This is a genomic window from Enterococcus sp. E5-37, assembly GCF_035726925.1.
In the GTDB taxonomy this organism is placed as follows: Bacteria; Bacillota; Bacilli; order Lactobacillales; family Enterococcaceae; genus Enterococcus_B; species Enterococcus_B faecium.
On record NZ_JAPMLG010000004.1, the window covers coordinates 1 to 115343 of the forward strand.

A 115343-nucleotide genomic window follows, 5' to 3' on the forward strand; every position below is an offset into this window, starting at 1 on the left:
GGAACGAGAATGCACTTCAAGCTGCTAAAGACTATTTAGATTATTCTGCTTTTTCTAAAGATGGTCTTTATGACCAATTGGTATATGAAAAATATACGCCCGAGCAAGCACAATATGCTATTGATAATATTAACGCTGATTGGAACGAGAATGCACTTCAAGCTGCTAAAGACTATTTAGATTATTCTGCTTTTTCTAAAGATGGTCTTTATGACCAATTGGTATATGAAAAATATACGCCCGAGCAAGCACAATATGCTATTGATAACTTACCTAATTAATAAAAATTATCTTTAAAAGATTAATTTATTAGAATATAAAAAGATCGGCCTTCGGGCTTTTCTTTTTAAACACAAAGGAACATAAGTTCGTGTACTTCTATTGAAAATACGGATTTTACATCTATTTCCTCTCTATATGTACCAAAAGAATTTAACTATCGTACTAATGACATAGCAATATGAAAGGACTGATTTTGTGCGTGGCGGTGTGAGAAAACGTGGAAAACGTTGGTATTATTATTTTGAAGATATCAATGATGATGGCTCAAGAAAAAAAGTGGAGAAAGTTGGCGGAGACACCCGACCAGAGGCCGAAGCTGCTTTACGAAAAGTTTTATCAGATATTGACGAAACAGGACAATACTTTTTAGGTACGGATACTCGAGTAAAACAATACCTTGATTTTTGGATGGAGGAATACGTTAAACTAAATCTAAAATACAATACCTATGAAAACTACCGATTTACCATCAAAAATCATATAAACGGTTATTTAGGAAAGAAAAAACTTACGGATCTCTCCCCTGCTCTTTTACAAAATTTCATCAATGCTGAATTTAAAAAGGGTTACTCGAAGAAAACAATGACTATTACTCACTCTGTCCTTAAGAATGCGCTGAATATGGCGGTTTATCCTTGGGGGTTAATCAAGCAAAATCCTATGCTGTATGTAAAGATACCAAAATACGAAGAACGACCAACGACTAAAAAAGATCTAAAAATCATTTCTCTTGAGGACTTTGATCATATGCTAGAAATCACTCCTGAAGGCCATCCTTTCTATATTCCTTTGAATATTGGATTTTATACGGGAATGCGCGTTGGCGAAGTTTGTGGTCTGACGTGGGATAATGTCGATTTTTCAAATGGAACAATTACTGTAGAGAAACAAATGGTAAAGAATGATGGCGCATGGGTATATGGTACACCAAAGACAAGCAGTTCCAATCGAACGATTTTTATTGGACAAACCTTGCTAGCAATTCTGAAAAAACATAAGAAACAACAATTAGAAAATCGAATGAAGTATGGAAAGCTCTACATTGATTCAAATGCAGTATGTACGAAGGAATACGGTGAGCTAGTTACGCCAAGTGTAGTGAAATGGAATACTAGAAGGATATCGAATGCACTCTCCCTCTCTTTTAACTTCCATTCTCTCAGACATACTCATGCTACACTTCTTCTCGAAAATGGCGCAAAAATGAAAGAAATCTCTGAACGATTGGGCCACAGCAGAATTTCAATTACGATGGATACTTACTCGCATGTAACAGATAAGATGAGAAATGAAACGGTCGATATCATGGAAAATCTTAGAAAGAATTCTTGATTTTTGCCACCGAAAAAAACCACCGGTGGCAAACCGGTGGCAAATCCATGTAAACATGGTTTATTTTTTACACTGTTTTCAAACAAACCTTGCTACTTCTTACTTTCTTCCTCATCCATCTTCAGAACGGCCATGAAGGCTTCTTGCGGAACTTCGACTGAGCCGATTTGTTTCATCCGCTTCTTCCCTTCTTTTTGTTTCTCTAAGAGTTTACGTTTACGAGAAACATCTCCACCATAACATTTAGCCAAGACGTTTTTACGCAAGGCTTTGATGTCTGAACGGGCAACGATTTTTTGTCCAATAGCTGCTTGGATTGGCACCTCAAATTGTTGGCGTGGGATTAGTTTTTTCAGTTTTTCAACGATTGCTTTTCCACGTTCATAGGCAAAGTCTCGGTGAACGATAAAGCTTAATGCATCGACTTTTTCTCCATTCAGCAAGATATCCATCTTCACTAACTTGCTTTTTTGATAACCAGACATTTCATAATCCAATGAGGCATAGCCTTTCGTGCTTGATTTCAATTTGTCGAAAAAGTCAAAGACAATTTCAGAAAGCGGAATATTATAGACGACATTTACTCGGTAATCATCTAAATAATCCATCGTAATGAATTCTCCCCGTTTTCGTTGAGAAAGTTCCATTACTGCACCGACAAAATCATTTGGGACCATGATCTGTGCTTTGACGAATGGTTCTTCTACATCCTGGATCGTTACAGGTTCAGGAAAATCTGCCGGGTTATCTACTGTAGCAGTCGTACCATCCGTTTTATTAACATGGTAAATAACGGATGGTGCAGTCGTGATCAATTCTAGATTGAATTCCCGTTCCAAGCGTTCTTGGACGACATCCATATGAAGAAGTCCGAGGAATCCACAGCGGAACCCAAAACCTAATGCTTGAGAGGTTTCTGGTTCGAATTGTAAAGCAGCATCATTCAATTGCAGTTTTTCTAAAGCTTCCCGCAAATCGTTGTAACGAGAAGTATCAATTGGATAAAGACCACAATAAACCATCGGATTCATTTTTCGGTAACCTGGTAAAGCTTCAGCGGCAGGATTGTCTGCTAACGTTACTGTATCCCCTACTCGTGTATCTTGGACAGTTTTGATACTTGCTGTGATATAACCGACATCACCGACCATCAAAAAGTCTCTAACAACTGCTTTTGGCGAGAAGACCCCGACCTCTGTAACATCAAATGTTTTTCCATTACTCATCAGTTTGATTTTGTCTCCGGGTTTGACCATACCGTCCGTGATTCGGACATTTAGAACAACACCGCGGTAACTATCATAAATAGAGTCAAAGATCAAAGCTTTTAGCGGTGCATCTAAGTCTCCACTTGGTGCAGGAACATATTCCACGATCTGCTCGAGAATATCTTCAATCCCAATCCCTGATTTGGCACTAGCTAATACAGCTTCACTAGCATCAATTCCGATTACGTCTTCGATTTCTTGACGGACACGTTCGGGATCTGCTGCGGGTAGGTCGATTTTATTGATGACTGGCAGGATCTCCAAATCATTGTCTAAGGCTAAATAAACATTGGCCAATGTTTGGGCTTCGATTCCTTGTGCTGCATCGACCACTAAAACGGCACCCTCACAGGCAGCAAGGCTTCGAGAGACTTCATAGGTGAAGTCGACGTGCCCTGGGGTGTCAATCAAGTGAAAGATATATGTTTCTCCATTTTTCGCTGTGTAATTGAGTTCTACAGCATTTAATTTAATCGTGATTCCACGTTCACGTTCCAAATCCATCGAGTCTAACAGCTGATCTTGCATTTCGCGAGACGTCACAGTGTGCGTCATTTCTAAAATACGATCGGCCAATGTAGATTTCCCATGGTCGATATGAGCGATGATCGAAAAATTACGAATCTGCTCTTGGCGTTCTTTCATTTTCTTTATATCCATAGCGTCTCCTCTTTTCATATAATCAGCACTTTCCATTATACCAACGAAAAGCAGTAATTTAAAGAGTTTTTAATTAGTCAGCTATAGAAGTTTTTTTTGTAGAATTTTGCTATACTGTTATCAAGCTAATAAATGGAGATGAAAAAATGGATCAAAAAGATTTTAGAGAAAATCTTGAATTAAAACCGGTCACTCAAGAACATATCGATCAATTCAATGAATTGCTTTCCTATGTGTTCCAAGTGACTGAAGCAGATATCGAGGAAAGCGGGTTTGAGAATAAACGAGCTTTTATCCGTTCCAAAAGACCGATTTTGGAAGTATCGAAAGTGTTCGGATGGTTCCACGAAAATAAACTGATCTCTCAAATCGCTATCTATCCTTGTGAAGTCAATATTCACGGTGCACGTTATAAAATGGGTGGTGTGACTGGAGTTGGAACTTATCCAGAATATGCGAACCATGGATTGATGCAAGATCTAATTATCGTTGCATTGGATAATATGCGCAAGAATAAGCAATGGATCTCTTATTTGTATCCTTATAGTATCCCCTACTATCGGCGTAAAGGATGGGAAATCATGTCTGATAAACTTTCCTTTAAAATCAGAGATACACAGTTACCTAAACAAATCCCAGTAAGTGGTATGGTTGAGCGATTACCAGTTGATCATCCAGACGTATTTTCCGTTTATGACAAATTTGCCCAACAAAACCATGGTGCTTTATTCCGCAGTGATTTTCATTGGGAAGAGTATTGGCGTTTCGAAAATGAAGATGAGCGCACAGCCGCTGTCTACTACGATAGCAACCATGAACCAAGAGGTGTTCTATTCTACTGGGTAGCTGAAGAAATATTTCACGTAAAAGAAATGTTCTATCTTGATCAAGAAGCTCGAAATGGCTTATGGAACTTTATTTCCGCACATTTTTCCATGATCTACTGGGTACATGGAGATATTTATAAAAATGAGCCTTTAGCATTTTTGATTGAAGATAGTCAGATCAAAGAGCAGATCGAACCATATTTTATGGCTCGGATCGTTGATGTAAAAGAATTCCTTCAACGGTTTCCGTTTGTTGGAACAGCTGATGCTTTTCATTTCATCATTGAAGATCCTGTCGCTCCTTGGAATAATGGCGTCTTTGCTTTAACATGGGATGAACAGGGAAAAGTCCGTGTCTTGAATGAACCTATAGGAAAATCCGTTCGATTGAATATCCAAACATTGACTTGCTTGATGATGAATTATCGACGTGCTTCTTATTTGGCAAGAATCGAACGGTTAGAAACAGATGAAGAAACACTGAAGTCACTAGAGCGTATCATTCCAAACATGGAAGCTTACTTTAGCGATTATTTTTGATAAAAAGGATGATGTTTAGATGAAAATTTATTTTGCCGCACCAATGTTTGCTAAAAGTGATTTGTTATATAACCAACAGTTAGTTAAAGAAATCAGAGAGCTCTCTTCTGAGCTTTCGATCTATCTTCCTCAAGAAAATGAAGCAATCAATGACAAAACTGCTTATGCAGACAGTCGAATGATTGCTCTTGCTGATACAGAAAAAGTGTTGGCTAGTGATTTAATGATTGCTTTACTAGATGGGCTGACGATCGATGCCGGGGTAGCATCGGAAATCGGTGTGGCTTATGCGAAAGGCATCCCAGTGATCGGCTTATATACTGATACTCGACAGCAAGGCGGAACCCACCCGAAAAAAATCGCTGCACTACAAGAAACAGCTGAAAATCAATTTCACTACCTGAACTTATATACAATAGGTCTGATCAAATTGAACGGAAAAGTGGTTTCTTCAGAAACTGAGTTGCTTTCAGAAGTAAAAAGATTTTTAGATGGAGGGACTTTCAGTGATTAAAGAAATCAAAAAGGTGCAAATAGCTTTACTTGCTTTTGGCATATTCGTTGTCTGCTATAATTTTTATGAATTTATCACACAAAAATATTCGACTTCTCAAGGAATCACATTTATCGTGGAATCTTTATTAGGGATTGCATTGATTTTCATGCCACAAGTCATTTTGAAAGTTTTCAAACTTAAAATACCAGCAGCAATCGTTTTGTTTTACTGGTTTTTCTTGTTCATCTCTGTCTTTTTAGGCACAGGGATGCATTTGATCAGTATCATCTCTTTTTGGGACAAAATTTTACACGCTGTGAGTCCAATGGTCCTGACAGCTCTTGGCTATGGATTGATTGGTTACTTGATGAAAGATGCTGAGATATCAAAAACCAGTCCTTGGTTGTTCCTCTTATTCGGCTTTGCGTTTGCTGGACTTTGCGGCGTGTTTTGGGAGTTCTGGGAATTCTTATGTGACCAATTCTTAGGCATGAATCTTCAACGCTTTGCTGCTTCTGACGGCACACTGTTTGTCGGACGAGCAGCATTGATGGATACGATGGGCGACTTGCTGACAAATACGATAGGTGCTGCCTTGATGGGATTGTTTGCTTGGTCTCAAAGTAAAAAAGATGAGCGTTATTTTGAAAGTTATAAATTAGAAAAAGTAAAAAATATTTAATAAAAGAGATTGTGGCAGAAGCGGGCAGCTTCAAGGAATTTCGACTTATTTTTCGAAGAAGCTACTTCTGGAATTTATTCGGAAAAAGGGGGTGTGACACTAGTTGTGTCACACCCCCTTTTTCTTTCATAGTCTCAATTTGAAGATTAGACGATTTCTTCTAGTTCTTCTGTTTTGAAATGAAGTTGTCCATCAAGTAAAGTAATCGTTACTTTTGATTTAGGCATAACATGCCCTGCAACGATTTCTTTAGCTAGTGGTGTTTCTACTTCCTTAGTGATAAATCGTTTCAGTGGTCTTGCACCATATGCTGGTTCATAAGCATTTTCAGCAATCCACGTTTTGGCTTCATCACTGATTGTCAACAGGATTTCTTGATGTTCCAGACGTTGTGCCAATTGCGCCACCATTTTGTCAACGATTCCTTTCACGTTGTCTAGGCTCAATGGTGTAAATAAAATTGTGTCGTCGATTCGGTTCAAGAATTCTGGTTTGAAGTTTCCACGTAATAGCGTGTTGACTTGTTCAGCCACTGCTTCTGGAATCGTTCCATCAGCAGTCACGCCTTCCAGCAGTAACTGTGAACCGATATTGCTGGTCATGATCAGAACCGTATTTTTAAAATCTACTACTCGCCCTTTTGAATCAGTCAAGCGTCCGTCATCTAGGACTTGTAACAAGATATTGAAGACATCGGGATGCGCTTTTTCGATTTCATCCAACAAGACGATTGTATAAGGATTTCGTCTGACAGCTTCCGTTAATTGACCACCTTCTTCGTAACCTACATAGCCTGGAGGAGCTCCGACTAGACGAGACACAGCATGTTTTTCCATATATTCACTCATATCGATCCGTACCATATGATCTTCTGAGTCAAACAAGTTCTCAGCTAACGCTTTCGCTAATTCGGTTTTTCCGACACCAGTTGGTCCTAGGAAAAGGAAAGAACCTAGAGGACGATTTGGGTCTTGCAATCCAGCCCGTGAACGAATTACCGCGTCACTGACCGCATCAACTGCTTCATCTTGACCAATCACTCGTTTATGAAGTGTTTCATTCAATTTAATTAGTTTTTCTCGTTCACCTTCTACAAGTTTCGTTACGGGGATACCCGTTAATCTGCCAACGACTTGAGCAATCTCATTTTCGGTAACGGACTCTTGAACCATCTTAATCTCGCTGTCTTTTGCTTTAGCTTCTAATTCCTTCAATTCTTTTTCTAATTGAGGTATCGTACCATGACGCAATACAGCAGCGCGTTCTAAATCATAGTTATTTTCTGCATCTTCTAATTCGTGTTTTGCTTTATCGATTTCAGCACGTTTTGCTGAAACAGAATTGACTTCTTCTTTTTCTGTTTCCCACTGCATCTTCATCGCATTTGCTTCTTCACGAAGTTCAGCTAATTCTTCTTGCAAATTTTTCAAGCGTTTTTTACTTGCATCATCTGATTCTTTTTTCAGTGCAGCTTCTTCGATTTCCAACTGCATCAAACGTCTAGTAACTTGATCTAATTCCGTTGGCATAGAGTTCATTTCTACCCGAATCGTTGCACTGGCTTCATCGATCAAATCGATTGCTTTGTCCGGTAAGAACCGATCAGTAATATAACGGTCAGATAAAGTAGCTGCTGCTACTAATGCGTTGTCATGGATGTTAACACCATGGTGGATCTCAAAACGTTCTTTTAATCCACGCAGAATACTGATCGTATCTTCCACTGTTGGTTCTTTGACTAATACCTTTTGAAAGCGACGTTCCAACGCTTTGTCTTTTTCCATATATTGACGGTACTCATCTAAAGTTGTGGCACCGATCAAATGTAATTCACCGCGAGCAAGCATTGGTTTCAACAGATTTCCGGCATCCATACTTCCTTCTGTTTTTCCTGCCCCTACGATATTGTGGATTTCATCGATGAACAAGAGGATACGTCCATCACTTTTTTTGACTTCTTTCAAGACTGCTTTTAGTCTTTCTTCAAATTCACCGCGGAATTTTGCTCCAGCGATCAATGCACCCATATCTAATGAAAAAATCGTTTTATCTTTTAAATTTTCAGGCACATCTTTGCGTACGATACGTTGAGCAAGCCCTTCAACGATTGCCGTTTTCCCTACACCGGGTTCTCCTATCAGAACAGGATTATTTTTTGTTTTTCGTGAAAGAATACGGATGACATCACGGATTTCTTCATCACGACCGATGATTGGATCCATTTTTCCGCTTTTGACTTGCTGTACTAAATCAACGCCGTATTTTTCTAATGCTTTGTATTGTTCTTCTTGGTTTTGTGAGGTCACTCTTTCTCCTCCTCTCATCTCTTCGATGTTTTTACGCAATTCTTTTTCAGATAATCCGTTTTTATTCAAATAAACAGTTAACGGATAATTTTTTAATTTCATCAACGCTAAAATAACGACTTCCGTTGAAAGAAACTCGTCGCCGAAGCTTTCACGTATTTGGTCTGCTTCATTCAATAATCGAAAGAAATTCTGGCTGAGGTTTTGTCCATATTGGACGTTTCCACCAGAAACAACTGGATACTCATCCAGTAGACGATCAATTTCATGTTCAAAAGATTCGACATCCAATCCGGCATCCGTATAGAAATTTCGACCAAAATGATTAGGTTGTAAAAAGATTTTCCATACATGGGCAATGTCGATATCTTGGTGTTTTCGAGTGACCGCAATCTGTTGAGCTTCAGCAATCGCTTCTTGAAGCGTCGTAGTCATTTTCTCAATATTCATACAGGTATACCCTCCTAATTAAAGGTAAGATCACTTATTTCTTTGATCTTTACAAAAACTATTATATCGCTTTGGTCAATTTTGGTCAAAATATACACATAGTTTTTTGACTTTTTTTCTCGACTTATATAAATCTTAAAAAACAAAATTGATTGTATGTATATAAAAAAAGAGCCAAACAAACGTAAAATTATCTTATCCATAACGTTTTTCTTTGATTTGATAAAAAGGGTAGATCTTATAAAAGACCTACCCTCAGACTGTAGACAAACTCCTAAATTTGGAGTGTTGTTTGCAGTTTTTTTGTTTTATACTCATTGTATAAACTATTCTGGGAGTGATTCTAACGATGAGAAAACAATCGATTGAAGGTAGAAATCAATTTGCTATGTTAACAATTGATGATCTTGTACCTAAAGATCACTTAGTTCGAAAGATTGATGCTGCGATTCAGTTTGATTTCATTTATCCCATTGTAGAATCTACGTATTCGACCCATGGTCGTCCCAGTATTGATCCAGTGGTCTTAATTAAATTAGTATTTATCCAATATTTATTTGGTATCCGTTCGATGAGACAGACTATTAAAGACGTTGAAACAAATGTTGCTTATCGTTGGTTTTTAGGTTATTCATTCGAGGATCCTATCCCGCATTTCTCTACTTTTGGTAAAAACTATGTTCGAAGATTTAGAGAAACAACTTTATTTGAAGACATTTTCTCTCATATTCTAGAACAAGCTGTAAAAGCTGGCTTCGTTACGGAAGACAACCTTTATATTGATTCTACTCATATTAAGGCAAATGCCAATAAACATAAGTTCACAAAAGAAATGACCTACGGTCAAGCTAAAGCTTATCAAGATGAATTAGAAGATGAAATAAATAAAGAACGTATTGCTGTAGGAAAACGTCCTTTTACATGGGACATAGAAAGTGAGTTGAGTCTTCAAAAAATAAGTCATTCAGATCCAGAAAGTGGTTACTATGTTAAAGGTGAACGAGAAAAACAATTTGCTTATTCCGCGCATACTTCCTGTGAAGATAATGGTTTTATCTTATCTACATTAATCACACCAGGAAATGTACATGACAGCCAAGTCGCAATCGATCTGGTCAAACAGTCGAAAAGAGCTTTTCCAAATATAAAGCGTGTTGTCGCTGATGCAGGATATAAGACGCCTAAATTTGTTCATTTTCTGTCACACTTGAAACTCTACCCGATTCTTCCATATACTGTACCTCATGGAGTAAAAGGAATGTTTCGTAAAAAAGACTTTGTTTATGATGCCTATTTTGACTGCTATTTATGTCCCAATAATCAACCGTTGTTATTTTCAACTATCACTCGTGATGGTTATCGAACCTATAAATCAAATCCAAAATTCTGTAGGAGTTGTCCATTACTTAAAAACTGTACTTTGAGTACAAAACATCAAAAAATAGTAACTCGACATGTTTGGGCGGATCTTATGGATGAACTTGAACACCAACGCCATACGGCGTTGAATAGAGAAATTTATAAAAAGAGAAAACAAACCATTGAACGAATATTTGCAGATGCAAAAGAAAAGCATGGTATGCGTTGGACGAAATATCGAGGTCTCGAAAAAGTCGCCACGCACACGATGCTTACGTTTGCTGCCATGAATTTAAAAAAACTAGCCACATGGCTATGGAAAGCAAAAAAGCCTATGGCTTTTTATTTCAAATTTCTACAAAGACTAACAAAAAGGAGTTGGCAATTAAGCCACTCCTTTTTGTCTACAGTCTGAGATCTTATAAAAGACCTACCCTTGATTTTCTTTATTCTCTTTTTTTACTTCTATTATTTCTTCTTTGATCACTCTTCGCCGTTCAGCAATCACATACACAAATCCATAGAGAAATGGCAAGATAAAGGAACTGAAACGATACAGTAAAAGCGAAGAAACTGCGTCAACTGTTCCAACAACTGGTCTGAATAATAACAAATAGACAAATTCAAAGGAACCAATACCAGCAGGCGTAGGAATAACCCCTGAAAGCACTACTGCAAAGCTGATAAACGAAATGGTCAGTAGAAAATCTATTTTAGGATGGTTTTCAATCAGAATCAAATAGGGAAGTACATACCAAAATACAAGTTTTAACATATTCCATAGATAAATCCGCAATAGCGCAGTCCTGTCTTGGATAATGGTTTGGACCGTTTCCCTTAAAGAGTAGATCTGCTGATTGCATGTATCCACCCATTTTCGCAAACGCTCACTCTTAAATAACTTATTCGATAAGCTGACAAAAAATATTTGGACATTCAAGCTGACGGACATCGCCAATAAAAAGGCAACAATCACGATCGTCAAAAGGATACCAGCGATGATAAACCAGATCATTGACGGACCATTAGAATAAAAAAGAGAGAATTGGATGACCAAGCCAGCTAATGCATAAGTGATCACTGCCAGTTTGTACATAATCATATGGAGTGCTGTCACCCCTGCTCCCTGGGATAGCTTCATTCCTTTTTTGTTATAAAAATAAATCTCCGAGATCAGCGTTCCTGTACCAAATGAAACGATTCGGTAAAACGCAATATAGCTAGAGGTCAAGAACCCATCTTTCGTTGTAAAATTCGGCGCGAAAGGTTCAGCAATTTCTTTGATTGAGCGCCCTTCAGCGATTTGGTAAACTGTCCCTAATATAACAGCTGCTACCAAAACAACAATACTGGTAGACAGCAATTCGGCAAAGATATCTGCAAATGATTGATTGATTAAATAATAAATAATGGCAAAAATCACAACCAGCAAAAGCAGATTTAGAATGATTTTAGTTTTCGTTCCTTTAGACGACATCTCCTGCTCCTTAATGGAAAAAATAAATGAGAATCAAATCAACAAGTACACCTGCAGCGAATCCTATAGTAAACTTCTTTTTCCGCGTTTTATGATGGAAAACTTTTCGAGAGATCAATCCTCCCAAACCACCGCCTAACAGGCTGACAAATACCAAATTATTCTCAGGAACACGCCAGTCGCTAGTTCTAGCCTGATGTTTATCATACCCCATCAGACAAAATAAGTAAAAATTCACAATGAAAAGGTAAAACCACAAAGGATTGTGTAACAATACATCCATTACTCTTCTTCCAACTTTCTGTTAACTACTATTTCTAAGCTTTTTCTTCTTTCTTTGGTGAATAAACTGTTAATCCTTTTGATACAACAGATAATTCAACTGGAAGATCATCTGTCGTGTCTCCATCCGTTCGAGTGCCCACAGATTTTTCCTGCGCTTGGATTTTCATGCGTTTGGCTGTGAAATAAGTAATGCCGGGGATCGTATAGAATTTGCCTCTCATGATTCTAGGCAAATAAAAAATAAATCGGAAAATATCTAAGGAAGGTACGATCGTTACATGGAATTTTCCATCATCTGGGGTCGCTGAGTCGTCAAAATTTGTAAAACCGCCCACGGAGTTAGACATCGTGACTGTCAACAGTTGGGATTTTCCTTTCCAATGCTCCTCGTCTGTTTCTAAATCCAAATGATATTTTTTCTTCTTCAGCAATAACTTAAAAAACTTCTTGATAAAGATCCACGAGCCGTAACGCTGTTTTTCTTCTTGACTGATCCAAACTGCTGTATCTGCTAAGATTCCGATTGTCAGTGTAGAGATAATGACTTCATCATTGACTTGACCATAGTCTATTTTCCGTACATTACCTTCCAGGATCACGTCAGCAGCTTCTTCTTTTTTGAGGGGAATCTCAAGAAAACGTGCAAGGTTGTTGACAGTTCCACCTGGAAGTAATCCGACATGGTATTGAGATAATGTTTTTTGGAACGCTTGGACGATATGATGAATCGTGCCGTCTCCACCTATAATTACTAAAGTATCAGCTTCTATAGCTTCTGCTTTCTTGACTAATTCCGCATCATCAATCGATGGGCCAGTTTCAGCTAGTTCTACATATAATTCTGGCTGCTTTTCTTTTACATAATCTTGAAACCAGCGTGCTAATTTCTCACCCTCATCTTTCCCTGAACTTTTGTTATAAAAAACTAGCAGCTTTTCCATTCTTTACCTCCTATTTACTCTTCAAAAAAGAGGGCGGGACAACCAATTCCATTGTCCTGCCCTTTAGCCTTAGACAGATGACATTCCATCATTGGGACGAACGCCTTGTCATAAGCTGTTCTTTTTCGATTTTAACTCTTTGTGTTCAATTCTGCAATTTTTACAATCACGTCTGTTGCTTTTTCCATTACTTGTAAAGAAACAAATTCGAATCGTCCGTGCATATTTTCTCCTCCGGCAAATAGATTTGGCGTCGGAATACCCATGTAAGAGATTTTTGAACCATCTGTTCCTCCACGAACTGGTTCGATCACTGGAGAGATACCAAGCTCGATCATTGCTTGTTTCGCTAATTCCACGATGCTCATATCTTTTTCAATGATTTCTTTCATGTTGTAATATTGATCATACATATCTACTTTGATTCGTTCTTGATCAAATCGCTGATTCAACTCTTCTTGGATATGGGTGATTTGTGCTTTGCGTGCTTCGAATTTTTCACGATCATGATCGCGAATGATATAACTCATAGAAGCTTCTTCAGGATTCCCATCCAATGCCATCAAATGGAAGAAACCTTCGTATCCTTCCGTTTTTTCTGGAACTTCATCGGCTGGAAGCTGATTATGAAAATCGATTGCTAACTGTAGAGCATTGATCATTGTATCTTTTGCCGTCCCTGGATGTACATTTTTCCCTTGGATCGTGATATTTGCTTGAGCAGCACTAAACGTTTCATACTGCAACTCACCTAAAGGACCACCATCGACTGTATAAGCAAAATCTACATCGAATTGCTCAACATCGAATTTATCCGCTCCGACACCGATTTCTTCATCAGGACCAAAAGCCACTTTGATGGTACCGTGAGGGATAGAAGGATTATTGATCAAGATCTCCATTGCAGTCATGATTTCCGCAATCCCTGATTTGTCATCTGCTCCCAGTAATGTACTGCCATCTGTTGTGATCAATGTGTGGCCTTCATAATTTTTCAAATTTGGAAAATCTTTTGTATTCAATGTATAGCGTTCTTCCGCATCTAGTACGATCGTCGACTCACCATCATAGTTTTCAATGATTTGTGGATTGACTCCTACTGCATTAAAATCTGCTGTATCCATGTGAGAAATAAATCCAATGGAACGCACTTCATGATCAACATTGCTTGGTAATGTTCCCATAACGAATCCGTTATCTTCATTATAGAAAACATCAGCTAAGCCTAACTCTTCCAATTCTTTTTTCAATTCTTGCGCAAAAGCAACTTGTGTCTGAGTCGATGGAGTCGTTTTGCTTGTTGCATCGGAGCGTGTTTCTGTTTTGACATATCGTAAAAAACGTGGCAAAAGATTTTCGTACATAGTATTCTCTCCTTTTAATTAAATTGAAATGGGTTTGTATTTGTTTCAGAAACGAAAAAGTTAATATCCCAATTTTCTTCTTGTTTCCAAGATTCAAATTTCTCGATAAATCGTTGCTTGCATAACGATTCAATATAATGACCGGGATCAATTGCGATCAACCCAGCGCTTTGCATATCATGAGCCGTATGATAATAGATATCTCCCGTGATATAGACATCTGCTCTTTGGGCGATTGCTTGCGGATAAAATTTTTCACCGCTTCCACCGCAAATCGCAATGCGCTTCACAGAGGATTTTGCATTTTTTGGCTGGACTATTCTCAGTCCATCTAGTTGGAACGCTTCTTTTACTTGTTCTACAAATGCCTCTATAGAAATTTCTTGCGGCAATTCACCTACTCGTCCTAACCCAAACATTTCGACTGGTTCATCTATAGCGAAAAGATCATAAGCAGGTTCCTCATAAGGATGAGCTGACCGCATGGCTTGAATCACTTGTTTTTCGATAGTTTCCGGCAAAATAACCTCAACTTTTGCCTCTTGAACTTGTTCTGTCTTCCCTACTTTCCCAATCGCTGGTTGTGCACCAGCTTCCGGAGTAAATCGACCGTGTCCAATCGAGGTAAAACTTGTACCGGTATAATCACCTTGTGTACCAGCACCAGCTGCAGCTAATACTTCACGCATTTTCTGTGCATGATCCACAGGTACATAAACGGCCAGTTTTTTATAATGAATCTCATGAGTCTTTACTAAATAACTCTCCACTTCAATACCGAGAAGTTCACAAAACCAGTCATTCAGTCCATCCCAAATAATATCCATGTTCGTGTGTGCTGCATAGACGGCAATATCATGTTTCAACAAATCTGCATACATTTTTTCTTGTGGCTGATCAGTAACCAGCCGTTTTACAGGACGAAAGATTGGAGGATGTTTAGCAATCAGCAAATCGATTTTTTTCTTGATTGCTTCTTCGACCACTTCTGGACGAACGTCTAATGTCATCATTACTCGTTGGATTGGCTTATCCAATGTTCCGATATGCAGTCCGACTGGGTCTCCTTCTTCAGCTAGCCACTGAGGACAATAGCTTTCAAACTTTTGGATGAAGGTGCGTCCGCTGATTGTCATGTCTTTAAAACCTCCTCAATCATTTGGATTTCCTGCTCGATTTGTTTTTGACGTGTCTCTTGATTAGCTGCTTGTTTGAGCTGTTCACGGATAGCTTTTCTTTGTTGAAGCTCTCTTGTCCATTTTGATTTGAAGATCTCACTTTTCTCTTCAAGCAGAAATGGCCCGAACATCAGCTCCATTTCATTGTAAGTAACTGGTTTTTGTTCTTTTTCGGCTACAATGATTTCATATATTTTTTTATTTTCTTCAAGTATTTTTTCTGATTGGATTTTATACTGATTTTCTTGCAGCCAAGATCGTAATGTACGCTCTCCGATGTTTGGCTGAAGGATCAAACGTTCTTGTCCGCTTAAGCGTTGATTCAACTTGCCAGCTTCTAGGATATCTCGGATCAGTGAACCTCCCATACCCGCAATCGTGACAGCTGTAATACCATCTTGTGGCTGGATAGCATCTAGACCATTTGCAAGGCGTACGGTGATACGGTCTTCTAATCCATCTTTTTTGACTTGCTTACGTGCTGATTCATAAGGACCTTGAACGACTTCACCAGCAACTGCATATTCGATTTTTCCTCTTAATATCAATGCAACGGGTAAGTAAGCGTGATCTGATCCAATGTCTGCTAAACGAGCGGATTCAGGAACAAAGTCACCCACTGCCGCTAAGCGCTGAGATAAATCTAAATGGTTCATAGCTTCACTCCTTCTAGATAATTATAGCATTTTCCAAATAAAATAAGGAGACTAGGAATAAAAAAATTCCCATATCTCCTTAAAAAATATACCTTTTCGTTCTATAAAACAACATTTTCTTATTTTTGAAAAAATGTTGTTGGTTATTTGTTCAATGAAACATCAATAATCGAATCTCCAGGAACTTGCGGTGGGATAGACATCGTCATGATCGGCATCTCAACTAATGTAAATTGGACTTTGTCACCGATTTTCAATTCATTTATGTCCACGCTTATTTTTTCAGCAGTAGCATTTAAGATCACTCCGTCATTGCTGAATGACGTTCCCATATTCGCTGGATCTTCTTTGGCCATGACATCGACGAGTTTCAACTGAAGCGTTTCTTCTTCTGCTTCTACTTGAGTGATACTTTCAATCGTTCCAACAAATATGCTTTGTCCCTCCGTTTTCGTACTGCTTGTTTTTACTGTTTGACCCGCATCAATCGAATCAACAGAACCTGTGTTGCTATCTGCGCTACCGCAGCCTGCTAAAAGAAAAAATAGACCAACTACAGATATACTAGAAAAAATAGCCCTCATAAAAAATCCTCCGTTTAAGTTTCTGCATTACTTGTTGCGGTGATTGTCTCCGGTCATTTCTGTCCATATAATGATTCGCTGACCTGCTTTTACTACTAGGTCAAATGTCAGTTGGACTTGTCAACTGTTCAACCATTGCGTCGGTTGCGACCAGTCATTTCGATTTCTTTTGTCAAATAACGTATGCGTTCCATTATCCGTTTCGCTTTTAGCGGCTCTTCATCTCCACGTTGAGTGACGGACAAATGCTGTTCCAATTCATCCATTGTAAAATTCGATGAGAAGAAGGTTGGTAACTGTTCCTGCATCCGATATTGAAGGATAACACCGAATACTTCGTCTCGTATCCAACTACTCATCGCATCTGCACCAATATCATCGATCATCAAAATAGGTGAACGTTTCACTGCATCTAACTTTTCTGCCACTTGATCTTTTCCGATTGCCTGTTTCATCTCAACGGCAAATGTCGGAAAATGGACTAGCGTCGTGGTGAATCCAGCAATCGCTAATTCTCTCGCTGTTGCTCCTAATAAATATGTTTTTCCAATACCAAAACTTCCTACTAGATACAGTCCTTTATGATACCCTTTTGGATCAGCAGTATATTTCTCTACAAAATCTAGGGCTTCTAAGCTCGCATATCCTCGTCCATCTGTACGTTCAAAGTTTTCAAAAGAAGCCGATTGAATATCTTTTGGCATATCCATTGCTTTTACTCGGCTTCTGATTTCTTCTTGTCTTTGCCGTGCTAACAATGCTTCCGTTGGTACATAAGTGACATCCACATAATGAAAATTCAATGTCAGCTTCGGCTCATAGCCGGGAGCGATCATCGTTGGATCGTTTTTTTGATATTTACGCTTTTCTTGCACGAATTCATACAATTTGGCGTAACTTTTTTCAATATCCGCTTGTGTCAATTCTTCTTGGTGTGCGCTTAGAAAAGCTTGAACATCCGCATCATTTAAGACTTCAGCGATCATTTCAGCATACTTTTCTTGATAATTGCGTTTGCTGATGATCCTCTTCAATTCTTTGCCTACGTCTTCCACTAGATGTCACCCTCCTTTTTTGCCAGGTATTCTTTAAAACGGCGGTCAATCTCTGCTTTTTTCTCGCTGCTGATCTGTTTTTCATCTTTTGGCTGATTGACCCAATCAGGAAGCTTTTCCCGCCGAACATTTCGCTTGCCATTTGGATAATTTGTTTGCTTCTTTTGTTTTGATTGTTTTGCTTGATTGCTTATTTGCCGAATATGCTGAATTGCTTCTTCTGCTGTGGCGATTTTCTTTTGTGCCCATTCATTTGCCACTGTATTCACATAACTAGCATTTAAGCTAGCATTATTTTTGATCACCAATACATAATTCAACAAAACATTGATCACGCTACTGGAAAGACCTGATTGAGAAACAAGATCTTGCAGTAACCAGTTTTCTTGTTTAGAAACATATCCGCCTTTTTCTGACTTGATTGCTTCCAGATATTTCATCGGTGGAATGCTCTGTGCTTCTTTTATCAGCTGAAGCGCTGCGTTTGTCAAATGTTCGTTTGACGAGGGTTCATTACTGTTTTCAGAAACCGCAACTGTTTCTTTTGTTTGCTTCACCGGACGTCTCTGCATTGCCAAAATGGCTTTTTGCAGTTCTTTTTCAGATACTTTTTGTTCACTAAAGTCATAAGATTGACTGATCAGTTCGCCAAGTGTCAATTCATCGAAACCGTAAAGCTGATGATACATGTCGACTTGTTTGATGATTGGATCATCAAGACTTGCAATATGTTTTTTTGCCAGCCAATCATTCAAAAACTGCCAATCGAATGTCGAATCTGCTTCAAGTAATGCTACTGATTCAGATTCTTCAAAAGATTTATTCAGCGATTCGATGTTTTCTTGATTAGCAGCGTACACTGCTTCATTGAAGCGATAAACATCTAAAAATTTTTTTGTGATTTTTTGATATCCCTCTGCTGTATGCCTTTTAGGTTCAAACAATTGGGTAAGCTTCTGGAATCGTCGTTCACCAACTTTTTCCAGAAGAAGAAAAGCCAGAACAGAGTCTTTGAAAAATGCTTTAGGAATGAGTGGTTCTAACAGCTCATAAATAAAACGAGGTCCCAGATCACTATCTTCTTTAAAATAAACATCCAGTAAGCCGATTCCTTCTAGCTTTTTTCTTGCATCATAAAATTGCGGGATACCGCAGCCTAGACTACTAAGCAGATCTGCATGCATCCCTTCAGGACCTTTGCCAGATTCTTGAGAGATTTCTGATAACAGGGTGAAATAGATACTCAAGGCTTCTCCGCCGATTAGTGGCTGATAAAGATACAGCAAGGCGTTCTTGCTGTCTTCTCTCAGCGGAGCCGCTTTTCTTCCTTGGTAAATATTTTTTGGTTGAAGCTCTTTCCAAGCATTTTCCAAGGAAATGCCTCCTTTTTGTTTCTTAATTGTTTTCTTTATTATTCTCTTTATTATTTTCTTTTGCTTTATCCACGATATCTTGCAACTCTTTTAAGAAAACAGACATATCTTTGAACTGGCGATAAACACTTGCAAAACGAATATAAGCGATTTCGTCTAAATCAACTAAATCTTCCATCACATATTCACCAATTAGATTCGTCGATACTTCGTTTTCTCCGAGACTGCGTACGCGGTTTTCGACATGGTTGACGATTTGTTCCATTTGTTCCATAGCTACAGGTCTTTTTTCTGCTGAACGGATGAGTCCTCTTAAAATTTTATCGCGATTGAACTCTTCGCGTTCCCCGTTTTTCTTGATTACTAATAACGGAGCAGCTTCAATTCGTTCAAATGTAGTGAATCGGAACGAACAATTCTCACATTCGCGACGGCGACGGATCGCACGTCCATCATCTGCTTGACGGCTGTCGATTACTCGTGAATTATTATGTTGACATCTGGGACATCTCATTTTGTCTCACCTCTTGCATCGCATTTTATATAAAGGATGTGTCTTTCTTTACAACTAGTTGTATTATAACACGAAACAAATCACAAACGCGACTGTCCTACCCAAAAAACACGGATATAAGAACAATTTTTTCTACTTTCATGCGTAATTGTGTCCCCTGTCCTTACTAAATTTCAATTTTCCAATACTGATCACCTTGATTACTGAGAAATAACTTACACAAAAGCTGATTTAGTCATCTAGCACAAAAAACTTGAAGCAGATGAACACCTTCTCATCTGCTTCAAGTCACATCTCGATTTTTTACTATTTTATAACTTCTCTTCGATTCCTGTATAGTGTTTCATTCGCTGTTCCTCGATTTTTTGCTCATCGGGAATGTGGTCACTTTCTGGGAGCGGTGTTTTACTACGATCAGGTGTCGGATTTTTTCGTTCTTGAGTCAAATCTTGCCGCTTCGCTTCTTCTTCTGCCTGCTGGTCTTCTATTTCATCGATTCTTGCTTGGTACTGCTTTTCTTTTTCTTCTGCTGTTTCTGATTGCGTACGACCTTCATCGATTAGATTTTCTTTATTGAGCATCTCGCCGATTTTTTCTTTTGCGTTACCTACGACTTTATCCTTTTGATTTTTTAATGATCCCATCGCTATCCCTCACTTTCTATATACTCAGGATAGCAAAATTGACACAGATACTCAAAGAAAGCGATTAGCAAAAAGCCAATTTTCGATTTGTCCCACAAGTTTTTCTTTTGTTCCATTGTTGTCGAACAAAATATCCGCACGCTGCTTTTTTTCTTCGATTGGAAGTTGACTACTAATTCTCTGCTGCGCTTGTTCTAGCGTCAGTTGATTACGTTTCATCAAACGCTGAAGCTGAGTTTCTGGCGTAGTATAAACGACAGCTACTGCATCCATATAGTGGTCATAATGACCTTCGTAGAGCAATGGGATATCTACAATTACTAAAGGATGATTGGAACTTAGAGAGGCGATTTGATCTTTTATCGCTTTTCGGATAAACGGATCTAATAGCTGATCAAGTTTTTGCCGTTTTTCCTTTGATGGAAAAACAATCATCCCAAGTTTCCCTCGATCTAGTTGCCCATCAGGCTGCAATACCTCTTGGCCAAACACTGATACAATTTTCCTCAGAGCAAGCGTTCCAGGCTCAACAGTTTCTCTGGCAATCACATCGCCATCGATCAAAGGAAATCCATGAGACTGAAAGACTTTGGCTGCCGTACTTTTACCGGTAGCTATTCCACCCGTCAAACCTAAAACAAATCCTACTTTGCGATTTTTAGCCTTTGACAATTCGGACAATAGTGCGTCCCCCTTTGTGCCACTTTTGTTTTCACGATCGGCGTTCCACAACGTATACATGGTTTGCCAGTTTGCTGATAGACATGCAGTGCTACTTGAAATCCGCCTGATTCTCCTAATGCATTCAAATAACTGCGAATCGTGGTACCTCCGGCTTCTATTGCACGATCCAAAACATCAATGATCGATAGACGTAATTGTTCTACCTCTTTGGGGCGCAGTGTGTTCGCCGGTTGTTCTGGATGGATCTTCGCTTCCCATAATGCTTCATCTACATAAATATTACCTAGACCAGTCACTAGACGTTGGTCTAGCAGCAATGGCTTGATTGCTTTGTGGGACTTTTTCAGTCCATTTGCGAAATCTGCTAATAAGAAGCTATCTGGCAAAGGCTCAGGTCCCAATTTCATGATTCCTCGGTAAGTTGCACTTGCTCCTTTTTCGACGATTGTCATACGACCAAATTTTCGTACATCGTTGTAGCGAAGTTGGCTTCCATCCTCAAAAAAGAAAAGTACATGCGTATGTTTATCGATTGGTGTATTTTCTTTCGTAAATTGATATTTTCCTTCCATTCGCAAGTGTGAGATCAGTTCATAATGATCGAGATGAAAAATTAAAAACTTCCCTCTACGTCCAATGGATTGGATGGTTTCGCCAACAAGAGAAGCCTCAAAGATGGGTGTCTCTGGTTGCTCGATGATCTTGGGCCACAAGACCTGAACTTTTTGAATCGTTTTTCCTACTACTAACCGTTCCAATCCTTTACGAACGGTTTCTACTTCTGGTAATTCTGGCATTTTTTCTTTTCACCTTCATTATATTGCTCTGTCTTAAACAATGTTTATTTTGCTTCGTACCACGTTTTTCCCCAACTGCTGTCAGTGATCAGTGGTACATGAAGAGAAACAGCTTGTTCCATAACTTCCTTCACCAATTTATCTAATGATTCAAGTTCTTTTTCCGGTACCTCGAAGACAAGTTCATCATGAACTTGTAACAGCATCGTAGCTTGAAGACCTGTTTCTTTTAATCGTTTATCCAATTCGATCATCGCGATTTTCAAAATATCAGCAGCACTTCCTTGGATTGGTGTATTGATAGCTGTTCGTTCCGCAAAAGAACGGATATTGTAATTTCTTGAATTGATGTCTGGCAGATATCGACGGCGGTGATACAGCGTTTCGACGTAGCCTTGGTCTTTTGCTTCGCGTACGATTCTTTCCATATATTCTTTGACACCTGGGTATTTTTCAAAGTACGTATCGATGTATTGCTGTGCTGCTTTTCGGCTGATTCCTAGATTTTGTGAAAGTCCGTAATCAGAGATGCCATACACGATACCAAAATTCACTGCTTTTGCCTGCCTACGCATATTTGGTGTGACATCCTCTGCCTTTTCGATTCCAAATACACGCATCGCTGTGCTGGCATGGATATCTTGACCTTCTAGGAAGGCAGCTTTCAAATGTTCATCATTTGAGATATGCGCAAGTACGCGTAACTCGATTTGTGAATAGTCAGAAGAATAAATCAGCCAGTCTTTTTCTCTAGGAACAAATGCCTGACGTATCTTTCTCCCTTCATCTAATCGAATCGGGATGTTCTGCAAATTAGGATCAACAGAGCTTAATCGTCCTGTTTGGGTCAATGTCTGGACATAACGGGTATGCACTTTTCCATCTGATTGGATCACTTTCAGCAGTCCCTCGACATAGGTAGATTGAATTTTTGCAATTTGACGATAGGTGAGGATATCCTCTACGATTGGTGCTTGTTCACGAAGCTGTTCCAGTACATCTACGGCTGTGGAATATCCAGTTTTTGTTTTTTTGATAACGGGTAATCCCATTTTTTCAAATAAGATCACTCCTAATTGCTTTGGTGAATTCAAATTGAATTCTTCGCCGGCTTCTTCGTAGATTTTTTGTTCGATCTCTCTTAAGCGAGCAGAGAACTCGCCCTTCATTTCTTGTAAGCGAGTCGCATCTACTTTGATCCCGCTTATTTCCATCTCTGCCAAAATGATAGACAATGGCAGTTCCATTTTCCGGAAAAGATCTTCTTGGTTTTTATCTGCCAGTTCTTGGCTCAATTTTGGTGTCAACGCATTGATTGCAGCTACTTTTCGCGCTAAATGAGCAAAAAAGAGTTCCTCTTCTTCTGGTAAACCTTTTTTCGCCCCTTTGCCGTATACAGCTTCATCTGATTGGATATCGTTGTATCCGTAATGAGCAGCTATTCCTTCGATATCTGTGCTTTTTTCATTCGTATCGAGAAGGTATGCACCTAGCAAGACATCAAAATCGATTCCTTTCGTTTTTCCAGTATAGCGGTTTAAAGCAACATAAGTTCGTTTCGCATCATATACTTTTTTCAGCCGAGTCGGATCAGTGATCCAAGAATGGAACGCTCGGTTTTCGAATACAGATAGATCGTTCGTGACATAAATTTTCTTTTCTGTCCCCCACGCTACTCCGACGATTTCCTCTGTATGATAATTGTCGCCCATCATTTCCACGTACAACGCCATATCCGTAGTAAACATTTCCTCTTTGAATTCATGAACGACTTCAAACAAAATATCATCCATTTTTACTTCTTCTTCTACGATATTCAATTTAGAAAGGAACTGATTGAAATCCATTTCTTTATAAAATGGAACGAGTTTATCGAGATTTTTCCCTTCATACTTCAATGAGTCGATAGAGACATCCACAGGCGCTGAAGTATTGATGGTCGCCAATTTTTTCGATAAGAAAGCCTGCTCTTTGTCATTTATCAGATTTTCTTTCATTTTGCTTTGCTTCATTTCATCGATATGTTCATAAATTCCTTCGACTGAGCCATATTGTTTCAATAGCTTGATAGCTGTTTTTTCACCGATTTTAGTCACACCGGGGATATTGTCAGAGGCATCTCCGGCTAGTCCCTTCATGTCAATAATCTGTTTTGGCGTCAACCCATCATATTTTTCCGCTACATGTTCTGGTGTATAGCTTTCGATATCGCTGACACCTTTTACAGTGATATCCACTTTTACTTCTTTACTAGCTAATTGAGTCAAATCCCGATCACCTGAAAGCACGACGACATCAAATTGATCTTTGTCTACTTTTTCTGCCAAAGTACCGATAATATCATCTGCTTCATAATTGGGCAATTCGTAATACTGTACCCCTAGTCCTGTCAACAAATCACGTATATATGGCATTTGTTCTTTGAATTCGCCAGGTGTTTTGGATCTTCCACCTTTGTACTCCGCATACATTTCTGTCCGAAAAGTCGTTTTTCCTGCATCGAACGCAACCAGAACATGAGTCGGTTGCTCTTTTTGCATAACATTTTCAAACATCGTATTGAATGCATAGATTGCATTTGTATGAAGACCGTTTCTATTTTTGAAACGTTCAAGAGAATTGTGAAGCGCAAAGAATGCGCGAAAAGCCACACTGTTCCCATCAACGAGTAATAATTTATTTTTTGTCATCTTCTTAACTCCTTACTGTAAAGTTCTTATTCATTCTAACAAAGAATCCTGCGGAATGCGAAAAGAAAAAGCGGGACCATACCAAATAATTCGGTATAGCCCCAACTGATGAATTTTTTTCTTTTTTAGTTGTTCCGTCCAAAGATTCTCAGAAACGCCAAGAACAAGTTGATAAAGTCCAAATACAGCTTCAATGCCATGAATACAGCAATTCCACTATGTGCTGTTCCGTTTGTCTGGACATAGATATTACGGATGCTTTGGTTATCATAAGCTGTAATCCCTGCAAAGATGACGACTAACAGTAGGGAGATGAACAGCTCAACTACGCTACTTCTCAAAATGAAGATGTTCAAGACTAGTGCAATGATCACTCCGATTAAAGCTGCCTGTCCTGCTCTTCCAACCCCGCTAAGATCTCTTTTTGTTGTTACTCCGACAACAGACATCCCCATGAACATCAAAGTAGCTGTCAAGAAAGCTTGCGTTACTGTTCCAATATCGTAGTATGCAAGAGTAACCGCTAATGTTATGCCATTCAAAAGAGAGTAGGCAATAAATCCACCGATTGCTAAGCTCGGATTCTTTTGTGCTTTTACGCCTAGAACCATTACTAAAATCAGTTCAACGATCCACAGACCCACAAAGCCTAGTGGAAAATTATTGATAAAAGTTGCTAATTGCAAAGGAAATACCCAAAGAGCCAAGTAAGAAGTGACTGCACTAAGGGCAAGTCCCATACCTAAAAATCCATAAACTTTTGCATAAAAACGATTGATACCTGACATTGATGTACTTGGATTATTCATTCAATTCACCTTCACTTTCGATTGCTATTTCCAATTCAGGAACTTGTGGCGGTTGGACCATAACGACAGCATCCAACACACGATCTTCGTTCGTATTCTCCGCTTCTACAGAAATCGTCACCACATCCTTCATCTTATCTACTTTTATGACCTCAAACTGAAAAGTCAGTGTTTCATAATGGAAAACCGGTTCAATAAAATTGACAGAAAAATTGACAACATGTGATCCTGGTCCAGGAAGATGCTTTGAAATTGCACTTGTGATGATCCCCATCAGCATCACTGATGGAACGATTGGCTGTTGATATTCTGTTTTTTGTGCAAAGTCATGTTGGATATACAAAGGATTTGCATCATTCGTCAATCCCAAATACAGCAAAAGCTGGTTATCTTCAATAGATTCTGTTAAGGATAACGAGTCGCCTTCCTCGATTTCATTTATTGTTTTTCCTAGTTTTCTCGGCTTACCTATGTTCAAGATAGAAACCCTCCAGTTTATTTTTAATCATACATTATTGTACCAAAAGTAGCGTAAAAGGCAAGTTCTGCTCCCTTGATTTAACAGATTCCTATAGTTTACAGAGGTCGTGAAAAAGCTGTCCTGCATCAAATAATAAGAACAGCCAAGAAAAAACAGCTTCTCATATTTTTCATTTGGCTGGACTTATTACCGCAGATGCAAGCTTTTGAACACCGTTTATCTGAGGTCGTGAAAAAGCTGCCCTGCATCAAGTAATAAGAACAGCCAAGAAAAACAGCTTCTCATGTTTTTGATTTGATTGGGCTTATTACCGCAGATGCAAGCTTTTGAACATCGTTTATCTGAGGTCGTGAAAAAGCTGTCCTGCATCAAGTAATAAGAATGGTCAAATAAAAATAGCTCCTCATATTTTTCATTTGATTGGGCTTATTACCGCAGATGCAAGCTTTTGAACACCGTTTATCTGAGGTCGTGAAAAAGCTGCCCTGCATCAAGTAATAAGAACAGCCAAGAAAAACAGCTTCTCATGTTTTTGATTTGGTTGGGCTTATTACCGCAGATGCAAGCTTTTGAACACCGTTTATCATAAGTTGCAAAAAAGGGGGATTGGCAAGATTTTTGCCACTCCCCCTCTTTCTATTTTTATAAGGACACTGCAGTAATTGTATTACAGTACATTTTTCGTCGTGCTGCTTAAAAGTTTTTCATACGCTTGTTCAAATTTTTGAACATCTCCAGCACCCATGAAGATTACTACTGCATCATGATAATCTAACAATGGAGATACATTATTTTCTTTGATGACTTCTCCACCTTTTTTGATTTTCGCTCCAAGGTCTTCAATCTTAACGTTTCCTTGTTCTTCCCGAGCCGAACCAAAAATATCGCATAAGTAAACTTTATCAGCTAAATCAAGTGCTTCTGCAAATTCATCCATCAATGCAATCGTACGCGTAAACGTATGGGGTTGGAAAACTGCAATTATTTCTTTATCTGGATATTTTTGGCGTGCGCCATCAATCGTTGCTTTGATCTCTGCAGGGTGATGCGCATAATCATCGACTACGGTCATGTCTGCTACGATCTTTTCACTGAATCGACGTTTTACTCCTGGGAAAGTCAGCATTTCTTCTGCAACTTCTTTCAGATCCAGTTTTTCGAAATAAGCTACTGCAATAACACCTAAAGCATTTAAGATATTGTGTTTACCGAATGCTGGTACAGTGAAGTGCCCAACAAATTCATCCCCATGATAGACATCAAAAGCAGAACCAGAAGTTGTGCGTTCGATGTTTCGTGCTTGGATATCATCGTTTTCTGTGACACCATAATAATAAATCGGCACATTTGCTTTTAATTTGCGTAAATAAGCATCGTCACCATACGCAAAAATAGCTTTTTTCACTTGTCCAGCCATTGTTTGGAAAGCTGTAAATACATCGTCGATACTTGTATAATAATCCGGATGATCAAAATCGATATTGGTCATGATTGCATAGTCTGGTGAATAGGCAAGGAAATGACGGCGATATTCACAGGCCTCAAATGAAAAGAATTCCGCTTGCGGATCACCATGTCCTGTTCCATCTCCAATTAGATAACTTGTTGGACGGACACCACTCAATACATGAGAGAGCAGTCCAGTCGTACTTGTTTTTCCGTGAGAGCCTGTTACAGCGATACTCGTATAATTTTGGATAAAATGACCAATAAAGTCGTGATAGCGAATCACTTCCAAACCTAATTCTTTTGCTCGCTGGATTTCTTCATGTGAATCAGGAAATGCATTTCCTGCAATGATCGTCATCCCTGGTTTTACATTATCTGCGTTAAATGGCAGAATCGTGATATTTGCTTTTTCTAAATCTCTTTGTGTAAAGAAATATTTTTCAATGTCTGATCCTTGGACATTTAGACCTTGTTCATGTAAAACAAGAGCCAAGGAGCTCATTCCTGAACCTTTGATACCAACAAAATGATACAATTTATTTTGATTTTCCATTTGAATCCTCTTCTCTTATCTAGCGTCCATTCTTTTAGCTATTACATTCAACACGCTCCTCATTATCTTATAAACGATTGAAAATTTCAACCAAATTTATTTGGAAAGGAGGATTCGCTTGCTAAAATGGTCAAGTACGGGAAAAATCCGTTTTTATTGACTCTTTAATTCTGGTGTAAGAAGACCAAACTTCCTCTGATATATCAATGTGAGGAATAAAATCTTTTCCTTTCGGACCATAGCCGTTCTCATCGTCATGGAGACGTTCCATTTCTCCTAATACTAGCGCATGGAAATATTCCTTAGGCCATTGATGATTCAGTTCTTTTGCTGTAAAGATGATCTCTTCAGAAAAGTGAAGGATTTCCGGCACAAATGGCACAGCATTCGCGAAAATAGTTTGTTCATTTTGCCATACTTTCTCAAAAGTTGCTCGAGTCCTGCGTTGCAGTGTCGGATCATTCATCAATAAGATTTTTTCTGGTACAGCTCCTAAGGAATGAAGAATCTCCAGTGAAAAAGTGGCGTTCTCTCCAGAATTTGTAGACTTCGATTCTATCAGAAAAGCCTTATCGGGCAAATCATAGACTTCTTTTAGATACTGACGACAGATTTCACTTTCACTCATGCCATCTTCAAAATGAAATCCTTGCTTTTCAAAATTCTCATAAAGGATTCTAGTCGCATGCCCCACCCCTCCGACCAAAAACAATTGATCTACTTGGCCATTTAAATACATTTGTGCTGCTTTATCAGCTAAGATAGGAAGACAGTTTCCAGCTAAAATAAGTGTAGGTGCCGTCAGTTCCTCAAAATTTCCCTCTTCAGGTGCGGCTAAAAAATTTAATAGCTGATTCCAGTCTTTTAGATTCCTCTGCTCACTTTTTTCCAAAGGCCTTCTATCCTTTCATCTGATTTTTTGTGCTTCATTAAAGTCTTCTCTTTTTGTCTCAATCCATTTGATTTCTCCATGACATCTTCCACAACGATATTTGCGTACATCGATTCTTCTCTTGCGGCAGATCGTGGCAGAACAATCTTGGCATCGATAATACTCCATCTTTATCTGTTTCTTCGTCAAGGCTGGTGCATAGCGCAACCCTCCTGTTTTTTTCAAAAGATACTTGAAATCCATATCTTTATGCTGATACCCTCTTCCAGCTAGATGAAGATGATAATGGCAAAGTTCATGTTTGATGATTCCTGCAATCGTCTCTTCGTCTGACTCTTCAAATAGCTTCGCATTAAAATCTAAATGATGATCGTTTAAATGATAGCGCCCGCCAGTTGTACGTAAGCGTGGATTGAACATTGCTTGGTGCTTGAAAGGAAGCTGGAAGCTTTTTAATGATATCTCTTCTACTAACTGCTGCAGTTCTTCTTGTGTCAATTTTTGTTACTCCTCATTGTTACTCTTCATAAGGGGAAAGCATCGTCAAACTGATTCTGCCTTTTTTCGTATCGACTTGTTCTATCCAAACTGTTACGATATCTCCTACTGACACGACATCTGTAGGATGCTTGACGAATTTTTTGCTGAGTTTCGATATATGGACAAGTCCGTCTTGCTTCACACCGATATCAACAAATGCGCCGAAGTCAATGACATTACGGACCGTTCCAGTCAATTCCATCCCTGGTTTCAAGTCTTCCATACTCAATACATCTGTACGTAATAAGGGCGCTGGCATCTCATCACGCATATCTCGTCCAGGTTGTGTCAGCCCAGCTAAAATATCGGCTAACGTTTCTTCTCCGACTGATAGGCTTTCAGCCAGTTTCTCTACGGATAATCGTGTCAATTTTTCTACTGCTTCTTCTGTACCAAGCTCTTTTTCTGAAAGTTGGACTGAAGTTAATATTTCTTTTGCAATAGAATAACTTTCGGGATGGATACCTGTGTTGTCCAAAATGTTTTTCCCACCAGGGACTCGCAAGAATCCGATTGCTTGTTCATATGCTTTTGGTCCTAAGCGTGGCACTTTTTTCAATTGAGTTCGTGCGGTGAATTCTCCGTTTTCTTCACGATAAATGACAATGTTTTGGGCAGTTGTTTTATTCAATCCTGATATATGCTGCAAGAGCTGCGGGCTTGCTGTATTCACATCCACACCTACTTGGTTAACCGCTGTTTCCACAACAAAATCCAATTGTTCAGCCAAACGTTTTTGAGAAACGTCATGTTGGTACTGGCCTACTCCGACAGCTTTAGGATCGATTTTGACTAATTCAGCTAAAGGATCTTGCAGGCGACGGGCAATAGAAACAGCACTTCTTTCTTCAACTTGTAGATGCGGAAATTCTTTTCGTGCAATTTCGCTAGCGGAGTAAACAGAAGCGCCTGCTTCGTTGACGATAGCGTAATAGGTTTTATGGTCGGCGGATTTCAACTGCTCAGCCACAAAAAGTTCAGATTCCCGACTGGCTGTACCATTTCCGATAGCTACCATATCTACTTGATATTTATTAATTAATTGGATAAAAGCTGGTCCAGCAGCTTCTCTTTTTGCTTGCGCTGCAGGTTTATGAGGATAAATAACTTCGATTGCTAAAACTTTCCCTGTCGCATCTACGACTGCTAGTTTACATCCAGTACGATAAGCCGGATCAAATCCCAGGACAACTTTACCTTTTAGTGGCGGTTGCAACAAAAGATTACGGAGGTTTTCGCCGAAAATAGCGATTGCTTGCTCATCTGCCTTTTCAGTCAATTCATTGCGCAGTTCTCGCTCGATTGCTGGCTGAATAAAGCGTTTATAACTATCCTGATAGGCTTCTCTGACGAATGAAGAAGAAGGAGAGGCAGGATTTTTGACTATTTGGCGATCCAAGTAAGCTAAAATTGCTGCTTCATCTACTTGAAAGAATACTTTCAGAATATCTTCTTTTTCTCCACGATTAGTAGCTAATATTCGATGAGAAACCATTTTATGGACGGGTTCTGCAAAGTCATAATACATTTCATATACGCCTTTTTCATCTGCTTGCTCATCCTTGACATTGCTGACATACATACCTTTGTTATACGTATAAGACCGAATCCAAGTCCGAAATTTTGCATTATCGCTGACTTGTTCAGCAATAATCTCATGAGCACCGTGCAACGCTTCTTCGGCAGAAGAGACTTCTTTTTCTTTGTCAATATATTTTTCTGCTTCAGATTGCACCTCTCCATCTGTAAGCTGCATCAGCCACTTCGCGAGTGGTTCAAGTCCTTTTTCTTTAGCAATCGTTGCTTTTGTCCGTCGTTTTTGTTTGTATGGACGATACAAATCTTCCACTTGTTGCATTTTCACGGCTTGGGTGATTTCTGCTTCTAACTCGGGAGTCAGTTTCCCTTGTTCATCGATTAGCCGAATCACTTCAGTTTTACGTTTTTCTAAGTTTTCAAGATAGGCATACCGCTCTTCGATTTCACGAATCTGGACTTCATCAAGACTTCCAGTCATTTCTTTTCGGTAACGCGCGATAAAAGGAACAGTGTTTCCTTCATTTAACAAATTAAGTACAGTAGTCAACTGCTTAGGACGATAGTCTGAAAGTTCTTTTTGTACAAGCTGAATGATCGTCTGGTTCAAATTTTCCGTCATTAAAATGCCTCTTTTCTGCTAAAAATTGCTTCTTTATTCTATCATACTTTTTATCCTGGGTTAAACTACTGAAAGAAACAATATTCTCTATAAAAATAAAAAGAGCCGCAACAAAGTCACAGCTCCTTCATTCTTTCCATTAGTCAGATTCCATGCCAAGGTCCTTCGTTGTTCTGATATTCAATATCTTGAAGAATACCTTCCTTGTCAAAAACAACCCCATGCAATGACCCTCCGAATACAGCCCCACCGTCCATTCCGATTTTATGATCCTGAATCCAGAGGTCTGTTGTCTGCATATCTCCATGGAGCATTGGTGTAATCGTATGTCCAAATACAATTGTCTTACCTGTATTGTTTTTCCCTTCATGAAATGGTTCCCTTATCCAAATAAAGTCTCTTAGACTTGTCTTACGCCAGTCTTTCTTTGTCAAATCCACACCGGCATGGACAAAAAGATAATTTTCCCATTCATAATACAAGGGGCGCTGGACTAAAAATTTAATCAGTTCTGAATATCTCGATTGGATCATCATCGAGATTTCAGTTGGGGAGTATTCCTCCGATGCCCCTGGGTGAATCAGGCTTTCAAACGTTTCTTTTCCACCATTTCTCATATAAGGCGCATACCAGTCCTCCGGTGATTGCAGAAATTGCAAAAAATATTCTTCATGGTTTCCCCGGAGGTAAATGGCTCCTGTTTCTTCGACTAATTGCTTTCCTAATAAAAAACATTCTTTTGTACGAGGACCTCGATCATTGAGATCCCCTAATAAAACAAGCTGATGGATCTTTGGATCATAATAGTGAATAAGTTTTTCAAAAAGCTCATGTTTGCCATGGACATCCCCAATAGCATAAATCAATGATTTCATGTGGATCACCATCCTCAACGCTAGTATAGCGCATATTGGAAATGGTCGACAATCAAAACTATTGTTTTCTATTTAATTAAAGCTGTAAACCGCAGTTCTGCTTCTTCTGGAGAGATTCCATGGTCTTGAACATAGCGATTGCGCGGATGTTTCGCACACTCTATGCTACATGCTCCTAAATGTTTTTCTTCATTTTCAATGGAAGCAAGAATCTGACGATTGCACTCAGGATTGCTACAATTGATATATCGTTCACATGGTGTTCCGTCAAACCAGTCGCGACCGACGATTTGTTTATCTACTTGGTTGATATCGACAGCGATCCGTTCATCAAACACATACATCTTGCCGTCCCATAATTCTCCTTGGACTTCAGGATCCTTACCATAAGTAGCAATACCGCCATGCAGCTGTCCGACATCTTTGAATCCTTCACGGACAAGCCAACCAGAAAACTTCTCGCAACGAATGCCACCAGTACAGTAGGTCACTACCCGTTTTTCCATAAATTCTTCTTTGTGCTCGCGGATCCAGTCTGGAAGCTCTCGAAAACTGCGTATATCTGGGCGTACAGCCCCTCGAAAATGTCCCAAGTCATATTCATAATCATTCCGTGCATCAATCACCACTGTCTGTTCATCTAAAATAGCTTCTTTAAATTCTTGCGGTGAAAGATAGGCACCTGTCACTTGGTTTGGATCAATGTCCTCTTCTAGCTTTAAACTTACAAGCTCTGGACGGTATCTTACAAACATCTTCTTAAAGGCATGTCCTTCGCTTGGATCGATCTTGAACATCGTATCAGCAAATCGAGGATCAGCTTTCATTGCTTTCATATAGGCAGTCGTGTTTTCAACGGTTCCAGACACAGTACCATTTATTCCTTCTTCAGCTACTAGAATACGACCTTTAAGATCCAAAGATTTGCAAAAGGCTAAATGATTTTTGGCAAATTCCTCTGGTTCTTCGATTTTTGTATAATTGTAATAAAGCAGTACTTGATAATCCATGTATTTCTTCCTTCCTTCTTTTCGTTCCTAAACAGTATAAAGAAGGCGTTCGCATTTGACGATTTATTTGCTTGTGTATAATTACGCATGGAAAGTTTTTTGTTTACATAATATTATTATTTGAATTAAAAAGACTTCGCTTTCCTGTTTCGCACAGAAAAACAAAGTCTTTATTTCTATTATTTACCTGTAACCGCAAAGTAGTTGCCATCGGGATCAGCAAAGTTAAAGACATATTCTTCTCCAAGCTGTACCATATCACCTAATGTGACTGATTGCGTCTGCATTTTTTTATATAGTCCAAAGATATCTTTACTGTAAAACATCAAAGATGGGGCACTAGTAGCTGTGCCAGGTGAATGGGACTCAACAAATGCTCGATCATATAACAGAAATGAGGTTTGACTGTCCTCAACTCCTACTTCAATTATAAGCGTCCCATCCATTTCTTGACGATCTTTTTCCGCAAAGCCAACTGCTCTCCAAAACGTTGCATTTTTTTCTACATCGTCCACATAAAGCATGATTTTTATTTCATTCGTAAACATCTGTTTCCTCCTAAACGATCTGTTCTAACATTCTCAACTTTGTCAGTTTACCATAGGAAAATGGGAAAATCTACGAAAGCTCTCAACAGAATCGTCCTACTTAAATACGCTTTTCTTTAATAATAAATAAGTTGGTTGTTTTTGTTATTTACGCTTTCACTTTTCGGAATAAATAATGTGTATTTATATGGAATAAATAAAAAAAGAGGTCGTGACTAAAAACAAGTCACAACCTCTGGTAAACGGTGTTCTCCTGACAACTCCTCGGTCACAAGACACAATATTCAACAAACATGAGAAGCTATTTTTTGAAATTGCTCTTTGTGACTCAGAGTGAAACGGCAGGCTCACGACCTCTTTCTTAAACGGTGTTCAAAAGCTTGCATCTGCGGTAATAAGCTCAACCAAACGTAAAATATGAGGAACTATTTTTGTTTGGCTGTTCTTATTACTTGATGCAGGGCAGCTTTTTCACAACCTCTTATTCACGGTGTTTCAGAAGTAGCTTCTCGGAAATAAGCCGAAATTTCACAAAAATTTGAGAAACTATTTTTAGGAAACTTCTTCTTATTTCTTAAAGCTGACCACTTCTATCACAACCTCTTTTTGACTATGCATTCACATCGATCACTTTAGAATCATCATTGATGACATCGCGATCTAAATCTTTGATGCGTGCACTTGTCACGATACCAGCTACCATGCTACCGCTGACGTTTACTGCTGTACGTGCCATATCGATTAATGGTTCAACAGAGATAACTAACCCAACGATTGCTACTGGCAAGTTCATTGCCCCTAAAACGATCAGTGAAGCAAATGTTGCGCCCCCACCGACTCCAGCTACACCAAAAGAACTGATTGTTACAATTGCCACAAGCATCAAAATAAATTCCAAACTAAAGACATTCACTCCAGCTGCTGGTGCGACGATCGTTGCCAACATAGCTGGATAAACGCCAGCACAGCCGTTTTGTCCAATAGACAAACCAAAACTTGCTGAGAAATTAGCTGTTGCATCATCTACTCCTAAAGCTTTTGTCTGAGTCTCGATATTCAATGGCAAAGCTCCAGCACTTGAACGTGAAGTAAACGCAAAGCTCAATACCGGAAAGGCTTTTTTGAAATAGTTGATTGGATTGACTTTTGCACCAATCAAAATCAGTGAGTGGACAATCAAAACAGCAAGCAATGCTACGTAAGAAGCAACGACAAATTTACCTAAATTGACGATAGCTGCAAAATCACTTGTTGCCAAAACGTTTGTCATCAAAGCAAATACTCCATAAGGTGTCAAACGCAAAACAAGCGTCACGATCCGCATAATGATTTTATACAGACTGTCGACTAAATCTGAAAAGAATGCTGCTTCTTTTGGCGCTTTTCTTTTCACGCCTAGATAAGCGATTCCGACAAATGCCGCGAAAATAACGACTCCAATCGTACTTGTTGCACGACTACCTGCTAAATCAGCAAAAACGTTTTTAGGGATAAAGGATAAAATCTGCTGTGGAATCGATAAGTTTTCAACTGTTTCCTGACGTGTTGCCAGTTCAGAGATTCGTGCTGTTTCTGCAGCTCCTTGTGTGAATTTAGCTCCTTGGAGTCCGAACAGCATTGTTGAACCAATTCCGATCAATGCTGCAATAGCTGTTGTTCCAAGTAAAGAAGTCAATACAGTCGCACTAATTTTCCCTAGCTTTTCAGAAACTTTCATTTTTGTGAATGCACCAATGATCGAAATAAACACTAAAGGCATAACTAGCATTTGCAAGAATGATACATATCCTTGACCTACAATCCCGATCCATTCCATTGATTGAGTAACGACTTTGTCGTCTACACCAAAGATCAATTGAAGCAGACCGCCAAAGACGATACCAACTCCTAATGCTGTAAAGACGCGTGTTGAAAATTTTGTATGGCGCTTTTGCATACGATAGAACACATATAATAATGCCGCAAAAACTAGAACCACTAAAACTGTGATGAGTGTTGTCATTTTTCTCCTCCTCATATTATTAATGACAAGTCCATCGAAGGAAGTAAAGGTTCCCGAGAATGATTCTTCAACCATCCTCCTGAAAAAATTTTTTTCAGTGACTTTTATATTTTAGACGATTTTTATCGAAATGACATTCTTTTTGCTTACAATTAGTAATAAAAAAACATACCTGTGATAGCTTTAATCTATCGCAGGTATGTTTTTACTGTCTATTCTTGTTTTTCTGATTGAAAATTCAATTTTACCCCAGGCTGATCTAAGGCGATCTCTGTCACCTCATAAGACATTCGGCGTACGATATCGAATAACGGTGCTACTAGCTCGTCCACTTCTTCTTGTGTGACATCATTTTGACCTTCAATTTTCCGATTGAGGATATGATTGATCTGACTCACACTTCCAGATAAAACATATGTATCAAACACTAAACGGAACTCTAAGCGTGCTCCTACGATGCTATGTTCTTTCGGATAGTTTTCGATCGTTTCTTTTAAAGGCGAGAAGCCTACTTTCAAATCTGTTTCTACTTCTTGGTTCGGCAATCTCATATCATAATGAAATGCTTCTACAACTTCTTTTTGTCTTCTGATTTCCATATAATTTTATCACTCCTTTATGAAAATTATAACATATCTCCTTTGAAAGGGGATACTACTTTTTAATGATGCTCTGCAAGGTAAGGATTTCATTCAGATTTCCTACCACATAATCTGCCGGGATCTCACCCAGAAAATGATCGATGTCGTAAAGACAAGTAGCGACTCCTGCATTTTTCCCTGCTTCGATATCTAAACGACGATCGCCGATCATCATCGTGTCTGTTCTTTCTAAATGAAAAGTATCGATCAAATAATTTAAAGATGCTGGATCAGGTTTACGAGGAAAGTCCTGATCGATCCCTACTACTTCCTCAATCAGATGTGCCAATCGATGTTCTTTTAACAGGCCCCATGTTGATTCTGTCAAACGGTGGGTCAGGATGAAATGACGACCGCCGTTGTCTTTTAGCATTTCCAGTACTTGTTTCGTTTCTGGAAATGGACGGGAAACTTCCGTACTTTCTTTTTCATATCGGTGAAATAATTCATTAAACTCTCTGGCATTCAAGTTTGATTCATTGATCAAATAACTAGTAGAATACTTTTTCATTTTGAAGTAGATTTCTTTTTTGTCCATACTGATACCAAAATCTTTTAGTGCTTGCCATGCACCATCTACCATTGCGGGATACGTATCAAACAATGTACCATCAAAGTCCCATATATAATTTTTCATGTTCCTTTTGTTCCATTCCTTTGCTTCTTTTTTCTATCTCTCACTTTTAGATAAAGGTGTTCTTTAAAGTATTTTTTTGTCCAGAATTGTCAAATCATCTGCTAATGTATACTGGATTGGTTGTGCATTTGGGATATCGATCGTATCCATTTGATCTTCAGGAACATCTTCTAAATATTTTGTCAGTGCTCGGATGCTATTACCATGACCCACAACTAGTAAATCTTGCCGATCTTTTAGTTTTGGTGCTAGATGATCTTGCCATAAGGGAATGATCCGATTCACTGTCATTTCCAGACTTTCTCCGTATGGGATCAAATGCGGATCCAAGTGATCATATCTGCGGTCAAATCTATTTTCTGCGGTTAACGGCGGAACTTCCGTATATCCTCTGCGCCATGTTTTTACTTGATCTTTTCCGTATATTTCTTTCATCTTATCTTTGTTTTTACCCACAAGATCCCCATAATGCCGTTCATTTAGACGCCATGTTTTTATTATAGGAAGCCATAACTGACCCATTTCTTCTAGTGCGACTTGTCCGGTAAGAATCGCACGTTTCAAAACAGAGGTATAAACGGCATCGAATTGAAGTCCGGCTTCAAGCATTTTTTGACCGGCAACTGCTGCTTGTTCTTTTCCTTTTTCTGTTAAGGCGACATCTAGCCATCCTGTCCAGTAATTTTCAAAATTTGCTTCGCTTTCGCCATGACGTAATAATACTAATTTCATTCTTTTCTCCCTTAAACATTCGTTTCGAATTTTATACCACATGTTTTGCATGTCACACGTATTCGTCCTTTTCCTTTAGGTGCACGCTGCTTTTGATGACAATTCGGGCACTCAAAAAAAGTATAACTTTTTCGATCCATTTTGACTTGCTTTTTGTTTTTTATCTGATGATATTTTTCTTTGACTCTATCAAGATATTTCAAATAACGTTGATTCTCATTTAGTCTGGGGTAGATTTTTTTTGATAGGAAACGAAATATCATCCATCCGAAAAAGACGATGAACAACAATTGTCCGATTCTATAGGGCAACCAACGACTTAGCAAACTAAAGACAAGCGCAGCGATCAATAGACCGCGATTCAACTGATCAAATTTCGCATATCTTCCCTGCATAAGTTTGTGATAGTTCTGCTGAAATCGTATTAGCCTTTCTAACCATGTTTGCATCATATTATCTCCTCCATCATCTAATATTTATTATGACAAAAAAATCCAAAAAGAAAAAGCCTTAATTGGCCTTTTCCATTGCAACTTGGTGAAGGACATTCCGATTTCTGGTAAAGTCAATCACAATCACTTTCTTTTTATCTTCTCTGTTGACTACTCGAAATGTGTCCGTCAATGGAAGAAACAGCTTCTTAGATGGTAGCTGTTGCATACGTATAAAACGATGGATCATCGTAATCAATTGAGGAAATTGAATAGACGTGTGAAGCAGACCTGGATATTTTTTCAACAGCTGTGTCGTTTTGATCAGATTCCGTTTTTTACTGATCACTTTTAAAAAGCTTTTTAGAATCTTTTGCTGACGTCTAAAAATAGAAAAAGAATTTTCGTCATCTATTTGATAACGCATTTGTTTTTGCAGTTCTGCTGCAGTCAGATGGATCTTCCCATCGTTTGTATCGATCATTAAACCTTCTGGAAACAGTTCAACCACTGCTCGATCCCAAGATTCAAGAGAAAGCTCGATATAATCTTTTACTGGTAATTCCAATTCTACCTTAAAAAAGTGCAAAACAGCCGACAGCCCTTCTGCTTGATAGATTTCTCCTAATGTTAGCCCCTCTAGATGGAACTCTGGTGAAAAATGCAGCAATGTTTTATTTTCCTGCAATTGAACATATAGAAATGTAGATCGCTCAATCAGAGTATCTTTTAAAACAACTAAAAAATTCATTTTTCTCCCCCTTTTTTCATCATTTTTAAAATAGCATATTTTGAAAAGAAAGTCTGATGCTTAGAGTAGAATTTCATAAAAATTTACTATTTCATAAGTATTCACGAGAAAAATACAAACAAAAAAGCGGAAATAACGCTCATCCGCCTTCTTGTTTGTGTTTATTTCCTCTTCAAACGCTTGTCTATGATTCAGACTTTTCTCTATCGTTATTTTCATCTAAAAGTTCTTGCATTCCGATAATTTCTCGATATTGATGAATCTTAGTGATACCAATGACTTTGTCTACATCAATACTAAAACAAATACCATTACCTGGAATATCGATGTTGATGCCTTGACCAATCGCATCCATTACTTTATTCGTCAAACTATCGGGTACTAATGTCAACACAATATCTTTTTCTGGCGAAATGTCCAAACCTAAAAATTTCCCTGAATCATGTACACCAGAACCTCTTCCATGTAAGATCGTTCCGCCTGCTGCACCTGCTTCTTTTGAAAAGTCGATAACATCTTCGCCCATTCCTCCGTCAACGATCGTCACAATCATGTGAAGATTCAATGCTACAAGATCTTTCATTTGCTTTCCCCCAATTTTTGCAATCTTTCTTTTTCGATTCTGTCTTTTTCATCTTTTCGTTTATAAATATATCCTAGTACTAAAGTGGATAATATTGGTGTCAATGCAATCATTGCAACCACACCAAACCCGTCAATGATCGGATCTCTTCCTTCAATTTGTGCAGCGATTGCCACGCTCATTGATAAAATAAATGTCGAACACATCGGGCCCGTTGCTACTCCACCGTTATCAAAAGCCATTGCTAAAAAGATCTTGTCCACTTTTCGTCCTAAAATAAATGCTAGCCCGTATCCTGGGATCAAGAAATAATAAAGAGAGAATCCGACGAGCAAACGCCACATAGACAATCCTACTGCTGCGCCGATCCCAATTGAAATTACCATCAGCATGATTTTCGATCGGATTCTCCCCTCGCTCAATTCTTCAACCTGTTTGACCATTACATGAATCGCCGGCTCAGCAAACCCTACTAAGAACCCCATTAAAAAGCCAAGGGGAACCAGTATATAATTGTAAGGCAATCCCGCAATAGCACTGCCTAAATGCTGTCCTACCGGTACATAAGCCATATTGACTCCGTGCAGGAAAAGGATCAACCCAATAGTCGTTATCAAGAAACCTTTCATAATGTCAAAGAAACGCTTTTTGCGCATACGAAAACTAATGATATTCATTAAAACAAATAGGATTACGATAGGTGCCACTGCCAAAATGACTTCCATGGTAACGATTTCGATTCCATCTATCACTTGCTGCCAGAAACTCATTGGAAGATCACCCCCAAAATCATCACGGCAAGAATCGGCCCTAACGAAGCAATACCGACCATTCCAAAACTGTCATTTTCATTTTTCTTTTGTTTGATCATACTAGTCATCCCTCCGGCAAGGGCCAAGATAAATGGAACAGTTACTGGACCAGTAGTCACTCCCCCCGAATCAAAAGCAATCGGCATAAATTCGGAACTGGTGAAAAATGAGGCGATCAAAACGCCTATGTAGCCTATAGCCATCAATTGATAATAGGATAGCTTGAATACGACCCGAAGCAGCGCAAAGGCTAGAAATACTCCAGTGCCGACGCTGACGATCCCAATCAGCAACACTCTGCCAATCTCTCCGTCAGATATATCATATACTTGTTGTCCCAAAACTTGCACGGAAGGTTCAGCAATCGTGATCACGATCCCGATAGCAAATCCCAAACTGACCAAAACAGTCAAACTTTTCTTTTTGATCATATATTTCCCTACTAGATCTCCGACTTCCATCATAGAATAATCTGCTCCAAACAAAAAGAGCGTCATTCCGATCATCATGATTGCCGCACCAACCAGAAATGAAGCGAGGTCTTCTCCTTCTAACGGTGCAAAAACAAACGTTAAAATGACAATCAGGACAGTCATCGGCAATATAGCAGCAATCACTTCTTTAAAATTTTTTAGCATGTATCCTCCTCCTTTACTCTTTAAGTTTACCTTAAAATGAAAGAGTTTTCGAGCACAAACTTAAAACGTTATCATTTAATTTTTCTCAACATAAAATAACACACGTCCCAAAAGTATCTTTTTACTTGGAAAAATGACTTTGAAGGAACGCGCTTATTGTGTTTTTTTATTTTACAGAGCCGATCATTCCTTGAACGAATTGCTTTTGCAAAACAAAAAATACGATGGCAGTTGGTAAAGTAGCGATGACTAATCCAGCCATGATCATTCCATAGTCTGGTGTATAGGAAGCACCCATAGCAGATAAAACAAGCGGAACCGTCCGTTTATCAGGAGATTGCAAAGCTACTAAGGGCCATAAATAATTGTTCCAGCTACTCATGAATGTGATGATTGCAGCCGCGGCATAGGTATTTTTAGCCGTCGGCATATACACTCTAAAAAAAATACTTAGTTCTTTTAGACCGTCTAATCGAGCGGCTTCTACTAGATCTTTTGGAAAAGATTTAACATTTTGTCGAAAGAAGAAGATCAAAAAAGCAGTGCTAACAGATGGCAGGATGACAACCAAGAAACTGTTGATTCCCAAAACCGTTCCGTTCAATTGTGAAAACATTCGATATAAAGGGATCATCAATGCCGCAAAAGGAACCATCATCGATAGCAGTAGAATATTGAAAATTAGGTCTTTTCGTTTACTTTGATAAATCTCAAATCCATATCCTGCCATTGACGAAATCAGCAATGCAAACACAGTGGTCACCAAAGCGATCATCGCTGAATTCCAAAGGGAACGAGTAAAATTCAGCTCATTGGAAAACAAATTTTGAAAATTGATGATCAAGTTACTGCCAATCTTTATTTTTCCCGATGTGATATCCACGGGTGTATTCGTCATTCCCAAAACCATCCAGACAAAAGGGAAAATGGAAATAAATGATAGGATGCTTAATGCTGTATACTTTAATACTGACCCAATTGTCGAACGAAGTTCTAATGCTTGTTTTTTGACGTTGGGGCGTTCGATTGTTTCTTTTTCTACCATATTTTTCATCGACTTTCTCCTCCTACTTTCGTTTGGATTATCGACAATATCACAATAAAGGAAACAATAACAAAGGAAACTGCTGCCGCATATCCAAAATTAGGCGTGAATTTATAACTCAAATTATAGATGTATTGAGATAGGGTGGTCGTTGCATTTGCTGGTCCCCCGCCAGTAATATTTTGTACTTCATCAAAAAGCTGCAATGTCCCGATCGTCGAAGTAATGGAAGTAAACAAAATGATTGGTTTTAAATTTGGGATCGTCACTTTGATAAACTGCTGCCATTTAGAAGCACCGTCAATAGATGCTGCTTCATAAATCTCCGAATCAATATTTTGCATGCCTGAAAGGAAAAAAATCATATTGTATCCAGTCCAACGCCAAGTGATCGAAAGAATGATCAGAACTCTCGCCCAAATTGGATGAGTCAACCAGCCAATCGGTGTGTCAATCATACCAATGCCCAACAACAAGTTGTTTACAAGGCCAGATTGAGAAAATAGACTTTTCATGATCAGAGAATAACTGACCATCGAAGTGATACATGGAAGAAAGATAGCGGTTCGAAACAACCCTTTATATTTCAACTTTTTATCATTTAAAAGGTTGGAAATAAAAAGTGCTAGAAACAACATGATCGGTACTTGTACAAGTAAATACAGGAATGTATTAAAAAAAGCTTTTTTAAAAGTTGCATCTGTCAACATCCGCTGATAATTACCTAACCCGTTAAATGTCATATTGACAGGGGGACCACTTTGAAAAGACGTGATCAAAGCCAAAACCATCGGAATAAAAACCATGATTGATATCAAAATGACTGGCAAGATTAAAAAAGCATGCCCGTTTTTGAATAAATCTTTCTGCTTCATTCTTTTCCCTCCAATTCTATCATTGATTATCTACATGAAAAGACAAGAAAGACAATATCTGTAAGGCAGACGTGATCTTTTTTGTCTTTTCGTTTGTCTGATGAAAAAGCGAAGAAATTCACTTTTTTACCACCGATCAATTAGCCAATTGTGCTTCTACTTGTTTTTGTGTATCTGCTAGTACCTTGTCTGTCTCTTCTCCATTGATGATTCGATGAAGAGCTTCAGCTACGACTGCTTCAATTGCATAGGTCTCATGTCCGTAATTCACTTCTGGTATTTCAGATGTCCATGTTGAAAAATCGTCAAAGATCTTTTGACCACTGTAAAATTCAGAAGCTTCTTGATAAGCTTCTTGTTCATTCGCGCTAAGCATCGTAGATACTAGTCCGATTTCTTTCGCAAGAGTGCCCATCAGTTCTTCATTCGAAGCAAACGTTGCTTCTAGGAAATCTTTCGCTGAATCTTCTCCAGCTACTCCTTTGATCACATACCAGCCAGCGCCGCCAAGGTTAGAAGCTTGCGCTTTTTGCAGATTTTCTGGAAGTGCAGGTATTGGTGCAATCTTCCATTTTCCAGATTGGTTTTCTGCTCCTTGGATCGTTGAAGAATACCAAGCGCCAGTTGGGCTAGAAGCTACTGCTCCTGATTGTATCGCAGTTACTCCAGCATTCCAGTCAGAGGTTTGTTCGACTAGATCTTCTTTCAAAAGAGTGGCAAACAATTCAAGACCATACTTTAAAGATGCATTGTCTTGGATCGTGACTGTCTCCCCATCTTCAGATGTATACCATTCTCCTGCCTGTTGCATAATCATCCTTACTCGACCAAGGTCAGAAGGATTGACTTCAGCGATTTTCTTTCCCGTCTTTTCTTTGACATCTCGCGCTACTTGAATATACTCGTCCCACTTCAGATTCTCCATATCCTCTTCTGTATAACCTGCTTCTGCCATCAGATCCGTACGATAGAAGTTTGCTGTTACGCCCGAATCGAAAGGAACACCGTATATTTTATCTCCTACTTTGTTTACCGCAAATTTATACGGTGCAAAATGATCTTCCTTTACAATAGCAGACAAATTAGCGAATGCATCTGGATAAGAAGTCAAATAGCCTTGTATCCTATAATCTTCAATCAAGACGATATTGGGCAATCCTTCTGTATTCCCGCTCGCTAAAGCGGTGTTCAGTTTCTGAACGATATCATCCTGAGACATCGTAACAACTTCTATCTCTGTTTCTTCGTTCTCATAAACTTTTTTTGCTTCATTCACTGCTTTGATATTGAATGTCTCATCCCACGCCCAGACAGTGACTTTTTCTTCTTTGTCTGCTGTACTACTAGCACTTCCGCATCCTGTTAAGAAACCTGATGCTGCCGCTAAACAAACGACTCCAGCAATTAACTTTCTGATGTTCATTTTTATCCGCTCCTTTTCCATCCATTAGTTGTTTACGTTTGCTACATTCATCATACCAAAATTTGAAAACGGTTTCTTTATTATTCAGATACTTCAAAAATTTCTCCTAAAATAATAAAAAAATACAAATCAACTATGACAAAAGGAATAATCTTAGCATCTAGACCAAAGATCGAAATGGTGAGGTTTCTTTAAAATAAAAATATCCTTGCATTTTCTCCTAGAAATAAGTATTTTTAAATTACAAGACTATTCTTAAGGCGGGTAAAAAAATGCCAATACGCGTAATTCTTATCGATGATGAACAGACGATTTTAGATGGAATGAAACAGTTGATCAATTGGTCTGAGCACGGGTTTCAATTAATAGGGACTTTTTCCAGTCCGTTGAAAGCGCTTGATTTTTCTTTGGTACATGCAATCGATATCGTGGTCACAGATGTAATGATGCCTGAATTAAATGGAATCGAATTATCGCGGCTATTAAAACAGCAACAACCTGAAACACAGATCCTTATCCTCTCTAGCTATGATGAATTTGATATGGTTAAAGATTCTTTTAAAGAAGGCGTCGCTGATTATCTTTTAAAGCCTCGATTGAGTCCTGATTTTTTTCTAAATTCCTTAACTGCCGTTTCACAAAAAATAAAAAAAAAGCCCAACAAAAGCCCAATCACCAATCGTTATGAGCAGATCTGCGAGAATCTTTCACAGCAGATTGCTGGACAAACTCGTCCATTGCTTGACCCTCTTCTTTTTGAACACACCTTGTTTTTTCTGTTATATACCGAAAAACGGCCATTCAGTTCAAAACAAGGCTCTAAACAAAAACAGTCGATCACCCATTCATTGATGGATAGCGACGATTCGTTTACTATTTATCCTGTTTCTACCTTTTCGGAAGAATCCGGCTATGTAATCAATACTGATTCCAAAGATACACTTAGGAAGTTTGTTCAAAAGTTTCGTCAAGAAGTTTTTCCAGGTGATTTTTTTGTTGTTTCTGATTCTTTTGCAATCCAAGATATCAATGAAATATTCCAAGAGATCAGAAATTGCACCAAAGGACAACGTTTCTATCATAAGGGAAAGAACCTTGCTTATCAGCATGAACTTCTTCCGTTATTAACCAACCACGAGCAGCAAGCAAGTAGTTATTTAACAAAAATCGTTCATAAAGACTACGCTTTAGCTGTCAAAGAACTTGAGAATTTCTTCACGACGATATTGGAACAGCCTATTGATCCAGCTTATTTGAAACATGAGGCAATCAATCGTTTCTATGCATTACTCAACGCTTTGGCTGACGAGCATGTTGGGAATGAAGAACTTTCTTTGCTCAAGATCGCCCTTCCTTCTTTATTAGCCGATGCTGAGTATTTCGAAGATTTTTCTATTCTTGTCAAAGAAACACTTGAGAAACTCACCCACTTTTCTGCAAATGCAAAAAAAGACAATTTCGATATCTTGACTTTGATCTACGAGTTCGTCCAGGAAAATTATGAGAAAGAAATCAATTTACAACTTTTATCCGAAAAATATCATTTTTCATATAGCTATCTCTCAGCCATCTTTACTGAAAAATTTGGTATCAACTTTTCAAAATATCTAAAAAAAGTCCGTATCAGTAAAGCCAAGCTCTTTTTGACGGAAACACGGCTTACTTTGACGGAAATCTGTGAGAAAGTCGGCTATACCGAACTGGGTTATTTCTCCAGAGTTTTTAAAGAAGAGACAGGAATGACACCTTCTCAATACCGTAAAGGAACTTTTGTAAAATGAGAAAAAAAATCAAAGAGCATGAACTCTTTGCCAAACTTCTGTTCATTTTGTTCATCGGTCTTTTTCTGCAAGCCATCGTCATTTCTTTGTTTATTTATCATCGATCAAGGGATGCCTATATCCAGCTGTTCAATCAATCGAATGATGTGGTACTAAAAAAGATTCAATCTGAATTTGAAAGTTTGAATGATACAATCGAGAATACATTAGCCGCTTTTGATTCTAATCCAGCTGTCAAAAGCTATTTTTCCAATGATCCAGCCCAACATATGGAACAGCTTCAGCAACTAAGAACAATCCAAAAAATGAATGACTCTCTTTCAAAAATCCATCCAATGATCGATTACGATGTATTGATCTTTGGAGAAAATGGAAGAACTTTTGTCGGAAACGACATGTTCACTGCCGTATCTGCCGATTCTTTTTTTCAATCTGCGATTGCTCAGAGAGTGAATGAACGTGCTGCTGATACACAAATGCTTTTTGCACACCACGGATTGACTTTTCGCGATAAGAAAGCACCCAGCGTCTTCTTTGTCAAAAAACTGAAAAATACATTGAATCACGTTTACGGATATGCTGTTTTATCGATCTCATCCAAGCAACTAGCGAATCTTTTTCAATCTGTAGTAAATCCTGAGATATCGAAGATCTCCTTCATGAACGAAGAACAGACGATCATCGCATCAAATGAAGAAAATACAATTGGGAGCCGATCAATGATTTTCAAAAAACTAACAGTAGGTGAAACAACGATTTCAAATGGACAGCAGTTGACCCGTCTTCCTCTGTACCGCCAGGATTGTACATTACTCAGTCAAGTCGATCTTCATTCTTTATCTAACCAAATGGGCGTGATTTTTCCGATTATTTTGTATAATATCGTGACACTTGCTTTTGCTGGCTCATTGGTATTTATGTATTTGGATCGACACACAAAATCGATCTACCGCTTGATTGATTCGCTAAAACGGCTAGAGGAAGATGGCTTAAAAGCTACTGTTCCTGTACAAGGAAGCCATGAAGTCCAATTGCTAGGGAATACGATCAATCAATTGCTAAGTAATGCTCAGCATCATTATGAACAGACGATCCAAGACGAAAAGAAGAAACGTTCGCTTGAAATCCAAACTATGCAAGCACAGATACAGCCCCATTTTATTTATAATACGCTGACTAGCTTGAAATTTTTGATTTGGCAGAAAAAAACAGATGAAGCAGTTCAAGGAATCGACAGTTTCATTACTTTACTAAGAAGTACGATTGGGAAAAAAGAAGAAGTGATTCCAGTCAAGGAAGAAATCAAAAGCGTACAAAGTTACATCGATCTTTTGAGTATGCGATATGGCGAAAGAATCTCGGCTAAAATAATGATTCCTGATGAACTGCAGTCATTATCTATGCCGAATATGATCCTTCAACCAATTATCGAAAACGCCTATCTTCATGCTTTTCACAATAAAACGCAAGGATTCATCACGGTGTACGGCAAAACAAAAAATCAGCTTCTTTTATTCGAAGTGATTGATAACGGCGATGGCTTCGATACTGAAAATACCAAACAAAAAAATGATCATTTTTCAGGAATCGGCATCAGCCATGTAGATGAGCGGATACGCCTAATGTATGGCGATGCATATGGCTTAACGATCCAATCAGTGATTGGGACAGGAACGACTGTAACGATTTGTCTACCGCTTCTTCCTAAAAATCAATCAGAATATCAAAAATAAAGAATAGCCAAGCACTGATTTTTTTATTTTAAGTTAAATAAATCAATCAGTATTCTTGACTTTCATCTACGCGTCTCTTCTACTGTCAGCACTGGATAACAGCCCAATATTTGACTTTCTCCTCCGAGCATCTTGATTTCTTGGAGCGCATTCTCTACTAATGTCATTGGGCGGTCCAACAACAAATCGATCACGAAAAAATATTCTCCCAAACTGGTTTTCAATGGTCGGGATTCAATCTTACTTAAGTTGATCTCCCGCCATCCGAAAGCTGCCAGCATTTTATGAAGCATCCCTGGCCGATTAGCAGGTAGTGTCAAGATGACACTCATTTTTACTGGAGCTGGCTGCTGGCTGGTCATCTTTCGATCACCTATGATCCAAAAACGTGTCTGATTCAACTCATTATCTTGGATATTCTCAGCTAAGATCTCCAATCCAACATGCTGTGCTGTTTCTAATGAAGCAATCGCTGCTGCGTCTTCTTTCGGATGTTCTGCTACATACATTGCTGCAGCAGTTGTTGATTCTGTTGCTACTAAAGGAACATTAGGATAATGCGTTTCTAAAAACTGTTGTGATTGTGCTAGTGCTTGTGGATGTGAAAGGATTTTTGTAATCTTTGTTGCTGGATTGCCTAAAAGCTGCTGCTTGATAGGAAGAACGATTTCACTTTTAACTTCGACTTCTGGATGTTTGGAAAGAAGATCGATTGTGTGATGAACAGATCCTTCCAATGAATTCTCTACAGGAACGACAGCCAGATCGACTTGTTTGCGAAACAAAGCGCGCAAACAAGCAGGGATGGAAGCATACGCAGTCAATTGTTCTGTAGGAAATAGCTGACAAGCCGCCTGATAAGTGAATGAACTTTCTGGCCCTAGATAGCTGACGTTCATATGCTTTTGATCCTTTCTATAATGGTATCGATGATCTTTTCTGGTGTTTGATTGGTCGTGTTGATTCGATGTGTCGCACTTTCTTCATACCAAGAAAGTCGTTGTGCCAATAATGCTTTTATTTCTTCTCTTGTTTTTCCAAGAGCTAAAGGTCGAATAGACGTTTCATCTTGTTGGATACGATCAACTAGACAGTCCGCTTCTGCCTCTAAGTAAAGAACAATCGGCTGTGTTTTTAAAAAACGCCGATTTTCTGCACTTTGGACAATCCCTCCACCAGTCGCGATAATTTTATCTTCATTTGACAGCTTTCTTAAAATATCTGACTCCACTTTTCGAAAGCTTTTTTCACCGTAATAGTGAAAATATTCGGCAATCGACAATTGGATATGTTCCTCAATCTTTGTATCTAAATCTACATACTCTTTTTGTAAACGTTGAGCTAACCCTTTACCGATTGTTGTTTTTCCAGCGCCCATGAAACCAATCAGCAAAATGCTAGCCATGAGCTTCTCCTCCTGACACAAGTTCTGCTAAATCGTCAAAAAATGCCGGATAAGAGATTGAAACAGCTTCAGCTCCTTCTAGTTCGCAAGGTCCATCAGCTATCAAAGCAGCTACTTGCAGCATCATACCGATTCGATGATCGCCTCTGCTGGACACTTTTGCGCCATGCAGAGGTGTCGGCCCATGGATGATCAGACCGTCTGCTGTCGCTTTTATCTTTGCTCCCATTTTCTGTAATTCTTCTGCCACCGCATCAATTCTGTTGGTTTCTTTTACTTTTAATTCTTCTGCGTCTTTGATGATCGTGATTCCTTCTGCTTGAGTAGCCACTAAAGCTAGAATGGGCAATTCATCAATCAGACGTGGAATGATTTCTCCACCAATCGTTGCTTTCTTCAAATGACTCGTCTTGACACTTAAATCAGCCGATTGGTTCTGTTCATTGTGATTCGTCTGGGTAATCGCTGCGCCCATCTCCTCCAGCACATCTAAGATACCGGTTCTTGTTGGATTGACCCCGACATTTTTTAATAACAGTTGGCTTTCCGGAACAAGAAGCCCTGCTGCTAGAAAGAAAGCAGCCGATGAAATATCGCCTGGAACAGTTATCTGTTGACCAGTTAATTTTTGTGGTCCTGTTACCGTGATTGTTTTACCTTCTACTGAGATCCTTCCGCCAAATTGACGAATCATTTCTTCCGTATGGTTACGGGAACGTTCTTTTTCAACGATTACGGATGTGCCTTCTGCTTGTAATGCCGCAAACAGCAAAGCAGATTTGACTTGCGCACTGGCTACAGGCATATTGTATCGGATAGGTGATAAAGAGTTGGTTCCTGTCACAGTGATTGGTAGATACTGCTCATTCTCTTTTCCTTGCAAGTCAGCGCCCATCTCGCGTAAAGGTTCCATCACTCGCCCCATTGGACGTTTAGACAACGAAGCATCCCCGAACAGAGTAGTCATAAAAGGCTGTCCAGCCAAAATACCCATCAATAAACGTATGGTCGTACCGGAGTTTCCCATGTCGATTGATTCGGTTGGTTGGACAAATGAGTGGCTACCGCGACCATGAATCTTGATCATCTCTTCCTCTTCTTCGATTTCAACGCCTAATTGCTGGAAGGCATGTAAAGTACTCAGACAATCTTCTGCGCGCAAAAAATTTTGTATAGTCGTCGTTCCTTCCGCAATTGCCCCAAACATGATGCTGCGATGAGAAATTGATTTGTCTGCTGGTATCCTAACAGTTCCTCTTAATCCATGTATTTGTTGTAATAATTGCATTTATCCAGCCTCCTATTTGATCCAGCAATGATAACTGGTATTAGACATAATGATTCTTTTTGCTTGTAACAAATCCTGTTGGTTTTTAAAACTGATTTGCAGTATTCCTAAAATATCTTCCCTGGTCTCTTGGATCTTCAAATTAATCAAAGAAACTCCCGCTTTTCCGATCAGTCCAGTTACTTCTGCAATAACGCCAGGTTCATCTGGCACATCGATAAATAAATCAAAGAAGGCAGGAATCGCGCCTTGCTTATGGATAGGCAACTGGTCTCGACTTTCTTTTGCCCGATTGAAAAAAGAAAAGATTTCCGATTGGTTCTCAGTCATGATCCATTCTGCTATTTGTGCCATTTCTTGCTGCCAATCCGCCAATCGTTCCAATAATATCTGCTTATTGCTCAACAAAATATCTGTCCACATAACAGGATCCGAGGAAGCGATCCTAGTGATATCTCGAAAGCCTCCTGCTGCCAGTTGTTTGGCTCGCGGATACTCTTGATTGAATTGTTCTGCCTGATTGACTAAGCCAGCTGCCAGAATATGTGGAAAATGACTTAGCATTCCTGTTATACGGTCATGTTCTCTTGCTGTAAGAGTTACGTATTTTGCTTTGGTTCCGCAAAATAGTTCTTGCAGTTTTTCAACATCTTTTTTCGTCTTTTCCAAAGGTGTAAAGATGTAATAGGCATTTTCAAATAGTTTAGCATCTGCTGCCTGTATACCTGATTTATGAGAGCCAGCCATTGGATGTCCACCGACAAACCGAAGATTTTTCTGCTCAGCGGATGTCACGACTTGCTGCTTCGTACTGCTGACATCCGTAATGATGACGTGATCAGACAAGTTGATTCTTTCAAGGACAGCAAGATAAGCTAAGGTTGTACGGACGGGAACGGCTAATAAGATAACGTCTGCTTGTTCTGCACCTGTTTCAAAATCATTTGCAACGTAATCAACGATCTGCTGTTCTATTGCTTGCTCACGGGTTTTTGACTGACTATCCCAACCAACTACTATCAGTTCTGGATTGGTCTGACGAATACAAAGTGCCATAGAAGCACCAATCAGTCCAAGCCCCACGATAAAAACATGTTGTGCCATCTTATTTGCCCCCTTTTTAATAATGTTTCAAGTAGTCACGGTACTCCTTCACTGCAACTTTCAACTCAACAAGCGAATCACTTGGGAATTTTGACAATAGCTCTGTCGCTACCACAGTGGCTACAACATTTTCCGCAACGACGCTAGCTGCAGGAACTGCTGTACTATCCGAACGTTCTACACTTGCTTTGTAAGGTTCTTTTGTATCGATATCAACACTTTGAAGTGGCTTGTACAATGTAGGGATGGGTTTCATGACCCCGCGAATGACAAGTGGTTCGCCATTGGTCATTCCGCCTTCGAAGCCGCCTAGATTATTGGTACGTCGGAAATAGCCTCTTTCTTCTTCCCATAGGATCTCATCCATCACTTCTGAGCCTGGTAATGAACCAGAAGTGAATCCGACCCCAAATTCTACGCCTTTAAAAGCATTGATACTAACCACAGCTTGTGCGATTTTGGCATCTAGCTTCGTGTCCCATTGTACGTAGCTTCCTAATCCAGCTGGAACACCTCCAACGAGCACTTCTACAATTCCTCCGATCGTATCTCCATTTTTCTTTGTCTGATCGATCAAATCTTTTATTCTTTGCTCAACTGCTGGATCAACAACTCGTACTTCTGACGCTTCAGAAATTTCTTTGATTTCTTGAATCGAGATATTTCCAGGTATTTCTGCTTGGATTCCACCAAGACAAATCACGTGTCCTGCTACGATGATGTCAAGTTCTTCCAGAATTTTCTTGGCAATTGCGCCGATTGCTACACGCATGGTCGTCTCTCTTGCAGAGGACCGTTCAAGCACATTCCGAAGATCTCGATGATGGTATTTCATACCGCCTACCAAATCCGCGTGTCCTGGACGCGGACGTGCAACTCGCCGCAGTGATTGGTCTTTTTCAGGCACTTCTGCTACAGACATGACAGTTGTCCAATTTTTCCAATCTTTATTTTCTACCACTAAAGTGACAGGTGAACCAATTGTTTTGCCGTGACGGATGCCAGACGTGATCCGAACACGATCTTTTTCGATCTTCATCCTTCCTCCTCTGCCGTAACCAGCTTGTCTGCGAGCGAGTTCGTGATTGATTTCTTCTTCTGACAGAGGTAATCCTGCTGGTAGTCCTTCAATAATCGCTGTTAATTCTGGTCCATGGGATTCTCCCGCAGTCATATAACGCATCTTACAGTCCTCCTAAGTAATCTTTGAATGTCTCTGTGGGAACAGGAACGATTTTTGCTTGCCCAATCTTTTCTAGCAAGATGATATTCAATTGGCTTCCTCTTGCTTTCTTATCATGGGTTATCGCGTGGAATAATTCATCTGGATGACTTAGATCATACGTAATCGGCAGATGGAATTTTTGAAGTATCCTTTCTAAAGCAGCTGTCGATCCAGTTGGAGACAAGCCGATTTTTTCTGCATGAGAAGTGATGGCTACCATTCCAATAGCTACTCCTTCTCCATGACTGACTACCCCATATCCTGCTGTATTTTCAATTGCATGGCCAATTGTATGACCAAAATTTAAAATAAGTCGATTTCCTTGGTCAAAGACATCTTCTTCCACTACTTTTCGTTTGATTTCCAACGTAGCAGTAATGATTGGAACAGCATGTTCCAGAAGATTTTTTTCGTCTTTCAGCTCGTTCAGCTGTTTCCAAAGCGTTGCATCTGCTATAGCTGCTGATTTGATGATTTCAGCGATTCCTTCTCGTAAACGACGTACCGGCAAAGTTTTTAGAACCTCAGGATCAATCAATACACCAGCTGGCTGGCTAAATGTTCCGACAAGGTTTTTCGCTTTGTTTGTATTGACTGCTGTCTTCCCGCCAATACTAGAATCTACTTGTGCAAGTAGCGTAGTCGGAATTTGAACGAAATGGATCCCACGCATGAACGTCGAGGCCACGAATGCGGCTAGATCACCCACCATTCCTCCACCAAGTGCAAGTATCCCATCGCTGCGGGTAAAATCATTATCTGCTAAAAAATCGTATAACTCAGCTGCTTGTTCTAAAGATTTACTGGTCTCACCCGCCGGTACGATTGAAAGGACTGGTTCAAAATTAGCTTGTCTCAATTGGAACATGATTTTTTCTGCATATAGTGGAGCAACGTTTGTATCAGTGATCACAGCTACTTTTTGAGGTCTCCAAATCGTTTGAAGCCATGATCCAGCCTGTTCTAGTGCGCCTTTTTCAATATGAATATCGTATTTTTGGTTATCAACATGTACAGTAAGCATTCATTTCACTTCTTTCTTTTAAAAAGCTGGAATTAATCGAGTGTCTGAATCTTTTCCATTGCTTCTTTCATGATCGCAACTTCTTTCATCATGCGTGAGTAAGTCTTTTCATTCAACGATTGGGGACCGTCTGACCAAGCATTTGCAGGATCAGGATGGATCTCTACGATCATGCCATCTGCTCCGCTTGCCACACCCGCACGAGCCATTGGTGGTACAAGTTCCCAAATTCCTGTACCATGACTTGGATCAACAATCACAGGGAAATGAGTTAATTTTTTCATCAATGGGACAGCACTTAAATCAAACGTATTACGTGTCGCTGTTTCGTAAGTCCGAATCCCACGTTCGATAAAAATGACAGGAGATTTGTCTTCGACTGCAATGTATTCTGCAGCATTAAGCCATTCATTGATCGTACCGGAAATTCCACGTTTCAATCCAACAGGTTTACCTGTTTTACCGACAGCAGATAGCAGTTTAAAATTTTGCATATTACGTGCGCCAATCTGTAGGATATCGCTGTACTCAGCCACCATGTCGATATGCCCTTCATCCATCACTTCAGTAATCACTTTCATTCCAAATTCATCAGCCGCTTGACGGATGTATTTCAATCCTTCTTCTTCTAAACCTTGGAAAGCATACGGAGAAGTACGTGGTTTGAAGGCACCACCTCGCAGAATTTTTGCGCCCCCGGCTTTGGCCATTCGCGCACATTCTCTGATTTGGTCTAATCCTTCGATAGAACAAGGACCAGCCATCGTCACGAAACTGCCGTCACCAATTTTTACTCCGTCTACATCCACGACTGTATTGCCAGGATGGAATTCTCGAGAAGTCAATTTGTATGTGTTTAAAATACGCACAGCATTTTCTACTCCTTCATAGCGTGTAAATGCTCCTTCTTGTAAACTTCGCGTATCACCTTTTAGTCCAATCACTACTCGTTCTGTTCCTTGATCGATTGAGACTTTGAATCCTTCTTTTTCGATATGATCGACGACTTTTTTTATTTGTTCTTCCGTTGCTTCTTTTTTCATAATTACTATCATTGTTTTTCCCGCTTTCTTTTGTTTACTTATCTATCTTGGCTGATTTTCTCTACTTTTTCAAGGTGGTTTTACATTAATTCCTACTAAATGACCGTGTCCTGTTGTTCTCATTTTCGCTCCTTCTTTCCTACTTATGACCCAGATAATCAACAAAAAAAGATGTCCCTGTAGGAAATTGCCTCTACAGTGAACATCTTCAACGAGCCTTAAAAAGCGCTGCAAAAATATAAAATAGCCACTATAGATGAATTTCTCTACGTGGCTGTAAGTCGTGTTTAAAAATCTTTAGCCATCATAGATACAAACCTGGTTTGTTTGTACCCACGAAGTCATGAATACAAACCTATCTAAAATAGCTAAAGTAATACGTATTCAGTTTTGTAAGTTTTCTAGATTTCATAAAAAATCGCTCCAAACTGATGTAAGAATTGTACCTAGTATAGACATAAAAAAATCGACTGTCAATCATTTTTATGAAACTTTTTTAATTTTCTGATAATTAACTTTGTTTTTCAGAAAAATAACAATTGGTTTTATTGAAGAAAATAGTCATGAACAAAAGTATCTGAGAACTTTTTTACTCTCTTGTTCATGACATATAGAATAAAGCAGCTTTGTCTTGTAAACTCCGTTTTTCAAATAATAATCTAAAGATTGCTACTGAATAATAAAGCCGATTTCATGGTCCTCTTCGCTGCTGATTCGGTAAGGTGACTCAACATCCGCTCCCCAGCTATTGATACCCCCGACTCCTCTTACTTTTGCAAAAATCGTAAGAACCGTTCGTCTTTCTGGCGGTAGTTCTTCTATATGTGTTGCCTGTTCCAGTTCTTCTGCTTTGAATGGTAAAGCGGAAAAAGCAAATGGCGTATCCTGCTGTTCAAATCGCAACGAAAAATCTTCTTGATCTTTATCCGTATTATCCAACGTTTGATTTCTTGTTAGTTCTACCCATTTCGTTTCCATATGCATGCCGCATTCTTGGGGAACAAGGTATGGGGAAACGGGGAGTCCTGCCACTTTATAAATACCTTCGACACCACCAGCCATCCGATCCGGATATGTTTCCCCTGATAGGCCTTCATACTCAAAAAATTTTGCTTTCGTTGGCATAATGAACCTTAAACCCAATGCGGGTAATTCCGGTAATCCTTTTTGTCCATAATAATGCATATTGACAAGCATTTTACCCTCTCCAGCGATTTGGTAGGAAATTGTCACTTGGGTTTTTGGTACTGTGTTGATTTCCAGTGTAAAAATAATTTCAACCGTTTCAGCGTATTCATTACTTGAATATTGATTATTTACTGGAGCAATCGGCAAATCGATCTTTTTATTGTCCACCAGTACTTCTATTTCTTTGACTTTTGGATACAATCCGGCTCCTAACCACATACCGGATTTAAATCCAAATCCGCTACCTCTGTCATTATCGGTCGTTGCTCGCCAAAAAACTGGAAGTGTTTCCCGGTATAGCCATTCTTTTCCGTTTTTATTGAGCGATTCCAGTCCGCCTCTTGTATAAGAAAAAATATAATGCGTATTCCCCGATTTGACACCTAATGTACAGTCGCCGAAGACGATTGCAACTTTTTCCGTATCCATATGACTTTTATTTACTGTATTTTTCATAATAATATCTTACCTCCTGCATGGCGGGTTTTTCTTGTCCATCTGCAAAAACGATCCCATTCCCTGAGAATTCATAGTCACCTGGTTTATCGTCAAAGTCACCGCCATAGCGCATCACTTCTCTGCCTGTGATTGGATCAGTCACTTGGATTGCCTGATCTTTAAAATCCCATATATAGCCTCCTTGGTACATTTCATAACGATCAAGCAACGTCATGTAAGAATCCATTCCACCTAACGAATTCCCCATGTCATGCATATACTCGCATAGGATGAACGGTTTTTCCGCTTTATTTTCAAGGTAGTCAATGATCTCTTCTGGTGGCGCATACATGCAGCTTTTTACATCTGAAATCGAATCTTCGAATGCTGGATTTGGAAAATTCCCTTCATAATGGACAAGTCGATCGGGGTCTACTTTTTTGAAGTAATCGTTCATTTGTCGAATGTTTTCTTCCGCATAGGATTCATTTCCAAGAGACCAAAAAAGAATACTTGGATGGTTTTTTAATGTTTCGAAATTCGTTTTTGCTCGATCAAGAACAGCCGCCTGCCACTGAGGTACTGCACCTGGTACGTTGTAAGAAGGCTCAAATGCGCCCATTTTTTGCCATGAGCCATGGGATTCGAGGTTCGTTTCCGCCATCACATGGATTCCTGCTTGGTCGCATAAATAATACCAAGTGATCTGGTTGGGGTAATGAGATGTCCGTACGCCGTTGATCTTTGCATTTTTTATGATAGCCAAATCTTTTTCCATATCTTCTATAGTGATGGCGCGTCCTTTTTTCGGATGCCACTCATGTCGATTTACCCCGTTGATAATCATCCGTTTTCCATTGAAGTATATGATTTTATCTTTGATTTCGATTTTACGAAAACCGAAGGAATAGTCAATATATTCTGTTACTCTTTTTTCTTCGTCTATCGTCTCCAATTCAAGCTTATATAAATTGGGCTGAAAATGCCCCCACAGTGCCACATTTTCAAATCCATCGATGCGAATCGTCATTTGCTCTTTTAACGGATATTGCTGTTGATAGATTTCCTTCCCATCAGGATCTAGTATCGCTACATTCAGCTGACTGTTTTTGGCTACTTGCTCAAAAGACAAATCTACTTCAAGTTTGCCATTTTGACATTTGTCATCTAAGCGAGGTTTGATCCAAAGATCTTCTAAATGGTTTTGTCCTCGAGCAACTAAGAAGACATCTCTGAAGATCCCAAAAAATCGGAAAAAGTCCTGATCTTCCAAGAATGCAGCTGTACTTCTTTTGTAAACCTCCACAGCTAGAATATTTTCTTCTTCCAAATAAGGTGTTAAATCAAATTCAGACGGAGTGAACGAATCTTCGGCATACCCGATAAAATGACCATTCAACCAAATAAACATTGCTTGTTCTACACCAGCAAAATGAATCGAGATTTGTTTTCCCTTTAGACCTTCTTCTAATCGAAAAGTCGTCAAATACGAACCAACCGGATTGTCTTTAGCAGCTGAAAAGATCCCTTCCGCCTCTTTCTCAGGGCTTGTCGTGAAAGGGGGACGGCGAAATACATGTCCCTCCCACGGATACATCGTATTGATGTAATGGATCTTGTCATAATTTGCTAATTCAATATGACTAGGAACAGTGATTTCATCAAAAGAACAGGCATCAAAATCTTTTTTATAAAATGTTTTTGGACGTACCGAAGGATTTGGCGAATAACAAAAACGCCATGTTCCATTTAAAGACTGTTTAAGGGAGGATGTGGTTTCTACTTCTTCCCTTGTTGCATAGCAAACATGATCGCTATGTGCATTTGATTGGTTCACTCTAAAAACTTGTGGATCATCTAACCATTTTATATTTGCTTTCATACTTTTTTCCTTCTCTCTCATAACTTTTTGAAATGAAGCAGTTCTGTTTGGAAATCACCTTGAAAATCGGGGAAGTAAAGTCCAACTGTCATCAATTCGGCCCCCGAAAATATCCGCTTCGAGGTCTGTTCCTGATAAAGTGCCTCATCATCTAACCCCATCAGATATACTTCATGGAACGCTGGTTGAGCTGAAGCTAGTATCCTCCCTAAAAACACAATAGCTTCATCTTGTTTAGGAGACACAAACATCCATGCGGCAATATTTTCTTCAAAAGGACTCGCCAAACGATAATAATGGCCATACTGGATCACCGGACGAATCGTTTGATAGGATATAATTTGGTCTTTGACTTGCTTTTTTTCTTCAGGAGACAACTTTGTCAAATCCAGTTCATAACCAAAAACAGCGCTCATAGCTGTTTCTCCTCTTGTTTTCAACGAAGTAGATCTGTCGGTCTGATGATTTGGCACAGCTGATACATGAGCTGTGATGGACGAAATCGGATAAGCAAGACTTGTTCCATATTGGATTTTCATACGCTCCACTGCATCCGTGTTATCACTTGTCCATGACTGCGGCATATAATAAATAAACCCGGCATCAAACCGTCCACCTCCACCAGAACAGCCTTCCCATAAGATTTCCGGATAATCAGTTGTCAAATGTTCAAGTAGTTCATAAAGCCCGAGCATATAACGATGCGCTACTTCTCCTTGTCTCTGTGGGTCAAGGGTAATCGAATAGACATCTGAAAGCGAACGGTTCATATCCCATTTGATGTAGTCAAGAGGAATCGTATCTAAAATCTTTCTCATTTGTTTCTCAATCGTCTGCCGAACATCTAACCTTGTAAAATCCAGTACATGTTGTGATCTGGAAGCAGAAGGCATTCTACCTGGCTCCTGCATAAGAAAATCAGAATGTGTTCGATACAGTTCAGAATCAACCGAGATCATTTCAGGTTCAAACCATAAACCAAATTTCACCCCTTTGCTATGAGCATAATCTGCTATTTCACGTAATCCATTTGTCAACTTGCCTTCATACTCGAACCAGTCTCCTAATGAAGAATTGTCCGCATCTCTTTTTCCAAACCAGCCATCATCTAATACGAACATTTCGATGCCTAGCTCCTTTGCTTCATCAATGATCGCCTTGATTTTTTCACTATTGAAGTCAAAGTAAGTGTCTTCCCAGTTATTGACCAGAATCGGCCGTTCAGCAAATTGATGACGACCTCTTGCGATTCTTTCACGTAGCAACTCATGGTGGATCTGACTCATTTTGTTCAATCCCTGACTTGAGTAAGAAAGGATCATTTCAGGTGTTTGAAAAGACTGGCCTGCATTCAATTCCCACGAAAAACGATGGCTGTTGATCTCACCGACGACTCTCAATTGATTGATTTGATCTTTTTCAAGTTCGAAAGAATGGTTGCCGGAATAAACAAATTGAAGTCCGATCGCTTCTCCAGTATTTTCTGTCGTATGATGATGAACTAAAGCAATAAAGTTATTCATATGGTGACTGCTCGTTCCTCGACGGCTTTCAAATACTTTTGTTCCAGATAAAACAGATTGCCGTGAAATCTGTCTTTCATTGACATGTGCTCCTGGCAAAGCAATGACTTCATCAAATCGCCTAGTATGGGCAAAGTCTAGCTGGAAACTAGCTGCTTTTTCTAGTTTGATTGTTTCTCCGGTTTCATTTCTTATCTTTACAGATCGTGTGATCACTGCTCTATCAGTAAATATGGTATAGAACAAATCGAAATAAATCGCTGTTTCTCTATCCTTAAGTGAAATCATCAACGTTTGTGCCTCTGACTTGTCCATCACATAAGTTTGAGGCAAGCCTTCGATCTATGGCTTCCCATCTGTAATATAATGGCTGTCATATCTCAGATCCAGTAAGTCTGACCCATTCTTGCGCTGAATGATCGATGCGGGCGTTCGAAAGTCCATGCTGCCATGAGAAGAGTATTCTTGCGGTAGTGTATCTTTCGACAGAGACCGGTCAGGATTTAAGGGAACATTTCCTGAAAATCCACGATCTCTTCGGGGATAATTTTTATTGTCTTTGTACTGCTTGACTGGTTTGCCAAAATAAATATGCGCCAATACATTGCTTTCTTCTATCTTTATCAGATAAGAAAGAAATGTATTTCGTAAATGGAAGACTCGGCTATTTTCATCAAATAAGATGAAATTTTTATCTGTTTTTCTATGCGTAATATCCATCATTTCACTCCCATCAAAACGGAAACCGTTTACTTTTTTTATAATTCCTGTATACTGTTTACTAAACAATTTTGTCAATAGAAATTTTTTATTTTTTTGAGGAGTGTGTAAAAATGGTTGGAATTAGAGATGTCGCACGAAAGGCAAATGTCTCTCCTGCTACAGTTTCCCGCGTGTTGAATAACGATCAGACGATCCATGTGGCTCAGGCTACTCGGCAACGGATAGTAGAGGCAGCTGCTGCGTTGGATTATGACATCAGTACTCGTAAATATATCAAAAAGAGAATGCCTTCGATTGGTGTGATCTCTACGATCGGCAAAGCGAGCGAAGAACAGGATGTCTATTACAAACATTTGCGAGTAGGGATGGAAGAAGAAGCTCGACGTCTGCATTTAGGGATGAATCGAATCTATAATCTATCTGATAATCCTAAACAATGGGAAGATCTAGATCAGTTAGGTGCGGTGATCGTTGTTGGGACTGTTACGAAAGAATCGATTACCGCTTTGTTAAAACAAAACATGCAAATAGTCGTCGTGGATAACCCTGACATCCAGCAAGAGGTCGATATGGTGTATGCAGATCTTGAACGGATGACTAAAACCGTACTGGAATTGTTCTTAGAAAATGGTCATAAAAGAATAGCCTATATCGGGGGATATAAAGTCGATATGGATGAATTCGGTGGGAAGCAGATTTCTATAAACGAAAAGAGGATGCGTGCCTATCAGCATTTTATGATCGATCATCACTTAGAAAAATATATGTCTTATCGTCTAGGTGGCTGGACAGAAAAACAAGGTGAGGTACTTGCGACTGATCTATTAGAAAATGAATCCCCTCTTCCTACTGCCATTCTTGTAGGGAGCGATCCACTGGCAATCGGTGTCTATCGGGCATTGAAGCAAAAAAACATCCAAATTGGAGAAGAGATTGTTGTAGCAAGCTTCGATAATATCGAGACAATTGCAAACCTCTCCCCTAGCTTGACCAGTGTTCAAATCAATGCAAAATCAATTGGGCAAGCAGCTGTTCGAATGGCGTTGGAGCGAATTGACGGTATACGTGATGAACCGATCATTTTGACTTATCCTGCGCGATTGATTGTTCGGGATAGTTTTATCCCAAGAACAAAAAGATATTGAAAAAGAGGTTGTGAAAAAGCCGCTTAGTTTCTTCATACTCAAAACTAAACGGCAGGATCACAGCCTCTTACTTATACTTATTCACAAAATCCAATGTCTGCTGGTAACAATTTTGCGATTCTTTTAACGTGTAATCAAATTGATATTCATGAGTAATCTCTTTTTTTGTATCTGTATAAAACAAGGATTGCACGGGTACTTTTAATTCTGTCAATCGGTTTTCTAATGCTTGACCTTGTTCTTGGAATGAGTAAGCATTTCCGTCAGTTATATACGTTGGCGGAAATTCCTTAGAAACATGGTCAGCCACACTGGCTTCTTTCAATTGCTCACTCGTTTTCCAATCTTTTGTTCCAATCAACGACCACGCAACGGTTTTGACGAAAAACTTCATAAATCGATCATCCGAATGCTGCTGTGCTGTTAGCTTCAAATCAACAGGTCCGCAATAAGAAATGGTTCCTTTCAGACTATCTTTTGGAAGTAGCTGTTTGATTTTCATTTGTTTAGCATACGCGTCATTCGTTTGTATAGCTGCATATTGCAATGCGATTTGTGAACCTGCACTATCTCCACCAAAAAATAGTTGTTCCATGTCTAGCAATTTGTCGTCTTTTTCTTCAGCTAATAAATCTTTGATCAGTTCATTCACTTGAAGAACTTGATTAGGGTATTCTGAATCAGGCGCTAATTCATAATTCATCGCAACTACTGCGATGTTGGCGTCTGAAACTAATTTTGTCGCAAATTCTTTGACACCCGATTTATCTCCGCCGACGAATCCTCCACCATGTACCCAAAATAGAACAGGAACAGGCCCCTTGCTGTTTTTTGGATAGTAGATGTCATAGGTATTCTCTTTATACTTGGACTCATACGTCAAATCTGTTTTTTTCGCCACGTTTTTTTCTGCTTGATCGAACGTTTTTTTATCAGTGATTTGAACAGTATTTGAAAACATATGGTTGATCAAGAATGCTCCAGGTCTGGGGGAAAGCTGGAAGGCAAGAAAGATTGCAAACGTGATCCCAAGAATGATTCCGAAGAACCATCCGATAAATTTAAGAATTTTCTTTTTCATAAGGCTCCCTCAGTAGTTAGTATTAAGCATTCTGATTATACCATAGTGTTATTTCCTATCAAGCTCTCCTAGATGATTTAATGATTTTCCCCAAACTTCTTCTGCAATGCTTTTGACAAAAGAAATTTTTTCCATTGTTCTTCAAACAAAACATTTTCTTCTTCTGTTGAAGCAAATCCACATTGAGGACTTAAGCACAAACGATCCAAAGGCAGATATCGTGTCGCTTCGTAGATCCGGTCAATCACTTGCTGGTGCTCTTCCAGTTCGCCATTTTTCATTGCAGTCAAAATCTAAGACAACTAATTTATCTTCAGAGACTTTCTCTAAATGAACAAAACTCCCAGCACGTTCACTATCGTATTCTAAATAATAGGCACGGACATTTTCTTGAGTAAAATAATGGGTCTGCTACGTCGTCATCCCCCCTGATGCCGCCCAAATCGAATAATAATTTCCGCGTCAAACATGTATATTTAGTGTTGAATCATTTGAGAATATGAAAATAAAAATCTTTTTGATCAATCAGTTAATCAAATTGAAATAACGAAAAATCTGGGACAGAATGACGTTCATTCTGACCCAGATTTGATTTTGCACAACTCATCAGTCCTTATTGGCAAATCGCCAAAATAATGTAGACTAACTAAAAAGACTAAGAAACAATAACAAAAGTTAACGCTTCTTAGTCTTTCTTTAGCACGTCTATTTATTAAAGATTTTAGGGCCTTTTCTCATGTTTTTACGATCATTCTTAGGTGTTTCCATTTGTTTGGATCGGCCTCCACCTTGTTTCTTTTTGATCAATTCTTTCATTTTTTCTTTTTGGTCCATTTTTATTCTCCTTTAACGAATGAAGCGACTAATTCGATATGATGGGTTTGCGGGAAAAGATCTACAGGCTGAACTTTCTTCACAACATAACCTGCTTCTGCCAATAACTTAGCATCTCTTGCAAAAGTTGCTGGATTACAAGAGATATAGACGATTCGTTCTGGTGACATTTCGATTGCTGATTCAATAAAATGATGATCTAATCCTTTACGTGGAGGGTCTACTACGATCACAGATGGTTTGACCCCTTTTTCTTGCCATTTTTTCATGACTTTTTCTGCTTTTCCGACTTCATAATGAACATTTTCGATTTTATTATTTAAGGAATTGAACTGTGCATCTTCAATTGCTTCTGGAATAACTTCCATCCCATATACCTTATCTACTCTGTCAGCTAGAGACAATCCGATTGTACCTATTCCTGAATAAGCATCGATCACAATGTCTTTTTTATCCAACTCGGCAAATTCGATGGCTGTTTGGTACAAATACTCTGCTTGTTGAGTATTTACTTGATAAAATGACTTCGCTGAGATTCGATAGGTTTTTCCTAATAGCTGATCTTCGATATAGTCTCTGCCGTATAAAACTTTTTCTTTGTCTCCTAAAATCACATTTGTTTTTTCTTCATTGATATTTTGGATGACCGAAACCACTTCTGGCAATTCTTCATGAATGGCTTCAGCAATTTCCTTGGATTTAAAGAATTTTTCTTTACGAGTAACTAAAACGACCATCATTTCATGGGAATAATGACCACGACGGATAATGATGTGACGAAGCTGTCCTTCATTTTTTTCTTCATTATATCCTCGTACTTGGAACCGTTGCAAGATATCTCTGACTACTTTGATTGCTTGATCGATGACAGGATCTTGGATATAAAAATCTTCGATAGGGACTAGATCATGGCTATTCTTTTTGTAAAAACCGGTGGCTAACTGTCCATCGATACGGCGAACAGGGATCTGTGCTTTATTACGGTAGCCAAATGGTTCTGCCATTCCGACCGTTGGAAGTACAGGAACTTCTGGCATCTTAGCAATCTTTGCCATTACATGCTCTACTTGTTTTTGTTTGAAGACAAGCTGTTGTTCATACTTCAAATGGGCTAAAGGTGCGATACCTGTGCGAAGTAATGCATTGTTTTCTACAGGCTGACGATCAGGTGATTGTGTAATAAATGTTTCGACTTTTCCATATCCAAACTTATTGCCTGCTTTCACTACTAGTATTTCTACTTCTTCTCCAGGGAGTGCATTTTCGATAAATAATGGATAACCATCGATTTTTGCTACCCCCATTCCTTCATAACTCAAGTCGACGATTTCGACTGTATATCGTTCGTTTTTCTTTACTATTTGCTGTTCTGTCATATTTTGCTCCTTTAAGCCTATTTTTCAATCCTACTGAACTCTACTATAAATCAGCTAATTACACAACTAAAACCGGCACTGACCTTACTACGTTCAGCACCGGCTTTTGATTAATTCTTTTGATTAGGTGTTTCGTCTGCTATTTTTCCGTCACCGTCGATATCTTCATCCGTTAAACGTTCGACTTCTTTTACGAATTCTTTGCTGACAACCTCTAATTCTTCTTCATCTGTGCCTGTGATTGCTTCATCAGGAATCTGATCGGTATTGGCAAAGAACTCAATATGCTGATGAAGATTTTGGAAATGCATCGGTGCTTCCCCACCATATTCACCATCTAAGTTGATCATTACTGGTCGATTGATATCATCTTCTGTTTCGACGAACAAACTGCTTGTTTTGGTATAGATTACTCTTGGATCATCGACATGACGACCGCCATTTAGCATGAGTGCCGCAATATGCAAGATCTCAAAGATATTTGCTGTCTTCACAATGATTAAAGAAAACTTCCCATCATCCAATTTGGCATCTGGCGCGATCTGTTCGAATCCTCCAACAGAGTTCGTCAGCCCTAGGAAAAACATCGAAGCATTTCCGATATATTCCCCTTCATCATACTTCAAGCGCATTTTGATGGGCTTTACTCGAGGGAGCATCTCTGCTCCTTTTGCAAGATAAGCAAGATAACCAAAAATACTCTTTAGTTCTGATGGAACTTCATAAGTCAATTCTGTCAAATAGCCACCGGCAGCGATATTGATGAAGTAACTGTTATCAGAAAGGCCGATGTCCATTTTTACGGTTTGATGCTTTTTGATCACTTCTGCTGCTGCTTTAATATTATCTCTAGGAATTTTTAATGCTCGAGCATAGTCGTTCGTTGTACCAGCTGGGATGATGGCCATTTTAGGACGGTGTTCAAGCGGAGCGATTCCATTAACCACTTCGTTGATTGTGCCATCGCCACCAGCTGCCACTACTAGATCAAAACCTAGTTCTGCGACTCTACGTGCTTCATTCTTGGCTGAATCAGGTTCTGGTGTAGTTGCATAGGCGCTGGCTTCAAATCCTGCTTCTTCTAATGCCTGTAGGATATCCGCCAAATTTTTTTTCAATAATTCTTTTCCCGAGGTGGGGTTATAAATTACGCGTGCTTTTTTCATTTTCAGCCTCTATCGTTTCGCTAATTCATCTTTAAGTAGCTTATTCACGACACCAGGATTTGCTTGTCCTTTAGTTGCTTTCATGATTTGACCGACTAGGAAGCCAACCGCACGATCTTTTCCATTTTTGAAATCATCGACAGATTGTTGGTTGTTATCCAAAATTTCATTAATGATTGGCAGTAGTTTGTTCGGATCAGATAATTGCACCCAACCATTTTTTTCAACTACTTCTTGGGCTTCTCCGCCATTTGTGATCAATTCACGGAAGACTTTTTTGGCGATTTTTGAGCTGATCGTTCCATCGGCGATCAAACGAATCATTCCTGCTAAGTTCTCAGGTGTCAATTTTGTCTCAGCTAATTCCAGTTTCTCACTGTTCAAGTAAGCAGAAACTTCACCCATCAACCAGTTAGATGCTTGCTTGGCATCTGCACCATTTTCCAAAACAGCTTCAAAGAAATCAGACATTTCTTTTGTAAGTGTCAATACCATTGCGTCATACTCTGGAAGACCAAACTCACGGATATAGCGTTCGCGACGAGAAGCTGGCATCTCAGGCAAACTAGCTTTTACTTTTTGAATCCATTCGTCATCGATCACGAATTTCGGGATATCAGGCTCTGGGAAGTAACGATAATCACTAGACCCTTCTTTGACACGCATCAAAACTGTTTTATTCGTTGTTTCGTCAAAACGGCGTGTTTCTTGTTGGATTTCTCCTCCTGAAAGAAGAACTTTTGCTTGACGTTTTTCTTCAAAAGCTAAACCTTTTTTCACGAAAGATAAAGAGTTCAAGTTTTTCAATTCTGCTTTCGTACCGAACTCTTCTTGTCCATAAGGGCGAAGAGAAATATTGGCATCACAGCGCATAGAGCCTTCTTCCATTTTCACATCGCTGACTTCTGTAAATTGGATAATTGATCGCAATGCTTCTAGATAAGCGTATGCTTCTTCTGGTGAACGCATATCAGCTTCAGAAACGATTTCGATCAAAGGCGTGCCTTGTCGGTTCAAATCAACGTAAGAATAACCGCCAATACCATGCATGTTTTTTCCAGCATCTTCTTCTAAATGGACACGTTCGATCCGGATTTTTTTCTTTTTACCTTCTACTTCGATTTCGATCCATCCGTCATGACCGATTGGTTGATCAAATTGGGAAATTTGATATGCTTTTGGATTATCTGGGTAAAAGTAATTTTTCCGGTCAAAATGAGTATCTTTAGAGATTTCACAGTTTAATGCCAAAGCTGCTTTCATCCCGAATTCCAGCGCAGCTTTATTCATTACTGGCAGCACGCCTGGATAACCCCAGTCGATCACGTTTGTATTGCTGTTTGGTTCTGCACCAAAATGAGCTGGCGCTGGAGAGAAAATTTTTGAGTTGGTTTTTAACTCGACGTGGACTTCTAGTCCAATGACTGTTTCAAAATTCATTCGTCTTTCCCTCCTAAAATAGCTGGTTGTTGTGTGTGGAATTCTGTTGCTTGTTCAAACGCATATGCCGCTTGATACATCGTTTTTTCATCAAAATAATTACCGATGATCTGCAATCCAACTGGTAATCCTTCTGACAATCCTGCCGGTACAGACATACCTGGAAGTCCAGCCAAGTTGACAGGGATCGTTAAGATGTCACTCATGTACATTGTGATTGGATCGTTAATGTTTTCACCGATTCCGAATGCCACTGTTGGTGAAGATGGCCCGATAATCAAGTCATAATCTGCAAAGACTTTTTCAAAATCTCGTTTGATCAATGTACGGACTTGTCCTGCTTTTTTGAAGTAAGCGTCATAATAACCCGCACTTAAGGAGAATGTACCTAACATGATACGGCGTTTTACTTCTTCACCGAATCCTTCTGAACGTGAGTTGACATATACATCATCTAATGATTTCACATTTTCAGAGCGATAACCGTAGCGGATACCATCGAATCGTTGCAAGTTGGAACTTGCTTCTGATGAGGCAATGATATAATAAACAGCCACACCGTATTTTGAATGAGGCAAGCTGACTTCTTCCACAACAGCACCTAATGAACGGAATGTTTCTGCTGCTTTCAATACAGCTTCTTTTACGCCAGGGGCTACACCTTCGCCTAAGTATTCTTTAGGTAAAGCAATCTTCATTCCTTTGATGTCGCCTGTCAGTCCCTCTGCAAAATTAGGAACTGAAACGCCTGAAGAAGTACCGTCTTTTTCGTCATAACCGCTGATAGCTGTCAATGCTAATGCATTATCTTTCACCGTACGGGTCATTGGTCCAATTTGGTCAAGAGATGAAGCAAAGGCAATCAAACCAAAACGTGAGACACGGCCATAAGTAGGTTTCATCCCTACGATGCCGTTAAAAGCTGCTGGTTGGCGGATACTTCCCCCAGTATCACTACCTAAAGAAACTGGAATTTGTCCAGCTGCAACTGCTGCTGCAGAACCACCAGAAGAGCCACCAGGTACTTTTGTTGGGTCCCAAGCATTTTTTGTTTTCTTGAAATAAGAAGTTTCTGTACTTCCACCCATAGCAAATTCATCCATGTTTAGCTTACCAACAGGGATCATATCTGCTTGATAGATTTTATCCATGACCGTTGCATCATAAATTGGTTCAAAATTGTAAAGGATCTTAGATGCAGCGGTTGTCAAGATATCTTTTGTTACGATATTATCCTTGATACCAATTGGAATACCAGCAAGGACGTTGCTTTCATCAATCCCTTTTTCATCTAAAGCTTTTGCCTGTTCCAATGCTTTTTCTTCGTTCAATGTAATGAATGCTTCGACCTCAGGCTCTGTTTCTTTGATTCGTTCAAATGTTGCTTTTGTCAAATCTTGTACAGTGATTTCTTTCGATACAAGCATATGATGCAGTTCTTCTAGAGAACGATTGTGTAATTCTGTCATTATGCGCCAGCCTCCCCATTATCGATGATTGCGGGTACTTTAATAAAGCCGTCTTCTGTTTCCGGCACATTTTTCAATAATTCATCGCGGTTCCATCCAGCTTGCGCCCGATCTTGTCGCATCACGTTTACTGTTTCAACCACATTCGACGTAAATGGAACACCTTCTGTATCTACTTCTTCCAGCATTTCAACCATATCGATGATTTTACCTAATTGGTCGGTAAAACTTGCAAGTTCTTCATCTGCGAACGCAAGTTTTGCTAATTTGGCAACGTGTTTCACTTGTTCTTCACTAATCGCCATACTACCCCTTCTTTCTAAACGAGTTAAAAACTTTGCTCTCTATTTTAACACAAGAGTGCCGTGTCTGAAATTGTTTATTGAAATTTGTCTGAAAAAACTCATTTTTCATTCTTCTACTGAGCGACTTTTAGCCAATGCATCTGCCATTTGATCTTCTGTCCAAACTTCGATTCCTAATTCTTGTGCTTTGGTCAGCTTGCTGCCAGCATCTTCTCCTGCTACCACGATATCCGTTTTTTTCGATACGCTACCAGTCACTTTCCCGCCAAGATTTTCGATCGTCTCTTTTGCTTCTTCACGAGTAAATCGTGTTAGTTTACCAGTAAGGACTACTGTTTTTTCTTTAAAAGGAGACTCGACTTCTTGCAATTGGGCATTTCGAAGCCCTTTGTATTCGAAATTGACGCCTGCTTGTTTTAATTCATTCATCAATTCATGGACTTCTTCGTTACTGAAATAAGTGACTACACTGTCGGCAATGATATCACCGATCGTATCAAGCGCAATAATCGACTCATAGTCACTTTTACTCAATGTTTCTAGATCACCGAAATGTTCTGCTAAAATTTTTGCTGCTTTCGCTCCGACATGTCGGATTCCTAACCCGAAAATCAACCGCTCGACCGAATTATCTTTGCTGTTGTCGATTGCTGTCAAAATATTATTTGCTGATTTTTCTTTTATTTTGTCCAACGTCAATAACTCTTCTTCTGTCAATTTGTAAAGATCAGCAACATCTGCTACTAGTTTTTTATCATACATCTGTTCTAGTACGCGCGGCCCCAACCCATCGATATTCATCGCATTTCTTGAAACAAAGTGGTTCAAACCTTCTTTCATTTGAGCAGGGCATTTAGGATTGATGCACCGTAAGGCTACTTCTTCATCCAAATGGACAAGTTCACTTCCACAAACTGGACAATGTGTAGGCAATTGGTATTCTTCGCTGTCTTTAGGTCGTTTATCTAACACGACTTGCGAAACTTCTGGGATGATGTCTCCCGCTTTATAAATCAGAACTGTATCTTTCAAGCGGATATCCTTCAACTTAATATAATCACCGTTATGCAGGCTGGCACGGCTTACTGTCGTTCCTGCTACTCGGACTGGTGTCATGATAGCTGTTGGCGTTACTACCCCTGTTCGACCGACTGTCCATTCGATGTTTTCGATTAGCGTTTCAACTTCTTCTGGCGGAAACTTGTAAGCTGCTGCCCATCTCGGTGCTTTGACAGTAAAACCAAGTTGATCTTGTAGCGAGAATTCATTCACTTTGATGACGATTCCATCGATTTCATAGGGCAAATCCACACGTTTGTCATGATATTCTTCAATGTATGACCACACTTCATCAATCGAATGACATAGACGTTTTTCCCGATTCGTGTGGAATCCAATTTTTTCTAGCTCTTCTAGCGCATCATACTGGGTTTTTGCTTGCATAGGACCGAAATCAGCTACTGTGTATAAAAAAGTGTCCAGATTTCTTTTCGCTGTGATTTTAGAATCTAACTGACGCAAAGAACCAGCTGCGGCGTTCCGAGGATTCGCAAAGATATCTTTTCCCTCTGCTTCTCTGTCTTGGTTCAATTGGACAAATGACCGTTTTGGCATGAAACATTCGCCTCTTACTTCGATGTTCATTGGTTCTTTTAATTTGATTGGGACCGACCGGACAGTTTTTAAGTTTTCAGTGATGTTTTCTCCTACAGTTCCATCCCCGCGAGTCGCACCTCTCACGAAATTTCCATCTTCATAACGCAAAGAAACGGAAAGTCCATCTATTTTTAGTTCACAGCAATAGTCAACTACACGTCCCACTGCTTTTTGTACACGTTGATCAAAAGCTATCAGCTCTTCTTTGCTGAAAACGTCGTTCAAACTGTAAAGCGGAATATCATGAGTGACTTTTTCAAAACCTTCTAATACTTTTCCGCCTACTCGTTGAGTGGGAGAATCAGACGTGATCAAATCAGGATATTGTTCCTCGATTGCTACTAATTCTGCGTATTCTTTATCATAAACATAGTCTTCCACTGTTGGTTTATCTTCTACGTAGTATTCGCGAGACCATTGGTTCAGTCTTGTACGAAGTTCTTCTGCTCGTTTAGCAGCTTCGTCAATCGTCATTTCATGTTCCATCATTTACCCTCCACTACTAAGCTTTTTCAATTGGCGCAAAGGCAGCCAAAAGACGTTTTACTCCTTGACTTGGGAAAGCCACATCTAGTTCTAGATCCTTCGACGTCCCGCTTACTCGGACGACTGTTCCTAGACCCCATTTTTTGTGTTTGACTTTATCTCCAGGTTTCCAGTTGTTATTTTCCCCTCCAGTAGCACTTTTAGAGGGAACAACCGCTGTCTCTGGCTGTTTATAGCTATATGCTGTTTTTTTAGCGAATACAGGTGTTTTTTTAGGCGTAGGACGCATGCCTTCGATTTCCAGTAACTCCTGATCGATTTCTTCTACAAAACGAGAAGGTCGGTTATATTGCGTCCGCCCATATAATGTTCTGGAGAAAGCATTTGTTAAATACAACGCTTCTTCTGCTCGCGTGATCCCCACATATGCGAGACGGCGTTCTTCTTCCAGTTCGCTTTCTTCCATCAATGCTCGAGATAAAGGAAAAACCCCCTCTTCTAGACCAATCAGGAATACAACTGGGAATTCTAATCCTTTGGCTGCATGCAAAGTCATCAATGTCACTTGGGAAGCATCTTCTTCTAAATTATCAATGTCGGAAACAAGTGCCAGATCATTCAAGAAGACCGTTAGTTTTTCTTCTGGTGCATCAGCGTCTTCTTCATTTTGCTGTTCGAATTGCTTGTCGAATTCTTGTGTGACCGTTAAAAATTCCTCCAAGTTTTCGATGCGTGCTTGTGCTTCTAATGTATTTTGGATTTTTAAGTCTTCTAGATATCCGCTACGATCCAAAACCTCTTTCGTCAATTCTGTCACTGTCAAGTATTGGATCATCTGAGTGACTTCTTGGATCATCTCTCCAAATGCACCTAATTGCTGTCCTGCTTTTCCACCGATATTTGCCAGATCCACATTTTGCGCTGCTTCAAGCAGTGGCCATTCATGAAGAGAAGCAAAACTGCGTAGTTTTTCGATAGATCCTGGTCCGATGCCTCGTTTGGGCGAATTAACGATACGCTCAAAACTGATTGAATCTTGAGGATTTGCCAGCACATTCAAATACGCTAAAATATCTTTGATTTCTTTACGATCGTAGAACTTGTGCCCTCCAACCATTTTATAAGGAATATTTGCTTTCAACAGAGTTTCTTCCATTACACGAGATTGTGCGTTCGTCCGGTACAAGATGGCAAAGTCGCCGTAATTCCGATGATTGCTTCGAATCTCTTCTTGCATCCGGTCTACGATAAAACGGGTTTCGTCTCGTTCATTATCTGCACGGTAGTAAGTGATCTTGTTTCCTTCTTTGTTTTCTGTCCACAAGTTTTTTGGTTTTCGATTGCTATTGTTTTCAATGACTTGGTTTGCTGCGCTAAGGATGTTTTTAGTGGAGCGATAGTTTTGTTCTAGCAAAATTACTGCAGCATCTGGATAATCTTTTTCAAAATCCAAGATGTTCTGCATATCTGCACCGCGCCAGCCGTAAATACTTTGATCTGCATCTCCCACGACGCACAGGTTCCTAAATCTACCTGCCAATAAATTGACTAGCGTATACTGTGCGTGATTTGTATCTTGGTACTCATCTACATGAATATAATGGAATTTGTTTTGATAATATGTGAGTGAATCAGGATGTTCTTCAAATAACCGAATCGTATTCATGATCAGGTCGTCAAAGTCCATACATTGATTATATTGAAGCTCTTTTTGGTAAGCAGCATAACATTTTGCCGCAATCTCTTCGTAATAACTGCCTTGCATTTTTGCAAAATCCTGAGGGGTCTGCAGGCTGTTTTTTGCTTGAGAGATTGTTCCTAATATACTTCGAGGATCATATTTTTTCGGATCAATGTTCAGTTCTTTTAGTATCCGTTTCATCAAGGTCAGCTGTTCAGAAGAATCGATGATTGTAAAGTTCCGGTTATACCCGATAAAATCAACATCTCTTCTTAAAATACGCACACACATCGAGTGAAAAGTCGATACCCAGACATCTTCGCCTCCAGATGCGAGAATCGCATTGACACGTTCTTTCATTTCTTTTGCAGCCTTATTGGTAAAAGTAATCGCTAGGATGTTCCAAGGATTGACTTCTTTTTCCTCAATCAAATAGGCAATGCGGTGTGTCAGCACTCTCGTCTTTCCACTTCCTGCACCTGCCATTAGCAGTAATGGTCCGTCAGTGTGAAGAACAGCTTCTTTCTGACGGGGGTTCATCCCGTTTAATAATTCAGCTTTGGATGACATTAACAACATCCTTTCTTTTATCAATCTTGTTAATTATAGCATTTTCTTGGCTTTCATTAAACTAGCTAGTTCAAAATCATTTGTTTCTTTTTATGGATTTTTCCTTGTCAATTCGTTGATTTCGCGCTAAATTAAAAGAAAGCGAGGCGTTTGAATGGAAAAAAAAGGAAAAATCAAGAAATTAGATAAGACTCAGATATATTTTATTCTAAAAGGAATATTTGTTGGACTGCTGACAGGAATCGTCGTTAGCCTGTTTCGATTATCTATCGAAAAGCTAAGCGATTTAGTTCGAAGTATCTATGAAATGAGTCGGGAACAGCCGATTTACTTAATTGGCGTAGCTATTTGCTGCATCCTTGCAGCATTTTTCGTGGGTTATCTGGTCAAAAATGAACCGGATATCAAGGGAAGCGGGATTCCACAAGTAGAGGGACAGCTTCGCGGGGAATTATCAATGAACTGGTTCTCTGTTTTATGGAAAAAGTTCATTGGCGGTGTACTTTCAGTTGGTGCGGGCCTTTTTCTAGGTAGAGAAGGACCTTCTATACAGCTTGGCGCATCCATTGGACAAGGAGCTGGACAATTGTTTCGGAGTCCATCTTCAGAAGAAAAGATTTTAATTTCTAGCGGTGCAAGTAGCGGACTTGCAGCAGCATTCAATGCTCCTATCGCAGGATTACTCTTTGTTTTAGAAGAAATCCATCACTCCTTTTCTCCACTTGTTTGGCTGACATCATTTGCTTCAGCAATCACTGCTAACTTCGTCTCTCTTTACTTTTTCGGCTTGAGACCTGTTTTATATCTAGGTGATCTTCCTTCTTTGCCGTTGAAATATTATGGTTCTTTAGTGGGATTAGGAGTACTTCTAGGCGTCTTAGGTTTTATTTATCAGAAGGTCTTGCTGGCTTTGCCAAAATTTTACAACCGATTGCCTTTACCAGCTTATTTTCACGGGTTCGTTCCTTTCTTGCTGATTTTGCCAATTGGTTATTTATGGCCTAATACTCTAGGCGGAGGCAATCAAATTGTTTTAGCTTTTGGACATGCTTCCTTGCCAATCATTATGATTATCGGTTTGTTTGTTCTTCGATTCGTTTTTTCCATGATTTCTTACGGTGGTGGTCTTCCAGGGGGGATTTTCCTTCCGATATTGACATTGGGGGCTTTAATCGGTAGCTTTTATGGAAACATTATGGTTGATTTCGGGATGGATCCAATCTACATCAAGGATTTTGTCGTTATTGCCATGGCTGGTTATTTCACAGCGATTGGAAAAGCACCGCTGACAGCAATTATTTTAGTGACAGAAATGGTTGGCTCTCTTAATCATCTGATGCCTTTAGGATTGGCTGCTCTTGTTGCTTATATCGTCAATGACCTTCTCGGCGGGAATCCAATTTACGAATCATTATTGGAACGTCTACTTGGAAATACTCAGACCGCCTCACTAAAAGGTGCAAGGACAACTTTTGATTTTCCAGTAACGGCAGAGAGTTCTTTAGACGGATTAATGGTACGAGACTTCAATTGGCCTAAAAATATGCTGCTAATCTCTATACGCAGAGGAAATCAGGAAATCTTGACTCACGGTGATACGATCATGAATGTAGGAGATATTTTGGTTATCTTGACTGATGAAGCAAACTTGCCAAGAATCAAGCAGGAAATCGAGGCTAAATCTTCTATCACAAATTTGAAGCAATCATTTTAACGAACATGGAAAAACTATTTTACAACAACTATTCATCTACACTACTTGATTCTATAAAAAAAGAAGAGGCTGGGGTTTCCCAGTCTCTTCTTTTTTATTTCTATGCTTCTGCTGCTGCAGGAGCTTTTCTCAATAAACCATAAATCACACCAGATACGACTGCTCCGATAGCAATAAACACCAAATACATGACCGGGTGACTCAGTAAGAATACAACGAAAATCCCGCCGTGAGGAGCCAGTAATTTGATCCCGAAAGCTCCGACTAATCCGCCAGTTAAAGCAGAACCAATAATAAAACTTGGAATGGCACGAATCGGGTCAGCTGCTGCAAATGGAATCGATCCTTCCGTGACAAACGATAGTCCCATCACGATGTTCGTCAAACCAGCATCTTGATCTGTTTTGCTGAATTTATTCTTAAACAAACGTGTAGCAACGAAAATTGCCAATGGAGGTACCATTCCTCCAGCCATAACAGAAGCCATCACGACACTTCCGCCAGTTGCAACAGTCGTAGCTAAAGTTGCTGTACCAAACACATAAGCAGCTTTGTTGATTGGACCGCCTAAATCTGCCGCCATCATTCCAGCTAATAATGCACCAAGTAAAGCAGCATTCGAACCACTCATACTTGTCAAGAAACCGTTCAATGCATCATTGATTGCTTTCATAGGGACATTGACCAGCAACATCAAGAAACCAGTAATCAGTAAGCCAAACACTGGATAAAAGAGGATCGTTTTAATTCCATCCAATGATTTTGGTAAGTTCTTGAATAATTTACGTAAAAATACGATGACATAACCAGCTAAGAATCCACCAATCAGTGCACCTAAGAATCCTGCACCGCCTGTATTAGCTAATGCACCAGCAGCAAATCCAACGATCAAACCAGGGCGGTCACCGATACTTGAAGCAATAAATCCTGCTAATACCGGCAGCATGAAACCAAATGCAGCTTGTCCGATTTGGTTGAACCAGCTAGCAGCTTGATTGTAATTCCCTAGATTTGATAATTGATCATGTGGCACGCCAATAAATTGGTCGATCATGAAAGAAAGCGCAATAGCGATTCCTCCACCAATAACGAAAGGTAACATGTGTGATACGCCGTTCATCAAATCTTTGTAAATTCTTTGTCCGATAGTACCATCCGCATTTCCTTCTTCTGAACTGCTTTCTTTTCCATCACCATGGAATACTGGTGCAGTACCACTAAGGGCTAGATTGATCAGCTCTTCTGGTTTACGGATACCATCACTGACAGGACGATTGATCAGTTCTTTTCCGTCAAAGCGATTCATCTCTACTTTTTTGTCTGCTGCAACGATTACACCTTCTGCACGGGCGATGTCTTCAGCAGTCAATCGGTTTTTGATTCCTTCTGAACCGTTCGTTTCGACTTTGATCTCCACACCCATTTCTTTCGCTTTTTTCTTCAGAGCATCTTCTGCCATGTAAGTGTGAGCGATCCCTGTTGGACAAGCTGTAACGGCAACAATGAATTTTCTTTCTGGATGAGCAGAAGCTTCTGCAGCTTGTGTTTCTTGTTCTGCTTTTTCTTCTGCTTCTTTTTGCTCTTCAGCTGTTTGGAACAAGTCTTGGACTTCTTCTGGTGTATTTGCTTCTTTTAATTTTCCTACGAAATCTGCATCAATCAGCAATCGAGATAGTGCTGCTAATGCTTGCAAATGTGTGTCGTTTGCGCCTTCTGGAGCTGCGATCATGAAAAACAGATAAGTTGGCTGTCCGTCTAAGGCTTCATAATCTACTCCTTTTTGGCTTTTTGCGAATAAAACTGTTGCTTCTTTAACTGCACTGTTTTTCGCGTGAGGCATGGCGATTCCATCACCAAGACCTGTAGAAGTTTGTGCTTCGCGGGCTAGAATTCCTTCTTTATATGTTTCGATATCGGAAATCCGGCCGGCATCAAACATTTTTTGGACCATTTCATCGATTGCGCCTTTTTTATCAGTCGCTTGCAAATCCATGATCATCGCTTCTTTGACCATTAAATCCTTGATATTCATGATTATCCTCCTTGAAACTAATCAATTTTTGTGATTTCAACTTCTGGCAGCAACTCATCAATCAATTCGCGAGCTGCCAAGTCATCAGAAAAAGCTGTTGCGCTTCCGCAAGCAACTCCCCATTTAAAGGCTTCGATTGGATCTTTCGTACGGCTGTAAGCCCCAATAAAGCCGGCAATCATTGAATCCCCTGCACCTACTGAATTTTTCAATGGGCGAACTAATACATTCGTTTTATAAGTTCCTTGTTCCGTGAAGAGCAAAGCACCGTCTCCAGCCATTGAGATCAGCACATTCTGTGCCCCTTCAGCTAGCAATTTTTTACCATACGGAATGATTTCTTCTACAGATTGGAAGGTTGTATTGTAAAGCTCAGCTAATTCGTGATTGTTTGGTTTGATCAACAATGGTTTCTTAACAAGTGCATTTTTTAGGTCATCACCTGTTGTATCAATCACGAAATCTGCACCTTTTTCTCGAATGATATCAATCAGTTCTTGATAAAATCCTTTTCGCAGGCTAGCCGGCGCGCTTCCTGACAATACGACGATATCTCCTTGTCCTACTGTTCCTAATGCTTGCTTCAACTCATCGATTTCTTCATCTGAAATAGATGGGCCCAAACCGTTAATTTCAGTTTCAGTATCTGATTTTAGTTTGATATTGATTCTTGTATCTTCTTTTACGGTTGTGAACAAAGACTGGATTTGTTCTTTTTCAAGCCACTTCGAAATAAATTCGCCAGTGAACCCTCCTAAAAACCCTAGTGCTGTAGATTGAGAATCGATCCGTTTCAAAATACGGGAAACATTGATCCCTTTTCCTCCAGGTAACTTGAAGTCTTCCTTCATTCGGTTCAAATCGCCTAGTTTTAACCCATCTACGCGTACGATATAATCAATTGATGGATTAAGTGTTACTGTGTAAATCATTGTATTGCCTCCTTAATTGTTGTCTTTTCACGGAATTCATTAACGAATTCTAATGGACAACGCTCGGTTATGATCGTGGCTGCTTCCAAAGGTGCAACAGAGGTGAAGGACAACTGGTTGAATTTGGTATGATCAATCAATACAAATGTCTCTTCGGAATTTTTCATGGCTAAACGTTTAACAGCTGCCTCTTCTGGATCCGGAGTCGTGAATCCTTGTTCAAGATGGGCACCGTTCATTCCCATAAATGCTTTATTAAAATGAAAATTTTTTAGTTGTTCTATCGCATTAGATCCTAAAACAGCATTAGTTGCCAGCTTGATCGTTCCACCTAAAATAATGGTAGCAAGCTCCAAATCAACTAAATTTGCCGCATGTTGAACGGAATTTGTCACTACTGTGATCTGTTTTCCTTGCAGAAAAGGAATCATTTCTAACGTAGTAGAGCCAGCGTCTAAATAAATGACATCTTCGTCATTAATGGTTTCAGCTGCCGATTTGGCGATTTGCTGTTTTTCGTGAACGTTTTTGAGTGATTTTTCACTCATATTCTGCTCAAAATTCAATAATTGCTCTTTCTTAGCTCCGCCATGAACTCTTTCTAGAAACCCACTATTCTCCAGCTCTTGTAAATCACGTCTTATCGTTGATTCAGAAGCATTCAAAAGGTTTACAAGATCTTGTGATTTCACGATTTTCTGCTGTTCAAGCAAGTCTAGGATTTTTTGTCTGCGTTCCTCTGTAAGCATTTTCACGATCACCTCAATACAAATAATAGCATATTTTTTTTCTACTCGCAATATAAATCAGTCAAAAACGTTCATAAAAATTATAAATCAGTCAAAAAAATAAAAAACCAGTCAAAAAGACTGGTTTTTTATTTTTTTGTCTATCATCAAGCCGTTTTATCGTTTTTTATTTTCGCTTCTTGTTTTTTTCATATAAACAGAAGCAGGTTTTCTTTCCTTATGAAGAAGATAATAATAAAGTCCCATCCCGCCAAACATGACCAAAAAACCGATGACTGATCGAATAGGAAAATTAGGAACAAAAAAGAGACAGACGGATAATAATGATGCCGGAACCATTATTCGATAATAGAGTTGTTTATCCATTTTCTTCACCTCATATTTTTTGTAAAGTAATCAATTGTTCTAATTCTCGGTAATCTAAAAATTGCACACGCAGATGCTGCTCACCTTTCTTGACATCGAATTGGATACTTCGCCGCTTTTTCTTTATTCGTTTGAAGGTAACATCAGAGAGTCTATGTTTGATTTCCTTTAACGGTAATTCTGACAGGGATTCTGAAGGAACATAGATTCTTAAGGATAAAAGATACTCTTGATATTTTTCATCTGTTACCTCTACTTCTAGATATTCCCTAATATAATAACAATAAGCTTCGATTCCATTATCCAAAGCAACAGTCGGATCGATAACTTTATAGCACATCATGCGCGAGCGATTCTCGTCAACCCAAGGAAAATACGCCTGAGCATTTAGTGTTCCGCGAACACGCCTTTCTTTATAATCTCCTTGTTGAATATCATAACTTTTTGTTACAAAAAATGAAGCATTCTTTTTAGGAACAGGTTGCATTTGTGCATTCTGATACTGGACAGATTGGATCGTATGGTCAGTGTAAATGTATTCAACGAATGGCGGTTTCAATAAACCGACACCATTGTCCCAAGCAAGATGATCAAACCCAAGCTGGTCCCTAAAATAGGATTGAAACATTTGATTGTTTGGCTTTTGCCAGTTAAAGGGGTCTCGATAAAGCTGGATACATATGACTTCGTTTTCTAATCCCTTCACTTTTTCTACTTGTTGGATGTCGAGAAAAATCGGTTTAGGGATGATTTGATGATAATAGCGACTATAATACATTTCCCAACACGAAGTGAAACATAAACCTTGGTAAAAAAGATCGTATCCTGGAAATTGGTTGCAATCGACTACTACTTCCCCGTTTTGTTGTTTCATTTTAGGTAAATGTTCGATTTCATCCTTTTTCTCAAACAATAGCCGTTGAGAGATCTGTTTTGTATTGTGATAGATAAACTCGCTATAAGCTCGCATATAGGCGAACACCCCATGAGCAATCATTTTTTTCTGAATGAAGTCTCGAATCAAAAATTGCTTTTCTTTGAAAACAGAGATAGACAATACATTTTTTATCAATAATTGATTATCTTCCAAGCGAAAACTACATTCGTTCTCGTCATTTCCTACAACTAACCAACTTTCGTCTCTTACCGATGCTAGCATTATTTTTTCTTGAAGCTTTCGAAGATCATACGGATCCGCTTGTTGTGTGAAAGAGCGGATAAATGTTGGCTGGATCAACAGACGTGTCAAAATAGCCCAATCGCTTATTTCCTGTTTTTTTTCTTCTTCATTTAAGTCTGTGAGCTGGATAGTCATCAATAATTTATCTTCGCCAATCATTTCCTCACCTCTTTCAAATCTTTTTATAATTTAATTATAACCAATGATAAAGAAAAACTAAAACTTTATGTCTTAGAAACCAATTTGGACGATTACATGATAGACTAAGTAAAAAGAAACAAAGAGGTGTTTACAATGGGGTTGAAATTTGAACGTACAGATAATTTAGATAAACTTTTCGAATCATTTGCTGTCGATCCGGAAAAAACAGTTGCACCAAAAGAAGAGATCGATCGATTTCTAAAACCACAGCCACAAAATGAAAAGAAAAAAGACAAGAAACAAAAGTAAGTTAAGCTCAAAAAAAGACTTACCAGCCAAACTTTTATGAAAGAGTTTGACTGGTAAGTCTTTTTTATTCTTTTTATGATTCAATTGCTTGTTCGATTGCTGCCCACGCTTCTTCTTTTCCCTGTTTTGTAACGGAAGAAAAGAGAATAAACGTGTCATTGCGATCAAAATCCAACGCTTTTTTGATTTCGCTCTCATGCTTGTTCCATTTACCACGAGGGATCTTATCTGCCTTAGTGGCAACAACAATTACAGGGATATCATAATACTTCAAAAATTGATACATCTGGATATCTTCTTGAGAAGGCTTATGACGCAAATCTACTAAAGAAACGACCGCACGTAGCTGGTCTCTAGTCGTTAAATATGTCTCGATCATCTTTCCCCATTTTGCTCGCTCAGTTTTGGATACTTTTGCATACCCATATCCCGGAACATCGACAAAATGTAATGCGTTCTCGATCAAATAAAAATTCAATGTCTGGGTCTTTCCTGGCTTACCGGAAGTACGGGCTAAATTCTTTCGATCAATCAATGTGTTGATAAAAGAAGATTTCCCTACATTTGATCGTCCTGCCAGAGCTATTTCTGGCAATTGTGTATCTGGATATTGTTTTGGTGCCACTGCACTTATGATAATTTCAGCTTGATGGACTTTCATGGTCTCTCTCCTTAACAAGGTGATGAATAAAGCAAGCGGCTGTCGCAAAAGCCAAAATGACTTTTACGGCAGCCTCTTTTCATCAACCCGCTTTTTTCTCTGAATCTTTATAGATTACTGTTGGCTCACCAGACAATTCAGCTGCTTCTTTTGTGATAATCACTTTTTCGATGTTTTCATTTGAAGGGATATCAAACATCACATCCATCATGATTTCTTCAATGATGGAACGAAGTCCTCGAGCACCGGTATTGCGTTCGATTGCTTTTTTCGCAATGGCTCTCAACGCTTCAGGTTCAAATTCAAGTTCGGTATTATCTAGAGAAAGAAGTTTTTGATATTGTTTGACTAGCGCATTTTTCGGCTCAGTCAAGATCCGTACCAGATCATCTGTTGTCAATTTCTCTAAAGCTGCCATAACAGGTAATCGTCCGATAAACTCAGGGATCAATCCGAATTTTAGTAAATCTTCAGGAATGATATGCTGCATGACACTTTCGTCTTCAGAAAGTTTTTGGTTTTGTGTACCAAATCCAATCGTCTTTTCGCCCATACGATTCTTCACAATCGTTTCGATGCCATCAAATGCACCACCTACGATGAACAATATGTTCGTCGTATCAATCTGAATAAATTCTTGATGTGGATGTTTACGTCCTCCCTGAGGTGGCACGCTTGCAACAGTTCCTTCTAGAATTTTCAGCAAGGCTTGTTGGACACCTTCGCCGGAAACGTCACGAGTAATAGATACATTTTCGCTTTTACGCGCAATTTTATCGATCTCATCAATATAGATGATCCCTTTTTCTGCACGTTCCACATTGTAATCAGCAGATTGAAGCAATTTAAGCAAAATGTTTTCTACATCTTCCCCCACATAACCAGCTTCTGTCAAACTTGTCGCATCTGCGATTGCAAAAGGTACATTCAATGTTTTTGCTAATGTTTGTGCTAAAAATGTTTTACCAGACCCTGTAGGTCCGATCAAGCAGATATTGCTTTTTTGCAGTTCAACATCATCTGTGTTTTCTTGTGCTTGCTGATTGACACGTTTATAGTGATTGTATACGGCAACAGCTAACGAGCGTTTTGCGCGATCTTGTCCAATCACGTAGTTATTCAATACTTCAAGAATTTCTAGTGGTTTAGGGACTTCAGTGAATTCGCGTACAGCTTCTTCATAAAATTCTTCATCAATGATTTCTTTACATAGGTCGATACATTCATTACAGATGTAGACCCCTGGACCAGCTACGATCTTTTTCACTTCTTCTTGGGTTTTCCCGCAAAAAGAACAGCGTACGGTCTCATTGCTACTTGGATTGTCATACATGGTCTTCACCCCTTAACTTGCAAAAAGTATGCAAGAAACTATCAAAGACTTTACAGTCTTTTACTATCATAACATAGTTTAGTAAAAAGAAAAAGTGTTTAACAAAGGATCAACTGACCTATACCTTTGCATTTTTTACTCTTAACAAAAAATAAGGAACTGTGACAAAATCGTGTCACAGTCCCTTATTTCGAATAAACAATTTTCTAGAAGTAGCTTCTTCAGAAATGATTTATTACTTGATTTCTATTCTTTCGCTTCTGTCGCTGTACCTGTGATCAATTCGATTGCTTTTTTCATTGTCACATCATGTTCCAGCATATCTTCTGTCAACACGCGTTTGATTTGTTCGATTGGCATGTTGTATGTTTCTGATAATTCTTGGATTTCTGCATTGATTTCTTCTTCTGTTGCTTGAAGATTTTCAGCAGCTGCAATTGCTTCGATCACAAGATTTGTTCTTGTGCGCATTTCTGCTTCACCTTCGAATTGTTTATGCAAGTCTTCTTCTGTAGAACCAGTTAATTGATAGTACATTTCAGGAGAGATACCTTGACGTTGCATGTTGTTCAAGAATTCGTCCATTGAACGATGTACTTCATCATGAACCATCACGTGTGGCAATTCAACGATTTCTGCGTTTTCAACAGCCATACGGATCGCTGCTTCATCTTTTGCATCGTCCGCTGCTTTTTCTTTTGTTTCTACTAATTCTTTGCGATATTTTTCTTTCAATTCGTCTAATGTTGATACTTCGTCATCAACATCTTTTGCGAATTCGTCATCTAATTCAGGCACTTCTTTTGCTTTTACTTCATGGATTGTCACTTTGAAGACTGCTTCTTTTCCAGCAAGATCTTCTGCTTGATAATCTTCTGGGAAAGTTACATTTACATCTAGACTTTCACCTGATTTATGACCAACTAATTGATCTTCAAAACCTGGAATGAATGAGCCTGAACCTAATTCAAGTGAGTAATTTTCGCCTTTTCCGCCATCAAACGCTTCGCCATCTACAAAGCCTTCGAAGTCGATTACTACTGTATCGCCATTTTCAGCTGCAGCATCTTCTTTGATAACTAATTCAGCTTGTGCTTCTTGTTCACGTTTGATACGTGCATCCACGTCTGCATCTGTTACTTCACGGTCTTGTTTTTCAACAACTAGATCTTTATATTGTCCTAATTTTACTTCTGGTTTCACTGTTACTTCAGCAGTGATTACCCAGTCTTGACCTTTTTCCATGCTTTCAACATCGATTTTTGGTTGAGAAACAGGATCGATGCCAGCTTCTTTGACAGCAGCTTCATAAGCTTCTGGTAATACAGCATTCAATGCATCTTCATATAAAGCTTCTTCACCGTACATACGGTTGAATACTTGACGAGAAACTTTCCCTTTACGGAATCCAGGTACGTTCAAGCTTTTTTTCACTTTATTAAACGCAGTTGTTAATCCTTTTTGGATTTCGTCTTGCGCAATCGTAAATTTTAAAACACCATCATTCGTGCCTTTTTTTTCAAATGTTGCAGTCATTTAATTCCCTCCGAGTTTAGAAATTCATTTTATACATCAAAAACGTTTCATGCATACCTTTAAATAGTACACTAACCCTTTCAAATTGTAAACATATTGAATGGATAGAATCCTTGTTTTTCATAACATTTTTATCTTTTTCACTGATAAAATCTAATGGAAGAAGATCATTTGCTGCAAAATTTTTTCTCTTTTTTTTAAAAAATCTTGTTTTTCATCTTCTGTACCTTCATACATCGTTTTTCCTGTACACGCCTCTACAGTCAGTTGAAACCAGCGCTTCGGGTCTTCGATATATGTATCATAGACAGGATAAACAATTGCAGATTGCAACGTGAATTCTTCTTTTAACACGGAACTAAGCAGCGCATCTTCATTCCCGTAACGATCTGAAAATACACATAATTGCTGGTAACTTGCCTGCTGCTGCGGCTTTGGCAGATCTTTTGGTATGACTTTGACTAACTTTTCTTCAATCGTCAAATAGAAAACAGGATGGCATTCGTTCAATTGCCTAAGTGTCTCCAGTAATTTTGCCCTTGCTAAAATATGGACCTCTGGCGATACAATAAGTTTACTCGCTGTTTGGATAAACTCATGATAAGGAAGCTGTTCGATCTCATCAATAGACGCAAGCTGACGTGCAGGTTCCAACGAAGGAAGTTCCTCCGATTTATTGTGGAGTGCCTTGATCTTCTGCCTCTCCATTTGTCCGGATAATTCTTCTGCAAATTGGATTTTTTCAATGACCCGCTGCTCGAAAGCTTCATAAAAATCTGTACTTGCTATCAATTTTCTAGCATATAAAAAATCTTGTGTACTGATTAACAAGTCAAAATAAAATTCAGCAAACTCCTCATTTTGAAGATACTGTTTTTCATGCAAGAGTGCTTGCTTCAATGCTTCTTTTTTCTCGTCCAACTCGTAAAGACAAAAAACAAGCAGGCTATTAGCCTCAAAGCTTTCTTTCAACTCGTAAGCTCGTTGAAATAATTCTTTTGCCTGCTGATATTGCTGGTTTGCTAGTGCTTGTTGTGCTACTCGCATTAAATTCTCATATTTTTCTGGAAAATCAATCGGCTTCACGCAGTGTCCTCCTCTTGCTCATGTTCAGCTCATGTTCAATAGTAGCAAAACAAAAAAAGCATGACAATTAAAAATAACTGAAGCACCCTCTAAAAGCTAGATTTTAGATCTGACTTTTAGAAGGTGCTTTCAACTGTTACTGCTTTTTATTGCTCATCAGCTGTTGACTTCCTGGTTGAATGCTTTGATCAGATTGATCGTAACAACACTTGTATTAGTGAAAAAATCGCCCAGATGTTGCTTTTTCTGATTAAAGATTGCTGGAAGATACCCTAACATCAGCAAAGGAAATTTTAGAATGAACCGGCAAGCACCTTCTCTAACTAAAACGGTTGACCAGCTAAGTTCTTCTTCATCAAAGCTGATGACTCGAATACCAAAGATCATTTTCCCAATCGTTTGGCCATGATTGAATTTCGTCAATAAAATAAAATACGCTAGATAAATAAGTAAAGCTGTGAATCCGTAGAGACTCAGATAAGAATCTGAAAAATTAAGCCAACCTAGATTTTTGGCAATACCAAGTGTTAAACGCGTAATAGCTCCGATACACAAAAGATCGACCAAGAAAGCAAACATTCGGATAAAAAAACCTGCATAGAAATACTTAGGAAAATCATTTGCTTTCGGCGGTTCATTTCTTGTGTCCGTATACTTTTTCCATTTACGTTGTTTCTTTTTGATTTCTTCGGGCGTCAAAGGCTCTCTTTCAAAAGAGCTCAGTACCTTTTGGGAAAAGTTGGAGTCAGGTCCTACAGCAGGCTGCTGTTGCTTATCTTTTTCTTGTTCCTTATTTTCATTTGAAAGCTCTGACATGCTTACTCACCTCCGTAATAATACATTGCTTTTGGTGATTCCGCTGTCCCTAGATTCTCAAGAACGGATAAGATCTGACTAGTCTCAGAAGGCTTCAATCCCTGGAATTCTGCTAGTTTACTTCCTAACCATGTACTAGCAAACCCAGATGGCGCGGAAGAATATTCTACTAGTTCCGCATCTTCAAGCTGTTGTTCCTTTCGCATAGCTTTTAAAGCATCTTCAGGAAATCCCAATTCATCGACTAAACCTACTTCTTTTGCTTGGACACCATCATAAATCCTTCCATCAGCAATTTTTTTGACTTCTTCTTCAGATTTATTCCGTCCCTCGCTGACGATTGCTACAAAACGACTATATGCGCTGTCGATATATGCTTGAAGCACCGTTTCTTCTTCTTTTGTCTCTGGTCGCGTTCCTGAACCCATATCTTTCAATGCTCCGCTTTTAACTGTTGTATCTTCCACACCCAGTTTTTCTAGAAGTCCTGAATAATTCAATCCTGACATGATCACACCAATTGAGCCGGTCACTGTTTCTTCTGTTGCAAAGATTTTATCTGCTTGAGCAGAAATATAGTAGCCACCGCTAGCTGCCATGTTTTTCATGCTGACATACATTGGGATATCATGTTCTTTACGAATCGTATCCAATTTCTTAGCGATTTCCGCACTTTCGTAGACACCGCCACCAGGAGAATTTACTTCTAAAAAGATACCTTTGACTGTTGGATCTTCTTCAATCGCCTTCAGTTGTTCCATAAAATTTTTATGATTGTAACCTTCAGAAGCAAATAAACCTGAAGACCCTCCCGCAGCAATCGTTCCATCTACTGATAATTTTACGATTTTTTGCGTACTGTCTCCCTCTTCCAACACATTTGGAGCTAGTTCTTCATCCCCATATAACCAACTGTTCAATCCCTCAATTTGATCGTTTTCCTGAGGCTTAGTCAAACTAGCTGAAACTAACGAAACCACAAATAATCCTGCAGCAATCAGAACTGCTGCCCAACGTCTTTTATTCATTCTTTCTCCTTTCTAATACAAGTTTTTTATGACGATCACAGTTTCTGACTGCTCAGAAGTGTCGAACCGCTCTGCTTTTTCTTCCCGCGCATACCCGGAAAACGACTCTTTTGTCAATTCATCTTCTACCGTAAACTCACGAGCTTGAGCAACTTCCAAGGCATCAGGTGCGATTTCTTGGATGCTATCCCAGCCAGTATCTAAAAATATTTTCGTATCATCTGATACACCAGCTGATGCTTCGAATTTGGACAATTGTTTTTTTAACATTCCCAGTGTCATGATCTCAATTTTTGAATCCATTTTTACTCCTCCTCTATCCGATTACTTTCTATTGTACCGAACTCCTGAAAAAGATGATAGATAAAAACCCATTATTTTTTGACATAAAAAGAGCATTTGACAAAGCATTTGATATATACCAATTTATTTTTTATTCTTTTTTTGTTGACAAGAACATTCGCAAAAGGTTATGATTTTAAATGTTTCCAGATAAAAAACAAAAAGGAGGATAGTTATACCTTTTAGGATAGCGCCAGGTCTGTGTAAACAGATGACGAGGAGAGGGTTTATCGAAAGATTCGGCGGATGGCCCTAGGGACTGCACTCTACAGAAAATCCACAAAAAGTATCTGCAAAGATAAAACAAAAGGATTTTCCTGCAGCTGGAAGCATTCATACGAATTCATTATAGAAAGTAGGATGTTTTTTATGTGCGGAATTGTTGGAATGATTGGTTTAAAAAATGTAACACCAGGATTGATTGACGGTCTAGAAAAATTAGAATACCGTGGTTATGATTCAGCTGGTATCTTTGTCTCAGATGGCACAACTGATTATCTGGTCAAAGCACAAGGCAGAATTCAAAATTTGAAAAACAAAATAAATATTGATACTACAGGAAATATAGGTATTGGTCATACACGTTGGGCAACTCACGGGCAACCTTCTGAAGAAAACGCCCATCCACATACTTCCCAAAGTGGACGCTTCGTGCTCGTTCACAACGGCGTAATCGAAAACTTTGAAGAACTTAAAATTGCTTATTTAGCAAATGACCACTTTATTGGTGAGACCGATACTGAGATTATCGCTCATCTAATTGAAACTTTCGCGAAGGATACTACAACGCAAGAGGCGTTTTTGAAAGCTTTGCGGGTCATCAAAGGTTCTTACGCTTTCGCTTTGATTGATCGGACAGCACCTGATGTTATTTACGTCGCTAAAAATAAAAGTCCACTATTAATCGGACTCGGCGATGGATTCAATGTGATTGCCAGCGATGCAATGGCTATGCTTGCTCATACGAAGGAATTCGTTGAGATTGAAGATAAAGAGATGGTTACTGTCACATCAGAAAAAGTTATTATTCAAAATTTTGCAGGTGACATCGTAGAACGTTCTTCATTCGAAGCACAAGTAGATGCTTCAGATATCGAGAAAGGTACCTATCCTTTTTATATGCTGAAAGAAATCGACGAACAGCCTATTATCATGCGTCGTATCGCTCAAAAATACGTAACAGAAGACAATCGTGTCTCTCTTGATCAAAAGCTGGTCGATACATTGTCTGATAGCGATCGAATCTATATCGTTGCTTGCGGAACTAGTTACCATGCGGGGTTAGCAGGTAAACAGACTTTGGAAAAATTGACACAGATCCCTGTTGAGGTTCATTTAGCCAGTGAATTTGGCTATAACACACCTCTTCTTTCAAAAAAACCATTCTTTATTTTCTTGAGTCAAAGTGGCGAAACAGCAGATAGCCGCCAAGTTCTGGTAAAAATCAACCGTCTCGGCTACCCTTCACTTACGATTACAAATGTTGCTGGTTCTACTCTTTCGCGGGAAGCATCCTTTACACTGCTATTGCATGCTGGACCCGAAATCGCAGTAGCATCAACGAAAGCTTATACTGCACAAATAGCTGTACTAACTTTATTAGCCAAAGCTATCGGTGATAAAAAAGAATTTGAAACTTCTCTTGTATTCGATATCACTCATGAATTGAGTTTAGTTGCTAATGCGATGGAATCGGTCATTGCCCAAAAAGATTATTTAGAAGAGTTGGCAGAAGTATATCTCAGCGATACAAGAAATGCCTTTTACATTGGACGTGGCGCTGACTACAACGTTTCTCTTGAAGCTGCTTTGAAATTGAAAGAAATCAGTTATATCCAGGCAGAAGGTTTTGCCGCTGGCGAATTGAAACATGGAACGATTGCTTTGATCGAAGAAGGAACACCAGTGATCGGAATCATCAGTGAAGAAGTGACTGGTGCGCATACTCGAGGAAACCTGAAAGAAGTCGAAAGCCGTGGCGCTAAAACATTAGTTATTGTCTCAGAGGGATTAGAAAAGGAAAGTGACCAGCTGGTGCTACCAACTGTCCACCCTTATCTAACTACTCTAACGACAGTCGTACCGACTCAATTACTTGCATATTACGCAACGCTATTACGGGGATTCGACGTTGACAAACCACGTAATTTAGCGAAATCAGTGACAGTAGAATAATAAAAGAACAAGGACCAGTGTCAGACATCTGACACTGGTCCTTGTTCTTTTATTTTTTATGAAAATATCTCTTAATCCAGTCCAATTTCTTCTTTGACTACTGCTGCGATTTTATCGACATAGTAATTGACTTTCTCATCAGTAGGCGCTTCTGCCATCACTCGAAGTAATGGTTCTGTACCGGAAGGACGAACTAGGATTCTTCCTTCTGATCCCATTTCAGCTTCTGCCTCTTCAATCACTTTTTTGATTGCCGGAACATCCATCGCACCGTTTTTATCACTTACGCGGATATTCACTAATTTTTGCGGATAGATTGTTACCTCTGCTGCAAGCTCTGATAATTTCTTACCTGTCTGTTTCATGATATTCAGTAACTGAATTCCTGAAAGCATCCCATCTCCAGTTGTGTTAAAATCTAAGAAAATCATGTGCCCAGACTGCTCGCCGCCAAAGTTATAATCGTTTTTGCGCATTTCTTCTACAACGTAACGATCACCAACTTGTGTAACGACATCTTTCAAACCGATTCCTTCCACCGCTTTGTGGAATCCTAAGTTACTCATGACAGTCGTAACGATCGTATCTTTTTTCAACCGATTTTTTTCTGCCAAATATTTAGCACAGATAAACATAATTTTATCACCGTCGACGATGTTTCCAAGTTCATCCACCGCAATAATACGATCGCCATCGCCATCGAAAGCTAGTCCAGCATCTGCTCCTTTTTCAACGACCATCTCAGCTAAACGTTCTGGATGGGTAGAGCCTACGCCGTCATTGATATTTAACCCGTCTGGATTTGTGCCCATTGTATAAAAATCTGTTTCAAGATCGGCAAACAAACGATTAACACTTGTTGAAGTTGCTCCGTTTGCTGCATCGACACAAATGGTCAAACCGGAAAGGTCACCGTTGATCGTTTGTACAAGGAATTGAGAATATTTCAATAAGCCTTCTGGAAATTCTTCTACAGTTCCCAATCCTTCAGCTGATGGACGAGGCAATTCATCCACTTCAGCATCTAATAATGCTTCAATTTCTAGCTCTTGGTCATCTACTAATTTAAAACCATCTGCACCGAAAAATTTGATTCCATTATCTTGTGCTGGATTATGAGAAGCAGAAATCATGACCCCTGCGCTTGCTTTTTGCAAACGTGTCAGATAAGCAACACCTGGTGTAGAGATCACACCTAGCTGGAACACTTCGATACCCACCGATAAAAGTCCTGAAATCAGCGCTTCTTCTAACATTTGACCTGAGATTCTTGTATCCCGCCCTACTAACACGCGTGGGCGTTTTCCTTCTTCTTCATGCTGGCTTAGGACATAACCTCCGCACCGTCCCAGCTTAAATGCAAGTTCTGGCGTAAGTTCCTTGTTGGCTTCACCGCGTACGCCGTCTGTTCCAAAATATTTACCCATAGTTGTAAAATTACTCCTTTAACTTAATTTTCTGAGGAATTTGTTCTGCTCATTTGCGTTGATTCGCTTGTTTCTGATGTTTCTTCTGTACTTGTGGTCGAGCTGCTTGTCCCAGATTCCGAACTGGAAGAAATGGTTGTTGTCGATGGTTCCGTTCCTGAATCAGCAGATGAAATACTTCTACTCGTACTTGTATTTTCTTGTGTCCGACTGCTCGTCGAAGCAGAGCTACTGCTTGACGTTTGCAACACGGGTGTAATCTCCACACTAACTGATTCGGGCTTGATACTTAACCCCTCTTCTACTGGTATTTCAATTTTACGAGTTGTTCGATGATTGATACCTGAGACATTGATCGGTACAGCAATACTGTCACCGATCGATGCAAGCAAATCGCTAGAGCCGCTTACTTCTGCTTCCAGTTTTGAAAAACTGAAATCATAGCTTTCTACCCCGGCAGCTGGTGTTCCTTGCTGTATCCCATAAAGTCGTACCGACTTGCTTGGCTTGATTGAATCAGCTTTCACTGTTACTTGCACTGGATCAGAGACGATACTTAATACTTCCCCTGCTGCATTCAGCGCCTGTATTGGGACCTCACTATTAATCCCATCATCTGTGACCATCGAAGCGTCCACATCAGCTACTACTCGTTTGATTTCTGCCAATGTTTTGTCACCTGTAGTGATAGAGACTTTTTTAGGACTAACGGAAGTATCATCAAGTTCATATCCAGATGGTGTGAACGTTGAAGGAATCAACGTTTCCACATCGAAATCTTTTATTACCTTTTTCTCAACCGTTACTGTAATAGTCGATGGTTCGATCTTTGCTGTGACAGCACTGCTCAAATTTTGAATTTTTAGCGGAACTTCATGTGTTCCTTCGCCCAGCTTAGTGATATCTGCTGTGACGCGGAACATACGTGTATCTTCGTTTGCCTCTGCATTCAACTGAACTCGGTTTGCACTGGAAAGTTTGACAGTCACTGCATTTTCATATCCATGGATATAGTAGCGCTTTGAATCATAAGAAATCTTGATCGGCACCCCAGTAACTGTTTGATTATACGCTTCATTTCCAGAAAGCGTATTTGGAACGGACTGGCCATTTGCATTGAAGTACAGCGCAATACTGAACAGCAATGCAATAAAACTGTAAAGAATGCTTGTCCGTTTCTCTTTTGAGATCATTTGCGATCCCCTCCCTTAGTCATACCGTCTAGGAAAGATTGAATCACGTTTTTCTTGTTTTTTGTTTTCTCTTCAGCAATTAGTTCTCTACGCAAGATTGCCAAATATTCTTGCTGGGATAAGCCAGCCATCAGTTCATTATCTAACGTGATGCTGACGTCCCCGGTTTCTTCAGAGACAACGATGGTAATCGCGTCGCTGACTTCGCTTATACCGACAGCTGCCCGGTGTCGAGTCCCGAATTCTTTAGGGATCAACATACTTTCTGATAGAGGAAGATAGGCGCTTGCTACTGCGATCTTTCCTTCTTTTACAATAACTGCACCGTCATGCAGCGGTGTATTAGGAATAAAGATATTGATCAGCAGCTCCCCAGTGATATCTGCATCTAAAGCAATCCCTGTCTCAATATACTCATCTAATCCAGTATGACGTTCGATAGTGATCAACGCACCGATTTTTCGCTTGGACATATATTGGATGGCTTTGTCAAAAGACAAGATCATCTTCTCATCTTCCTGCTGTTCGCTTTTTGATTGTTTGAAAAGCGAACTGCGTCCAAGATGTTCCAGTCCTCTCCGGATTTCCGGCTGAAAAATCACGATAGCAGCTATCACCCCGTACGTAATGACTTGGTTCATCAGCCAAGACAAGGTGTGCAGACCAATGATTTCCGCTACGATTCGGATAACAATAAAAATAGCTACACCTTTCAGAAGCTGAATCGCTTTTGTGCCTCGCAACAGTTGGATCAGTTTGTATACAAGATACCAGACAACCAGAATATCAAGTATGTTCACCAAAAAATTCAGAGAGAACAAGTCACCGGAAAACATTTGCTGCCAATAGTCCAAATTAAAAAGTTCCCCGATTTGAAATGACATAAAAAGCCTCTCTTCTCTTTTGAGATTTCCTCTCTAGTATATCATATGTTTTAATTTTAGAGGCTGATCTGCTCGTATTTTTCTTGAGAAAAACGCATAATTTTCAAGAAAATTGCAAGTATGCGTTTTATTTTTCTCTGCAATAAATATTTTTAAACTTCAGAGAATTATTCATTATATTTTTTCTGTTATTTTTCCTTTTTTTCTTTTGTAGCTTGTTCCATTTTTTTACGTCGTTCTGCTCTGGCAGCTCTTCTAGCAGCTCTTCTTTCTTCTGCTTCAAGGTCCGTCGTTTTTTCTTTTCTAGTCTTAACGGGTACATCGATAGATTCCTCTGGTTCAAGTCGTTTCTTGATTTTTTCTAATTCTCCCGTCAGTGCAGCATAGTTGTAAAAACGTGTTTTAGCGTCGTGGACAGTCTTTTCAAATAAAGCTTTTGCAAGATTTGGATTTGCGTTCTCTAGCGAGGAAAAACGAACTTGTTTCCTCATGAAATTAGGCATAGTAGAAAAATCAGGTTTTTTGTAGTCCAAAGTCATTGGGTTCTTGTTTTTTTCGACCATTGCAGGGTTATATCGATATAATGACCAATAGCCAGAAGAAACAGCTTCTTTTGCTTCTTTAAGCGATTCTTTCATTCCACCAAGCAAACCATGTGTGATACAAGGCGTATAGGCAATGATTAGAGAAGGTCCAGGATACTTTTCTGCTTCTTCAAATGCCTTGATCGTTTGCATTTGATTGGCACCTGAAGCAATTTGCGCCACATAAACATTTCCATATGTCATCGCCATCATTCCTAGATCTTTCTTTGAAGCATACTTTCCACTAGCCGAAAATTTAGCGATTGCCGAAGCTGGTGTTGCTTTTGAGGTTTGACCGCCAGTATTGGAATAGACTTCGTTATCCAAAACAAGGATATTCACGTCTGCTCCGCTGGCAAGTACATGATCGATCCCGCCAAAACCAATGTCGTAAGCCCATCCGTCTCCACCAATCATCCATTGGCTGTTTTTTACGAATAGATCCTTTCTCTTGTATATATCCTCCAGTTCAGGGACAATTGATCGTTCGCTTTCGATCGCAGCTTGCAGTTTTGCTGCTCTTTGCTGCGTTCCTTCACTCTCAAACATGTGTACCAACCAGTCTTCCATCAATTCTCGTAGTTCTTCTGATACTTTTGGCAATACTTCTTTGATTGAACTTGCCAAAGCCTCGCGACGAGTCTGTGCCGCTAGAAGCATACCATAACCAAATTCAGCATTATCTTCCAATAAAGAATTTGACCATGCAGGCCCTTGACCACATTCATTGGTCGTATAAGGAGAAGCAGGAGAAGCACCGCCCCAAATAGAAGAACAGCCTGTCGCATTCGCGATCATCATTCGATCACCGAACATTTGTGTCAATAATTTTACATAAGGTGTTTCGCCACAGCCTGAGCAAGCGCCCGAGAATTCAAGAAGCGGTTGATTGAATTGTGTAGACAAGACAGTATTCTTTCCTTTGACTGGATTTGCTTTTTGTCTTAATGTCATTGCAAAAGCCCAATTCACAGCTTGTTCTTTCTGTTCTTCATAAGGCTTCATCACTAAAGCTTTTTCTTTTGCGGGACAAGCCTCTACACACAGACCACAACCTGTACAGTCTTCCACTGAAACTTGGATACGGTATTTTACGCCGTCTGCGCCTCGCATTTCTCTCACGATAAATCCTTCTGGCGCTTCTTCCATTTCCTCTTCATCTGCTAAAAATGGACGGATGGCAGCATGAGGACAAACAAAGGCACATTCATTACACATCGTACAGCGATCACTAATCCACTGAGGTACTTCTAAAGCGACGCCCCGCTTTTCCATAGAAGCCGTTCCTAAAGGCATTTCGCCAGTTGTCATTCCATTTGCTACAAGTGTACCAACAGAGAGTTGATTTCCTTCCTGTGCATTCACTGGTTCAAGTATTTCTTGTACATAACCAGTGTTCCTTTTATTGATTTTTTCAGGCATCTCCAACGTTCTCCAATGGTCTGGGATCGCGACTTGATGAAGCAGTTCGGTCGTCCGATCGATTGCTTGTATGTTTTTTTCTACGATAGCCATTGATTTATGTCCATAGCTTTTCAGGGCTTCTTCTTTTAGCAGCGGAATCACCTCATCAAAAGGAATGATGTCAGCTAATTTAAAAAATGCCGTTTCCATTGCGGTATTGATCCGGCGTCCCAAACCGACTTCTTGGGCCAATCTCATGGCATTGATCGTATAGAATCTAATGTTATTTTCAGCCAAGTAACGTTTTAATTTTAAGGGCAGATGCGTTTCTAATTGTTCGTCGCTCCAAAGAGTATTCAATAAAAAAATGCCACCTGGCTTCAATCCTTTGACCAAGTCATAGCTATGCAGGTAAGCTGGTGTGTGACAGGCAACAAGGTCCGCATGCTCGACAAGATACGCAGAACGTATCGGCGTATCTCCAAAACGAAGATGAGAGACAGTTAGACCGCCAGATTTTTTCGAATCATAATAAAAATAGCCTTGCGCATATTTATCGGTGTGATCTCCAATAATCTTGATAGCTGATTTATTTGCTCCGACTGTTCCGTCAGATCCAAACCCCCAAAACTTGGCCTGGAATGTTTGCGGTTCTGTCAAATCCAGACTTTCCTTTGGTTCCAAAGATTGATAAGTCACATCATCAACGATCCCTATGGTGAAACGTTTTTTGCGTATGCTTGGGTCTTTTTGCAATTCATCAAAAACTGCTGAGATTTGGTCGGGAGTCACATCTTTAGACCCCAATCCGTAGCGACCACCAATAACAGCCGGGCGAAGTTCAGAATCATATAATGCACTTTGAACGTCTAATAAGAGAGGTTCTCCACCTGCCCCTGGTTCTTTACTTCGATCAAGAACAGCAATTGTTTTTACTGTATGAGGCAACTTTTGCACGAATGTTTCCACTGGAAAAGGACGATAAAGATGGATATTCAAAAAACCTGTTTTCCGTCCGTTTGCATTCAAGTAATCAATCGTTTGTTCAATCGTCTGTGCAACTGATCCCATAGAAACAATGACTTCTTCCGCATCGTCTGCTCCGTAATAAGTCACCAAGTCATAAGAAGTTCCTCGTAATCGGTTGATCTCTTTCATATATTTTTGAACGATTTCAGGTAATTTATCATAATAGGGGTTGATCGTTTCCCGTTGTTGAAAATGGATGTCTGGATTCTGGTTCGTACCACTAACAGTCGGATGATTGGGATTCATCCCTCGTTTACGAAATGAAGCTAATTTCTCCTGATTGATCAGAGGAGCTAATTCTTCATATTCCAAAACTTCGATTTTTTGAATCTCGTGACTCGTACGGAATCCATCAAAGAAATTCAAAAAAGGTACTTCTCCTTCAATAGAAGCAAGATGGGCAACAGGTGCTAAATCCATCACTTCTTGTACACTGCTTTCAGCTAACATAGCAAATCCTGTTTGTCTTGCAGCCATCACGTCTCCGTGATCTCCGAAAATATTCAAAGCATTTGTCGTCACTGCCCGACTAGCAACGTGGAAAACACTTGGCAGTAGTTCCCCAGCAATCTTGTACATATTCGGTATCATCAAAAGCAGCCCTTGAGAAGCGGTATATGTAGTTGTCAGTGCACCAGTTTTCAATGATCCATGGACCACACCAGCTGCTCCTGCTTCGGATTGCATTTCTACTACTTTTACTGGTTGACCGAATACATTTTCTTTTCCTGCTGCTGACCATTGATCTACTAATTCGGCCATGGTCGAACTGGGTGTTATTGGATATATTGCAGCAATCTCGGTAAATGCATAAGAAATATATGCGGCTGCCGTATTGCCATCCATTGTTTTCATTTTTCGCATGATTCATCATCCTTGTTCATATTCTCTCTTATTATCTGTTCCATTATAACGTAAAACATTCCATTTTTTTCTTTTATTTATAAAAATATTTTACATATATCTATTTGAATTGGTCATCTAATTTTTAGACAAACAGTCTAAATCGTTGCCTTTTTTTGTCAGACATGTATAAACTATAAGCGAAAGAGGTGTTTTAACATGGATATATCAGTGATTGATGCAACGAAAACAAATACACAAAAAGGAATCCTTTATGGTTCATCGAATGCTCCTAAAAAAATGGTCGAATTCATCAACTTAGCTTGTCCGTATTGCCGACAATGGTTTGAAGAATCTTATGAGCTATTAGAAGAAGCAGTCCAAAGCGGGCAATTGCAGCGAGTGATCAAATTGTTCGATAAAGAAAAAGAAAGCTTGCTGCGAGGGAACGTGATGCACCGGTATCTCACAATCAGCGATGGTCAAAAAGCGATCAAAGAGATCAAACAAATATTCGATACTCAAGACGAGTGGAAACATCTTTCTCTCCAAGAAGTAGCGGATTTTGCAGTAGATAAACTAAAGCTGACAGAACTAAAAGACGAACAGCTGAGCCAAGCTGTCATCAACGAAGCTGAGCAAGCACATATTCGATTTGTTCCAACTGTCATCTTGGGTAAAGAAATCTTTGATGAATCTATTTCAATAAAGGAATTAAAAGAATTGATCCAAACAAAATAAAAAAATAAGGAGCGTGGGACAAAAGTAAAGAACACTTTTGTCTCACGCTCTAAACACGTATAAACGGCGGAAGCAGAAGCAACTCCTTCTTATTTCTTGGAGTTAAACGCTTCTGTCCCAACCTCCTTATTCCGAATAAATGGTGTCCAAAAGCTTGCATCTGCCAGATTATCTCATTTCTTATGACAAGCTGAGCAAATTATCTCCACCAAATAATTTATTCATATTTTTGACTTGCGCATACTAACTAATTCTTAAATTTTCATACAAAATTTCTCAATTCCCCTTAACGAGTAATATTTATGTACGGTGATTCTCACTAGTATCCCAATCACTTTTTAAGTTATCCCGATTTCAATTCTACTTCAAAAATAGTTGCTTTTATGTATGCTGTTAGTTGATTAGATGGTCGTTTGTTGAGCTAGGTCGTTTATTTTAAACAAGTTATTTCTTTAGCTTATACCTATCTCGTCTACCAAATGCAAGATGGCAAACACAAATGCATACGCATCTATATTTGCCACTTTGATTCGTATAAAGCTAACAACTCTTAACTCCTCTCATCTAATAGTTGCTCTCTTTTTTATTCAGATTCATTTTTGCTGATCACATCCTAGTATTTCAATGGTTTTGAACACTAAACCAAATTGTTCCATTACAACATTCACTGGCTGATGAAATGGATTAGCAGATTTCGATTATTCAAAACGATTTTCTATTGGTGGATCGTGTTCCCAACTAACAAGACGGATTCCAAACCTATCGTACAGATCTTCTAAACCACTTATAAATTTTGCACCTATTTCAGGTGTTTTATTGCGTGGATATTCTATTGTTACGCCATTAAATGGATACCAATTAGGATTAGGCTCTCTTTCTTTCTGTACATCTCCCATAAAATAGTTAGCACTTTCTGGGACATAAGATATTCTTCGACCATCCTCTAATTCATCTAATAAGATATTTCGTGATCGTCTATCACTTGCTAAATGTAGACGCCACGTGCGATACCATGCCATGCTGCCTGCATCTGCAGAAAATCCATCAAATAATGCAACAATTGTATCTTCTATCACAATCCTTTCCCCATCTACTTCATATTCTAATCTAAAATCAAACTCCCCTCGGGTAATTTCTGGCCTTGGTGGCTTAGGACCCAATATTATTCTACTTAAAACCGCATTCGTTCCCAGATGAAACACAGCTATAACAACAATAATGATTAATATTTTGTTTCTATTTGATAAATTTCTCATTATTCGCAAATCACCTCTACATTCTCACATACTAGTTCGTAATACTCCTTTAATATCAAAATATCTACTGATCGTAATAATATTCGCTATGAATTCCTACTACTCGTATAAGAAAGGCCAAATCATCAGCTTTTACTTGCTGATGATTTGGCTTGTTTCTATTTATCGTAATTGTTTTCTAATCACCAAAATTGTTAACAATCGGTTCAGATATTTCCCAATTCACTAGCCTTATATTATATTGATTTAACAATTCTTCTTCATTTATTGTATTTTGATCAAGCGGACCAAATTGTTCTAATAATTCTTTGTCATGTAAAATATCCCTTCTAATAATGCCTCTTTCCCTTTCAATGAAAGAAGCACTAGGAAAAGTATGATTATAACCATTCAACCTATCTCCCATGTAATAATTAGCAGGTCCTGGAAAATAAAATATTTGCTTATTATCACTAACTTCTAACAGCAACACTAAATCTTCTCCGCTGGCTAAACGACTTGTCCATCTACGATATCTCCCTATGCCTTCGTTCATTCCAAATCCATCAAATTCAACTATTAACGTGTCTTCTATCACATGTAATTCTTCATTCAATTCATACTCAAGTCTAAAAGGAAATTCTCCATATGTAATCTCTGGCAATGGTGGTGCTGGAGTTCTCCAAATAAATACAATAACTGTGAATAGAAAAAATCCAACGATCGATATAAATGTTATGAGACCTGCTCGAAGTAAAACCCGATATAATAAAAATGCTGTATTTCGCTTTGCTATATCTAGAAAAATAAAAAGTACTGCAATCATAATGATAGTAAAAGTTGTAAAAAAACGCATTTTTGCCCTCCCTTTATAAACATCGATTCTCAAATTCTAAACCAAATCTTGGTAGTTCAAGTTCAGGTATAACGTATTCCAACCATACATCTCAATTACTATTTATGAACTTATGATTATCACTGAATAAATCACTCCATCCCCTTGTTAAAACTTCTACATTAATTACACCTGGTTGTTTTCGACTAGCTAATCCAATGAACTTATCAACCATCCTTATCCACCAACCACGAGAATCTTGACCAGAAGTAAGAAGAGCAGTTCTCAAGGATGATCGAGCAGTTCCTTCCAGTTTTTTAATTAATCAGGCCAGTTATAGATAAATACTTGATCTTATCTATATCAGGACTTCTATATTAAGCAAAAATTTATGTACAAAACTAAAATCTTCATTCAGTTGTCTCCCCGCTTTTTATACGATTGTATTAAAAACAATAGAAGCCTTTCCAAATTATGTTACTCCAGTAAAGATGGAATTATAGTTTGACGGAAGAAAAGCAAGTATAACTTTTAAAAAAAACTGATACATTCGCATCTCCTGCTTCATGTATCAGTTTTTTCTTTGGATTAAACTGCTTCTTCACGCAGTTTTTCCGCAAATTCATTTATTTTGCGAATTCGGTGATTAATTCCCGATTTTGATATCGCACCTGAGGGAATCATTTCCCCTAATTCTTTCAAGCTGACCTCTGGATGTTGAAGCCGAAGTTCTGCGATTTCCTGAAGTTTTTCAGGAAGGGCATGTAGACCGACCTTTGCTTCGATCAATTCGATGTTTTCGATTTGTTTAGAAGCCGCATCAATCGTCTTGTTCAGATTTGCTGTCTCACAATTGACTAGACGATTGACCGAATTTCTCATATCCCGTACGATTCGAACATCTTCAAATCGGAGCATTGAGTTGGTTGCACCAATCAATGTTAAGAAATCAGCAATTTTTTCTGCTCCTTTTAAATAAGAAATATAGCCATTGCGCCGTTCAAGCGTTCGAGCATGTAGACCGTAATAATTTAACATATCGCAAATGTCTTGGTTATGCTGTTCATAAATAGAAAATATTTCCAAATGATAACGGCTCGTTTCCGGATTATTGACTGAACCTGAGGCCATAAAAGCACCACGTAAGTAAGAACGCATTTTTTGCGAATTTCCCATAATCTCGTCCGAAACGTGTCCATTGAACATCATACCATCCATGATATCAAGATCCATCAACACATCTTTTGTGCCTTGCTTCAACCGGACGATATAGACATTGTTCTTTTTTAATTTCATTTTTTTACGAACGAGTAGCTCACTTCGTACCTGATAATGATCTTTCAAAAGAGAATAGATACGTCTGGCAATTGCAGCATTTTCTGTTTGGACGTTCAAAATAAACTGCTGGTTCACAATACCTAAAGAGCCGTTCATTCGCAGCAAAGCAGCTAATTCCGCTTTCGCATGTTCTCGATGAACTTCCAAACCAGTTAGTTCTTTCTTCACATCTGCAGCAAATGACATCCTATTCTCCTCCTTTCTCCAACAATAAATTGCTTAATATTTTGAACCGAAAACTAAACGGAACAATTCTTCTACTACTTTGTCTCCATCGTGGAAGACACCCCCATCTTTCAATTCCAAAAAGTCGGTGGAAATCACTCGACATCCTTCATTTCTCAATCCGTTGAAGTCGTGTGCGACTTGTACTAGATACTCATCATAGATCTCTGGGTCCATATAATCTTCAGGCACTTTTTCCGTATTGACCAATACTGTATCGATAAAAGGCTGATTCAAATGCTTGTGTAAAACACGTATATGATCGGCATCTGTGAAATGTTCCGTTTCCCCTTTTTGGGTCATGATATTACAGATATAGACGGTTTCAGCAGTTGTCTTGAGCATTGCTTCGCCGATTTCTGGTATCACTAAATTTGGAAGGATACTGGTGAATAAACTTCCGGGTCCCAAAACGACCATGTCGGCGTCCATAATTGCTGAAACGACTTTTCGAGCCGCTTTGGCTTCACTTTTATCATTTGTGTTGCAGACATACACACGGTCAATGGTTTTACGGTCGATCGCGATTTTAGATTCTCCTACTGCAGTCGTTCCGTCTTTAAAGACAGCATGCAAGGTCAAAGGAGTTTCTGAAGAAGGATAAACATGTCCATCTACATGCATCATTTTTGCTAATAATTGAATCGCCTCATAAGTGCTTCCCCGCATCTCGGAAACTGCGGCAATGATCAGATTACCGATCGTATGATTGGCTAAAAACTGATCTTCCTTTTTGAAACGGTATTGGAAAATATCTTCATAGAATTGTGGCATATCCGATAACGCCACTAAGACATTTCTCAAGTCACCAGGAGGAGCCATAGCGATCGATTCTCTGATTGCACCGCTGCTTCCCCCATCATCTGCAACAGTCACTACTGCTGTGATATCTGCTCCTTGATTTCGCAAACTTTTCAGGATAACTGGCAGACCAGTGCCACCGCCGACCACTACGATCTTTGGTTTTCTTATCCGGTAGGTTTTCATTTTCACGACCGGTTCACCGTCTCTTTCCTTTTATCCTTGTCCCGATGTGTCACATTGACTTTATAGTTTTTCCCTAAAGCATTTGCCAAACGTTCAGTCAATGCCACAGAACGGTGTTGACCGCCTGTACAGCCGATTGCAACTGTCAAGCTGCTTTTTCCTTCTTTAATGTATCCAGGCAATACAGTTTCCAGAAGATCCAAAAATTTATGGTAGAATGATTGCGTTTCATCAAAGGACATCACATAATCATAGACTGGCTGATCTTTTCCGGTCAATGGTCTTAGTTCCGGGATATAATGAGGGTTGGGCAAAAAACGCACATCCATCACAATATCCGAATCGATCGGCAACCCGTATTTAAAACCAAATGATACAAATTCGATCCGAAATCCTTGGTCTCCCTTTGATTTGAATGACTCATTGATTTTTTCACGTAATTGTCGTGGTGTCAATGTCGTCGTATCAATGATCACGGAAGCTTGGGCTTTCAAGTCGTCTAGTATCGCCCGTTCTTTACGTATCCCTTCAGTGATCAAACCGTCCATCGCCATTGGATGTGCTCGTCTTGTTTCTTTGTAGCGAGCCACTAGTTCTTCGTCTGAAGCATCTAAAAATAAGATAGAAGTGTCGATGAAGTTCGTATTTTCGATTTCGATCAGCATGTTTTGGATTTCTTCAAAGAAGGAACGAGAACGTAAATCCACTCCTAAAGCCATTTTTGTGACTTTGCCTGATTCTTTGATTAATTCCCAGAATTTTGGAATCAATCGAGGCGGCATATTATCGATACAAAAATAGCCCATATCTTCAAAACTTTGGATAGCTACTGTTTTCCCTGCACCGCTCATACCTGTTATGATGACTAATTGCAAATTATCTGTCATAATTACGAACTCCTCTCACATTGTGCATAGTAAAATTATATCATTCCGGGCGTATCATTACCAGTTTTCTTTTTCTTTTACAAAAAGATTTGGACCAAATATCTTTTAGGATATTTGCCCCAAATCCAATTTTTTTACTTTTCCGATGCTGTATCCAATGCCTTGCTTCTTTCAGCTAGCGCTCGTTCAATCGTCCGATCTGCTAAAATAGATTGGGCATCGATCACTGGATAATGGTTATCTTCAGCAAATTCATGCATCAATGACAATTCTGTGCAACCTAAGATGACTTTTTCACAGTTTAGGCGCTCTACCGCTTCTTCTAAGATTTCGTAATATAGCTCTTGATTCAAATAATCCGATTCCTTGATCTCATGATAGATCAGATAATTGATTTTTTCTTGAAGAACAGTATCAGGAATCACTGTTTCGAATCCAAGATTTTTGACTTCGCGTTCATAGATTCCAGCTTTCATACTTCCTTCTGTTCCTAGAATCGCTACTCTCCCTGTCGTATGCTGACGGACAAGTTCATTTGCTGCTTCTCTTGGCATATGAAGGATAGGAATATCCGTTGCCGCTTGTAATTCTTCAAAAAAGTAGTGTGCGGTGTTACAAGTCAACACAATGAAGTTCGGCTGCAATAAATTTTGTTTCTCAATATCATCCAGCAGAAACGGCATTGGATTTTCTTCTGATCGATCTAAAATATAAGCTGTACGATCAGGAACTGTTGCATGATTGAATAAGACATAATTCAAATATTCTTGATCTTTTGTAGCTTTCGTTCGGTGGTTGATCAAGCGAACAAAACTTTCTGTCGCCATCGTGCCCATTCCGCCTAAAATACTGAAAAAATTCTCCATGAACTAGCCTTCTTTCACATGAAAATACTTTTTGAATCTTGGAATATAGTTATGGAACATATATTTCATCAACAACCAGCGCTTGATTGACCGGTCTTTTTCATAAAACACAGTAGTACCGTAACGATTTTCTTTGATCATTTGCTCAGCTAGTTTTTTGTCTTCATTTTCCCGAGCATATTCTAAAAAGATTTTTTTGGGCACACCCATCCATAATCTTGCTTTATCTGATTGATTCGTTCCATAGGTCGTTTCAACAAAGGGTTTGTTAAACACTCGATCTTCTGTGACGAAACGAGCCAGATTCAAGCCGTTCAATGTCACAAAGAAACTGCTACGACCTTGTCTCAAATTGATTTCAAATAATTTATATTCTCCATCTCTAGGATCATACTTCATATCGAAATTGGCAAAGCCTGTATATTCGATTTTTTCCAAAAATGCCTTAATGGTTTGATAGATTTTTTCGTTATAATCTGGCATGATCACAACGTAATTACCAATCGATGCTGGTGTAGGATCTTCTAACAGTGGATGACCAAGACACATCATCCGAACTTGATGATCTTCATCTACATACGCATTTAGCACACGCATATTACTATCATCACCCGGGATAAAATCTTGTACAATCATTTCACTTTTATAACCGGCTTCGTATATCCGGCCTAAAATTAAATCGAACTCTTCTCTAGTCTCTAAAATAAAAGCTTTTTTTCTTCCTTCAAATTGGACAGAAAGATACTCCACACTGTTTGCAGGTTTCAAAGCAACTGGGAATTCAAAAGGCAATTCCTGTTCCAAATGTCCATTTACTAACATTTCTTCTCTGACGATCAATGTTTTAGGATACGGAAGATCATATTCTTCACAAACTTCATAAAAGCTTACTTTATTGATCAGTCTTTCAAATAAAGAATAATCAATATATGGACAGATAAAATATTCTGACAGCTCTTGTTTATGTTGGGAGATCAATTCTGCATATCCATCACCACAAGCAATCAAAAGATATTTTTTACTCTTATCAGAATATCTTTCTTTTGCCAAACGAAGCATCGTCTCGATAAATACAGGGTCTTTATCAAATCCTGGAATAACTTCTACATTGACAATTTTACTGTAGCGGGTAGGGGCTAACTGATCCGAAGCATATGCTTGGCAGATTTTGCCGTATGCTTCATTAAAAGAACGTGCCATACCATAAACGTTCATGTCGCTTCCTAATAATATAGGGATAAATTCTTCATTTTCAATACTGTTCATCATTATCTCTCACTTACTCATAATCTCTTGTTTTTCTTTTCCAACTACACAAGGAATATCATACCATAAAGAAAAAAGCAATCAAAGGAAACTCCTCCGATTGCTCAATTCTTTTTTGAACGGATTGAACTTATAGGAAGTTTTTATCTATACCAATCAGTGTAGAAAGAACTACCATGTAATGATTCTAGAACACTGATATTAATAAAACAAGCAAAAATTCATTTTTTTATGTTTTTTTAACTATCTCAGCTATCTATCCTCTTTATACCATTATTTTTTTCAAATAGTGACCTGTATAACTTTCTTTTACGTTAATGATTTCTTCTGGTGTTCCAGTCGCAAGGATCGTTCCTCCACCTTCTCCACCTTCTGGTCCTAAATCAATGATATAATCTGCTGTTTTGATTACATCTAGATTGTGTTCAATCACTAAAACTGTGTTACCAGCATCTACTAATCTTTGTAATACATGCAACAAGCGGGCGATGTCATCGCTATGAAGTCCTGTCGTTGGTTCATCTAGTATATAGAAATTCTTTCCATTAGAGATTTTGTGCAATTCACTGGCAAGTTTCATCCGTTGTGCCTCACCACCGGACAATGTCGTTGCTGGTTGCCCCATCGTCACATAACCTAAGCCAACATCAACAATCGTTTGCAGTTTGCGATGAATCTTTGGAATGTGCTTGAAGAATTCTACAGCATCTTCTACTGTCATTTCCAAAATATCAGCAATGCTTTTTCTTTTGTAATGCACTTCTAATGTTTCAGAGTTATATCGTTTGCCATGACATACTTCACAAGGAACATAGACATCAGGCAAAAAGTGCATTTCGATCTTAATAATTCCATCCCCGCGACAAGCTTCACAACGACCGCCTTTTACGTTGAAACTAAAACGCCCTTTCTTATAACCCCGCATTTTTGCCTCGTTCGTTTGAGCAAATAACCCACGGATATCATCAAATACACTTGTATAAGTCGCTGGATTACTTCTCGGCGTCCGGCCGATTGGGCTTTGATCAATATCGATGACCTTTTCGATACTTTCGTAGCCGGAAATTGTCTTGAATTTACCTGGCTTAGCAGAATTCTTATTTAATTTTTGCGCTAACGATTTCTTTAAGATACTATTGACCAATGTACTCTTTCCAGAACCAGACACACCTGTGACTGCTACAAATTCTCCTAATGGAAATTCAACACTAATATTTTTCAGATTGTTTTCTGAAGCACCAGTGATCTTGATTGCTTTCCCATTACCTTTACGGCGTTCTTTTGGTACAGGTATTGATTTTTTCCCTGAAAGATATTTCCCTGTCAAAGAATTTTCATCATTAGCTACTTCTTCAGGAGTGCCTGCAGCCACGATTTGTCCGCCTTGTTCTCCGGCCCCAGGTCCGACGTCAATCAGATAATCTGCTGCCCACATCGTATCTTCATCATGTTCGACTACAACGAGGGTGTTGCCAAGATCACGCATTTTCTTTAATGAGCCAATTAGTCGATCGTTGTCGCGTTGATGCAATCCGATCGATGGTTCATCTAAAATATACAAAACTCCAGAAAGATTCGATCCAATTTGCGTAGCCAATCTGATTCGCTGCGCTTCTCCCCCAGATAATGTTCCGGAAGCGCGACTCAAAGTTAGATAGTCTAGCCCCACATTTTCCAAGAATGAAAGTCTGTCATTTACTTCTTTTAAAATCGGTTTGGCAATTACTTTCTCTTGTTCAGATAACGTTAAGTTTGAGAAGAAATCTACTGCTTTTTGAATAGACAACTCATTTGTTTGCCCGATATTCGTTCCATTGATTTGAACAGATAGAGCTTGGGGATTCAATCGATAACCTTTACATGTCTGACAAGTTAATTCTGTCATATAAAGACGCATTTGCTCACGCGTGAAATCACTGTTCGTATCATGATAACGACGCTCGATATTCTTCAATACCCCTTCGAAAGTCGTTTCTACATCGCGAACGCCACCAAAATCATTTTCATAATGGAAATGGAAAAGATCATCTGTCCCATTCAAGATGATCTCCTGATGCTCTTCCGGTAATTCTTCGAATGGTGTATCTAAATCGATACCGAAACTTTCACAAGCCTGCGCTAACATTTGAGGATAATACTGAGAGCTGATTGGATTCCATGGAACGATAGCACCTTGACTAAGTGTCTTCGTTCTATCTGGAATCACTAAATCTTGATCGACTTCTAATTTGACACCTAAACCATCACAGTCTGGACAAGCTCCAAAAGGCGCATTGAATGAGAACAGTCTTGGTTCTAGTTCGCCAACAGTAAATCCGCAATAAGGACAGGCATAGTGTTCGCTAAACAACATTTCTTCTTCACCGATCACGTCAACCAGAGCATAGCCGTCTGCCAATCGCAGGGCCGCCTCTAAAGAATCAAATAGACGAGAACGAATCCCTTCTTTCACAATGATCCGGTCGATGACGATCGCGATATCATGTTTTTTGTTTTTCTCCAGCTCAGGCACTTCACTTAAATCATAGATCTCACCATCGACTCGAACGCGGACGTATCCCTCTTTTTGGATTCGTTCGAATATTTTTTTATGTTGTCCTTTTTTCTTTACCACGATCGGTGCCAACACTTGGATCTTTGTGCGCTCAGGCAAAGCCATTACTTGATCTGCCATTTGATCTACTGATTGACTGGTAATCTCGATATGATCGTTGGGACAAATCGGATGTCCTACACGTGCAAACAACAAGCGTAAATAGTCATTGATTTCCGTCACAGTACCTACTGTCGACCGAGGATTTTTACTTGTTGTTTTCTGATCAATAGAAATCGCCGGACTCAATCCGTCGATGCTATCTACGTCCGGCTTATCCATTTGTCCTAAAAACTGACGAGCATAAGCAGAAAGGCTCTCTACGTATCTCCGCTGCCCTTCAGCGTACAGCGTATCAAATGCTAGGGAACTTTTTCCAGAACCGGACAAACCTGTAACGACCACGAATTTATCTCGTGGAATCGTTACATCTATATTTTTCAAGTTATGGGCACGTGCACCGTGAATCGTAATTTTATCGTTAGCCATGTTGTCCTCCTACTTTGAAGCTTTTAATTCTAAAATCATATCTCGCACATTAGCGGCTGTTTCAAAATCCAATGCTTTCGCCGCATCTTTCATTTCTTTTTCTAATTTCATCAATAACGTATCTTTTTCTTCTTTCGTCATTTCTTCATACGAGACTTGTACCGCTTCTTTTGTATCATCTTCCGATTCTTTCGTAATAGAAATCAAATCTCGGATTTCTTTAATGATCGTTTTTGGAACGATCCCATGTTCTTCATTGTACTTCTGCTGAATCGTACGGCGTCTTGATGTTTCATCCATCGCTAGACGCATAGAATCTGTTACTTTGTCTGCGTACATGATTACTTTACCTTCTTCATTCCGAGCAGCTCGTCCAATCGTTTGGACTAAGGAACGTTCACTACGTAAAAAGCCTTCTTTATCCGCATCCAAGATAGCAACAAGGGAAACTTCAGGTACGTCTAATCCTTCACGAAGCAAATTGATTCCAACTAACACATCAAATTCACCTAATCGAAGATCTCGAATGATTTCTGTTCGTTCCAGCGTTTTGATATCACTATGCAAATATTTGACTTTGATCCCTAATTCTTTGAAATAATCTGTGAGGTCTTCTGCCATTTTTTTCGTCAATGTCGTTACAAACACCCGCTGGTCTTTTTCGACTCGTTCATTTATTTCGCCTACTAGATCATCGATTTGTCCCATGATTGGACGAACTTCGATCACTGGGTCAAGCAGCCCTGTCGGACGGATGATTTGTTGGATAACGGTATCTGTTTGTTCATGTTCATATGGTCCTGGCGTCGCAGAGACATAAATGATCTGATTGACATGTTTTTCAAACTCTTCTAACCGAAGTGGCCGATTGTCTAAAGCAGATGGCAAACGGAAACCGTAATCTACTAGCATCTGTTTTCTCGCTCGGTCACCATTATACATTCCTCTGATTTGAGGCATGGTTACGTGCGATTCGTCCGCCACGATCAAAAAATCTTCAGGAAAGAAATCCAATAGCGTATAAGGCGGTTCACCTTCTTTACGTCCGTCCATATGCCGAGAATAATTTTCAATTCCCGACGTGTAGCCCATTTCTAACATCATTTCAATATCGTAATTGGTTCGCTGTTCTAAACGTTGAGCTTCCAGAAGTTTGTTTTCATTTCGCAAGACAGTTAAACGCTGTTCTAATTCCGCTTTGATATTCGCTACGGCATGCTCCATATGTTCATCATTCGTCACAAAGTGAGTCGCCGGGAAGATTGCCACGTGTTCCGTTTCTCCTAAAACTTCACCTGTCAGTGCATTGACTTCTCGGATACGTTCGACCTCATCTCCAAAAAACTCCACACGTAAGGCACGTTCATCTCTTGAAGCCGGAAAAATCTCCACGACATCACCGCGCACTCGAAAACGACCGCGCTGAAAATCTATATCATTTCTTTCGAATTGGATACTGACTAAGTCACGAATCAACTGATTGCGATCTAGTTCTGCTCCCTGTCGAATCGAAACTACTTGTTTTTGGTACTCAAAAGGCGAACCTAATCCAAAAATACATGAAACGGATGCAATGACGATCACATCATTTCTTTCTAATAATGAACTAGTAGCCGAATGTCGTAATTTGTCGATCTCATCATTTACACTTGAATCTTTTTCGATATACGTATCGCTTGAAGGCACATAAGCTTCAGGCTGATAATAATCATAATAAGAAACAAAATATTCAACAGCATTGTTAGGGAAAAATTCCTTGAATTCCCCGTACAGCTGACCAGCCAATGTTTTATTATGAGCAATAATCAGTGTTGGTTTATTCACTTTCTCAATAAGATTGGAAATCGTATATGTTTTCCCTGTTCCAGTCGCACCTAATAAGATTTGTGCTTTTTTCCCGCCGACTACGCCATCCACTAATTGGTTAATCGCTTCAGGCTGATCACCAGCCGGTTGGTATTTCGAGACAAGCTCAAAGTGTCGGGAGGTATCTCTCTCAATCATTCTTCGTCCTCCTTTTCATTCATTCCTTTTCATTTTACGACCAATAAAAAGAAAAGGAAAGCAAAGGCATTCCTTACTAAAAAATTATACCACACCGAACATACTTTCGCCACTTTTTTATCTTATTATACATGTTACGTTTTATAACATAAAATGTTAGAAACTCGCATTTTTTTCATTTTTTCGAGCTTACAGTCTTGTCTGATTCAGCACTTTTCGCCTATAATAATAAAATATTGGAAATTTAGGAGGTTGATTATGAAAAGAAAGCATTTATTTCACTCATTTGTTTTCTTAATGACAGGACTTGTGACACTTGCGTTTGGTCATGTTGCACAAGCTGACAACACTACAACGGCAGAGTCAAGCACAAGCGAGACAATGCAAAAAATAGAGCCCAAAAAAGACGTATACGTAATTGCCAGTGACTCTGCTTTTGCTCCATTTGAATTTCAAAACGCAAAGGGCGAGTACGAAGGCATCGATGTAAAATTGATGGAAAACATCGCCAAACTGCAAGGATTTAACATCCGAATGGACTACCGTGGTTTCTCTGCTGCTTTGCAAGCTTTGGAATCAGGACAAGCAGACGGAATGATTGCCGGAATGACTGTAACAGATGAACGAAAGAAAAGCTATGATTTTTCTGATTCTTACTTTGATAGCGGGATCCAATTAGCTGTCAAAAAAGGAGATACTTCGATCAAGTCTTATGAAGATTTGAAAGGAAAAACAGTCGGAGCAAAAGTTGGTACCGAAAGTGCTGAATTTTTAAGCGACCATGAATCTGAATATGGCTATTCTATCAAATATTTTGATGCTGCTGATCAATTGTACGACGGGTTAAAAGTTGGCGCAATCGATGCAATGATGGATGATTATCCGGTAATCGGTTATGCGATCAAACAAGGACAAGAATTGGAAACACCGATCGAAAAAGAATCTGGCGGAAAATATGCATTTGCCGTTAAAAAAGGACAAAATCCTGAGCTTCTTAATATGTTCAATGAAGGATTGAAAGAATTAAAAAGAACAGGCGAATACGATAAGATTATCAAAGAATATGTAGCGGATGGTTCAGAAACTTCTAGTGAGTCTTCCACTGCTGATGAATCAACATTTCTTGGACTTATCCAAAACAACTATCAAGCATTGTTGAAAGGACTTTGGAGAACAATTCTCCTAACTTTGATCTCCTTTGCTTTGGCTATAGTAATCGGTGTGATTTTTGGATTATTCAGTGTAGCACCAATACGCGCTCTTCGCACAATTGCTAGTATTTATGTCGATATCATCCGAGGAATTCCAATGATGGTTCTTGCGTTCTTTATTTTCTTTGGGTTGCCTGGTATCGTTGGATTTACGATTCCTGACTTCCTTGCTGGTGTTATCACCTTGACTCTTAACGCAAGTGCTTATATCGCAGAGATTGTTCGAGGCGGGATCAACGCCGTTCCTGTCGGACAAATGGAAGCTTCCAGAAGTTTAGGTCTTTCTTATAATCGGACAATGCAAAAAATCATTTTGCCACAAGCAATACGCATCATGATCCCATCATTCGTCAATCAGTTCGTTATCTCATTAAAAGACACAACGATCATTTCCGCAATCGGTGTAGTCGAATTGCTGCAAACTGGTAAGATCATTGTTGCACGTACAACACAAAGTACGTATGTTTACTTGATCATTGCGATCATGTACTTGATTTTGATCACAGCATTGACAAAATTAGCAAAAGTTTTAGAAAAGAAGGTGAAGTAAGATGGCAGAAAAAATCTTAGTTGAGCATTTAGTCAAAAAATACGGCGATAACACAGTATTAAACGACATCAATGTATCCATCAACGAAGGAGATGTCGTCTGTATCATTGGCCCTTCAGGTTCAGGAAAAAGTACATTTTTGCGTTGCTTGAATCGTTTAGAAGAACCTTCTGACGGTGAAATTATTATTGACGGCGCCCACTTGATGGATAAAAGCACAGATATCAACTTGGTGAGACAACATATCGGAATGGTATTCCAGCACTTTAACCTATTCCCTCATCTTTCTATTTTGGAAAACATCATTTTAGCACCGATGGACCTGAAGAAAGAATCTAGAGAAGAAGCAGAGAAAAAAGCAATCAAATTACTGCAGACAGTTGGTCTAGAAGATAAAAAAGATATGTATCCTGAAATGCTTTCTGGTGGACAAAAACAGCGTGTGGCTATTGCTCGTGCTCTAGCGATGAACCCTGACATCATGCTTTTTGATGAGCCTACATCTGCACTCGACCCCGAAATGGTCGGTGATGTCTTGAACGTCATGAAAAAGTTAGCAGAACAAGGTATGACGATGGTTATCGTTACGCACGAAATGGGCTTCGCTAAAGAAGTGGCCAATCGTGTCATGTTCATTGACGACGGAAACTTTTTAGAAGACGGAACGCCTCAACAAATCTTTGAAAATCCGCAAAATGAACGGACAAAAGATTTCTTGAATAAAGTATTGAATATTTAATAAAAACCAAAAATGCCCGGTTGCTTCATGACGACCGGGCATTTTTAGTTTCTTGTTTTTTCACTTAACTGTACCAGCCGCATCGCTTGTTCTCCTGCACAAACAAGCAATCGCTCTACCTGTTCCATCGCATAAGAAAGTACCATCGGTTCATTGACGATATCAAGTACATAGTCGATACCACCTTCAGAAACTATGATGATTATCTTATTCTAAAGCTGGCTTTTTTGTTGGTACAAACATGACAACTACAAAAAAAACCAGGCGAACGTATGATTGTTCGTCTGGTTTTTAATTATTAATGACTTAGCGTTTTTACTAGAAATAGAAAATTTGGGCAAGTCTACTTTATATTTTTACTAGAAAAACTACTTCCGCTTTTTCCCGCCAAAAGCATCTTTAAACTTATCGAAGAAACCGTCTTCTTGCTGTTCTTCAACTTTGATGCCGCCAGCTTCAGCGAATGCACGTAATGCTTCTCTTTGTTGTTCATTTAGATTTTTCGGTGTGATCAGTTTTACTTTGACATGTTGGTCGCCTGTTGCACCACCACGTAACTTCGGAGCGCCTTTTCCACGTAAACGGAAGTTCGTACCTGTCTGTGTTCCAGCAGGGATCTTCAATTTCACATCTCCATGGACAGTTGGTACTTGGACTTCATCCCCCAAAGCTGCTTGTACAAAACTTAAAGGCAATTCATAGTAAATTTCAGAACCTTCACGATCAAAGATATCACTTTCTTCTACACGAAAGACCACATACAAATCACCAAATGGTCCGCCGTTTTCTCCAGCTTCTCCTTGACCAGCTAAACGCATTTGTTGTCCTTCTTCTACACCAGCTGGTACATTCACTTTAACTGAATGTGCTTTCTTCTCATGCCCTGAGCCATGACAGGTTGGACAAGGTTCTTTGATTTCTTTCCCTGTGCCATGACAAACATCACAAGTTTGACGGCTCATCACTCGTCCAAGTGGCGTTTGGCGTTCTACATTGATCGTACCTGCACCATGACATTTATGACAAGTAGTTGGTTGTGTGCCTGGTTTTGCACCGTTTCCACCACAAGTATGACAGATTTCTTCCCGATTATACTTGATTTCTTTTTCTACACCAAAAATCGCTTCTTCAAAAGACAAGTCGACCGTATATTGCAAATCAGCACCTTGACGAGGCGCATTTGGATCGACTGACCGACCGCCTCCTCCAAAGAAAGAGTCGAAGATATCTTCAAAACCACCGAAGCCGCCACCAGAGAAGCCGCCGAATCCACCAAATCCGCCACCAGCTCCACCAGCACCGTAATTTGGATCTGTGCCTGCATGCCCGTATTGGTCGTATGCAGCGCGTTTTTGCGGGTCACTTAAAATCTCATATGCTTCTGATACTTCTTTGAATTTTTCTTCCGCATCAGGTTCTTTATTGATGTCAGGATGGTATTTTTTCGAAAGCTTACGATAAGCTTTCTTTATTTCATCTTCTGATGCTCCTTTTGAGAGCCCTAAGACTTCATAATAATCACGTTTTGTTGCCATAGGCTTTCCTCCTATTGGTTCTCATCATTTTCACGTCGCTTGTTATCATATCATATTTTGTTTGAAACAAAAACCGATACTTCAAACTATTTTTCAAAAGAAAAAGCCAAAGTAGCAACTTTGGCCTTCTCTCGAAATTCAGTGAACTGATTATTTATCGTCGCCATCGACTTCTTCAAAATC

General features: G+C 39.2%; 98 protein-coding genes and 2 pseudogenes (1 of these 100 running past the window's edge). 16 read left to right on the forward strand and 84 right to left on the reverse strand.

Features of this window, described 5'->3' with window-relative positions:
- Together OS138_RS04115 and OS138_RS04120 are read left to right on the forward strand one after the other, a co-directional pair.
- A partial coding sequence (locus tag OS138_RS04115; RefSeq protein WP_231414544.1) for an Ltp family lipoprotein occupies positions 1–281 on the forward strand: 281 nt, incomplete at its 5' end.
- Positions 282–477: 196 nt separating this feature from the next.
- The gene (locus OS138_RS04120) at positions 478–1614 is read left to right on the forward strand and encodes a site-specific integrase (protein WP_010829618.1); all 1137 of its coding nucleotides are present in this window, start codon (positions 478–480) and stop codon (positions 1612–1614) included.
- A gap of 92 nt (positions 1615–1706) precedes the next feature.
- Here OS138_RS04120 and lepA read toward each other — a convergent pair whose 3' ends face one another.
- Entirely contained in the window at positions 1707–3542 is a 1836-nt protein-coding gene (lepA, locus tag OS138_RS04125) for a translation elongation factor 4 (RefSeq protein ID WP_002301558.1), read from the reverse strand.
- 146 nt (positions 3543–3688) lie between these two features.
- Between lepA and OS138_RS04130 the strand changes: the two genes are divergently transcribed.
- The 3 genes from OS138_RS04130 to OS138_RS04140 are packed head-to-tail and all read left to right on the forward strand — an operon-like array spanning position 3689 to position 6087.
- Entirely contained in the window at positions 3689–4909 is a 1221-nt protein-coding gene (locus OS138_RS04130; protein ID WP_002301557.1) for a GNAT family N-acetyltransferase, read from the forward strand.
- A 19-nt stretch (positions 4910–4928) separates the two neighbouring features.
- On the forward strand, positions 4929–5423 hold the full coding sequence (locus tag OS138_RS04135; protein WP_002301556.1) for a nucleoside 2-deoxyribosyltransferase: 495 nt from the start codon (positions 4929–4931) through the stop codon (positions 5421–5423).
- Positions 5401–6087: a hypothetical protein gene (locus tag OS138_RS04140; RefSeq protein ID WP_002323661.1), complete on the forward strand. Its 687-nt coding sequence runs from the start codon at positions 5401–5403 to the stop codon at positions 6085–6087. The genes OS138_RS04135 and OS138_RS04140 overlap by 23 nt, the downstream gene beginning before the upstream one ends.
- A gap of 146 nt (positions 6088–6233) precedes the next feature.
- Here OS138_RS04140 and clpB read toward each other — a convergent pair whose 3' ends face one another.
- A complete protein-coding gene (gene clpB, locus OS138_RS04145) occupies positions 6234–8843 on the reverse strand; it encodes an ATP-dependent chaperone ClpB (protein WP_002301554.1) in 2610 nt (869 codons plus the stop codon).
- Between the two features lie 349 nt (positions 8844–9192).
- Here clpB and OS138_RS04150 point away from each other — a divergent pair, with 349 nt between their 5' ends.
- Entirely contained in the window at positions 9193–10617 is a 1425-nt protein-coding gene (locus OS138_RS04150) for an IS1182 family transposase (protein WP_002322596.1), read from the forward strand.
- 15 nt (positions 10618–10632) lie between these two features.
- Here the strand turns inward: OS138_RS04150 and OS138_RS04155 are convergent, their stop codons facing one another.
- The 35 genes from OS138_RS04155 to OS138_RS04325 all read right to left on the reverse strand — a co-directional run bounded on the left by OS138_RS04155 (position 10633) and on the right by OS138_RS04325 (position 44329).
- Positions 10633–11679, reverse strand: a complete 1047-nt coding sequence (locus OS138_RS04155; RefSeq protein ID WP_002300648.1) for a lysylphosphatidylglycerol synthase transmembrane domain-containing protein — start codon at positions 11677–11679, stop codon at positions 10633–10635.
- Between the two features lie 10 nt (positions 11680–11689).
- Positions 11690–11962 carry a DUF1294 domain-containing protein gene (locus OS138_RS04160; protein WP_002330119.1) on the reverse strand — a complete coding sequence of 91 codons (273 nt, stop codon included), beginning with the start codon at positions 11960–11962 and terminating at the stop codon, positions 11690–11692.
- A 34-nt stretch (positions 11963–11996) separates the two neighbouring features.
- Positions 11997–12905 (reverse strand): diacylglycerol/lipid kinase family protein, encoded by a 909-nt coding sequence (locus OS138_RS04165; RefSeq protein ID WP_002300651.1) that lies wholly within the window; start codon positions 12903–12905, stop codon positions 11997–11999.
- A gap of 131 nt (positions 12906–13036) precedes the next feature.
- Positions 13037–14269, reverse strand: a complete 1233-nt coding sequence (gene pepT, locus OS138_RS04170; protein WP_002288340.1) for a peptidase T — start codon at positions 14267–14269, stop codon at positions 13037–13039.
- 14 nt (positions 14270–14283) lie between these two features.
- Positions 14284–15405 carry a Nif3-like dinuclear metal center hexameric protein gene (locus tag OS138_RS04175; RefSeq protein WP_002288338.1) on the reverse strand — a complete coding sequence of 374 codons (1122 nt, stop codon included), beginning with the start codon at positions 15403–15405 and terminating at the stop codon, positions 14284–14286.
- Positions 15402–16103: a tRNA (adenine(22)-N(1))-methyltransferase gene (locus OS138_RS04180; RefSeq protein WP_002300656.1), complete on the reverse strand. Its 702-nt coding sequence runs from the start codon at positions 16101–16103 to the stop codon at positions 15402–15404. Before OS138_RS04180 ends, OS138_RS04175 begins: the two co-directional genes overlap by 4 nt.
- Before the next feature lie 143 nt (positions 16104–16246).
- Complete coding sequence (locus tag OS138_RS04185; protein WP_002323022.1) at positions 16247–16687, reverse strand: hypothetical protein; 441 nt, start codon at positions 16685–16687, stop codon at positions 16247–16249.
- Between the two features lie 128 nt (positions 16688–16815).
- Complete coding sequence (gene dnaI, locus OS138_RS04190) at positions 16816–17742, reverse strand: primosomal protein DnaI (RefSeq protein ID WP_002288331.1); 927 nt, start codon at positions 17740–17742, stop codon at positions 16816–16818.
- A complete protein-coding gene (locus OS138_RS04195) occupies positions 17742–19115 on the reverse strand; it encodes a replication initiation and membrane attachment family protein (protein WP_002300664.1) in 1374 nt (457 codons plus the stop codon). Before OS138_RS04195 ends, dnaI begins: the two co-directional genes overlap by 1 nt.
- A 22-nt stretch (positions 19116–19137) precedes the next feature.
- Positions 19138–19629: a transcriptional regulator NrdR gene (gene nrdR / locus OS138_RS04200; RefSeq protein ID WP_002288327.1), complete on the reverse strand. Its 492-nt coding sequence runs from the start codon at positions 19627–19629 to the stop codon at positions 19138–19140.
- 311 nt (positions 19630–19940) lie between these two features.
- Positions 19941–20273 (reverse strand): hypothetical protein, encoded by a 333-nt coding sequence (locus tag OS138_RS04205; protein ID WP_002288325.1) that lies wholly within the window; start codon positions 20271–20273, stop codon positions 19941–19943.
- A 51-nt stretch (positions 20274–20324) separates the two neighbouring features.
- Positions 20325–20954, reverse strand: coding sequence for a dephospho-CoA kinase (coaE, locus tag OS138_RS04210; protein ID WP_002288324.1), 630 nt, complete (start codon positions 20952–20954; stop codon positions 20325–20327).
- Complete coding sequence (gene mutM / locus OS138_RS04215; RefSeq protein ID WP_002300666.1) at positions 20918–21754, reverse strand: DNA-formamidopyrimidine glycosylase; 837 nt, start codon at positions 21752–21754, stop codon at positions 20918–20920. The genes coaE and mutM overlap by 37 nt, the downstream gene beginning before the upstream one ends.
- 44 nt (positions 21755–21798) lie before the next feature.
- The gene (gene polA / locus OS138_RS04220) at positions 21799–24444 is read right to left on the reverse strand and encodes a DNA polymerase I (protein WP_002303538.1); all 2646 of its coding nucleotides are present in this window, start codon (positions 24442–24444) and stop codon (positions 21799–21801) included.
- A 125-nt stretch (positions 24445–24569) separates the two neighbouring features.
- Positions 24570–25253 (reverse strand): Bax inhibitor-1/YccA family protein, encoded by a 684-nt coding sequence (locus OS138_RS04225; protein ID WP_002296397.1) that lies wholly within the window; start codon positions 25251–25253, stop codon positions 24570–24572.
- Entirely contained in the window at positions 25246–25731 is a 486-nt protein-coding gene (locus OS138_RS04230; RefSeq protein ID WP_002296398.1) for a MaoC/PaaZ C-terminal domain-containing protein, read from the reverse strand. The genes OS138_RS04225 and OS138_RS04230 overlap by 8 nt, the downstream gene beginning before the upstream one ends.
- A 670-nt stretch (positions 25732–26401) precedes the next feature.
- Positions 26402–27736 (reverse strand): UDP-N-acetylmuramate--L-alanine ligase, encoded by a 1335-nt coding sequence (gene murC, locus OS138_RS04235; protein ID WP_002296400.1) that lies wholly within the window; start codon positions 27734–27736, stop codon positions 26402–26404.
- Between the two features lie 130 nt (positions 27737–27866).
- The gene (locus tag OS138_RS04240; RefSeq protein WP_002296401.1) at positions 27867–28628 is read right to left on the reverse strand and encodes a YdcF family protein; all 762 of its coding nucleotides are present in this window, start codon (positions 28626–28628) and stop codon (positions 27867–27869) included.
- 15 nt (positions 28629–28643) lie between these two features.
- Positions 28644–29126 carry a SprT family protein gene (locus OS138_RS04245; protein ID WP_002296402.1) on the reverse strand — a complete coding sequence of 161 codons (483 nt, stop codon included), beginning with the start codon at positions 29124–29126 and terminating at the stop codon, positions 28644–28646.
- A gap of 19 nt (positions 29127–29145) precedes the next feature.
- Positions 29146–31326 (reverse strand): Tex family protein, encoded by a 2181-nt coding sequence (locus tag OS138_RS04250; RefSeq protein WP_002296403.1) that lies wholly within the window; start codon positions 31324–31326, stop codon positions 29146–29148.
- 143 nt (positions 31327–31469) lie between these two features.
- Positions 31470–32201 (reverse strand): metallophosphoesterase, encoded by a 732-nt coding sequence (locus OS138_RS04255; protein ID WP_002296404.1) that lies wholly within the window; start codon positions 32199–32201, stop codon positions 31470–31472.
- Between the two features lie 68 nt (positions 32202–32269).
- Positions 32270–33211: an oxygen-dependent tRNA uridine(34) hydroxylase TrhO gene (gene trhO, locus OS138_RS04260; RefSeq protein WP_002296405.1), complete on the reverse strand. Its 942-nt coding sequence runs from the start codon at positions 33209–33211 to the stop codon at positions 32270–32272.
- 179 nt (positions 33212–33390) lie between these two features.
- Entirely contained in the window at positions 33391–33759 is a 369-nt protein-coding gene (locus tag OS138_RS04265) for a lactoylglutathione lyase (protein ID WP_002296407.1), read from the reverse strand.
- Between the two features lie 610 nt (positions 33760–34369).
- Positions 34370–35761 carry an L-cystine transporter gene (locus OS138_RS04270; protein WP_002295194.1) on the reverse strand — a complete coding sequence of 464 codons (1392 nt, stop codon included), beginning with the start codon at positions 35759–35761 and terminating at the stop codon, positions 34370–34372.
- A gap of 212 nt (positions 35762–35973) precedes the next feature.
- Positions 35974–36360 carry a DUF1149 family protein gene (locus OS138_RS04275; RefSeq protein WP_002291995.1) on the reverse strand — a complete coding sequence of 129 codons (387 nt, stop codon included), beginning with the start codon at positions 36358–36360 and terminating at the stop codon, positions 35974–35976.
- 55 nt (positions 36361–36415) lie between these two features.
- Positions 36416–37039, reverse strand: coding sequence for an HAD-IA family hydrolase (locus OS138_RS04280; protein ID WP_002295196.1), 624 nt, complete (start codon positions 37037–37039; stop codon positions 36416–36418).
- A gap of 63 nt (positions 37040–37102) precedes the next feature.
- Positions 37103–37771: a 2,3-bisphosphoglycerate-dependent phosphoglycerate mutase gene (locus OS138_RS04285; RefSeq protein WP_002295197.1), complete on the reverse strand. Its 669-nt coding sequence runs from the start codon at positions 37769–37771 to the stop codon at positions 37103–37105.
- An 11-nt stretch (positions 37772–37782) separates the two neighbouring features.
- On the reverse strand, positions 37783–38223 hold the full coding sequence (locus OS138_RS04290; RefSeq protein WP_002322028.1) for a hypothetical protein: 441 nt from the start codon (positions 38221–38223) through the stop codon (positions 37783–37785).
- Between the two features lie 58 nt (positions 38224–38281).
- Positions 38282–38953 (reverse strand): transcriptional regulator, encoded by a 672-nt coding sequence (locus OS138_RS04295; RefSeq protein ID WP_002295199.1) that lies wholly within the window; start codon positions 38951–38953, stop codon positions 38282–38284.
- A 184-nt stretch (positions 38954–39137) separates the two neighbouring features.
- Positions 39138–39536 carry a P-II family nitrogen regulator gene (locus OS138_RS04300; protein WP_002295200.1) on the reverse strand — a complete coding sequence of 133 codons (399 nt, stop codon included), beginning with the start codon at positions 39534–39536 and terminating at the stop codon, positions 39138–39140.
- On the reverse strand, positions 39533–40306 hold the full coding sequence (locus OS138_RS04305; protein WP_002295202.1) for a DUF1538 domain-containing protein: 774 nt from the start codon (positions 40304–40306) through the stop codon (positions 39533–39535). The genes OS138_RS04300 and OS138_RS04305 overlap by 4 nt, the downstream gene beginning before the upstream one ends.
- Positions 40303–40986, reverse strand: coding sequence for a DUF1538 domain-containing protein (locus OS138_RS04310; protein ID WP_002296409.1), 684 nt, complete (start codon positions 40984–40986; stop codon positions 40303–40305). Before OS138_RS04310 ends, OS138_RS04305 begins: the two co-directional genes overlap by 4 nt.
- Positions 40987–41152: 166 nt before the next feature.
- A complete protein-coding gene (locus OS138_RS04315; protein WP_002289130.1) occupies positions 41153–42040 on the reverse strand; it encodes a carbohydrate ABC transporter permease in 888 nt (295 codons plus the stop codon).
- Positions 42037–42906, reverse strand: a complete 870-nt coding sequence (locus OS138_RS04320; protein WP_002289132.1) for a carbohydrate ABC transporter permease — start codon at positions 42904–42906, stop codon at positions 42037–42039. The genes OS138_RS04315 and OS138_RS04320 overlap by 4 nt, the downstream gene beginning before the upstream one ends.
- Positions 42907–43042: 136 nt before the next feature.
- A complete protein-coding gene (locus OS138_RS04325) occupies positions 43043–44329 on the reverse strand; it encodes an ABC transporter substrate-binding protein (RefSeq protein WP_002289133.1) in 1287 nt (428 codons plus the stop codon).
- 323 nt (positions 44330–44652) lie between these two features.
- Here OS138_RS04325 and OS138_RS12740 point away from each other — a divergent pair.
- The 3 genes and pseudogenes from OS138_RS12740 to OS138_RS04335 form a co-directional block, all read left to right on the forward strand.
- Positions 44653–44862, forward strand: a pseudogene (locus tag OS138_RS12740) (response regulator); the annotation flags it as partial.
- Between the two features lie 318 nt (positions 44863–45180).
- On the forward strand, positions 45181–46110 hold the full coding sequence (locus tag OS138_RS12745; RefSeq protein WP_002289135.1) for a helix-turn-helix domain-containing protein: 930 nt from the start codon (positions 45181–45183) through the stop codon (positions 46108–46110).
- On the forward strand, positions 46107–47843 hold the full coding sequence (locus tag OS138_RS04335; RefSeq protein WP_325069755.1) for a cache domain-containing sensor histidine kinase: 1737 nt from the start codon (positions 46107–46109) through the stop codon (positions 47841–47843). The genes OS138_RS12745 and OS138_RS04335 overlap by 4 nt, the downstream gene beginning before the upstream one ends.
- Before the next feature lie 62 nt (positions 47844–47905).
- Here the strand turns inward: OS138_RS04335 and pheA are convergent, their stop codons facing one another.
- From pheA to OS138_RS04385, 10 genes and pseudogenes are all read right to left on the reverse strand, one after another.
- Complete coding sequence (gene pheA, locus OS138_RS04340) at positions 47906–48742, reverse strand: prephenate dehydratase (protein WP_002295212.1); 837 nt, start codon at positions 48740–48742, stop codon at positions 47906–47908.
- Complete coding sequence (locus OS138_RS04345; RefSeq protein ID WP_002295213.1) at positions 48739–49248, reverse strand: shikimate kinase; 510 nt, start codon at positions 49246–49248, stop codon at positions 48739–48741. Before OS138_RS04345 ends, pheA begins: the two co-directional genes overlap by 4 nt.
- Positions 49241–50536, reverse strand: coding sequence for a 3-phosphoshikimate 1-carboxyvinyltransferase (aroA, locus tag OS138_RS04350; RefSeq protein WP_002295215.1), 1296 nt, complete (start codon positions 50534–50536; stop codon positions 49241–49243). The genes OS138_RS04345 and aroA overlap by 8 nt, the downstream gene beginning before the upstream one ends.
- Before the next feature lie 12 nt (positions 50537–50548).
- Positions 50549–51640 (reverse strand): prephenate dehydrogenase, encoded by a 1092-nt coding sequence (locus OS138_RS04355; RefSeq protein ID WP_002295216.1) that lies wholly within the window; start codon positions 51638–51640, stop codon positions 50549–50551.
- 16 nt (positions 51641–51656) lie between these two features.
- On the reverse strand, positions 51657–52823 hold the full coding sequence (gene aroC, locus OS138_RS04360) for a chorismate synthase (RefSeq protein WP_002295218.1): 1167 nt from the start codon (positions 52821–52823) through the stop codon (positions 51657–51659).
- 1 nt (position 52824) lies between these two features.
- Positions 52825–53889, reverse strand: coding sequence for a 3-dehydroquinate synthase (gene aroB, locus OS138_RS04365; protein ID WP_002323120.1), 1065 nt, complete (start codon positions 53887–53889; stop codon positions 52825–52827).
- Between the two features lie 32 nt (positions 53890–53921).
- Positions 53922–54944, reverse strand: coding sequence for a 3-deoxy-7-phosphoheptulonate synthase (gene aroF / locus OS138_RS04370; protein WP_002289144.1), 1023 nt, complete (start codon positions 54942–54944; stop codon positions 53922–53924).
- Between the two features lie 657 nt (positions 54945–55601).
- A complete protein-coding gene (locus OS138_RS04375) occupies positions 55602–56576 on the reverse strand; it encodes a beta-galactosidase small subunit (RefSeq protein WP_002289516.1) in 975 nt (324 codons plus the stop codon).
- Positions 56557–58440 carry a glycoside hydrolase family 2 TIM barrel-domain containing protein gene (locus OS138_RS04380; RefSeq protein WP_086311857.1) on the reverse strand — a complete coding sequence of 628 codons (1884 nt, stop codon included), beginning with the start codon at positions 58438–58440 and terminating at the stop codon, positions 56557–56559. Before OS138_RS04380 ends, OS138_RS04375 begins: the two co-directional genes overlap by 20 nt.
- Before the next feature lie 17 nt (positions 58441–58457).
- Positions 58458–60683 (reverse strand): annotated as a pseudogene (locus OS138_RS04385) (alpha-galactosidase).
- 113 nt (positions 60684–60796) lie between these two features.
- Here OS138_RS04385 and OS138_RS04390 point away from each other — a divergent pair.
- On the forward strand, positions 60797–61831 hold the full coding sequence (locus OS138_RS04390) for a LacI family DNA-binding transcriptional regulator (protein ID WP_002295223.1): 1035 nt from the start codon (positions 60797–60799) through the stop codon (positions 61829–61831).
- A 67-nt stretch (positions 61832–61898) separates the two neighbouring features.
- Here OS138_RS04390 and OS138_RS04395 read toward each other — a convergent pair whose 3' ends face one another.
- The 10 genes from OS138_RS04395 to pcrA form a co-directional block, all read right to left on the reverse strand.
- The gene (locus OS138_RS04395) at positions 61899–62912 is read right to left on the reverse strand and encodes an alpha/beta hydrolase (protein ID WP_002333056.1); all 1014 of its coding nucleotides are present in this window, start codon (positions 62910–62912) and stop codon (positions 61899–61901) included.
- 77 nt (positions 62913–62989) lie between these two features.
- Positions 62990–63193 (reverse strand): hypothetical protein, encoded by a 204-nt coding sequence (locus OS138_RS04400; RefSeq protein WP_002295227.1) that lies wholly within the window; start codon positions 63191–63193, stop codon positions 62990–62992.
- Positions 63194–63617: 424 nt separating this feature from the next.
- Positions 63618–63746: a 30S ribosomal protein S9 gene (locus OS138_RS04405; RefSeq protein ID WP_002295229.1), complete on the reverse strand. Its 129-nt coding sequence runs from the start codon at positions 63744–63746 to the stop codon at positions 63618–63620.
- A gap of 2 nt (positions 63747–63748) precedes the next feature.
- Positions 63749–65122 carry a 23S rRNA (uracil(1939)-C(5))-methyltransferase RlmD gene (rlmD, locus tag OS138_RS04410; RefSeq protein WP_002333057.1) on the reverse strand — a complete coding sequence of 458 codons (1374 nt, stop codon included), beginning with the start codon at positions 65120–65122 and terminating at the stop codon, positions 63749–63751.
- Between the two features lie 110 nt (positions 65123–65232).
- Positions 65233–66288, reverse strand: coding sequence for a diacylglycerol kinase (locus OS138_RS04415; protein WP_002295235.1), 1056 nt, complete (start codon positions 66286–66288; stop codon positions 65233–65235).
- A gap of 9 nt (positions 66289–66297) precedes the next feature.
- A complete protein-coding gene (gene gatB, locus OS138_RS04420) occupies positions 66298–67728 on the reverse strand; it encodes an Asp-tRNA(Asn)/Glu-tRNA(Gln) amidotransferase subunit GatB (RefSeq protein WP_002288473.1) in 1431 nt (476 codons plus the stop codon).
- The gene (gene gatA / locus OS138_RS04425) at positions 67725–69197 is read right to left on the reverse strand and encodes an Asp-tRNA(Asn)/Glu-tRNA(Gln) amidotransferase subunit GatA (protein ID WP_002295237.1); all 1473 of its coding nucleotides are present in this window, start codon (positions 69195–69197) and stop codon (positions 67725–67727) included. Before gatA ends, gatB begins: the two co-directional genes overlap by 4 nt.
- Positions 69197–69502 carry an Asp-tRNA(Asn)/Glu-tRNA(Gln) amidotransferase subunit GatC gene (gene gatC / locus OS138_RS04430; protein ID WP_002288477.1) on the reverse strand — a complete coding sequence of 102 codons (306 nt, stop codon included), beginning with the start codon at positions 69500–69502 and terminating at the stop codon, positions 69197–69199. The genes gatA and gatC overlap by 1 nt, the downstream gene beginning before the upstream one ends.
- A gap of 105 nt (positions 69503–69607) precedes the next feature.
- Positions 69608–71644: an NAD-dependent DNA ligase LigA gene (gene ligA / locus OS138_RS04435; RefSeq protein ID WP_002323115.1), complete on the reverse strand. Its 2037-nt coding sequence runs from the start codon at positions 71642–71644 to the stop codon at positions 69608–69610.
- Between the two features lie 16 nt (positions 71645–71660).
- Complete coding sequence (gene pcrA, locus OS138_RS04440) at positions 71661–73895, reverse strand: DNA helicase PcrA (RefSeq protein WP_002333058.1); 2235 nt, start codon at positions 73893–73895, stop codon at positions 71661–71663.
- 154 nt (positions 73896–74049) lie between these two features.
- Between pcrA and OS138_RS04445 the strand changes: the two genes are divergently transcribed.
- Complete coding sequence (locus OS138_RS04445) at positions 74050–75609, forward strand: ClC family H(+)/Cl(-) exchange transporter (protein WP_002295244.1); 1560 nt, start codon at positions 74050–74052, stop codon at positions 75607–75609.
- 100 nt (positions 75610–75709) lie between these two features.
- Here OS138_RS04445 and OS138_RS04450 read toward each other — a convergent pair whose 3' ends face one another.
- The 5 genes from OS138_RS04450 to OS138_RS04470 form a co-directional block, all read right to left on the reverse strand.
- Positions 75710–77641, reverse strand: coding sequence for a PTS fructose transporter subunit IIABC (locus OS138_RS04450; protein ID WP_002295246.1), 1932 nt, complete (start codon positions 77639–77641; stop codon positions 75710–75712).
- 17 nt (positions 77642–77658) lie between these two features.
- Complete coding sequence (pfkB, locus tag OS138_RS04455; protein WP_002288484.1) at positions 77659–78573, reverse strand: 1-phosphofructokinase; 915 nt, start codon at positions 78571–78573, stop codon at positions 77659–77661.
- Positions 78570–79322, reverse strand: coding sequence for a DeoR/GlpR family DNA-binding transcription regulator (locus tag OS138_RS04460; protein ID WP_002288485.1), 753 nt, complete (start codon positions 79320–79322; stop codon positions 78570–78572). Before OS138_RS04460 ends, pfkB begins: the two co-directional genes overlap by 4 nt.
- A 156-nt stretch (positions 79323–79478) precedes the next feature.
- Positions 79479–79688, reverse strand: a complete 210-nt coding sequence (locus tag OS138_RS04465) for a hypothetical protein (protein ID WP_002294422.1) — start codon at positions 79686–79688, stop codon at positions 79479–79481.
- 10 nt (positions 79689–79698) lie between these two features.
- Positions 79699–81027 (reverse strand): hypothetical protein, encoded by a 1329-nt coding sequence (locus OS138_RS04470; RefSeq protein ID WP_002324978.1) that lies wholly within the window; start codon positions 81025–81027, stop codon positions 79699–79701.
- A 135-nt stretch (positions 81028–81162) separates the two neighbouring features.
- Here OS138_RS04470 and OS138_RS04475 point away from each other — a divergent pair, with 135 nt between their 5' ends.
- Positions 81163–81318: an SPJ_0845 family protein gene (locus tag OS138_RS04475; protein ID WP_002288488.1), complete on the forward strand. Its 156-nt coding sequence runs from the start codon at positions 81163–81165 to the stop codon at positions 81316–81318.
- Positions 81319–81391: 73 nt separating this feature from the next.
- On the opposite strand, the gene yihA is transcribed toward OS138_RS04475, so the two are convergent.
- The 7 genes from yihA to OS138_RS04510 all read right to left on the reverse strand — a co-directional run bounded on the left by yihA (position 81392) and on the right by OS138_RS04510 (position 88081).
- Positions 81392–81979 carry a ribosome biogenesis GTP-binding protein YihA/YsxC gene (gene yihA / locus OS138_RS04480; RefSeq protein ID WP_002288491.1) on the reverse strand — a complete coding sequence of 196 codons (588 nt, stop codon included), beginning with the start codon at positions 81977–81979 and terminating at the stop codon, positions 81392–81394.
- 82 nt (positions 81980–82061) lie between these two features.
- Positions 82062–83312 carry an ATP-dependent Clp protease ATP-binding subunit ClpX gene (clpX, locus tag OS138_RS04485; protein ID WP_002294425.1) on the reverse strand — a complete coding sequence of 417 codons (1251 nt, stop codon included), beginning with the start codon at positions 83310–83312 and terminating at the stop codon, positions 82062–82064.
- 246 nt (positions 83313–83558) lie between these two features.
- Positions 83559–84848 carry a trigger factor gene (tig, locus tag OS138_RS04490; protein ID WP_002292069.1) on the reverse strand — a complete coding sequence of 430 codons (1290 nt, stop codon included), beginning with the start codon at positions 84846–84848 and terminating at the stop codon, positions 83559–83561.
- 153 nt (positions 84849–85001) lie between these two features.
- Positions 85002–85934 (reverse strand): hypothetical protein, encoded by a 933-nt coding sequence (locus OS138_RS04495; RefSeq protein ID WP_002296313.1) that lies wholly within the window; start codon positions 85932–85934, stop codon positions 85002–85004.
- Positions 85935–86090: 156 nt separating this feature from the next.
- Positions 86091–86750 (reverse strand): RDD family protein, encoded by a 660-nt coding sequence (locus OS138_RS04500; RefSeq protein ID WP_002294427.1) that lies wholly within the window; start codon positions 86748–86750, stop codon positions 86091–86093.
- Between the two features lie 2 nt (positions 86751–86752).
- Complete coding sequence (gene sppA, locus OS138_RS04505; RefSeq protein ID WP_002333060.1) at positions 86753–87778, reverse strand: signal peptide peptidase SppA; 1026 nt, start codon at positions 87776–87778, stop codon at positions 86753–86755.
- A 12-nt stretch (positions 87779–87790) separates the two neighbouring features.
- Complete coding sequence (locus OS138_RS04510) at positions 87791–88081, reverse strand: hypothetical protein (RefSeq protein ID WP_002287827.1); 291 nt, start codon at positions 88079–88081, stop codon at positions 87791–87793.
- 408 nt (positions 88082–88489) lie between these two features.
- Between OS138_RS04510 and glmS the strand changes: the two genes are divergently transcribed.
- Positions 88490–90295: a glutamine--fructose-6-phosphate transaminase (isomerizing) gene (glmS, locus tag OS138_RS04515; protein WP_002300367.1), complete on the forward strand. Its 1806-nt coding sequence runs from the start codon at positions 88490–88492 to the stop codon at positions 90293–90295.
- 71 nt (positions 90296–90366) lie between these two features.
- Here glmS and glmM read toward each other — a convergent pair whose 3' ends face one another.
- The 4 genes from glmM to nifJ all read right to left on the reverse strand — a co-directional run bounded on the left by glmM (position 90367) and on the right by nifJ (position 97680).
- Complete coding sequence (glmM, locus tag OS138_RS04520) at positions 90367–91722, reverse strand: phosphoglucosamine mutase (RefSeq protein ID WP_002287824.1); 1356 nt, start codon at positions 91720–91722, stop codon at positions 90367–90369.
- Positions 91723–91745: 23 nt separating this feature from the next.
- Positions 91746–92915 carry a CdaR family protein gene (locus tag OS138_RS04525; RefSeq protein WP_002294430.1) on the reverse strand — a complete coding sequence of 390 codons (1170 nt, stop codon included), beginning with the start codon at positions 92913–92915 and terminating at the stop codon, positions 91746–91748.
- Positions 92912–93799, reverse strand: coding sequence for a diadenylate cyclase CdaA (cdaA, locus tag OS138_RS04530; protein ID WP_002287821.1), 888 nt, complete (start codon positions 93797–93799; stop codon positions 92912–92914). The genes OS138_RS04525 and cdaA overlap by 4 nt, the downstream gene beginning before the upstream one ends.
- A 188-nt stretch (positions 93800–93987) precedes the next feature.
- A complete protein-coding gene (nifJ, locus tag OS138_RS04535; RefSeq protein WP_002333061.1) occupies positions 93988–97680 on the reverse strand; it encodes a pyruvate:ferredoxin (flavodoxin) oxidoreductase in 3693 nt (1230 codons plus the stop codon).
- Positions 97681–97878: 198 nt separating this feature from the next.
- Between nifJ and OS138_RS04540 the strand changes: the two genes are divergently transcribed.
- Entirely contained in the window at positions 97879–98400 is a 522-nt protein-coding gene (locus tag OS138_RS04540) for a DsbA family protein (protein WP_002294434.1), read from the forward strand.
- Between the two features lie 698 nt (positions 98401–99098).
- Here the strand turns inward: OS138_RS04540 and OS138_RS04545 are convergent.
- The 9 genes from OS138_RS04545 to uvrB form a co-directional block, all read right to left on the reverse strand.
- Positions 99099–99656, reverse strand: coding sequence for a hypothetical protein (locus OS138_RS04545; protein WP_002294436.1), 558 nt, complete (start codon positions 99654–99656; stop codon positions 99099–99101).
- Positions 99657–99834: 178 nt separating this feature from the next.
- Positions 99835–100491 (reverse strand): hypothetical protein, encoded by a 657-nt coding sequence (locus tag OS138_RS04550; protein ID WP_002294437.1) that lies wholly within the window; start codon positions 100489–100491, stop codon positions 99835–99837.
- A 567-nt stretch (positions 100492–101058) separates the two neighbouring features.
- Entirely contained in the window at positions 101059–101994 is a 936-nt protein-coding gene (gene whiA, locus OS138_RS04555; RefSeq protein WP_002289698.1) for a DNA-binding protein WhiA, read from the reverse strand.
- A gap of 33 nt (positions 101995–102027) precedes the next feature.
- Positions 102028–103026 (reverse strand): gluconeogenesis factor YvcK family protein, encoded by a 999-nt coding sequence (locus tag OS138_RS04560; protein WP_002306471.1) that lies wholly within the window; start codon positions 103024–103026, stop codon positions 102028–102030.
- Positions 103023–103907 carry an RNase adapter RapZ gene (rapZ, locus tag OS138_RS04565; RefSeq protein ID WP_002289695.1) on the reverse strand — a complete coding sequence of 295 codons (885 nt, stop codon included), beginning with the start codon at positions 103905–103907 and terminating at the stop codon, positions 103023–103025. The genes OS138_RS04560 and rapZ overlap by 4 nt, the downstream gene beginning before the upstream one ends.
- Positions 103908–104041: 134 nt before the next feature.
- Positions 104042–104773 (reverse strand): aspartate racemase, encoded by a 732-nt coding sequence (locus tag OS138_RS04570; protein ID WP_002294440.1) that lies wholly within the window; start codon positions 104771–104773, stop codon positions 104042–104044.
- Positions 104774–104776: 3 nt separating this feature from the next.
- Positions 104777–106042 (reverse strand): D-aspartate ligase, encoded by a 1266-nt coding sequence (locus OS138_RS04575; RefSeq protein WP_002294441.1) that lies wholly within the window; start codon positions 106040–106042, stop codon positions 104777–104779.
- A 262-nt stretch (positions 106043–106304) separates the two neighbouring features.
- Positions 106305–109121, reverse strand: coding sequence for an excinuclease ABC subunit UvrA (uvrA, locus tag OS138_RS04580; RefSeq protein ID WP_002300375.1), 2817 nt, complete (start codon positions 109119–109121; stop codon positions 106305–106307).
- Positions 109122–109130: 9 nt separating this feature from the next.
- The gene (gene uvrB / locus OS138_RS04585) at positions 109131–111125 is read right to left on the reverse strand and encodes an excinuclease ABC subunit UvrB (RefSeq protein ID WP_002294444.1); all 1995 of its coding nucleotides are present in this window, start codon (positions 111123–111125) and stop codon (positions 109131–109133) included.
- A gap of 258 nt (positions 111126–111383) precedes the next feature.
- Between uvrB and OS138_RS04590 the strand changes: the two genes are divergently transcribed.
- Positions 111384–112886, forward strand: a complete 1503-nt coding sequence (locus OS138_RS04590) for an amino acid ABC transporter substrate-binding protein/permease (RefSeq protein WP_002294446.1) — start codon at positions 111384–111386, stop codon at positions 112884–112886.
- Between the two features lies 1 nt (position 112887).
- A complete protein-coding gene (locus OS138_RS04595) occupies positions 112888–113625 on the forward strand; it encodes an amino acid ABC transporter ATP-binding protein (protein WP_002292113.1) in 738 nt (245 codons plus the stop codon).
- Positions 113626–113993: 368 nt separating this feature from the next.
- On the opposite strand, the gene dnaJ is transcribed toward OS138_RS04595, so the two are convergent.
- On the reverse strand, positions 113994–115160 hold the full coding sequence (gene dnaJ, locus OS138_RS04600) for a molecular chaperone DnaJ (protein ID WP_002289374.1): 1167 nt from the start codon (positions 115158–115160) through the stop codon (positions 113994–113996).
- Positions 115161–115310: 150 nt separating this feature from the next.
- Positions 115311–115343, reverse strand: the final stretch of a protein-coding gene (gene dnaK, locus OS138_RS04605; protein WP_002292134.1) for a molecular chaperone DnaK. It continues 1797 nt past the right edge of the window; the window shows 33 of its 1830 coding nt (coding positions 1798–1830); its start codon lies beyond the right edge, outside the window; the stop codon is at positions 115311–115313.

Coding starts and splice junctions, on each gene's coding strand:
- lepA (WP_002301558.1), bottom strand. CDS start 3,542: ATGGATATAAAGAAAATGAAAGAACGCCAAGAGCAGATTCGTAATTTT.
- OS138_RS04130 (WP_002301557.1), top strand. CDS start 3,689: ATGGATCAAAAAGATTTTAGAGAAAATCTTGAATTAAAACCGGTCACT.
- OS138_RS04135 (WP_002301556.1), top strand. CDS start 4,929: ATGAAAATTTATTTTGCCGCACCAATGTTTGCTAAAAGTGATTTGTTA.
- OS138_RS04140 (WP_002323661.1), top strand. CDS start 5,401: ATGGAGGGACTTTCAGTGATTAAAGAAATCAAAAAGGTGCAAATAGCT.
- clpB (WP_002301554.1), bottom strand. CDS start 8,843: ATGAATATTGAGAAAATGACTACGACGCTTCAAGAAGCGATTGCTGAA.
- OS138_RS04150 (WP_002322596.1), top strand. CDS start 9,193: ATGAGAAAACAATCGATTGAAGGTAGAAATCAATTTGCTATGTTAACA.
- OS138_RS04155 (WP_002300648.1), bottom strand. CDS start 11,679: ATGTCGTCTAAAGGAACGAAAACTAAAATCATTCTAAATCTGCTTTTG.
- OS138_RS04160 (WP_002330119.1), bottom strand. CDS start 11,962: ATGGATGTATTGTTACACAATCCTTTGTGGTTTTACCTTTTCATTGTG.
- OS138_RS04165 (WP_002300651.1), bottom strand. CDS start 12,905: ATGGAAAAGCTGCTAGTTTTTTATAACAAAAGTTCAGGGAAAGATGAG.
- pepT (WP_002288340.1), bottom strand. CDS start 14,269: ATGTACGAAAATCTTTTGCCACGTTTTTTACGATATGTCAAAACAGAA.
- OS138_RS04175 (WP_002288338.1), bottom strand. CDS start 15,405: ATGACAATCAGCGGACGCACCTTCATCCAAAAGTTTGAAAGCTATTGT.
- OS138_RS04180 (WP_002300656.1), bottom strand. CDS start 16,103: ATGAACCATTTAGATTTATCTCAGCGCTTAGCGGCAGTGGGTGACTTT.
- OS138_RS04185 (WP_002323022.1), bottom strand. CDS start 16,687: ATGAGGGCTATTTTTTCTAGTATATCTGTAGTTGGTCTATTTTTTCTT.
- nrdR (WP_002288327.1), bottom strand. CDS start 19,629: ATGAGATGTCCCAGATGTCAACATAATAATTCACGAGTAATCGACAGC.
- OS138_RS04205 (WP_002288325.1), bottom strand. CDS start 20,273: ATGGGATCATTAAAAAATCAAAAGGATAAAGTCGTAGGTAACGCAAAA.
- mutM (WP_002300666.1), bottom strand. CDS start 21,754: ATGCCAGAATTACCAGAAGTAGAAACCGTTCGTAAAGGATTGGAACGG.
- polA (WP_002303538.1), bottom strand. CDS start 24,444: ATGACAAAAAATAAATTATTACTCGTTGATGGGAACAGTGTGGCTTTT.
- OS138_RS04225 (WP_002296397.1), bottom strand. CDS start 25,253: ATGAATAATCCAAGTACATCAATGTCAGGTATCAATCGTTTTTATGCA.
- murC (WP_002296400.1), bottom strand. CDS start 27,736: ATGGAAAATCAAAATAAATTGTATCATTTTGTTGGTATCAAAGGTTCA.
- OS138_RS04250 (WP_002296403.1), bottom strand. CDS start 31,326: ATGACGGAAAATTTGAACCAGACGATCATTCAGCTTGTACAAAAAGAA.
- OS138_RS04255 (WP_002296404.1), bottom strand. CDS start 32,201: ATGAAATCATTGATTTATGCTATTGGGGATGTCCATGGCAAACATGAG.
- trhO (WP_002296405.1), bottom strand. CDS start 33,211: ATGGATTATCAAGTACTGCTTTATTACAATTATACAAAAATCGAAGAA.
- OS138_RS04265 (WP_002296407.1), bottom strand. CDS start 33,759: ATGTTTACGAATGAAATAAAAATCATGCTTTATGTGGACGATGTAGAA.
- OS138_RS04270 (WP_002295194.1), bottom strand. CDS start 35,761: ATGACAACACTCATCACAGTTTTAGTGGTTCTAGTTTTTGCGGCATTA.
- OS138_RS04275 (WP_002291995.1), bottom strand. CDS start 36,360: ATGGAAATCAGAAGACAAAAAGAAGTTGTAGAAGCATTTCATTATGAT.
- OS138_RS04280 (WP_002295196.1), bottom strand. CDS start 37,039: ATGAAAAATTATATATGGGACTTTGATGGTACATTGTTTGATACGTAT.
- OS138_RS04285 (WP_002295197.1), bottom strand. CDS start 37,771: ATGAAATTAGTATTATTACGTCATGGCGAAAGCGAAGCAAATTTTGAA.
- OS138_RS04290 (WP_002322028.1), bottom strand. CDS start 38,223: ATGATGCAAACATGGTTAGAAAGGCTAATACGATTTCAGCAGAACTAT.
- OS138_RS04295 (WP_002295199.1), bottom strand. CDS start 38,953: ATGAATTTTTTAGTTGTTTTAAAAGATACTCTGATTGAGCGATCTACA.
- OS138_RS04300 (WP_002295200.1), bottom strand. CDS start 39,536: ATGAAAGATCTTGTAGCATTGAATCTTCACATGATTGTGACGATCGTT.
- OS138_RS04305 (WP_002295202.1), bottom strand. CDS start 40,306: ATGAGTTTCTGGCAGCAAGTGATAGATGGAATCGAAATCGTTACCATG.
- OS138_RS04310 (WP_002296409.1), bottom strand. CDS start 40,986: ATGCTAAAAAATTTTAAAGAAGTGATTGCTGCTATATTGCCGATGACT.
- OS138_RS04315 (WP_002289130.1), bottom strand. CDS start 42,040: ATGAAAAATATGGTAGAAAAAGAAACAATCGAACGCCCCAACGTCAAA.
- OS138_RS04320 (WP_002289132.1), bottom strand. CDS start 42,906: ATGAAGCAGAAAGATTTATTCAAAAACGGGCATGCTTTTTTAATCTTG.
- OS138_RS04325 (WP_002289133.1), bottom strand. CDS start 44,329: ATGAACATCAGAAAGTTAATTGCTGGAGTCGTTTGTTTAGCGGCAGCA.
- OS138_RS12745 (WP_002289135.1), top strand. CDS start 45,181: ATGGATAGCGACGATTCGTTTACTATTTATCCTGTTTCTACCTTTTCG.
- OS138_RS04335 (WP_325069755.1), top strand. CDS start 46,107: ATGAGAAAAAAAATCAAAGAGCATGAACTCTTTGCCAAACTTCTGTTC.
- pheA (WP_002295212.1), bottom strand. CDS start 48,742: ATGAACGTCAGCTATCTAGGGCCAGAAAGTTCATTCACTTATCAGGCG.
- OS138_RS04345 (WP_002295213.1), bottom strand. CDS start 49,248: ATGGCTAGCATTTTGCTGATTGGTTTCATGGGCGCTGGAAAAACAACA.
- aroA (WP_002295215.1), bottom strand. CDS start 50,536: ATGCAATTATTACAACAAATACATGGATTAAGAGGAACTGTTAGGATA.
- OS138_RS04355 (WP_002295216.1), bottom strand. CDS start 51,640: ATGGCACAACATGTTTTTATCGTGGGGCTTGGACTGATTGGTGCTTCT.
- aroC (WP_002295218.1), bottom strand. CDS start 52,823: ATGCGTTATATGACTGCGGGAGAATCCCATGGACCAGAATTAACAGCG.
- aroB (WP_002323120.1), bottom strand. CDS start 53,889: ATGCTTACTGTACATGTTGATAACCAAAAATACGATATTCATATTGAA.
- aroF (WP_002289144.1), bottom strand. CDS start 54,944: ATGATAGTAATTATGAAAAAAGAAGCAACGGAAGAACAAATAAAAAAA.
- OS138_RS04375 (WP_002289516.1), bottom strand. CDS start 56,576: ATGAAAAATACAGTAAATAAAAGTCATATGGATACGGAAAAAGTTGCA.
- OS138_RS04380 (WP_086311857.1), bottom strand. CDS start 58,440: ATGAAAGCAAATATAAAATGGTTAGATGATCCACAAGTTTTTAGAGTG.
- OS138_RS04390 (WP_002295223.1), top strand. CDS start 60,797: ATGGTTGGAATTAGAGATGTCGCACGAAAGGCAAATGTCTCTCCTGCT.
- OS138_RS04395 (WP_002333056.1), bottom strand. CDS start 62,912: ATGAAAAAGAAAATTCTTAAATTTATCGGATGGTTCTTCGGAATCATT.
- OS138_RS04400 (WP_002295227.1), bottom strand. CDS start 63,193: ATGAAAAATGGCGAACTGGAAGAGCACCAGCAAGTGATTGACCGGATC.
- OS138_RS04405 (WP_002295229.1), bottom strand. CDS start 63,746: ATGGACCAAAAAGAAAAAATGAAAGAATTGATCAAAAAGAAACAAGGT.
- rlmD (WP_002333057.1), bottom strand. CDS start 65,122: ATGACAGAACAGCAAATAGTAAAGAAAAACGAACGATATACAGTCGAA.
- OS138_RS04415 (WP_002295235.1), bottom strand. CDS start 66,288: ATGAAAAAAGCACGCGTAATTTATAACCCCACCTCGGGAAAAGAATTA.
- gatB (WP_002288473.1), bottom strand. CDS start 67,728: ATGAATTTTGAAACAGTCATTGGACTAGAAGTCCACGTCGAGTTAAAA.
- gatA (WP_002295237.1), bottom strand. CDS start 69,197: ATGACAGAATTACACAATCGTTCTCTAGAAGAACTGCATCATATGCTT.
- gatC (WP_002288477.1), bottom strand. CDS start 69,502: ATGGCGATTAGTGAAGAACAAGTGAAACACGTTGCCAAATTAGCAAAA.
- ligA (WP_002323115.1), bottom strand. CDS start 71,644: ATGGAACATGAAATGACGATTGACGAAGCTGCTAAACGAGCAGAAGAA.
- pcrA (WP_002333058.1), bottom strand. CDS start 73,895: ATGTCATCCAAAGCTGAATTATTAAACGGGATGAACCCCCGTCAGAAA.
- OS138_RS04445 (WP_002295244.1), top strand. CDS start 74,050: ATGGAAAAAAAAGGAAAAATCAAGAAATTAGATAAGACTCAGATATAT.
- OS138_RS04450 (WP_002295246.1), bottom strand. CDS start 77,641: ATGAATATCAAGGATTTAATGGTCAAAGAAGCGATGATCATGGATTTG.
- pfkB (WP_002288484.1), bottom strand. CDS start 78,573: ATGATTTACACAGTAACACTTAATCCATCAATTGATTATATCGTACGC.
- OS138_RS04460 (WP_002288485.1), bottom strand. CDS start 79,322: ATGCTTACAGAGGAACGCAGACAAAAAATCCTAGACTTGCTTGAACAG.
- OS138_RS04465 (WP_002294422.1), bottom strand. CDS start 79,688: ATGGATAAACAACTCTATTATCGAATAATGGTTCCGGCATCATTATTA.
- OS138_RS04470 (WP_002324978.1), bottom strand. CDS start 81,027: ATGATTGGCGAAGATAAATTATTGATGACTATCCAGCTCACAGACTTA.
- OS138_RS04475 (WP_002288488.1), top strand. CDS start 81,163: ATGGGGTTGAAATTTGAACGTACAGATAATTTAGATAAACTTTTCGAA.
- yihA (WP_002288491.1), bottom strand. CDS start 81,979: ATGAAAGTCCATCAAGCTGAAATTATCATAAGTGCAGTGGCACCAAAA.
- clpX (WP_002294425.1), bottom strand. CDS start 83,312: ATGTATGACAATCCAAGTAGCAATGAGACCGTACGCTGTTCTTTTTGC.
- tig (WP_002292069.1), bottom strand. CDS start 84,848: ATGACTGCAACATTTGAAAAAAAAGGCACGAATGATGGTGTTTTAAAA.
- OS138_RS04500 (WP_002294427.1), bottom strand. CDS start 86,750: ATGTCAGAGCTTTCAAATGAAAATAAGGAACAAGAAAAAGATAAGCAA.
- sppA (WP_002333060.1), bottom strand. CDS start 87,778: ATGAATAAAAGACGTTGGGCAGCAGTTCTGATTGCTGCAGGATTATTT.
- OS138_RS04510 (WP_002287827.1), bottom strand. CDS start 88,081: ATGGATTCAAAAATTGAGATCATGACACTGGGAATGTTAAAAAAACAA.
- glmS (WP_002300367.1), top strand. CDS start 88,490: ATGTGCGGAATTGTTGGAATGATTGGTTTAAAAAATGTAACACCAGGA.
- glmM (WP_002287824.1), bottom strand. CDS start 91,722: ATGGGTAAATATTTTGGAACAGACGGCGTACGCGGTGAAGCCAACAAG.
- OS138_RS04525 (WP_002294430.1), bottom strand. CDS start 92,915: ATGATCTCAAAAGAGAAACGGACAAGCATTCTTTACAGTTTTATTGCA.
- cdaA (WP_002287821.1), bottom strand. CDS start 93,799: ATGTCATTTCAAATCGGGGAACTTTTTAATTTGGACTATTGGCAGCAA.
- nifJ (WP_002333061.1), bottom strand. CDS start 97,680: ATGCGAAAAATGAAAACAATGGATGGCAATACGGCAGCCGCATATATT.
- OS138_RS04540 (WP_002294434.1), top strand. CDS start 97,879: ATGGATATATCAGTGATTGATGCAACGAAAACAAATACACAAAAAGGA.
- OS138_RS04545 (WP_002294436.1), bottom strand. CDS start 99,656: ATGAGAAATTTATCAAATAGAAACAAAATATTAATCATTATTGTTGTT.
- OS138_RS04550 (WP_002294437.1), bottom strand. CDS start 100,491: ATGCGTTTTTTTACAACTTTTACTATCATTATGATTGCAGTACTTTTT.
- whiA (WP_002289698.1), bottom strand. CDS start 101,994: ATGTCATTTGCTGCAGATGTGAAGAAAGAACTAACTGGTTTGGAAGTT.
- rapZ (WP_002289695.1), bottom strand. CDS start 103,907: ATGACAGATAATTTGCAATTAGTCATCATAACAGGTATGAGCGGTGCA.
- OS138_RS04570 (WP_002294440.1), bottom strand. CDS start 104,773: ATGGAGAATTTTTTCAGTATTTTAGGCGGAATGGGCACGATGGCGACA.
- OS138_RS04575 (WP_002294441.1), bottom strand. CDS start 106,042: ATGATGAACAGTATTGAAAATGAAGAATTTATCCCTATATTATTAGGA.
- uvrA (WP_002300375.1), bottom strand. CDS start 109,121: ATGGCTAACGATAAAATTACGATTCACGGTGCACGTGCCCATAACTTG.
- uvrB (WP_002294444.1), bottom strand. CDS start 111,125: ATGATTGAGAGAGATACCTCCCGACACTTTGAGCTTGTCTCGAAATAC.
- OS138_RS04590 (WP_002294446.1), top strand. CDS start 111,384: ATGAAAAGAAAGCATTTATTTCACTCATTTGTTTTCTTAATGACAGGA.
- OS138_RS04595 (WP_002292113.1), top strand. CDS start 112,888: ATGGCAGAAAAAATCTTAGTTGAGCATTTAGTCAAAAAATACGGCGAT.
- dnaJ (WP_002289374.1), bottom strand. CDS start 115,160: ATGGCAACAAAACGTGATTATTATGAAGTCTTAGGGCTCTCAAAAGGA.